Origin of the sequence: Roseovarius sp. B08, assembly GCF_051417955.1 — a bacterium.
GTDB lineage: Bacteria > Pseudomonadota > Alphaproteobacteria > Rhodobacterales > Rhodobacteraceae > Roseovarius.
In genome coordinates this window covers 1,745,124-1,854,508 of the sequence record NZ_JBPRLW010000001.1, presented here as the reverse complement: position 1 = coordinate 1,854,508, position 109,385 = coordinate 1,745,124, and the positions used below count along the sequence as shown (strand labels likewise).

Sequence of the window (109,385 nt, the reverse complement as noted above, 5' to 3'; positions counted from 1 at the left end):
TCCCGTCGCTGCAGGTGAACATGCGGGCCGGCAAGGTGCCGACGGACAAGGACGGGAACCCGGTGCTGAAGGTGCCTGTTAACGGGTTGTAAGTCACCGCGGATTTCAATCGCATTCGGAGGGGTCACATGAGCGACGACATCCTAAGCAAGATATCGGCGTCGAACGGCGCGGGAAGCCCCGAGGTGATCGGGTTTTATGACGAAGATACAGGCAGTTGCCAGTATATCTGCATCTGCCCCGAGACGCGGCACGCGGCGCTGATCGACGTGGTGCAGACACTGGACCCGAAGTCGTTTGCCACCGGGTTCGCCCCGGCGCAATGGGCGCTTGAGACCATCGCGGAGCGCGGGCTGGAACTGGAATGGATCCTCGACACCCATCCGCATGCCGATCACCTGATGGCGGGGGCGTGGCTGAAGGAGCAGACCGGCGCGCCCACGGGGATCGGTGAAAAGGTGCGCGATATCGCGGCGCTGTGGCGGGACTATTACAACGCGCCGCACGCCTTTCCGGTCGATCCGCATTTCGACCGGCTTTTTGCCGATGGCGACACGTTCAAGATCGGCAATTTGGACGTGAAGGTGATGTTGTCACCGGGCCATACGCTGGGGTCCGTGACCTATGTGGTGGGCGACGCGATCTTTGCCCATGACACGTTGATGATGCCGGATGCCGGCACCTCGCGCTGCGATTTTCCCGGCGGGACGGCGGCGGAGCTTTATGACAGCATCATGCGGATTTTGGACCATCCGGACGCGTTTCGCGTTTTCATCGGACACGATTACGGCACCGACAGTCGCGACGAGCCTGCCTGGGAAAGCACGGTGGGCCAGCAAAAGCGCGAAAACATCCATCTGAAGGACGGGGCGAGCAAGGCCGAGTACGTGGTGCGGCGCGAGGAGCGGGATGCAACGCTGGCGCTGCCCGACCGGATGCTGGCAGCGTTGCAGGTCAACCTGCGCGGCGGGCGGCTGCCCGAGCCGGAGGAAGACGGAAAGAGCTATCTCAAGATCCCGGTGAACAAGTTCTAGCGACCCGGGCGCGTGGGTTTTCACCCACCCTACGCGGCGCGGATGCCCGCGGCATACCGGTCGATTGCGGCTCGGATGTCCTGCGTCTCGGGCCATTGCGCGACGTCTTCGCCGTAGCGGTCGAGAAGCGCGGAATACTCCGATTGAAGCGTGGCGAGGCGGGATTTGTGGGTATCGAGATCGGGGGCCCTGCGCCAGCTTGTTTCGACGCGGCCACGCAGAAACCACAGGCGCGGCGTGCGGTAGATGTGGCGGTTGGTGTAGATGCCCGGCAGGTGCGCCTCCTCGCCGATCTCGGCGATGAGGGCCTCGGCGGTGGCCTCGGCTTCGGCGTCGCGGTTCAGCGCCCAGAGGGTTTCGGCAAGGCGGGCGCGGTTGAAGACCGTGTTGATCGCGTTGGCGATGCAGAGCTCAATGACGGGCAGCATGGCGGCGTGGTGCATCAGCCGGTTCACCTCGGCGTCGACCTGTCCCTTGACGAGGAAGGCGTCGAGCAGTGTGGCCAGCTGTTCGCGTACGGCAGCGTCGGGTTCGGCGGCGAAGTGGTCCTGCACGGCGGGCAGGATATCCTTGAAGAAATGCGCGGTCTTGCTGGTCGACAGAAGCGCGCCGTGCAGGGTGCTGATGACGTCGATACGGTCACGTATGTCCGGCGCATCGAGCCAGCCATCGGCGACGATCCGGCGCGCGACGGCAAGGTTGGTGGTGGAGCCGAAGTGATGATGCGCGGGACGGTAGTGCAGCGCAGGCATGAGGTCGCGCGGCAGGTCGGCGAGGTGTTGCAGGGCATCCTCGGTCAAGGCGTGGTGATCACGCGCGAGACAGAGCGTGAAATGGGCCAGCGTCCGGGCCGCATCGGTATGGCCGGCCTGCCAAAGTCGGGCGATCAGGGCGTGGAAACCCGCGCTGTGCGCCTTGATCAGTTGCGTATGGGCGTCGGTGCTGCGCGGAAGCATCGTGCCGAGCGGCGGATAGGGCAGAAAGGCCGCGGGGCGCCCAGTGGTGTGCGCCCAGAGATGACACCCCAGCGTGTACCACGCGGTCGCGGGCTGGCTGAGCGTGGAGCCGTCCGCGAGGTCGAGCGCGATCTGGCCGTGGGTGGTGAGCCGGGCCGTGAAATCCGGCACGTCCGGCGCCGGGGGCGTGTTTTCCTGCATGTGCAAGAGCGCCTTGCCGACCCGGCTGACAAGAGGCGGGTAATGCGCAAAGAGCGTGGCCATGGTGGTGAAGAGATCGCGCAGGATCTGCGTCAGGTCGGCGCGTCCGGTCGCGGGGCGTGCGGTGGCGAGCGTGCGGGTCATGTCCGCCGCGCCGTGAAAAGCGACGCGGTCGCCGTGATGCAGAAGGACACCGTCAGCACCGGTATCGTCGCGCAGGTGATATCGGTCGACATAGGCGAGGTCACTGGCAGGCGCGTCCAACAGCCGGGCGCCGACCCAGGCACGGGTGCCATCGGTCAGCATCGAAGCGCCGCAGACCCGGACCGCATCGGGGGACGCATCGGACAGGCGCAGGCCCCGGTACCAGACGCGCGACACATCGCGGAAATAGGGCGCGCGCCAGGGCAGCGTATCGTCATAGCCCAAGGGTGCCAGCGTGTCGAAATCCGCACCGTCGAGGCGGGCCCAGGCGTCAGGGCCGGTCGTCAGGGACATCCAGACCCCTGCCCCGTCGGTCAGTGCGACATGGGGCATGTTCACCTCGTTTTCGTCAAACCAGCGCAGGCGCAGGCCGGGCCCGCAGAGGTCAATGCCGTCGGGGGGCGGCACCTTGTGAGTGGTGAAATAAAGCTGCGTGCCGTCGGTGGCGTAGACATGGCCGAGCGGATGCAGGTCCGCAGGTCCCCTGCCCTTGGTCAGTCGCATGCGTTTGTCGCGGAAATAGCCGGTGGTGGCGTCCCGGCCATGAAGGGGGCCGAGGGCGGTGAAGCTGTCGGCATCAGCGGATTTGATCGGCTTCAGCTTGCGGGCCGTGACCAGGTAGATCGTGTCGGCGTCGCGCACGTAGGTTTGGGACAGGATATCAAGTTTCGTGGTGTCGAGTTCCATGCACTGACCGCAAGCGCGCCTCAAAACGGGTTGGCCCGCGTGGCGTCCGTTACAAGGCTGACGACCACGGGGGGATGTATGGACCGCATTGTTAACCGTATGGTCCTGCTGGCGACAGGGGGATCTTTGCCTGGACCTTGGCCGCGCCCGCGGTGACGCGGGGCAATTCGCGGTGCCGGGGGGATTATACCGGCCCGGGCCTCAGCATGTGGTGGCGACAGGGGCGCCCGGCGAGTGACCGGGGCGCGCGTGGGTTTTCACCCACCCTACGCGTGGGGACGCGAAACCGCGTTTGGTTCAGAGGCTGAGCTTGTCGCGCATGAAGGCGAGCGCGACCGACAGGCCATCGGGCGCAATACCGTGGGCGGTGCCTTTCATGACGTGGGCGTAGACCTCTTTCCAGCCGGCGGATTGCAGCGCTTCGGCGGCCTCGGGAAGGGATTGGGGCGGCACAACGTCGTCGGCGTCGCCATGGACCAGCAGCACGGGCGGGCGGCTCACCACCTCGTCGGCCAGAAGCTCGGGTTGCAGCAGGCGGCCGGAAAAGCCGACGATGCCAGCGATCTCGTCCTCGCGGCGGGGCGCGACGTGCAGGGCCATCATCGTGCCCTGGGAAAAGCCGAAGAGAACGACCTGTTCGGGCAGTACGTCCTCGTCCACCATGAGCGCGTCGAGAAAGGCGTCGAGGTCTTTCGCGGCGGCCTGCAGCCCGCGATGGGCCTCTTCCTCGCTAGAGCCGTCGATCCACGGTATCGGGAACCACTGGTGGCCCATGGGCATCATCGGGATCGTCTCGGGCGCGTCGGGAGCGACGAAAAGCGTGTCGGGCAGGTGTTCGGCCAGGGGATCGGCGAGACCCAGGAGGTCGGCCCCGTTGGCGCCGTACCCGTGCAGGAAGACGACGACGGAGCGGGTCGTGCCCGAAATGGGTTCCTTGCGGCCGGCCTGAAGTACGCGGGTCATCTGATGCCTTCCCTTTGTTTCGCCACACGGTAGTAGGCCCAGAGCTGGCGGGCTGCAACCGATCTCCATGGGCTCCAGGCGATGGCCATGTCGCGCAGGGCGCGGTCCCGGGGGCGTGCGGGCAGATCGTAGAGGAGGCGGGCGGCCTCTTGCAGGGCGAGGTCGCCGGGGGCGAAGACATCCGCCCGGCCCAGCGAGAACATGGCGTAGATCTCGGCCGTCCAGGTGCCGATGCCGGGAACTTGCGTGAGGGTGGCGATGACCTCGTCGGTGGGAGCATCGCGGAGCGCCCTGAAGTTTATACCTGCGTCCGAGAGCGCACGGGCATAGCGGATTTTCTGGCGGCTGAGGCCCGCGGCGCGCAGGTCGTCGTCGGAGGCCCACATGATCTTGCGCGGACCGGTGAGCTGGGCGGCCTTCAAGCGGGCCAATATGGCGGTGGCGGAAGCGGTGGAAACCTGCTGACTGACGATGGCCGAGAGAAGCTCGGCGAAGCCGTCGCGTCGGCGGCGCAGGGGCAGCGGGCCGGTCTGCTGATAGGCATGGGCCATGCGGGGGCAGAGCGCGGTGAGGTGCGCTACGCCCTCGGCGACGTCCGCATGGGTTTCGATGATCCGCTCGGTCACAGGGCGCGGACCCATGCAAGCGCCTCGTCCGCGGATTCGGCGCGGGGGGCGTCGGGCTGCGGGGGGCGGTTGACGAGGGCCACGCGGATGCCAAGACGGCGGGCGGCGTCAAGCTTGGTGCGGGGCGTGGCGCCGCCGGCGTTCTTGGCGATGAGCCAGTCGATGCCGAGCGATTTGAAAAGGTCGTATTCGTGCTGCTCCGAAAAGGGTGGGTCGCCGGGCAGGAAACGGCCGTTGGGGAAGGGAAAGGGCGTGTCGGGCACGTTGATCTGACGGCTGATGACGGTGCAGGCCGAGAGGTTGGCGAAGCGTTGGAGCGTCTGGCGGCCGGTGGCGAGAAAGACGGTGGATCCCGGGGCGATGTGGCTGGCCGCCTCTTCCTCGTGATCGATCAAGATCCAGTCGTCGCCCGGCCCCGGCGTCCAGGGTGGGCGCAGGACCTGGCAATAGGGTATGCCGAGGTCGGCACAGACCCGGGCGGTGCGTTGCGAGATGCGGGCGGCGAAGGGGTGCGTTGCGTCGAGCACGGCGGTGATGGCCTGATCGTTCAGATAGGTGCGAAACGCGGCCTCGCCCCCGAAGCCGCCGCTGCGCGTGGGGATGGCCAGTGGCGCGGGCGCGCGGGAGGCGCCGGCCAGCGAGGCCACCGCCACGATGCCGCTCGCATGCAATTGGGCGGCGATGGTCTTGGCCTCGCCCGTGCCGGCCAGCAGGAGGAGCGTCACGAAGGTGGCCTTTGCGGTGAGAAGAGCGGTCTTGCGGGCATGGTCGGGCGGACTATAGGCGGGCAAGCCTGCCGCGCCAATGGGCCAATTTCGCATTGCGCTGCGCGCAATACGACCGATGCGAGGGGCGCTGCCCCTCGCGCACCCCGGGATATTTTTGGCCAGAGGAAAAGCATGCCGCGGTGGCGATTTGGGGTCTTGTGGGCTTCCCGAGAGGGGTCTAGCAAGGCGGCATGAGTGAGACCGTCCTGCCCTATGACGACGACCGCCGCGCGAAGCGGAATGTGACCGTTCTGGTGCTGGCGCAAGCGGTGCTGGGCGCGCAGATGGCGATGATCTTCGTCGTGGGCGGGCTGGCCGGGCAGAGCCTTGCCAGCAACGTGTGTTTCGCCACGCTGCCGATTTCGCTGATCGTGCTGGGGTCGATGATTTCGGCCAATCCGCTGTCGATGGTGATGCAGCGGTTCGGGCGCAAGGCCGGGTTCCTGATCGGGGCCATGGGGGGTGCCGCGGGGGCGGCGGTTGCGGGCTATGGTCTCTATCTTGCGTCCTTTCCGGTGTACTTGGCGGGAAGTTTCCTGACCGGCATCTACATGTCGGCGCAGGGCTTCTATCGCTTCGCCGCCGCCGACACGGCGAGCGACGCGTTCCGGCCCAAGGCGATTTCCTACGTCCTGGCGGGCGGGCTGGCGAGCGCGATTATCGGCCCGCAACTGGTGAAGGTGACGAGCCAGGCGATGGTGGTCCCGTTCCTGGGCACGTACCTGGCGGTGATCGCGATCAACCTGTTGGGTGCGTTGCTGTTCTTTTTCCTGGATATCCCCAAGCCGCCGCCGCCGGCCCCCGACAGCCCCAGGGGACGCACGCGGTGGGAACTGCTGACCACGCCGCGGATTGCCGTGGCGGTGATCTGCGCGATGGTGTCCTACGCGCTGATGAACCTGGTGATGACCTCGACCCCGCTGGCGGTGGTGGGCTGCGGGTTCACCGAAGCCAGCGCCGCCGACATCGTCACCGGCCATGTGCTGGCGATGTTCGCGCCGTCCTTCTTCACCGGGCATCTGATTGCGCGGTTCGGGGTGGAGAGGATCGTTGGAGCGGGCCTGGTGATCCTGGCCGCGGCCGGCGTCGTGGCGCTGCAAGGCGTCGAGATCGAGAACTTCTTCATCGCGCTGATCCTGCTGGGGCTGGGATGGAATTTCGGCTTTATCGGGGCCACGACCATGCTGGCGGGCGCCCATGACGCACATGAGCGCGGCCGGATGCAGGGGATGAACGACCTTCTGGTGTTCGGTGGCGTGACACTGGCCTCGCTGGCCTCGGGCGGGTTGATGAACTGCTCGGGCAGCACGGCGCAGGCCGGGTGGACGGCGGTGAACCTGGCGATGGTGCCGCTGCTGACGCTGGCGGGCGGGGCGTTGATCTGGCTGGTGATGCGGCCGAAGGCGGCCTGACCTTTTTCTTGCCGAAAATACTCCGGGGAGTTTGAGGGGCAGGGCCCCTCATTCCACCGGATAGAGCGCGCCGCAGGCGCTCCCGTTTACCAGCGTCCGGTCAGGGCCCGGCGCATCAGCCCTAGGCGGGAGCGGAAGGGCGGCGGGGTCAGGCGGTTTTCCGAGACGGCGGCGGGGTCGCGGCGGGCTTTTTTCAGGACCGCATCGGTCTGCCAGAGGGCCAGCATGGCCGGACGAACTTCGGGCGCAAGGCGCGTGCGGCGGGCCTCGGCCAGGTCTGTCAGCGCATCGTCGGCCAGGGCGCGGATGGCGGTATGGGTGCCTTCGACCAGCGGGATGCGGCCCTGGCGTTCGAGTTCCGGCACGGCGCGCAACCAATTGGCGACGCCCTGGGCGTAGCCTGCCTTGAGGATCGGTGCTTCGGGCGCGTTGCCGAGGGCGCGTACGGCGGCCAGCAGCAGCAGGCCGGAGGTGTTGGTCAGGTGGGTGCGGAAGACGCTCATGTCCTCGAACGGGTCGCGGTAGATGTCCCAGCGGCGGGCCTCGACCAGCGTGTCGAGGCGCCCGGCCAGGTCGGACGTCAACACCGCGGCGAGCGGCGTGGCGACCTCGTGACGGCGCACCTCGGTGCCCGTGCGGATTTCCTCCAGCACGTCGCGCCACCATTGCAGACGCATCTCGGCGATCATGGATTCCTGCGTCACCCACGGGGCGCGAGAGACTTCGACATTGAACGCGTAAAGCGGAAAGAGCTTTTCGCGCGCGGGCACGGGGGCGGCCATGGTCGCGGCGAAACGTTCGGGGTCGCCACGCTGCACAAGGCCCGCGCAGGCCATGATGTCGGGGTCGAGTGCCATGGCGGTCAGGTAGCCCCGAAGCCGGGGCGCGCAAGGATGAGCGCGTAGGCGATATCACCGGGGGCCTGCCGCCAGAGGGTGATTTCCCGGGCGGCGGCGCCGAGCACGCCGGTCAACGCCGCGTCCGCGCCAGGGCGCAAGGTGGCGATGCGACCACCGAGTTCGGCGTAGTAATCCGCCCAGGCCATGCCGGTGATCAGGCGGTGGTTCAGCACGACGTAGCCGGCCGCCTCGACCCGCGCGGTAATGCCGTCGAGGTCGGAAATTGCCGGGTAATCGGCCCAGAAATCTTTCGCGGCCTGCGGGGCGTCGGGGGCGAGCACGGGTTCAGAGAAGGCAACCGCGCCATCGGTCGTGAGGGCGCGTCTCCAGAGTTTCAGCCCTTCGGTGACGCCCAGGAAGTAGAGCGCGCCGGCGCACCAGATGAGGTCGTAAAAGCCGCTGATCTGCGCCATGTCGCCGGTGGCGACGGTGACGTTGGTGAAGCGGGCGGTGGCCGTGCGGGCCTCTTCGACAAGGTGGGGCAGCTGGTCGATGCCTTCGATCCGGGCCCGGGGCAGACACTCGGCCAGGGTCACGAGATCCGCACCGGGGCCGCACGCGGCGTCGATCACATGGGGCGCGTCGGGCAGGTCAAGCTGGCTGAGGGCCCAGCGGACATCCTCGGACGTGCCGGGGCCTTGCCGGGTCATCTCGCGGTGGAGGGTGAGGAAGGCGTCGTCCACCGCTCAGGCCTCGCCGCCGTCGCGCAAAAGCTTCCAGTTTATGGCATCGAGCAGCGCCTCGAACGACGCGTCGATTATGTTGGGCGACACGCCCACGGTGGACCAGCGCCGCCCCTGCCCGTCCTCGCTATCGATGATGACGCGGGTGACGGCCTCGGTGCCGCCTTGGGTGATGCGCACCTTGAAGTCCACCAACCGCATGTCGGCGATGGCGTCCTGATAGCGACCGAGGTCCTTTGCCAGCGCCTGGGCCAGGGCGTTCACCGGGCCACGGTCGGTGCCGGTCTCGTCCATGGACTCGCTGACCGACAGTTTCTTGATCCCGTCGACCTTGACCACCACGACGGCCTCGGACAGGGACACCATCTTGTCGTACTTGTTCTTGCGCCGCTCGACCGTGACCTTGTAGCGCTTGACCTCGAAGAACTCGGGCAGAAGGCCCAGTTCGCGGCGGGCGACCAGCTCGAAGCTCGCCTGCGCCATGTCGTAGGTGTAGCCACGATTCTCGCGGGTCTTGACCTCTTCGAGGATGCGCGGGAGGGCCGGGTTGTCCTTTTCGATCTCCAGCCCGGCCTCGGCAAGGCGGTTGCGCAGGTTGGACTGGCCCGCCTGGTTGGACATCGGGATGATGCGGGCGTTGCCGACGGTGGCGGGGTCGATATGCTCGTAGGTCGTCGGGTCCTTGACGATGGCGCTGGCATGCAAGCCGGCCTTGTGGGCGAAGGCGGAGGCCCCAACGTAGGCGGATTGCTTCATCGGGACACGGTTGAGGATTTCGTCCAGTTGGCGCGAGGCCATGGTGATGCCTTCGAGCGCCTGCGCCGTGACGCCGGTGGCGTAGCGGCTGGCATAGGGTTCCTTGAGCAGGAGCGTGGGGATGAGCGCGGTGAGGTTGGCGTTGCCGCAGCGCTCGCCCAGGCCGTTGAGCGTGCCCTGGATCTGGCGCGCGCCGGCGTCGACCGCCGCCAGGCTGCCCGCGACGGCGTTCTCGGTGTCGTTATGGGTGTGGATGCCCAGCCGCTCGCCGGGGATGCCGGCGGCGATGACGTCCGAGACCACGTCGGCGATGCGGTGCGGGAGCGTGCCGCCATTGGTGTCGCACAGCACGATCCAGCGGGCGCCGGCCTGATGCGCCGCCTTGAGGCAATCGAGCGTATAGGCGGGGTCGCGGGCGTAGCCGTCAAAGAAATGCTCGGCGTCGAACAGCGCCTCGCGGCCCTGTTTGACGATATGGGCGATGGAGGCGGAAATGTTCTCGAGGTTTTCGTCGGGGGCGATGCCCAGCGCGGTTTCGACGTGGAAGATATCGGTCTTGCCGACGAGGCAGATCGAGGCGGTGCCGGCGTTCATGACCGCGGCCAGAACGTCGTCGTTTTCCGCGCTGCGCCCGGCGCGCTTGGTCATGCCGAAGGCGGTGAGGCGCGCGCGGGTCTCGGGTGCGGCGTCGAAGAAGGCGCTGTCGGTGGGGTTGGCGCCGGGCCAGCCGCCTTCGATATAGTCGACGCCGAGCTGGTCGAGCGTAGTGGCGATGGCCTGTTTCTCGGCGGTGGAGAATTGCACGCCTTGCGTTTGTTGTCCGTCGCGCAGGGTGGTGTCGTAGAGGCTGAGGCGGGTCTTGGTCATTGGTGGGGCCTGCTTTGGCGTCGTGCCTTTCGCGCGGAATCAAGGCGCCTGCAGGCGCCGCCGCGCAGCGCCCGACCGCCCCCTCGGGCGGGCGCTTTGGCGACGGTTGCGTATGGACAAACGGTCGGAGGCGTGAGGCTGGCATAAAGTGCCCCGCTCGGACCGCGCAGCGCCCCCCCGGCGGTCGAGCGCTGCGCGGGGTGGTTGGACGGGAGGATCATTTGAGGGCCTCCAGCTTGGCGGGGTCGAAGTCGACGGTTGGGACGAGTTCCACAGACGTCTTGCTCATGCGGACTTCCACACCCGCGTCGGCCAGATGCGTTTTCAGACGGTCAACTTCGGAGAAGTCTTTCGTCTGCATCGCCGCTTCACGCGCTGACATCAATTTTTCTTCGATGCCGGAGAGGTCCACCTGTGAGGACGAAACCCAATCCGGGACGGTGTCTTTCATCAAGCCCAGGAATTGAAGCGTGTACCGCAGATTTGCGATATCGTCGGCAAGCGACAACTGGTGGCACTCGGAGATTGCGCGTGCCGTATTCAAGTCGTCAGCAAGCGCGGTGACGACAGGTTTATATGGGTCTCCGGTTCCTATGCCTTGCGCTGCCTGTGCGTACCATTTGCGCAGGGTCTTTTCCGCCTCCCGCGCCTTCTCCGCCGTCCAGTCCATCGGCTTGCGGTAATGCGTGGAGAGGAACACGAAGCGGATCACCTCGCCGGGAATGCCCTGGTCGAGCAAATCCTTCACCGTAAAGAAATTCCCCAAGCTCTTGGACATCTTCTTGCCCTCGACCTGAAGCATCTCGTTGTGCAGCCAGAAGTTGGCGAATGTCCCCTCGGGGTGGGCGCAGCAGCTTTGGGCGATCTCGTTCTCGTGGTGGGGAAACATCAGGTCGTTGCCGCCGCCGTGGATGTCGAAGCTTTCACCCAGGAGTTCATAGGCCATGGCGGAGCATTCGATGTGCCAGCCGGGGCGTCCCCTGCCCCACGCGCTATCCCAGCCCGGTTGCGTCTCATCTGAAGGTTTCCAGAGGACGAAATCCATCGGGTCTTCCTTGTAGGGCGCGACCTCGACGCGGGCGCCCGCGACCATGTCGTCGACCGAGCGCCCCGAGAGCTTGCCGTAATCCTGATAGGAGCGGACGCGGAAAAGGACGTGGCCCTCTACGGCGTAGGCGTGGCCGTCGGCGATGAGCTTTTCGATCATCGCGACCATCTGCGGGATGTATTGCGTTGCCCGGGGCATCTGGTCGGGTTCCAGCGCGCCGAGGCTGCCCATGTCGTCGAGGAACCATTGGGTGGTTTCGGCGGTGATGTCCGAGATACCCCGCCCGGTCTCGGCGGCCCGCGCGTTGATCTTGTCGTCCACGTCGGTGAAGTTGCGCACGTAGGTGACGTGATCCGCGCCATAGACATCCCGCAAGAGCCGGTAGAGCACGTCGAACACCACCACGGGCCGCGCATTGCCCAGGTGGGCGCGGTCATAGACGGTGGGGCCGCAGACATACATGCGCACATCGTCCTTGTTCAGAGGCTCGAACACCTCTTTCTTCCGGGTGCGGGTGTTGTGCAGTTTTATAGTCGTCATGGCGTCCTCGCGCGCGTGGTCCCGCGGCGGGCTTAGCAACTTGGTTCGACTTATGGAATAGAAGACCGGCCCGCCTGACGATGTCAGCGGGAAATGCAGCAAATGGTGATGGGTGCAACGGTCATGGGGGCGACCATAGAAGGCCGCCCCCGCCCGGTCAAGCGCATCCCGCAGAGGGCGCCCGCCGGGAAACAACCGGCGCCGGGGAGAGCTGCGCGCGGATGGTCAGGGCAATGCCGATGGCGATCACCGCCGCCCCGGCCCAGGTCAGCGGGGCATAGACCTCGCCCAGCAAGACCGTGCCGGTGGCCAGCCCGACCGCGGCGGTGACATAGCCGATCTGGCTGAGCAGGACCGGGCCGCCCGCATGCTGCAGGGCGAAATATGCCGGGAAGGTCAGCCCCGCGACGATCATCTGGGGCAGGACGAGATGCGGCACGGCATGCAGACGCTCGAGCGACACGTCGCCGGTCAGGACGAGTTGCAGCAGGCCGAGCGCCAGGAGGGCGAAGACATGGCTCCAGGCCGCCAGGGCGGCGGGATGCGCCCCCTCGGGCCAGTCGAGCGTGCGGTAGAGGTTGCCGATGGCCAGGATCACCGGCAGGGCGAACCCAAGGAGCGGCCAGCCCACGCCCCCTGCCCCGTCGGCCCCGCCCCGCGTGACCGCGACCAGCGCCGCGCCCGCAAGACCGAGGCCGATGCCGACCACCCCCAGGCGCGGCGGCATGGCAAGGCCCGCCATGACCGTCACGGCGAGCGTCGCCACGGGGGCCAGCCCGAACATCAGCCCCGCATAGCCTGCCCCGACATGCGGGATCAGCAGGAAGAGCAGCGCGTTGATCGCGGCAAAACTGAGCACGCCGGAGATGGCGGAATAGCGCAGCATCCGGCCCCGGGGCAGCGCGAAGCGCCGTTGCAGCACCAGCACCGGGATCAGCACGCCGGCGGCCCCGGCGGAGATCACCATGGACCAGACGAGCGGCGGCACCCCGGCCGCGGCGGCCAGCTTGCCCAGCGGCAGGCCGGTGCCGAGAAGCGCGCCGGTATAGAGCAGGAGGCCGATGGCGCGCCGGTTGCGTCCGATGTCAGTCATAATGCACCACCTCGAACTCGATTCCGTCTGGACCGTCGAAATAGAACCGCTGTCCCGGTTCGTAGTCGGCGTGGTTGTGGGGCGTGTAGCCGGCGGACTTGACCCGCGCCTCGGTTCCCGCGAGGTCGTCGACGGTGACGCCCACGTGGTTCAGCCCGCCGATCCGGCCATAGGTCTCGCCCATCGCCTGAAGCGCCTTGTCGGGCGCGTAGAGGGCCAGGTAGCTGTCATCGTCGCCCACGTGGACGGTGAAGCCATTGTCCTTGGCCGCCCCCTGCCAGCGGACGTGCCATCCGAAGAGATCGCACAGGATCGCGGCGCTGGCCCTGGGATCGGGGACGGTAATGTTGACGTGTTCGAGTTTCATGGGGCGTTCCTTCGCAAGGTTGATTCCATTGTGAAATCAGCGTACTTCTTCAAGTAAGCTTGAAGCCAAGGGGGAAAATTCTCATGTCTGCCAGACCCTTGCCGGATCGCGGTTTGACGATCGGCTTTGTCTCCGAGCGCACGGGGCTCGCGTCGTCGGCCATACGGTACTACGAGGACGAGGGGCTGGTGCGCCCCGATCGCAACGCGGCGGGGCACCGGCGCTATGCGCGGTCGGACATCAGGCGGCTGAGCTTCGTGATGATCTCGCAGGGTCTGGGCTTCAGCCTGCCGGAAATCCGCGCGGCGCTGGCCGAGCTGCCCGAGCACCGCACACCGGGCAAGACGGACTGGGCGCGGATCTCGCGCCGGTTCGGGGCGGTGCTGGACGAACGGATCGCGCAGATGCAGGCGCTGAGGGCGCGGCTGGACGGGTGCATCGGCTGTGGTTGTCTGTCGCTGAAGACCTGCGCGCTTTACAATCCCAAGGACAAGGCGCGGGTCCGTGGGTCGGGACCGCGCTATGTGATGGGCGACCGGTCGGACGAGATCTGAAGTGGCTGGCCAGTTGCTTGACTTCGCAGAGGCCGCCGGGCCATGTGGCGCCGACGAACGAAGGAGGCTGGCATGGCATTGTCGAAGCGGATCACGGGGCTGACGGGCGGCGGGTCGGACGGCTGGGACGTCTATTACAAGGCCAAGGAAATGATGGACGCGGGCGAGGATGTCGCCATGCTGACGATCGGCGAGCATGACGTGGGCACCGATTCCAGCATCCTCGACGCGATGGATGCGGCCACGCGCGCGGGCCATGTGGGCTATTCCATGTTCAACGGCAACCTGAACCTGCGCGAGGCGGTGGCCGAGCGGGTGACGGCGCGGACGGGTGTGCCGACGACGCCGGACAACGTGCTGGTGGTGCCGGGCGGCCAGGCGGGGCTCTTCGCCGCCCACCACGCCGCGTGTGACGAGGGCGACCGGGCGCTTTATATCGACCCGTTCTATGCCACCTATCCCGGCACTATCCGGGCCGTGGGAGCGCAGGACGTGGCGGTGGCCGCGCGGCCCGAGCGGATGTTCCAGCCCGATCCCGCGGATATCGCCGCCGCGGCGAAGGGCGCGAAAAGCCTGCTTATCAACACGCCGAACAATCCCACCGGCGCGGTCTATGGCCGCGAGACGCTGGAAGGGATCGCAGAGGTGTGCCGCGAGCACGACATGTGGCTGATCTCGGACGAGGTTTACGACACGCAACTGTGGGTGGGCGATCATGTCAGCCCCCGGATGCTGGACGGGATGGCCGAGCGCACGCTGGTAATCGGCTCGCTGTCCAAAAGTCATGCCATGACCGGCAGCCGGATCGGCTGGGTCGTGGGGCCGGAGGAGGCGATTTCGCACATGGGCAACCTGTCGACCCACACGACCTATGGGGTGGCGGGGTTCGTGCAGGAGGCGGCGTTTTACGCGCTTGGGAAAGGCGCGGATTTCGAGGAAGAGGTCGCGGCCCCCTTCCGGCGGCGGCGCGACCTGGTGCTGGGGCTGCTGGAGGGGCAGGACGTGGTGCGCCCGATCCCGGCGCAGGGGGCGATGTTCGTGATGCTGGACGTGCGGGCGACGGGACTGTCGGGCGAGGTTTTCGCCGAGGCGCTGCTGGATCACCGCAAGGTGGCCGTGATGCCGGGCGAAAGTTTCGGGAAAGCCGCGGCGGGCCATGTGCGCGTGGCATTGACCGTGCCGGACGACCGGCTGAGCGAGGCGCTGGCGCGGCTGGTGGAGATGGCGGCGGAGCTGGCGGGCGTGGCGGCCTGACACGAGGGCGTGCGAGGACCCGGGACGGCGGCGTTTACGGGCCGGGGCGGTATGGCGGGTGTTTCGGTGGTGTCCCCCGTGCTGGCCTTTAGGTAGGATCGGGCTGCATGTGCCGCGTGAGTGAGCCGGCGCGAGGTCCCGGATCAAGTCCGGGACGGCGGTCGCTGCGGGTCCCGGTGGCTGAGTGGCGGGCCGCGTGGTCTGTGCTCCCGCCCCGATGACCTCTGCGTGAAACGGGCGCCGTTGGAGGCGGCCGGGCCGGGCTGAAGCGGCCGCATTGGCGCGCTCTTGCGGCCCGAGTCGCAAGGCGGGGAACCCCTGACCGGGGCGATCGGCAGGGGCCAATGCCCCGGCCATGCGCCGCAGCGCCCATTGCTGCCCTGCGGCGTAAGATTCTGTCGTTTTTGAACCAGAAGTCGTTTTTGGAACAGATCGGGCGCAGACGCGCGGCCTTAATCCCACCATTGGGCCCGGCGATGCGGTCGCGCATGTGCGGGCTTGCGATGGAGGGCCGCGCATGGCGCTGCACTGCAAGATAGTTCTCAAGATCCGCACCATCGGGGCGGAACGCGGACGAGCCGCGCGGGGGCGGCCGGCACGGGGCTGAGACACGGCTCCCCTACCCTTTCACAGCGATCCAAGGACCCCCGACATGAACAACCTGTCCCCCCGCCGCGCCGGAGGCCGCGCCGCGCGCCGTGCCAGCCGCGCGGCCCCGCTCGACACCACCATCCGCCCCGTCCGCGCCGGTATGGACGGCGGCACACTGAAGGTGCTGACCGACGCGCAGATCCTGCGCATCCACGAGGCCGCGCTCGATGCATTGGAACGTATCGGGCTGTCGGGCGCGCCGCCGAGCGGGATCGCCTACCTGACCGGCGCGGGTGCCGTGCAAGGCGACGACGGGCGCATCCGCTTTCCCCGGGCGCTGGTGGAGGACACCATCGCGCGGGCCAATCGCGAGATCACGCTTTACAGCCGCGACGGGGTGAACGACCTGCACCTGGGCGGGTCGCGTGTGCATTACGGCACCGCCGGCGCGGCGGTGAACATGGTGGATGTGGACGGGCGCAATTACCGCGAGAGCACGTTGCAGGATTTGCACGATGCGGCGCGGATCGTCGATGTGCTGGACAACGTGCATTTCTGTCAGCGGCCCATGGTGGCGCGGGATATTCCCGACAACATGGAGATGGAGCTGAACACCGTCTATGCCTGCTGCACGGGCACGACAAAGCATGTAGGCACGTCCTTTACCGAGCCGCATCACGTCGCCCCGGCGATGGAGATGCTCTACATGATCGCGGGCGGCGAGGATAAGTTTCGCGAACGGCCTTTCGTCAGCAATTCCAACTGTTTCGTGGTGCCGCCGATGCGGTTCGCGACCGAATCCTGCGAAGTGATGGAGCGGTGCATCGAGGGCGGAATGCCGGTCCTGCTGCTGTCGGCCGGGATGGCGGGGGCCACCGCGCCGTCGACCATCGCGGGGGCGATCATGCAGGCCACCGCGGAGTGCCTTGCCGGGCTGGTCTATGTCAACGCGGTGAAGCCGGGGCATCCGGCAATCTTCGGCACCTGGCCCTTCGGGCTGGATCTGCGCACCGGCGCGATGTCGATCGGGTCGGGCGAACAGGCGCTGTTGAGCGCGGGCTGTGCGCAGATGCACCAGTTCTACGGCGTGCCCGGCGGGGCGGCGGGCGGCGCGTCGGACAGCAAACTGCCCGACATGCAGGCCGGGTGGGAGCAGATGTGCTCGAACGTGATGGCGGGGCTTGCGGGCGTGAACATGGTTTACGAGGCGGCGGGGATGCACGCGTCCCTGTTGGGATTCTGTCACGAGAGCCTGATCCTAGGCGATGACCTGATCGGTCAGGCACTGCGCTGCGTGCGCGGGATCGAGGTGGATGACGAGACGCTGGCGCTGGACCAGATGGAGACGGTCTGCATCGGTGGGCCGGGGCATTACCTGGGCACCGAGGCGACGCTGGCGCGGATGCAGCGGGATCATTGTTACCCGACGCTGGGGGATCGGTCGTCGCCCAAGGAATGGGTGGAATTGGGCAAGCCGGATCTGGTGGAAAAGGCGGTTGCGCGGAAGGAAGAGATTTTGGCGCAGGCGTCGGCGGCGCGGCTGACCCCGGTGCTGGACGCCGAGATACGCAAGCGGTTCGCGATACATCTGAAGGCGTAGAGGTCCCGGGTCAGGCCCGGGACGGGTGGTCCGGGTGGCGAGGTCGCGCGACAGTCAGAGTCCGCGCGATTGCCAGACCGCGGGCTGGCGAGCCGAAGGGTGTTCAGGGCACTTTATAGCTGCTGTTTCCGCAAGGCCTGAAATTGGCGCGCCAACGGCAGCCGATCGCCAGCCCGGCGGGCGGTCTGGCGATCGCGCGGCGGCGCGCATAGCGCGCCTTGATTCCGCGCGGGGCGTTTTGAGCGAGCGTTGTCCATAAATCTTGACGTCAGGAGGTCCCGGGTCAGGCCCGGGACGGGGTGCACTGGTGGGCCGACCGTCTCTCCTACAGCCGCGACAGGATCGCGTCGGTGTCGACGGCGCCGATGGCGCCGGTGGTGCGGCCCCGCTCGCCCGCGAGCCGCGTGGCAACGTAGGCTTCGGCCACAGACGCAGGCGCCTGGCGGATGAGGACGGACGCGGTGAGCAGCGTGGCGAGGCTTTCGACATACCAGCGGGCCTGGCCCTCGTCCGGCAAGCGGGGGAAGCGGGTGATGTGGGCGTTGAGCGCGGCGTCGTAGCGCCAGTATTGACCGGCCACGGCGCCCAACTCGCGGCTGAGCACCTCACCCGCCAGCGGCACCTTGCGCAGGGTGCGCAGGATGTCGAGGCAGATCACGTTGCCCGAGCCCTCCCAGATCGAGTTGAGGGGCGCCTCGCGGTAGAGGAGCGGCAGCGGCGTGTCCTCGACATAGCCCATGCCTCCCATCGCCTCCATCGCCTCGTAGACCACGTTGGGGCACAGCTTGTTGCCCATGTACTTGGCCAGCGCGACGGCGACGCGGGAAAAGGCGCGGGCCTCGTCGGTGTCGCGGTCGAAATGGCCCGCCACGAACATGCCGAGGGCCAGCGTGCCTTCCCAGTCGAGTGCCAGGTCCGAGAGCACAGACCGCATCAGGGGCTGGTCGATCAGCGTTTTCTGGAACGTGGTGCGGTGGCGCGCCCAGTAGGCGGCGTGGCCCAGGGCCGCACGCATCAGGCCGGCGGGGGCCATGGCGGTGTCAAGGCGGGTGTGGTGCACCATCTCGACGATGGTCTTCACGCCCTCGCCCTCCGCGCCAAGCCTGTAGGCCACGGCATCGGCATATTCGATCTCGGCGGAGGCATTGGCGCGGTTGCCGAGCTTGTCCTTGAGCCGCTGGATGTGGATCGTGTTGCGCCGCCCCTCCAGCCAGCGCGGGACGAGGAAACACGTCAGCCCGCCCGGCGCCTGTGCCAGCGTCAGGAAGCCGTCGGACATGGGCGCGGAGCAGAACCACTTGTGTCCGCGCAGCACATAGGCGTCGCCATCGGGTGCGGCGCGGGTGGTGTTGGCGCGCACGTCCGAGCCGCCCTGTTTTTCCGTCATGGCCATGCCGAGCGTCGCGCCGGGTTTGCGCGCCAGCGGTTTCGGCGCGGGATCGTAGGCGCGGCTGAGCAGCTTGGGCGCCCATGTCTCGAAGAGCGCGTTGTCGGCCTGTAGCGCGGGCACGGCGGCGTAGGTCATGGTCATGGGGCAGCATACGCCCGGCTCGACCTGGGAAGTGAGGTAGACCATCGCGGCGTGGGTGGCATGGCCGCCCGCCGCGCCCTCCCACGCGATGGCGGCATAGCCCGCGCCGATGCCGGTACGCATGAGGTCGTGATAGGCGGGGTGAAAGCGCAGCTCGTCAAGCCTGCGGCCGCCGGCGTCGAAGAGCAGCAGTTCGGGCGGGTTGCGGTTGGCCGCGCGGCCCGCCTCAAACATGGCGGCAGTGCCGATGCTTGCGCCGTAAGCCGCAAGATGCGCGGTGTCGGCCCCCGTCGCGCCGGCATGGTCGGCCAGCGCGGGATCGGTGGCGTAAAGATCCACGTCGCCACGCGGCTCGGGCTGGTTGGTCACGTCATGAGTGAGCAGCGCGGCGTCGGGGGGCAATTGTGGCATGAAAGACTCTCCTTGAGGACGAGTAGTAGCCTTTAAGTGCTTTGATGTGAAAGGGGATTCACAAAGCGATTCGCCTGTGTCATTGTGCACGGGCACCGCACGCAAAGAGGCGGGCACCAGAGGCAGAAAGAGCAGTCATGAAATCGCGCAGGCGCCCCGCATTCGGTGTGTTGATCTATTTCGCCATAGCCTTCGGGCTGGGGGCGTATTTCACCTTTGCCGCGGTGCAGGGCGACTATGGCTTGTTCCGCCGCGCCGAGATCGAATCGGGCGAGGCCGAACTGCGCAAGCAACTGGCGGTGCTGGATGGACAGGTCGCGCGGATGGAGAACCTGACGCGGCGGCTGTCTGACACCTACCTGGACCTCGACCTGCTGGACCAGCAGGCGCGCGAGGTGCTAGGAATGCTGCGCGCCGACGAGATCGTCATTCGCTAAGCGCTCTCCCTGCCCCGCGCGAGAGCCGTTTCAGGCCAGCGGCAGGTCGTGGAGAATGGACTCGGGGTCGAGTTCATGCGTGACCGTTTCCGAACCCGTGATCCGCAAGGTTCCCTGCGGCAGCGCCGTCTCGGAGGCGGGGCGGCTGACGCGGGCCGTGTAGGTCGTCCCCTGATGGCTCAGCACAAGCGACGCCCAGTCAGTGCCATCTGTCCGCACCCAATCATGATCGCCCGTGACGGTCATGCCGTCGACGCTGAAAGCGATCCGTGGCGGCTGGCCGGGACTGCCGATGTGACAGCCGTAGAAAAGCCCGGGCTGAAGGCAGATGCAGACTTCCTCGCCCGTCGCGGCAAGGATCGCGCGAAACACCACGTGATCGCGGGGTCCGCAGGGGGAACACGGCGAGGCAGGGCTTGCAGGAGGCATTTGCATGATGGCATTCTGGCTTTGATGCGGGGCGCGGTCGCGAGAGAAGGCGGGCCGAGGCTGGACCTGCACCGAACCTAGGCTAGGTAAATGGGCTGGAGCAAGCGACCATGCTCGCGGGCCGCGCCCGTGACGTGCAACAGGCAAAGGAGAGGAGCAACACGATGACACCTCAAATAATCGCCGCGCTGATCGTTTCGCCCTTCGCGCTGGCCTTCGTCTATGCGGGCATTCACGAGTATACCCGCTACAAATCCGAAGGGCGCGCGACCTATGGCCTGGTCTTCGACGAGGAGACGGGAACGAGCCACGTGACCGCCATCGGCGAGGACGAGGATGCCTATGATCCCGAGGATTTCGATCCCGCCGCCTATAACGACCCCGAATCCGGCAGTGATGACGACCGCGCCTGAGGGCGCCGGTAACGCTGCGTCAAAATCCCCCTCGAAAAATCCGGGCGAGTCTTGTATAAGATAGTTTAAGGCTAAACTATCCCTTACAGCACAGGAGCCCGCCCGCATGGCTGCCAGGAAAACCTCAAAGAAACCAAACGTTTCCGCCGACGAGTTGAAGAAATATTATCGCGACATGCTGCTGGTCCGTCGATTCGAGGAGAAGGCTGGCCAACTGTACGGGATGGGCCTGATCGGAGGGTTCTGCCACCTTTATATAGGTCAGGAAGCGGTCGTCGTCGGGCTGGAAGCGACTGCCGAGGACGGCGACAAGCGGATCACGACCTATCGCGACCACGGCCACATGCTGGCCTGCGGGATGGACCCCGACGGCGTGATGGCCGAGTTGACGGGCCGCGAGGGCGGTTATTCCAAGGGCAAGGGCGGCTCGATGCACATGTTCAGCCGCGAGAAGGATTTCTATGGCGGGCACGGCATCGTGGGGGCCAACGTACCGTTGGGTGCGGGGCTGGCATTGGCCGATCAGTACAAGGGCAACGGGCGCGTGACCTTCACCTATTTCGGGGATGGCGCGGCGAACCAGGGCCAGGTCTACGAGACGTTCAACATGGCCGCGCTGTGGAAGCTGCCGGTGGTGTTCGTGATCGAGAACAACCAGTACGCCATGGGCACCTCGCAGAAACGCTCGACCTCGACCCCCGATATCTACACTCGCGGCGAGGCTTTTGGCATCCCCGGCGAGGCGGTGGACGGCATGGACGTTCTGGCCGTCAAGGAAGCCGGGGCGAAGGCCGTGGCGCACTGTCGCAAGGGTGACGGGCCGTACATTCTGGAAGTGAAGACCTATCGCTATCGCGGGCACTCGATGTCGGACCCGGCCAAGTACCGCACGCGCGAGGAAGTGCAGAAGATGCGCGACGAGAAGGACTGCATCGAGCATGTGCGCGAGCTGCTGCTGGAGGGCAAGCATGCCACCGAGGAGGACCTCAAGGCGATCGACAAGGAAATCAAGGACGTGGTGAACAAGTCCGCCGATTTCGCCAAGGAAAGCGCCGAGCCGGACGTGTCCGAGCTGTGGACCGACATCTACGTGGAAGCCTGAGCGACGGGTTGCGAGGAGACATAAAGACATGCCAACAGAAATTCTGATGCCCGCCCTGTCGCCGACGATGGAAGAAGGCACGCTGGCCAAGTGGCTGGTCAAGGAAGGTGACACGGTCAGTTCCGGCGACATCATGGCCGAGATCGAGACCGACAAGGCGACCATGGAGTTCGAGGCGGTCGACGAAGGCACGATCGGCAAGATCCTGATCGAGGAAGGCACCGAGGGCGTGAAGGTGAATACGCCCATCGCGGTGCTGCTGGAAGAGGGCGAGAGCGCCGACGATATCGGCGAGACCTCGTCGGGCGGTGGCGCGTCCTCCGCAAAAGAGGATGCCCGCGAGGACGGTGGCGAAGACGAGGACGATGGCGAAAGCCGCGCGGCGAGCGAGCCGGTCGCGGCCTCGCCCGCCGCCCCCGTGCCGCAGCCCGATGCCAGCCCGGACTGGCCGGAAGGCACCGAGATGACCAAGATGACGGTGCGGGAAGCGCTGAACGCGGCGATGGCCGAGGAGATGCGCAATGACGACACCGTCTTCATCATGGGCGAGGAGGTGGCCGAGTACCAGGGCGCCTACAAGATCACTCAGGGGCTTCTGGACGAGTTCGGCAACAAGCGCGTGATCGACACGCCCATCACCGAGCACGGGTTCGCCGGGATCGGCGTGGGCGCGGCCTGGGGCGGGCTGAAGCCGATCGTGGAATTCATGACGTGGAACTTCGCGATGCAGGCGATCGACCAGATCATCAACTCTGCCGCCAAGACGAATTACATGTCCGGCGGGCAGCTGGGCTGTTCCATCGTGTTCCGCGGCCCCAACGGGGCCGCGGCACGGGTGGCCGCGCAGCACAGCCAGGATTACGCGGCGTGGTATTCCCACGTGCCTGGGCTCAAGGTGGTGCAGCCCTACTCCGCCGCCGATGCCAAGGGTTTGCTGAAAAGCGCCATTCGCGACCCGAACCCGGTGATCTTCCTGGAAAACGAGATCCTTTACGGGCGCAGCTTCGAGGTGCCGGTGCTGGATGATTTCACCATCCCCTTCGGCAAGGCGCGCATCGCCCGTGCCGGGGACGACGTGACCATCGTCAGCTTCGGCATCGGCATGACCTATGCGCTGGAGGCCGCGGACAAGCTGGCCGAGGAAGGTGTGAATGCCGAGGTGATAGACCTGCGCACGCTGCGCCCGCTGGACTATGACACGGTGCTCGCGTCAGTGATGAAGACCAATCGCTGCGTAACGGTCGAGGAAGGCTTCCCGGTGGCCAGCATGGGCAACCATCTCAGTGCGGTGATCATGGAACGAGCGTTCGACTACCTGGATGCGCCGGTGATCAACTGCACGGGCAAGGACGTGCCCATGCCCTATGCCGCGAACCTTGAAAAGCTGGCGCTGACCTCGACCAAGGAAGTGATCGAGGCCGTCAACAAAGTGACCTACCGGTAAGGAGAGAGCGCGATGCCCACGGAAATACTCATGCCCGCCCTCTCGCCCACGATGGAAGAGGGCACGCTGGCGAAATGGCTGGTCAAGGAAGGCGACACGGTGAATTCCGGCGACCTTTTGGCCGAGATCGAGACCGACAAGGCGACGATGGAGTTCGAGGCGGTCGACGAAGGCACGATCGGGAAGATCCTGATCGAGGAAGGCACCGAAGGCGTGAAGGTGAACACCGCGATTGCCGTGCTGCTGGAGGAAGGCGAAAGCGCGGATGATATCGGCGACGTGAGCGCCCCGGCCTCCGGTGGTGGCGGCGACACGGCCGAGGCCAAGGACGAAGCGCCCAAGAAAGACGCCGGGAGCAAGCAAGGGAAACCCGAGAGCGGCGACGTGCCCCCTGCCCCGGCGGCGCCTGTGAAGGATGGAGAGCGCATCTTCGCCTCGCCGCTGGCGCGGCGGATCGCCAAGCAGAAGGGGATCGACCTGACAAGCCTCAAGGGGTCCGGCCCGCATGGGCGGATCGTGAAGGCGGACGTGGAAAGTGCCAAACCCGGAGCGGCCAAGCCTGCCGAGGAGAAGGCGGCGGGAGGTCCCGCAGCGGGTGCGGGACAGGCGGCCCCTGCCCCGGCTGGCCCCAGTTCGGACGCGGTCGTGGCGATGTACAAGAACCGCGAGTTCGAGGAGGTCAAGCTGGACGGGATGCGCAAGACCATCGCCGCCCGCCTGACCGAGGCCAAGCAGACGATCCCGCATTTCTACCTGCGGCGCGATATCCGGCTGGATGCGCTGCTGAAATTCCGCGGGCAGCTGAACAAGCAGTTGGAAGGCCGCGGCGTCAAGCTGTCGGTGAACGACTTCATCATCAAGGCCTGCGCGCTGGCGTTGCAGGCGGTGCCGGATTGCAATGCCGTGTGGGCCGGGGACCGGGTGCTGAAGCTGAAGCCGTCGGACGTGGCGGTGGCCGTGGCGATCGAAGGCGGGCTTTTCACGCCGGTGCTGAAAGATGCCGAGATGAAATCGCTGTCGGCCCTGTCGGCGGAGATGAAGGACCTTGCCGCCCGCGCGCGCGAACGCAAGCTGTCGCCCGAGGAGTATCAGGGCGGGACATTCGCGATTTCCAACCTCGGGATGTTCGGGATCGACAATTTCGACGCGGTGATCAACCCGCCGCATGGCGCGATCCTGGCCGTGGGCGCGGGTGTGAAAAAGCCTGTCGTGGGCGAGGATGGCGAGTTGACGGTGGCCACGGTGATGTCGGTGACGTTGAGCGTGGATCACCGGGTAATCGACGGGGCGCTTGGGGCGGAATTGCTGGCGCAAATCACCGAGAACCTGGAGAACCCGATGGTGATGCTGGCCTGAGGGTGTTGCGGTACGAAAGTTTAGGCCGGGGGATTCCCCGGCCTTTTTCGTTGGAAGGGGTGGGTGGGTTGGAAACCCACCCTACGCGGATTGGGGGATTGGCTCTAGAAGGCCGGCGTGCCGGTCTGCTTGGCCTTCTGCGCCTTTTTCCACGCGAAGACCTCGCTGCGTTCGGTCCAGTCGTAGCGGCCGTCCTCGCGCACGAGACTCCAGTAGAGATCGCCCGCGTCGCGCCAGGGGTCCAGAACGAGGCTGTCCTCCATCGTGTCGCCGCGGCGGCCCAGGATCGTCGTGCTGTGTTCCAGCCGGATGCTGTCGTAATTGGCGATGGCACGGTGGATTTCCAGCGTCTTGAAATTCTCGCGCTGCAGGCGGGCGTCCATGTCATGGGCCCAGTGCCAGCACAGGCCGCGCGGCTTGTTGCCGAAATTGACGGCGGTGTTGTGCGCCAGCGGGCCGCTGTCGATCTCGTACTCGACGACAAGCTGAGCGACGTAGGTATAGGCGACGTAGGCGGCGCGTCCGGCCTCCTCGGGGTCGACGCCGGGTCCGAGGTCGAGGAAGGCCTGCTTGAGCGCCGCGATATTGGCCGCCTCGCGTTGTGCCGCGGCCTGGTAGAACGCCTTGTCGAAGCGGTGGCCGTAGCGGGCCAGTTGCGCCGAACGCTGCCAGACGGCGTCGGGCATGGAGACCGCATCGGTCAGCGCGCCTGGCGGCAGGCTGCTGGGTGCAGGCGCGTTGCGCGACGAGGCGAAGGACTGCGAGTTGCCGTCATCGGGAACCTCCGTACAGCCTGCAAGGGCGGCCAGAGCCAGGCACGGAAGAAGTTTCAGCAGTTGTGATCGCATGGAGCGAGGACCCCCGGGAAGACAGTCACGAATTGGTACACTTGTCAGGCGTATCTAGACCTGCCCTTTCGGGTTGTCGACCTGAACAGGCTGGATAACGCGCGGCCATGGCCGCCGGTTGCAGCATTTTTGCATCAATCGGTTCAGCAAAATGCCCGGACCGACGCGCGGACCGGGCGACTCTGCGGCCAGACTGCCGAGGCGGGGACGTTCAGCGCACGCCCAGAAGCTGGTCCATCGCGACGGAGGGTTGGTCACAGCCCGCTTCGCCCACGATCTTGGCCGGCACGCCCGCGACGGTCTTGCAGGGGGGCACCTCTTGCAACACCACCGAACCTGCGGCGATGCGGCTGCAATGGCCAACCTTGATATTGCCCAGCACCTTGGCTCCGGCCCCGATCAGAACGCCGTCGCCGATCTTGGGATGGCGGTCTTCCTCTTCCTTGCCGGTGCCGCCCAGGGTCACGGAGTGCAGCATCGAGACGTTGTCGCCTACAACGGCCGTCTCGCCGATCACGATGGAGTGTGCGTGGTCGATCATGATCCCCTTGCCGATGCGGGCCGCGGGATGAATGTCGACGCCGAACACCTCGGAGCAGCGCATCTGGAAGAACCGCGCCATGTCGCGGCGGTCGGTGCGCCAAAGCCAGTTGGCCACGCGGTAAGCCTGGATGGCCTGGAAACCCTTGAAGAACAGCATCGGCAGGATGAAACGGTCGCAGGCCGGGTCGCGGTCGTAGACGGCGACGATATCGGCACGGGCGGCCTGGCCCAGCTCGGGGTCGTCGGCATAAGCCATGTCGCAGATCTCGCGCAGGAGCTGTTCGGGCATCTCGTCAGCGCCGAGCTTCATCGACGTGCGATAGGCCAGCGCGGCCTCGATAGTCTTGTGGTGCAGGATCGATGAATGGATCAGCCCGCCAAGGAGCGGCTCGTCCTTGATCGCGGTCGTCGCCTCGGTGTTGATCCGGGCCCAGACCGGGTCCAGCTCGGCAAGCTTTGCATGTGTTTCGGCCATGTGCATGCTCCTTGGTGCGGGTTACCCTTATACCAGATATGTTCGATCCGTAAAATGCAAAGGCGTCATGGGTGGGGTCACGAAAATGAATGAGGCAGAGCAGGACGATTTTCGCCGGTTCATCAAGGCGCGTCTGGCGGAGCTGGATGAGGAAGACGTGCGCGGCGCGGCGGGCAAGGCCACGGTGGAGCTGGACCAGCAATCGGTCGGGCGGCTGAGCCGGATGGACGCGTTGCAGAACCAGGCGATGGCCAAGGCCACCGATGCCCGCCGCGCAGGGGAGCGCGCGCGGTTGACCGCCGCCCTCGTCCGGATCGACGAGGGCGAGTACGGCTATTGCGAGGATTGCGGCGAGGAGATCGCCACGGGCCGGCTGAAACTGGACCCGGCCGCGACGCGCTGCGTGGACTGCGCGCGAGGCTGAGAGGGGACTGTCAGGCCGGCACGGTCAAGCGGGCGAAGCGGCCCGGACCGAAGCGCGAGGAAACCTGCGCGACCTGCATCTCGTAGAGGCCCGACAACGCGTCAGCGGCCTGATCCGCCGCACTGTAGGTCCAGACCGGCGCATCGGTACTGACCTGGCGGATCACCGCGTCTTGCTGAACAACGCGCACGAGATATTCCTCGCGGTCTTCGCCCAGCGGCACCTCGGCGGTATCCCAGCGGTCGCCGTCGATCCGCGTGCGCCTTATCCAGCTGAGCGACAGGTCGCCCCCCGTTCCGACCGCCAGCCGCAGGTGCACCGGCGAGAGAGGGCGCAGGCCCAGGCCGTCGAAGGCCAGCCGCACCGCGCTGAAACTGGGGTCGTCCACCGGGCGCCCGGCGGGACCGATCCGGTAATAGCGCGCCAGCCCGCGCTTGGCCTCGGCCAGGTCGATCTGCTTGGCGGTGCCGTCCAGGCGCACGAGGTAGCTGCCCTGCGGCCAGGGATCGGCGCGTTCGGTGCCGACCTGACCGCGCAGGCGGTGGCCGAGCAGGTAGGTGTCGGTATCGACGAGGTCGGCATCGCGGAACTGGATCAACTCCCACCCGTTGGGCGTGCCGTCGCCGATGGCGCACAGGTTGCCGCCGTTCAAAAGCGCCAGATCGCTGACGCTTTCCAGCGTGCCGCCCAACATCCGCACCTGAAGGGCGGCTCCGCGGTCAATGCGGCCCGCGCAGGCCGGAAAGAGTGGCGTTTCCAGCACTCCCACGGGGGTTCTGGCCGTCACAAGGCTGTTGAGGGCGTAGTTCGAATCCTCGTCCGAGGCATAGAGCGCCACCGATCCGGGCCACGGCCGCGCGGTGACGGCGAGATGCGGCGCGTGAGGCACCTCGTCGCCGGTCAGAAGCGGCAGGTCGAGGAAGAAGGGTGCCACCGGCGAAGGCGGCACGAAGGGGCGCAGGGTGACCGCCTCGTCCTCGAAATCCGCCGGGCGATAGCTTTCGGGTTCGATCCGCACCGCCTCGAGCTTTTGCGCGCCGGCCATCTGGTCGGCCCGGTCGATGCGGAAAAGACCCCGGCCCTGCCCTTCGGGAATGGCGATGACGTCGCCCGCGCCGGTCTCGAGTTGCGAGGGCGGCAGGGTCAGGCGCAGGGTGTCGGTGGCGATGCGCGCCTCGGACAGCCAGCGTTCGACGGTCTGGCGACCCTCGGCACGGGTCATGGCCAGCGGAAATTCCGAGGTCGAAACGGCGTGGGTGGCGTTGTCGGGCAGGATCGCCTCTTCGGCAATGACCTCGAAATCACCGTCAGCCTCGACAAAGCGCAGGCGGACGCGGCCCGCCAGTTCCACGGTGCTGCCGCGGGTTTCTTCGATAGCGCCGTCCATCTCGGGGTCACGCACCAGCGTGTCGAGGTCGATCACGCGATCGGTCCCCCCGTCACGCATGATGAAGCGCAGACGCCCGTCCCGTTCCACCGCGTCGAACCCATAGCGGAGCATCAGCGGTTGCAGGGTGCTGCGGGCTTCGGACACCTGATCGACCGTATAGCCCCGCACCAGGCCGTGGGCGCGGGACGTGTCGAAGGCGTCGAGGCCGGCTCGGAGACAGATTTCGTCGATCACCGAGGCCAGCGTGCGGGACGAGATGCGCCCGTTCAGCCAGTGACCGCGGGAGTAATTGGCGCCATCGCTCCACAGGTCGCGATTGTTTGGAAAATAGGGATAAGGCCGCATGTCCCAGGCCCAGGCATAGGCGTGATCCATATCCAGCATCGCACCGTCATAGACATCCGATTGCGGGTTGTTGGCGGGATCGTTCCAGTACCCCAGGAAAGCGCGCAGGTATTGCTGCTGGATCAGCTCGTCGCGACGCCCATCCGAGAAATGCGGCAGCGTGGATTCCGAGGATTTCGGATCGAGGAACTTGTTGGGCTGGTTGGTGCCCTTGTCCACGGCGGCACACCCGTACTCGGTGAACCGGATCGGCTTGCCGCGCGGCTCCCACGCGGTGGGGTCGGCCTGGCGCACGCCGCCGATACGCTCGAAATGCGGGTTCTTCCACCAGTTGCGGATATCCTTGTAACGCCAGATCCACGGCTCATTGTGGGCGTCGTCGGTGATCGGCGTGCGGACCTGCGCGTGGCGCGCGTTGGCGGAGCTGTAATACCAGTCATAGCCCTCGCCGCCTTCGATGTTGGCGCGCAGGTAGTCCAGATCGTAGATTGTCTCGTGCGCCTGTGCATCAAGGTGATCTGGGCCGTCTCGCCAGTCCGACAGGGGCATGTAATTGTCGATGCCAATGAAGTCGATATTCGGGCCCGCCCAAAGCGGATCGAGGTGGAAAAACCGGTCGCCCGATTCGTCCTGCGGTTGATAGCCGAAATATTCCGACCAGTCGGCGGCGTAGCTGATCTTGACGTCAGGCCCGAGCAGGAGGCGCACCTCGGCGGCCAGGTCGATGAGCGCCTCGACCGCGGGAAAGCTGTTGTCTTCACCGCGAATTTGCGTGAGGCCGCGCATTTCCGAGCCGATGCAGAAGCTTTCCACGCCCCCCGCAGCGGCGCAAAGCGCGGCCTGGTGCAGGATGAAGCGTCGATAGCCCCACTCCTCCGGGCCGGAATAGGTGATCGGGCTGACGATCCGCGTGCCGGCATACTCGACCAGTTCCCCGGGCGTTTCCACCAGCTGGGGCCCTTTCGGAATGGACCCTTCGCTGCCAGCGACCCAGCCGGTGAACTCGTTTTCCTCGGGTTCGGCATCGGGGATGAAATCCGCCGCCGTCGCGGTGCCGAAAAAGGCGGCGACCTCGGCCTCTGCCGCTGCCGTGCGGTCTGGGCTGCCTTCGCGGTTCGGTGCGACAGACGTGGTGATGCGCCCGCGCCAGGGCAGACCGGGCTGGTTCTCGGCCTCGGAATAGGGATCTGGCAGACTATTGCCGGGCATCTGGTCCATCAGGATGAAGGGGTAGTACATCACGTCTGTGCCAGCGTCGTTCAGCGCTTGAATCGCCTCGATCACCGCCTGGTCGGTGGGGGTGCCGCCATAAACCTGGCGACCTTCGTCGTCGGAAGGAACCAGTTGCGCGGTCTGGCGGGTGAGCGGGCCGACCTGCCACGGCATGTTGCCCGCATCGTACTGGGCCTGTTCGACCTTGGGGCGGATCGTGCATTGACCGCAGCGCAGGTCGTCGCCGAACCAGCTGACGATAAGCGAGGTGCTTTTCAGCCCCTTCAGTTCTCCCTCCATCTGGGCCAGCGAGGTCAGAAAATCGGTCTTGCCGGAGGGCGAATTGACGTTGGCTGGCTGTTGCGATCCCGGACCGAAAGAGATGTTGGCCGCCGTGGTGGCCAGGGCGTATTCACCGCTGCCGGGCAGCAGGGCCGTGCCTCGGATGGCGTAGGTGGGCGCGACTTCGGCGCCCGGCTGGTCGGCGGGCGCGGGGCGGCTGACCTCGAAGGTGAATTGCGGCACCCGGTTGCCGAACGGTGTGAGGTCCAGATCCTCGATCACGACATAAGCCGTGCCGCGATAGGCCGGGACCGTGCCCGCGCCCTCGACCGCCTCGATCTTGGGGTCGGGCAGCTGGTCGCGGCTACCGGTATAGACTCGCAACGTCAGGTCGTCCGGCGAAATCTCGATCCCGTCGGCCCAGATGCGGCCCACCGTTGAAATCTCGCCCTCGCAGAGCGCCACGGCGAGGCTGAGCGAATAGCTGTACTGCGTCACCTTCGGGCGGCTTGGCGCGCCCTTTCCGCCGCCGCCCGAGGTGCTGGAGGTCTCAAGGAACTCGGTGGCCCAGATGACCTGGCCCGCCACGCGCATCCGGCCATAAACCTGCGCGATGGCGTCGCCCTCGCCCGTGCCGGTCAGGCGCAGGCGGCTGACCCGGCCGGTTTCCACCGTGTCGGACCCCTGCCCCAACAGCCGCTGGTCGATGCTGCGCCCGATGACGGCGCCGGCAAAGCGGCCAACCGCCGCCATGGAAAGCCCGAGGATGGAGCCGCCGACGGAGCCGCCAAGCGCGGCGCCGGCCGCGGAAAGAATTACCGTTGCCATTGATTACGTCTCCTCAGGAAAGATGAACCGGGCCACGATGCGGCGCTGCCACGGTGTGCTGAGCGGGCTTTCGACCACCGCGTGACCGGAATAGGCGTGGATGAAGGTGGGACGCACGCCGAGCGACGCGGCGATGCCCAGATGCTTGGCGACTGAGCCGTTGCGCATCCGAAAGAGCAGTATATCGCCAGGGGCCGGCGCGGGCGGTGCCGGGGCCAGGTGGCGGCGCGCGGCGCGCCACAGAACCTCGTCGCGCGATGGCTCGGACCAATCCATGCTGTAGGGCGGCACGGTTTCCGGCTCGCGCCCGTATAGCGCCCGCCAGATCCCGCGCAGGAGGCCCAGGCAATCGGTGCCCGCGCCACGGCAACTGGCCTGGTGACGATAGGGCGTGCCGATCCAGGTCCGGGCCTCGGTCACGATGCGGTCCTGCTGCGGGGTCATCTGCGGCGGCTCCCGCCGTCGAGGCGCTGCTCCCGGGAAGGATCCGAGATCGACCAATCGTCGCCGGGGATATCAGGAAAGCCCTGGAAGTTCAGGTAATTGTCGAACTTGAAGCGGCAGGTCTTGGTGCGCTTGTCGCAGCCCGCGATGATCCGGACGGTATCGCCAGAGCTGATATCGGCCCTCAGCGGATGCCAAAGCTCGATCTGCCGCGCGTGCGCCAGCATGACGTCACGCTTGATCGTGCCCGACAGACCCGTCGCCGCACCGTCCTGCACCCTCAACACGCCGTGGCGGAACCACTCCGGCGCAAAACCATCCAGCACCGGAAGGCGAAAGATGCGACGGTCCTCGATTTCCGTGACCGCCACCTCGGCGGCATAGCCCGGCGCGGTCAGGTCGAAACCGCAGGCGGCGTCACCCAGCACCGCGCTGCACGGTTTTTGAAACACCCGGCCCAGCGGCACGTTCAGAAGGTCGGTCAACCCGCGCAGCTCTGCCTCGAACGCGCCGCCGGCGCGGCGGATCTCTCCGATGGTGCCGCGGAATTGCAGCTGGCGTTCCTCGGGGTTTGCCCAGTTGACCAACCACGCCATGACCTCGGCCGCGTCATAGCGTCCGGCCTCGATGTCATCCTCGGTGATCGCGGTATCGCTGAGCGCGCCGAGGGCCTCGGTATTGTCCACCGACAGGCCCGTGGTCTGTTGCAGCGCCTTGGCGCCAAGGCCCGTGTCGGCGCGAAAGACATGCCCGTCGAATTCCAGCGTGCAGTCATGGTCGGTAAAGCCCAGGCGCACGCCATCACTGCGGATCACGGCCCAGCAGCGGCATGTCGTGGTCAGCCCGCCCTGAAGATGGGTCTTCAGCCCGTCGTTGAAATCGCTCATACCCGCACCTCGACGATTGGCACGTTGGGCACGTCGCCCGCTTGGAAACTGGCGAGGCTGGTGTGGATGCGGTCGATATCGAAGCGCACCGGCACGTCGAACTCGAACCCCGCGGTGATACGCACGCCGGTGTCGATGGGGTGCGGAAAGATCACCATGCCGGTGGTGGTGTCGATCTCGAAGTTGACGCCTTCGCGCTGTTCTGCCTCGTCCAGTGCGACCTTGACGGTGCCCGCCACCGGCTTGGTGATGGGGCGCAGGTACGTGTTCTCGCCCGAGCGGTAGGTCTTGACCAGCGGGAAGCGGTCGGTCACGTCGTCGCCGAAGCCGATGATCTGGTCCTCGGGGGTCACATCAAGGCGGGCGGCGCCGGACTTGTAATCGGTCCAGTCCTTCCAGCGAAAGCCGTACATCTGGCCCTGGCGCGCCTCGAAAAAGGCGATCAGCGTCTCGATATCGTCAAGGCTGCGCATCGCCACGCCCGCGTCGTAGCGGCGGCGCGAATGCTTCCAGGGCGTGTTGCGCTCTTCGAACCCGTTGGCCAGCGTGACCACGTCGGTGTGCCGCTCTGGCCCGCCGATGGAGCCGAAGCTGAGGCTTGCCGGAAAGCGTATCTCGTGAAATCCCATGTTCCTGCTCCTTTAGCGGTTGCGGTTGCCACGGCCGATCGCACGGCCCAGCTGTGCGGCGATCTGGGCCTGGCTGCGGCGGAACCCTTCGGCGTCGGGCGTGTGGATGTTCATAACCACGTTGACAGACCCGCCCCCGCCACCGCGCACGCCGAGCTTGCCGTCCGGGCCGCGGGCCAGCGGCATGATCGCTTCGGGGCCCGCCTCGCCCATCAGGCCCATGCCGCCGCGCATGGGAAAGGCCGTGGGGCTGCTGACGATCCCTCCCGAGGCGAAAGGCTGCACGCGTCCCTGAGAAAAACTGCCGCCTTTCTCGAAGGGCAGGATCGAGGAAAAGATGCTGCCGATCCCCTGCGACAGAAGCCCGCCCATGTGATCGGTCACGGGGCGCACGGCAGAGTTGAAGGCCGAGCTGATCATCGAGTTGGCCAAGTTGCGCAGCGAATCCGACAGGCTGTCACCATTGACCACCGCGCCGCGAATGGCGCGGTTGAGGCCCCGGCTGATGCCGCGTTCCAGCGTCTTCACGTCCTGGCCGGTATGAGCGAAGGTCTCGCGCACCCGGGCCAGTTCGCCGTTGAAAGCTGCCGCCATCTGGGTTGCGCCACCCAAGTTCTCGTCAAGCGCGGCAACCTGCAGGTCAAGCTCGTCCAGTCCGTCCATGTCAGCCATCGTGGTCGTCTCCGTTCAGGTCGGGATAGGCGGACATCAGATCGTCCAGCCGTGTCCGTTTCAGGGGGCCACCCCGGAGGGTTTGCCCAGCATCAGTTCCAGTTCCGCCGGCGTCAGCGCCCAGAATTCCCAAGGGCGCAGGCCGAGGCCCCGGATGCCGGCCCGCATCAGCGCGGGCCAGTCGATGGGCGCGCCGCCACTCATCCCTCGTCTGGCGCCATAAAGGCGGCGGCCAGCAATTGCGCGGCGATGCGCGCGGCCTTCAGCGGTCCGCCCTCGATTTCGGCGGCCAGCAGGTCACGCGCGGTGCCCTTCCAGCCGCCCCCGCGCAGCCCCGCCACGATCAGCGACAGGACATCCCGGCTGGAGAAGGCACCGCTTTCGAACCGCTCCACGAGGTCGATCAGCGTGCCCGTGGCCAGCTCGGCCTCCAGCTCCGCCAGCGCGCCAAGCGTCAACTTCAGATCGTGACGCGCGCCGTCGAGGGTCAGCGCCACCTCTCCTGCCCAGGGGTTCGCCATCGGCTCAGTTCGCCGTGAAGACCAGTTGTCCGGCGGAGGCGAGCGACAGCTCGTAGGTCGCCTCGCCGTCATGGGTGCCGGCATATTCGATCGCGGTGACCTGAAAAGGGCCTTCCATGATGCCGAAATCGGGGATCACCACCTGGAAATCGGGCATCTCACCGTCAAAGAAGATCTGGCGCACACGTTCGTCGCTGCCTTCGTCGCGGAAGATACCCGAACCGCTGATCGCCGCGGTCTTGACCCCCGCGCCGGCCAGAAGCTCGCGCCAGCCACCAGCGGAATCGAGGCTGGTGACGTCCACGCTCTCGGCGTTGAAGCTGACGCGCGTGGCGCGCAGCCCCGCGACCGTCTGGAAGTTGCCGTCGCCGGTCAGGTCGATCTTGACCAGCAGGTCCTTGCCGTTTTGAACTGCCATGAGTCTCTCTCCGAATGATCAGGGTTGGGGGTGTCTTGGGTCCGGGCCCGAAAGGTCAGGTCGATCCGGCGCAGATCGCCCGTGCCTTCCCGTTTGGCCCGCGCCCTAAAGAAATGCAGGCCCGTCAGCGTGCCACGCGTCAGCGTCAGGTCGGTGTCCGCCAGCGCGTCGTTGACCGCCGCGGCCACTTGCTTGGCGGCGTGAAATCCGGCGCCGTCGGTCACGACCGAAACGGTGAAGCGGTGCCAGGCCCCGTCGCCGCTGCAATCGGTGGCGTCGCGCACCTCCTCGGGGCCCAGGGTCACGTAGAGCGACGGTAACGTGCCGGAGGGCAGCGCGTCATAGATCGCGCCCTCGACCAGCGCGTCCAGCGCCGGGTCGGACAGAAGGGCTTGGTAGACAGCCTCTTGCAGGGCCGCGGATGCGCCATAGCTCATGTCGCCACCTCCTCGGTGCAGTAACAGGTCAGGAACCGCGCGCCGGGGTCACGTTCGGCGACCGCCTCGATGGCGAAAACGCGCGCGCCGTCGCGGAACCGTTGCCCGGGCTTGGGGCGCGACGGGGCGCCGAAGGGGGCCGCCCGCACAGTGATGCGGAAACTGGTCTTCGACACGCTGGCCGCCTCTCCCGAAGCCTCCCGGCCCGAACCGGCGCGGATATTGGCCCACAGGTTGCCGAGCGTGACCCAGGCCTCTGAAAAGCCGCCCGCACCGTCCGGTGCACGCTCGGCCTCCTGCAACAGCAACTGACGGTTAAGGTCATTGGCATTCATCGCGCCGCCCCTCCGCCAAAGATGCGCACGGTGCGGTAGCGTTCGATCAGGCTGTGAACGCCGAAAGGCATTACTTGGTCGCGGGCGCCGGTCTCGTTGCGGTTCTCATAGTAATGCGCGGCCAGCAGGGTGACGGCATGGCCCAGGTCGGAGGGCAAGCCGGCCCAGTCCGGCGCATAGCCAGCGGCAAAGCCGATCTCGGCGACGCCGCCGTAAGGGATCGTCGGCAGGCGGCCTGCAATCGGGCGCAGGACGGGGCGTTGCGCATCGGCCTCCAGCCGGTAATGGGCGGGATCGATCAGTTCGGGCTCCTCGGCCCGGTCGCGCAGCCGCAGCGCTGTGATCGCGCTGATCGGAGCCACCGGCAGGACCTGGCCACAAGCATCGCGCCAGCGAGTCAGGCTCCATGAAAAATCACGTTCGATCAGTATCTTGCCGGTCCTGGCCTCGATCGCCGAAATCGCAGCCCGCAGGTAGCTTTCCAACACGACGTCTTGAACGTCGCCCTCCGAAAAGCCGGACCCGAGGCGCAAATGCGCTTTCAACTCATCCACCGGAAGCGCGGCCAGGGGCACTGCGGTCTCTTCGATCAACATCATCAAATCACTCCAGAAATCCTGGCCCCTCCGCAGGTCATGCGCGCGCCGCCTTGCCAACGGCCCGGAGGGGCGTGGCCGAATGGCGAATGAAGCGGCGCGCGCCGTGCGGGCAGAAGGTGGCCTTCCGCCCCTTCAGGTGTCAGGACAGGCCGAACTTCAGCAGCTTGATCGCGGCAAAGTCGCTGACGTCACCGCCCACGCGCTTGGTGGCGTAGAACAGGACATGCGGCTTGGCCGAGAACGGGTCGCGCAGCACGCGCAGGTCGGGACGCTCGGCCACGGTGTAGCCAGCCGAGAAGTCGCCGAAGGCGATCGCGGTGGAGTCCGAGGCGATGTCGGGCATGTCTTCGGCGATCATCACGCGGTAGCCCATCAGGCGCGCAGGTTCACCCGCCGCCAGGCCGTCGGACCACAGGAAGCGGCCATCGGCATCCTTCAGCTTGCGCACCGCGCCCGCGGTTTTCGAGTTCATCACGAAGGTGCCGTTGGCGCGGTATTGCGCGCCCAGGGCATAGACCAGGTCCACGATGGCATCGGCACCGTCGAAATCCCCGTCCGCGCCGGTGGCCACATAGCCCAGATCGCCCCAGGACCAGCTGTCATTGGCGACGATGTCATAGGTCAGAAATCCGGTGGGCTTGTCCACGCCGTCGCCGCTGACAAAGGCCGCGGCCTCGGCCCGGGCGAACTTGTCGGCGATGCGCGCCGCCAGCCACATCTCGATGTCGAAGGCGCTGTCGTCCAGCAGACGCTGCGAGGCCTTGGGCAGTGCGCTGAGTTCGTGCAGCGGGATGGTGATTCGGTCGATCGCCGGGGTCGAGGTCTCTGTCGTGTCGGCCGTCTCGGTGGCCCAGCCGTGGCCGATATCGGTGTGGTCGACCAGCACGTCGAAGGACGACGCCTCGACCTGCACCACGTTCGCGATGGCCCGGATCGACGCGGTCGAGCTGAGAACGCTCTTGATCGTGTCGGCGGTCTGTGGATCGACGAGGTAGCCGCCATCGGCCGCCACGGCCGAGTTCATCGCCTTGCCTTCCAGTGCCAGCCCGCGCAGCGTCGTCATCGTCGCCCGAGCGCAGGTAGGCGTCGAACGCCTTCTGGTGAGGGGCTTGAGGTTCACCGCCCTGCGACAGGACCGGGCGCTTCAGGCCCTGGGATTTGCGTTCGATCATGGTCATCTTTTCTTCCTGTTGTTGAAGTCTCGATTGAATATCGGCCCGGAAGCCGCTGAAATCTTTCATGAAGTCCGCCACGGCGGTTTTCACCTCGGTGACCGGAGACACATCTTCCCCGGCCCGAGAGTCGTTCTCGGAATTGGTCATCACTTGATCCTGTAGGTTGGTTCGCTGCGACGCGGCTACATGCGCGTCATCTCCCGGCGGGCGTCCTTGAAGGCCGCCGCCAATTCGCGCAGATCGTCCTGGGCCAGGGTCTCGCCCTTGGCCCCCACCCGCGCACTGGACAGCATCGGGAATGTCACCAGCGACACCTCCCACAGCTCCAGTTCCTTCAAGAGCCGCTGGCCCTTGTCATTCTTGACCGCCTTCAGGGTTCGATAACCGATGCTGAGCCCGTCGATGGCATTGGCCTCTAGCAGGGCTGCGGCCTCGCGGGCGCGTTCGACCGTGTCAAGCAGCCGACCTTTCACGTAAAGGCCCCTGGCATCCTCGCGCACCTCATCCCAGACCCCGATGGGCTGGGTAGGATCGTGCTGCCACAGCATCCTGACCTGCCTGCCCTCGGCCGACAGCCGCTTGAGCGACGCGGCATAGGCGCCCTTCTCGACGATATCGCCGCCACGATCCTCGTCGCCGAAGAAACTGGCATATCCCTCGATGACCGTTCCATCCTTGACCGTGATCCGGTCGTCGAACTGGCAGAACTTGTGATCCAGGCTGAAGTCTTGTTCCATTTCCTTACTCCTTCAGAACGCCACGGCGCTCAGTTGATCAAGGTCGTGCCTTGCATGACAAAGGACATGAGCCCGCCCAGGATGGCCGCGATGATCAGCCACACGAGGCGTGAGATATGCCCCTCGATCTTTTCCAGCCGCCGGTCGATCTGGTTGAAGCGCAGTTCCATGAACTTCTGCTTCTCCTCGCTCACCGCGTGCTCGGTCTCCATCGCCGCCATCGACAACTCCAGCGACGCAAGCCTCCGCTCTACATGCCGGAACATCGCCTGCGTTCCGTCGAACGAGGCGTAAAGCCCGTCCTGGTGGCACAGCTCGCCCACTTCACTCATGTCTCCTCCTCGAGCGCGGGAAGCCCCAGAAGCGCGCGTTTCTCCGCCTCGGTCAGGAAATCCGCGCCGGTGACCCGCGCCCATTGCGCGTCGCGTTCCGCCGACAGTGCCGGCACCTGGTCGAGGTCGGGCTTCAATTCCAGCGCCTCGCCGGTGAAACTCGCCAGCCAGTCGGCCACGCAGGCCGCCACCCGCGCCGCCAGAGGCAGCACCGTTTGACGATAGAAAGCGCGGTTTGCCTCCTGGTAGTTGGCGAAGGTCGCGTCGCCCGGGATACCCAGCAGCATCGGCGGCACCCCGAAGGCCAGCGCAATCTCGCGCGCCGCACTTTCCTTGGTCTTCTGGAATTCCATGTCCGAGGGGCTGAACCCCATCGGCTTCCAGTCCAGCCCACCTTCCAGCAGCATCGGCCGCCCGGCGTTGCGCGCGCCCTGATGGTGGCTTTCCATCTCGCTGACCAGCCGGTCGTATTGATCGTTCGAGAGGCTCCCCTGCCCGTCGGCGCTCTTGTAGACGATCGCGCCCGAAGGCCGCGCGGCGTTGTCCAGCAGCGCCTTTGACCAGCGCGACGCGGAGTTGTGCACGTCCACCGCCTGCGCTGCCGCCTGCATCGGCGAAAAGCCGTAATGGTCATCCTGCGGATGAAAGCTCTTGACGTGGCACACAGGCGACGGTCCCTCGCCCACGGCAAAGCGGTGCTTGCGCCCGCCGACGCTGTATTCATAGGCGATGGGCCAGCCGTCGTCGCCCGGCACCACACTCATCCGATCCGACCGAAGCACGTGCAGTTCCAGCGGGGCCTGGCTTTCCGCGCCGCCCACGGCCTCGACATAGGCGTTGCCGGTCAGCAGCAACTGGCCGTAAAGCGCCTCGAAGAGCTCGGCCCGGCCCTGCGCGGGATTGGGGCTGCGCACGAGGTCTAGAACCGGGTGCATGGCGTAGCGCTGCGCGTCGTCCTGCAGCACCAGTGGCAGCGATGCGGAAGCCTCGGCAATCATCTTGACGCAGCGAAAGCCCACCGGGTTGCCGGAAAAGCCGTTGCGCGTCAGCGTCACGGTGTCCCGCGGGCTCCAGGCCACACGGCCGGCGCTGTGCCACGCGGCGACCCGGCCTGTGGCGCTGGCCTTTTGCTCGGGCACCTTGGCCCCTGCCCCGTTCTGACGGAAGAAATCCAGGATCATCTGTTGCGGTCTCCTTGGTCTGCGGCCTGCCATGGGAAGCGTGTCATGTGTTCCGCGATTGAAAGGCATCAGACAGGCAAAGGTTTACGAAAGATTTATCAGACAGTACGCTTCGTCAGATCCGACCCAAACACTTGGTATTATTCAGAAAAGAGCCGTTCGAAGTGAACACCGCCCTTCATCAGGACATCGTCTGGTGCCTGCAAGCGCTGTCGCAGGACGCGGCGCAGCAGCGCCAACTTTACCCCGATTATGTCCATCTGGCCGACGAGCTTGTACTCGACTTCGACGAAGCGCTTTCCGTCGCGGGGCGCGACATCCTGGAAAGAAACCCCGATCTTGCGGCGCTGGACGACTTGATCGATTCCAAGAGCGGCCCATCCGAGAATTGGACCGACGAGGCACTGGAAGATTCCGCCTTTTGGCGAGAGATAAGAGCGCGGGCACGCAACGCGCTGGCAAACCGCGACTTGCCGGTGGCCATGCCGGGGACACCGCCATCGGGTATGCATTATGTCGAGGGAAATGTCGGGTGGCGTGACCGGCTTGTCGCCTGGTTAAGGCGCAAGACGTGACCCACTGACTGGCGCCATCACACCGGAAGAAAAAAGACCGGAGCAGATCGAATAAACCCGCTCCGGTCCCTTAAAGCCCCGCGCACCTGCGGGTTTCGCCACTTGGCGGCGGGCACGATCATCAGCTCGGTCAGCGCCCAGACCAGCGCGTCAACGCGGTCGGGGCTGCCCCGGCCCTCATAGCCCTGCGCGGTCATCTGGCACATCTGGTCCTCGAGCACGTCAAGGCCACGGACATGATGCACCCGGCCCTGTTCGTATAGCGCGGCGATGGGCTCGGCCCGGGCCACCTTGCCCTTGCTGGCATGGACCGACCGGATCGGGACCAGCGGATCCACCTGGCGGATCACCTGTTCCACCAAATCGCCGCCCTGGTTGACCTCGGCCACCAGCCTTTCCGCGCCGAACTGCTCCATCGCAAGGATCGCCGCGTTGGCCCAGGCCATGGGCGAGGCCACCGGGATGCTGGCATCGGCCAGAACAAAGGCCCGCCAGTCCTGCACCGCGCCTTGCGTCACGGCTCCCGCCACCACGATCCCGCATTCGTCCGAGCCGTCCTTGCCGGTCACCGGAGGGTCGATGGCGACCACGATCCGGTCCAGCTCAGGCGGGCTTTCGATGCGCAAGACCTCCAGCCGCGCCGGCGTCCAGAGGGCGCCGTCGGCCTCGTCAATCAGAATGCCGTCCAGCTCCTGCCACCCCAGCCGCGTGCCGGCATAGCGGGCGCGCACCTCGTCTAGGAACCCTTCGGCAAGGTTGGCACGGTTGGCTTCGGTCGGCGCACTGGTCGTCACGGTGCTGCTGCGGTCCAGAAGATCCTTCAACAGTCCCACGTTGCGCGGCGTGGTGGTCACGCAGACCTGCGGCGTCTCGCCCAGCCGCAAACCGAATTGCAGCATGTCCCACGTCTCCTGCGCCTTTTTCCATTTGGCGAGTTCATCCACCCAGGCTCCGTCGAACTGGGGTCCGCGCAGGCTTTCGGGGTCATGGGCAGAGAACACCTGTGCGGTCGCGCCATTTGGCCACATCAGGCGTTTGCGCGTGGCCTGCCAGACCGGGCGGCGGTCGGGCGGCGAACAGGCCAGGATCCCGCTTTCGCCAAAGATCATCACGTCGCGCACCTGATCGAAGGTCTCGCCCACCAGCGCCAGGCGCTTGCACCGTCCTTCGTCCAGTGGCCGCGCGCCTTCGACCTGGGCCCGTACCCATTCGGCCCCGGCCCGCGTCTTGCCCGCGCCGCGCCCGCCCAGGATCACCCAGGCGCGCCAGTCACCTTCGGGCGGGCGCTGGTGGTCCATGGCCCAGAACTCGAACAGGTAGGGCAGCGCCAGAACTTCGCCGTCACTCAGGCTGTCCAGAAACTCTTTCTGCGTCTCGGGCCCTTCGGAGACGAGCCAGTCGACATCCGATACTTTCCCGGGCTTCGTCGAGATCGACGGCGTATCCATCCGCGACGCCAAGCTCTTTTTCTCGTCGTTTTTCAAGTTGTGCCTCCGCTTCTATCGCGATCCTCAGCCATTGCCGGATGTCCGACGTGGCCCGTCTGGCGTCTTTCAGCTCACAGAATTGGCCCTGCCTGATCTGGACGTAGATCGCCTCCAGATCGGCACGCATCGCCGACAGCTGCTTCTCGAGCGCGTCTATCGACAGCGAGACCTGGGAAGGGGTCCGATCGTGCGTGATCAATGGCATGCGGGCCGGCACCTCGAAGTTTTTGCATCGCGGAAGTTTCATCTCAAAAGGCAAACAGGCGACCGATGGTCGTGCCACGGGTCGCCTGCAGTGTCAGAGATCTCGGTTAAGCATTCGTCGCGGCACCGCGCGGTGCCGCCGGGTCCGCCTTGTGTGGCTACTGGTTGGCGCGCTCGGCCTCCAGCGCGCGATACGCCGCGACGTTGCGGTTATGCTCTTCCAGCGTTTCCGCGAAGAGGTGACCGTCGCGCGGATCCAGCGTGCGGGCCACGAAGAACACATAGTCGGTGTTCTCGGGGTTTACCGCCGCCTCGATGCTGGCACGGCCCGGGTTGGCGATGGGCGTGGGCGGCAACCCGTCGATGACATAGGTGTTATAGGGCGTCTCGGCGCGCAGCTCGCTCTGGCGCAGGCCCCGGCCCAGCACGCCCTCGCCGTTCGTGATGCCATAGATCACCGTCGGGTCGGTCTGAAGACGCATCCCCTGCTGAAGACGGTTGGTAAAGACGCTGGCCACCTGCCCGCGCTCGGTGGGCACGCCGGTTTCCTTTTCGATGATCGAGGCGAGGATCAGTGCCTCTTCGGGCGTTTGCACGGCAATGTCCGACGCGCGGTTCTGCCAGGCTTCGGTCAGGATCAAGTCCTGCGCCTCGCGCATCCGGTCAAGGATGCTGAGACGCGTGTCGCCAACGCTGAATTCATAGCTGTTCGGCGCCAGGCTGCCCTCGGCCGGCACGGCCTCGACCTCACCTTCCAGCGCATCCACCGCGTTCAGCGCGTCGACCACCTGCCAACTTGTGACGCCTTCGGCCACGGCCACGCGGTAGCGCGTGTCGGCCTGCTGGCGCACCTCGGTGAACTCGGCCGGCGGCGTGACCTCCTCGGCTTGCGGATCGAAGGCCGCGACCTCGACAAAGCGGTTCGTCGCCGGGTCCAGCTCGCGCACTTCGACCTCGCTGGCGTTGACGCCGATCCGATACACAACCTCGGTGCCACAGGTGCTGGCACCGCCGCGGGTCACGATATCGGCGATCTCGCCCATGCTCGATCCTTCGGGAATCAGCCAACTGCCCGCTTTCAGAAGCTCGGTCTTGTCGGAGTAATCCGTACCGATGCGAAAGATCCGCTCGCTGGTGATCGCGCCCTGCTCGGCCAGGTCAGAGGAGATACCGCGCATGGAACTGCCGCGCGGCACCTGCAGGCAAATCGGATCTTCCAGCGGCCCGGTCGCCTGGTACTCGTTCTGGCCCCACAGGATCACTCCACCCAGCAGGAAGACCACCACCACCAGAAACGTCAGGAAATTCGAGGCAACGTGCCGCCACATCAGCGCACGGCTCCGATGCACAGACACGCATTGGTGCCGCCAAAGCCGAAACTGTTGGAAATCGCTATCTTGATCTCGCGCTCCTGCTTGGCGTTGGCAGCCAGATTCATCGGGGTTTCCACCGCCGGGTTGTCCAGATTGATCGTGGGCGGTGCGACCTGGTCGCGGATGGCCAGGATCGAGAAGATGCCCTCGATCGCACCTGCCGCGCCCAGAAGGTGCCCGGTCGAGGATTTCGTCGAACTCATCGTCGCCTTCGAAGCCGCGTCGCCAAGCAGTTTCTCAACCGCCTTCAGCTCGATCGTGTCAGCCATGGTGCTGGTGCCGTGGGCGTTGATGTAATCGACGTCAGCAGGCTCGATCCCGGCGTTGCGCAGTGCACCCTGCATGGCGCGAAAGCCGCCATCGCCATCCTCGGCGGGCGCGGTGATGTGATAGGCGTCGCCCGACAGGCCATAACCCAGCACCTCGGCATAGATCTTGGCGCCGCGCGCCTTGGCGTGCTCGTACTCCTCCAGCACGACCATGCCCGCCCCCTCGCCCATTACGAACCCGTCGCGATCCGCGTCATAGGGGCGGCTGGCAGCCTGCGGGTTGTCGGCGCGCTTGGTCGACAACGCCTTGCAAGCGTTAAACCCGGCGATGCCGATTTCGCAGATCGCCGCCTCGGCGCCGCCGGCAATCATCACGTCGGCGTCGCCATGCACGATCAGACGCGAGGCATCGCCGATGGCATGCGCCCCGGTCGAACAAGCGGTAACAACTGCATGGTTCGGCCCCTTGAAGCCGTAGCGGATGCTGACCTGCCCGCTAATGAGATTGATCAGCGCGCCCGGAATAAAGAACGGCGACACCCGCCGCACGCCACGGTCGCGAATGAGCAGCGTCGTTTCCTCGATCGAACGCAGCCCTCCGATGCCGGACCCGATCATCACGCCAGTGCGCAACCGGCTTTCCTCGTCCTCGGGAAGCCAGTCGGCATCGCGGACCGCCTGTTCCGCCGCCGCCACGCCGTAGAGGATGAAATCATCCACCTTCCGGCGTTCCTTGGGCTCCATGTAATCCTCGGAATTGAACGTGCCGTCGCTGCCATCGCCCAGCGGCACTTCGCAGGCGTATTTCGTTGCCACGTTCACCGGGTCGAACCGCGTGATGGTGCCCGCCCCGGACTTGCCCGCCAGGATGCGGCTCCAGCTTTCTTCCACGCCAGACGCAAGCGGGGTCACCAGACCCAGACCTGTCACGACCACTCGACGCATGATACCTGCCCTCTTCTCCTACCTTCGACGCTGCTCATACCGTGCCTTGCCTACCGGGGGCAAGGCTAACGGCAACGGGGCGCGGTGATCCGCGCCTCTTTTTCAGGCGTCATCCGGTGCTTATTGGAATGCCGCGATCGGCTCACGTTCGCCCTGCGCCACCTCCAACGCCGCTTCCAGCGACACATCGCGCGACAACAGGGCCCGCCCGATGATGGTGCCCGAGATGTTCGGCACGTATTTCAGGCGGGACACATCGTCGACGCTGCGCACGGTGCCGCGGGCGATGACGGAATGACGGGTGAGCCCGGCCAGCCCGCTGATGACGCCCAGCGTTCCGTCACTGTCCTCGATATCGGCGTCGATATCGGTCAGGATGATGCCCGCCAGCGGCGCGTCGTCGAAGGCGGCGATATAGCTTTCGGGCGTGAAGGCGCTTTTCGTGCGCCAGCCTTCGGTCATGACCGACCCCTGGAAGATATCGACAGCCAGCACGATCTGGTCGGGATAGAACTTCGCCAGTTCGCGCAGCGTGTCGGGGTCATAGGCAGCCATGGTGCCAACAACGATCCGGCCCGCGCCCTTGTCGATCCATTTCTCCACGCCGTCACGTGACCGGAAACCACCGCCAAGTTGCACGGGGATACCGACAGAGCGAATGATCTCCTCGATCAGGGCGCTGTTGTCGCCGTCTCCGGCCAGCGCGTCGATGTCGGTCAGGTGCATCCAGGAGGCCCCGGCAGCAGCGAAGGATTTCGCGGTCTCGACCGGATCGACATGCCAGATCACGGGTTCTTCGAGGCGCCCGCGCGTCAGCGACACGCATTTGCCTTTGTGCAGTTCGATGGTGGGGTAGATGATCATGCGACAGTCACCTTCTGATTCGGGCTGATCCCGCCTTGTTTTGCAGGGTCTGGCCTGTTTAGACCCGCGGCTGGGTCACGCTGGTCTCAAATCGGCATGATACAGTCTGTTCCCGAAGTTTTCGACAGTGCGAACGAAAAGACCCCGCCGATCCGGCAGGGCCTTTCCAGAATTCTTTCGCGCCTCGGGGGTTACGAGGCTTCCTTGATGAACTTCACAGCGTCGCCGAAGGTCTGGATGTTCTCGGCGGCGTCGTCGGGGATCTCGATGCCGAATTCCTCTTCGAACGCCATGACCAGTTCGACCGTGTCCAGGCTGTCGGCGCCCAGGTCGTCAATGAAAGAGGCGTTCTCGGTAACCTTGTCCTCTTCGACGCCCAGGTGTTCCACCACGATCTTCTTCACGCGGTCTGCGATATCGCTCATGTTTCGTTCCTCATCTTCAGCCGGGTCATTCGCCCGTTTTATGTGCCCTCGCCCTCGTGGACAAGCAGCTAAGTATGCCCCTTGACCGGGCGGCTTGCATGACCCGTATAACGGGTAATTTCGGAGTAATACAGTATCACCCTCGTTTAAACTGCGCCGCCTATAGCATATGGGACGCGATTGGCAAATGGATTCCCCTGCCCTTGTTTGCTTGCGACCCCGCAGGCGCTCAGAGCATCGCCATGCCGCCATTGACGTGCAGCGTGGCCCCTGTGACATAGCCCGCCTCGGGGCTCGCCAGATACAGCACGGCGGCGGCGATTTCCTCCGGCTTGCCCATGCGGGCGGCGGGGATCTGCGCGTTGATCTTGTCCTTCTGGTCGTCGGTCAGCTTGTCGGTCATCGCCGTGGCGATAAAGCCGGGCGCCACGGCGTTGGCGGTGATCCCGCGGCTCGCAACCTCATAGGCGATCGACTTCGTCATGCCCACCATTCCGGCCTTGGAGGCCGCATAGTTCACCTGCCCCGGATTGCCCGTGGCGCCGACGATCGAGCTGATGTTGATGATACGCCCCCAGCGCGCCTTCATCATCGGGCGCATCACGCCCCGGCAGAGGCGCATGGTGGCGGTCAGGTTCACGTCGATCACGTTCTGCCATTCCTCGTCGGACATGCGCATGAAGATCTGGTCGCGGGTGATCCCGGCGTTGTTCACAAGGATATCGACCCCGCCCATGGCCTCCATAGCCTGCTTGGGCAGCGCGTCCACGGCCTCGGGGTCGCTCAGATTGCAGGGCAGCACATGCGCCCGCTCGCCAAGTTCACCCGCCAGCGCTTCCAGCGGCTCGACCCGCGTGCCCGACAGGCCCACGGTCGCCCCCGCGCCATGCAGCGCCTTGGCGATCTCTCCGCCGATGCCTCCGGATGCGCCGGTCACCAGCGCTGTCTTTCCCGTCAGGTCGAACATGTGTCTTGATCCTTTTCGTCTGGCGCCAAATTTCTTTGCAAAGAAATTTGACAAGAAAATCCCATTTTCTTGGTCCCGGCTCAGCCGGCCATCGACTCGGCGGCCGCCTTTACGTCCTCCGGCGTGCCGACCGCGCGGGTGGCGATATCGCGATTGATCCGGCGGACCATCCCGATCAGCGCCTTGCCCGCGCCAATCTCCCACACGTCGTCCACGCCCTGCGTGCCCATGTATTCCACCGACTCGCGCCAGCGCACCGATCCGGTCACCTGCTTCACCAGCAGGTCGCGGATTTCCGCCGGGTCCTGCACCGCGCTGGCCAGAACGTTCGCCACCACCGGCACGCGCGGCGGAGCGATCTGAACCTCCGACAGCGCGGCGGCCATCTTATCGGCCGCAGGCGCCATCAGGGCGGAATGGAACGGCGCACTTACCGGCAGCAGCATGGCGCGCTTGGCGCCCTTCTCCTTGGCCAGTTCCACCGCCTTTTCCACCGCCGCGGCGTGGCCCGAGACCACCACCTGCGCCGGGTCGTTGTCATTGGCCGCCTGCACGACACCGCCATCCGCCGCGGCAGCCTCGGCCACTTGGGTCACGGTGGCGAAATCCAGCCCCAGGATCGCGGCCATCGCGCCCTCGCCCACCGGCACGGCCGCCTGCATCGCCTGCCCGCGCGTCCGCAGAAGGCGCGCGCAATCACTGACGCTCAGCGCTCCGGCGGCGGCCAGCGCCGAATATTCGCCCAGCGAGTGCCCGGCCACTAGCGACGCGGCCTCGATGCTCACGCCCTCGGCCTCGAGTGCCCGAACCGCGGCCAGCGACGTGGCCATCAGCGCCGGCTGCGCGTTCTGCGTCAGCGTCAACGTCTCCTGATCGCCCTCCCAGATCAGGGCGCTCAGCTTTTCGCCCAGTGCCTCGTCAACCTCGTCGAAGACCGCCCTGGCCGCCGAATAGGTATCGGCCAGCGCCTTGCCCATCCCGACCGTCTGGGCCCCCTGCCCGGGAAATACGAATGCCTTGCTCATGGTACGTGGACCCTCCCATTCATTGCCCTCGGATAGCGTGACGCGACGGTCGGTGCAATGTTGGGCGCCGAAAAACCGCCGCTGCCGCACGTACACTGTGCGCGAGCGGCCATTGCTCCTGCCCAGCGGTCGGCTAGATTGCAGCCGAACTTTCCACCACAGCAGAGCCTGCGCCATGCCCCTCACCAATTCGCCCGACCGCTACGGTGCCGTCACCAAGACCTTCCACTGGCTGACCGCGCTGCTGATTCTCTCGGCCATTCCGCTGGGTCTTATCGCCAACGACCTCGCGCACGCGGTTCGCAACCCCGACATCGCCACGACCGAAGCCGAAATCTCTCGCGCCGCGTTCCTGTTTTCGTTGCACAAGACCATCGGCGTGACAGTCTTCTTCGTGGCACTTCTGCGCATCCTCTGGACCATCGGTCAGACCAAACCCGGCCTGCTGAACGGCGACAAGCCGCTCGAGGCGCGGGCCGCCGAAACCGTGCACTGGCTGCTTTACGGCTCGCTTGTCGCGGTGCCGCTGACCGGCTGGATCCACCACGCCGCCACCACCGGCTTTGCGCCCATCTGGTGGCCCTTCGGCCAATCGCTGCCTCTCGTGCCCAAGGATGGCGGGCTGGCCCACACTTTCGCGTCGCTGCATCATATCCTGAACTGGGTGCTGTGGCTCAGCCTTGCCGCTCATGTCGCCGGGGCGCTCAAGCACCACGTGATCGACCGCGATGCAACCCTGCGCCGAATGCTGCCCGGTCGCACCACGGCAAAGCCAACCGCGCGTCAGCCCGGTCACGCCTTCGCCGCCCTCGCAGCCCTCCTGATCTGGGCCGCCGCACTCGGCACCGGCGGCGCCCTGGGGTATTTCTCTCACGACACCGAAACCGCGCAGACCGCCGAGGCCGAGACCGCAGAACCCATCACGGAAACCGCGAGCGCAAAGACCGATACCCCCGCCCCGACCGAGACCGCCGAGAACGCCTGGACCGTCACCGACGGCACGCTCGGCCTCACCGTGGTCCAGATGGGCTCCGAGGTCGAAGGCCAGTTCGAGGACTGGACGGCCAAGATCGTATATGACGAGGATGCCGGCGACGACGGCAAGCATGGTACCGTCGACGTGACCGTAACCATCGCCTCTCTCACGCTTGGGTCGGTCACCAGCGACGCCAAGGGCCCGGACTATCTCGCCGCCGAGACCCATCACACGGCCACCTTCTCCGCCGACCTCGTGTCGCGCGACGGCGGCCATGTCGCCACCGGCGCGCTGACGATCAAGGGCAATTCGGTCCCCGTAGAGATGCCTTTTGACCTGAACATCGACGGCAACACCGCCACCGCCTCGGGCGGGCTGACTGTGGACCGGCGCGATTTCGGCGTGGGCGGGCAAAGCGAAGGCAATGTCGGCGCTTCCGTCGAGATTCGGTTCGACCTGACGGCAGAGCGCTAAAGTCGGACTGCTCGGCTCACCCTTCCCGGGCTTGACCCGGGACCTCCAACCGCCAAGCACACCACGCACGAAAAAGGCCCGCATCTCTGGATACGAGCCTTTGAATTCAACGAAGGTCGCTCAGGCTTATTCCGCCTTTTCGGCCTCGATCGAGATCATCACCTGAACCTCGTCGCTGACCGCAGGCGCGGCATAGTCCAGCCCGTAATCCGACCGCATCAGCGTGGTCGTGGCATCGAAACCCGCCCATTGCTTTTCCTGCATCGGGTGCGCGTCGGCCTTGTTCAGTTCAGCATCCAGCACGACCGACTTGGTCACGCCGTTCATCGTCAGGTCGCCGGTGATCTCGGCGGTGGTGTCGCCCGTCACCTCGATGCCGGTCGAGGTGAAGGTGATCATGTCGTCCTCTTCCGCGCCGAAGAAGTCATCGCCCATGAAATGCTCGAACCGCTTTTCCCAGCCGGTGTACATCGACATGACCGGAATCGAGACCGACACGCTGGAATTCGCCGGGTCTTCCTGGTCGAACATGATCTCGCCCTCGAAGCCGGTGAAGACGTTGTAGGTCGTCGAAAAACCCAGGTGCTCGTAGGTGAACACCACCTGGCTGTGGCTGGGGTCGAGGTTGTATTGCTCCGGCGCGGCCAGGGCAGCGGTGGAGAGGCCGGCCAGGGCCATGGAGGTGGCGAACGCGATGGATTTCATGAATGTGCTCCTTTCGTGGTGCATTGATCGTTCCCGACCGAACATGATGCATTCCACGCAACGAGCAAGGTGCAAGAATTGAACACTTCGTGTGGAGCGATGAACAGCCCGCGGCGTGCGGGCCTGCCTTGGTTCAGCGGGTGCGGGGCATCACGCTGCGGATGGCGCCGGCCTCCTCGTCAGAGCCAAGCGGCATGTCCAGCACCAGCACGCCGGCCGCGTCCCTGGCCCTCAGGCTGCGTTTGTGCACCGACAGCTCCTGTAACGCGTCGATGTCGTGGCAGGCCTTCAGGGTCGATCGCCCCTTGGCGTCGTACTCATAAACCCGAAGCTGACGCTTGACCGGGTCGATCTGCACTTCGGGGGCTGCCTCGTCGCGGTTCAGGCCGTTGAACATGATCAGCCCTCCCAAGAGCAGCAGCACCGATGCCAGCAGCTTGATCAGCTGCATTGCCGCGTCCTCGGACGGTACCAGCCACAGTCCGCCGGCCGACATGCAGAGCGCCGCTCCGGCGCAGGCAATCAACGCCCGGCGCGGGCCGCTCGGTGCGAACTCGGCTTCGGAGTCCCCGTCGGTCAGCGCCGTGCCCTGGAAACGCGTGTCGTATGCATGTGCCATCGATCAGTCCTCGCCCATCTGGTCGTTGGTTCGAGACTGCGCAGCAATCGAGACCAAAATGCGGCAGGCCGCTGGCCGCATCAGGGCAGTGCGCGGGCAATTTCACGGCTCCCAACGCCCCTTGCCAAGATGCCGGATGCGTCGTATACGCCCACTTCCTTTCGCATGTATATCGAACCGCGCAGTCTCTCGTGGACGGGCCGCGAAAGGATCTCAGGCCCGCCTTTGAAATGCGCCCAGACAGAAGTGGAACCCACATGCCGCTCTACGAGCATGTTTTTATCTCGCGTCAGGACTTGTCCAATACGCAAGCCGAAGGCCTTGTCGAACATTTCAGCACCGTGGTCACGGATAACGGCGGCAAGATCGTCGAATCCGAGTACTGGGGCGTCAAGACGATGGCCTACAAGATCAACAAGAACCGCAAGGGTCACTATGCCTTCCTGCGCACCGACGCACCGTCGGAGGCCGTGCAGGAAATGGAACGCCTGATGCGCCTGCACGAGGACGTGATGCGCGTTCTGACCGTCCGGGTCGACGAGCACGAGGAAGGTCCCTCGGTCCAGATGCAGAAACGTGACGAGCGTGGCGACCGCCGCGAACGTCGCCCCTGATCGCTTGAAGAAAGGACACTAAACCATGGCTGCGAAACCGTTTTTCCGTCGTCGCAAGGTCTGCCCCTTCTCGGGCGACGATGCACCCAAGATCGACTACAAGGACACCAAACTCCTGCAACGCTACATTTCCGAGCGTGGCAAGATCGTGCCGTCCCGTATCACCGCCGTCTCGGCCAAGAAGCAGCGTGAACTGGCCCGCGCCATCAAGCGCGCCCGCTTCCTCGCCCTGCTGCCCTACGCCGTAAAATAAGGAGAAAGACCCATGCAAGTCATCCTTCTCGAACGCGTGGCCAAGCTGGGCCAGATGGGCGATGTGGTCGAGGTGAAGCCCGGCTTCGCCCGCAACTACCTGCTGCTGCAAGGCAAGGCGCTGACCGCCTCGAAAGAGAACATCGCCTCTTTCGAAGACCAGAAAGCCCAGCTCGAGGCGCGCAACCTCGAATCCAAGAAAGAGGCCGAGGCCCTGGCGGCCCGTCTCGACGGGCAGAAGTTCATCGTGATTCGCCAGGCCTCCGATGGCGGCAACCTCTACGGCTCGGTCTCGACCCGTGACGCCGCCGCCGTCGCCACCGAGGAAGGCTACTCGGTCGACCGCAAGCAGGTCCTGATCCGTCAGCCGATCAAGACCCTGGGCCTGCATGACGTCGAGGTGCACCTGCACCCCGAGGTCGAGGCGCATATCGTCCTCAACGTCGCCCGCTCGCCCGAAGAGGCCGAGCTTCAGGCGTCGGGCCGCACCATTCAGGACGTGGCCGCCGAGGAAGAAGAAGCCGCCGATTTCGAGATCGCGGAACTGTTCGAAGATATCGGTGCCGCCGCCTCCGAAGACGAGGACCTGGCCGAAGCCGTCGAGGAAGAGTCTGCTTCGGACGAGGCCGACTCGGACGACTAGAGCGAAGACAAGTAATCGCGGGCTTATCGCCGCGAACAAGGGCCGCCCACCGCGCGTGGGCGGCCTTTTTCGTTCGACACTCGGGCGTCGCGGCAGCGCCGACACTTTCTCGGACGTCATCCCGGACCCGATCCGGGATCTCCTGCCGCAAGAGGTTCCAGGTCAGGACCGGAACGGGTCGGGTGTGCGGGACAAACCTGCCGTTCACGACGGAGGCGATCGTCAGCCCCTGGGGTGGCGATCCGACGGCAATTCTGAAGCACTTTATGCCTTCCAAACACATCCTCGGAATGGTCGTTGCGCCCAGCCTCAGCCAAATCGCCAGCCCAAGGGAGGGGCTGACGATGGCCGGGCCGCTTCGCGGCTGTTAACCGGCTGGGTGCCCAACACTAATGACTCACAAGGGCTCAGGGCGAACATTCCGCTCCGACCCGTCGCTTGGCTCAACAAAAAAAGGGCCGCCCTCGACGGACGGCCCTTCCCTGATCCTGAAACCGGCAGACCTCAGTCTTCCAGCTTCTCGACCTCTTTCTCCAGCTCGTCCTTGGACACCTCTTTCTCGGTGATCTCGGCCTGATCGGCGATATGGTCGATGACCTTGTCCTCGAAGATCGGCGCGCGCAGCTGCTGGCGCATCTGCGGGTTCTTCTGCACGAACTCGAAGAACTCACGCTCCTGCCCCGGGTATTGCCGCGCCTGCTCCATGACGGCCTGCGTCATTTCCTGGTCGGTCACCTGCACCTCGGCCTTCTGGCCCAGGTCGGCCAGCAACAGGCCAAGACGCACGCGGCGCTCGGCCAGCGTCTTGTGCTCGTCCGTCGGCTCGATCTCGGGGTGGTCGTGGCCCTCGACGTCGGGGTTTTCCTCGTGCCACAGCTGATGGGCGATCTGGTTGGCCTCGGCCTCCACCATGCTCGGCGGCAACTCAAAGCTGACCAGCCCGTCCAGTTGGTCGAGGATGCCGCGCTTCATCACCGCGCGGGCGGCACCGGCATACTCGGCTTCCAGCCGCTCGGCAATCTGTTCCTTTAGCGCGTCGAGGCTCTCGGCCCCGAACTTCTCGGCCAGCGCGTCGTCGATCTCGGCCGCCACCGGCTCCTTCACCGCCTTCACGGTGCAGGTGAACTCGGCGTCCTTGCCGGCGAGATGCGGCGCCTGGTATTCCTCGGGGAAGCTGACCTTGACCACCTTCTCCTCGTCCACCTTCACGCCGATCAGCTGTTCCTCGAAGCCGGGAATGAAGCTGTTGGAGCCGAGCGTCAGCGGGTAATCCTCCGCGCTGCCGCCTTCGAAGGCCTCGCCGTCGACACGGCCCACGAAATCGATCGTGACCTGGTCACCATCCTTGGCCTTGGTGCCCTTCTTGCGGTCCTTGAAGTCCTGCGCGCTGGACGCCAGATTCTGCAGCGCCTCGTCGACTTCCGCATCACCGGCCTTCACCACGAGCTTCTCGGCCTTCACCTTGGACAGGTCCACCTCGGGGATGTCCGGCAGCGCCTCGTAGGTCATCTCGACCTCGACATCGTCGCCCGGTTTCCAGTCTTCGTTGACCATCTTGACGGCCGGCTCGGCGGCAGGGCGCTCGCCCTTGTCCTCGAAGTGCTGGCTCATGGCACCGTCGACGGCTTCCTGCATGGCCTCGCCCATGACACGCTCGCCGAACTGCTTTTTCAGCAGCGGCAGCGGCACCTTGCCCTTGCGGAACCCTTTCATCTCGACATCGGGTTGCGCTTCTTTCAGCTTGTCCATGACCTTGTCGTCCAGTTCCTTGGCCGACAGTGTCATCTTGTAGCCGCGTTTCAGCCCTTCATTGAGCGTCTCTGTGACCTGCATGTTCGTCCTTCCATTGCAAAAAGGCCGCGGAGGCGTCCGCGGCGGTCAAAATCACTCCGGCTATCTATTGATGGTGGCTGGGGCGTGCAAGCGGAGTCTTGGCGCATCCGCGCCAAGACTCCGTCCCGGGCTTGACCCGGGACCTCCCAGCCACCTCGCGCCACCCGTCCCGGACCTGATCCGGGACCTCCCCGCCACGTCGCACTCCCCGTCCCGGGCTTGACCCGGGACCTCTCACCCCTCCACGTATTTCCGCACGATCGCGCTCACCTGCTCCGGCGGCAGGACGGGCGGCACCTGCGTCAGCACTTCGCCCGCAGGGTTCAGCACGTAGATATAGCTCCCATGGCTATAGATCGGCCCGTGTTCCGGGTCGTCGAACAGGTGCTCGAACTCCACCCGGAACCCGTCATAGGCCATGTCGAGCGCCTCGGGCGTGCCGGTGAGCCCCAGCAGATCGTCCGACACCTCAGCGAGCGACGGCCCCATCGTCTCCACCGTGTCGAGCTTGGGGTCGATCGTCACCACCAGCGCCGACATCTGCACCCCGTCCGCCTCCAACTGCGCCACCGCATCGGCCATCAGCGGCAACGCCGCGCTGCAGATGCCGGGACAGTTGGCATAGCCGAAAAAGAGCAGCTGATGCCGACCCTCCGGATCGGCCTGCGTCCGCGTTCGGCCCAAGTGATCGGTCAATTCGAACGGCCCACCAACCTGCCACGGCAGAGCGGTCGGCGCATCCTTCAGCGCGGCCGCCAACCGCTCCTCGGGAACCGCCGGCGCGGCTTGTCCATGATCCTCGCCGTCATGAGCCAGCGCCGCCCCCGCCACCAGGCACGCCGAAACAGCAAGCGCTCTCCTCATCAGAACCACTCCTCGATAAAGGCCGCGTCCGCCTCCAGCCCGAGACCAAGATAGCCGCTTTTCCCGATCATGCCGTTCACGCGCGGATCGCGGCGGAACCACGGGCCTTCACCTTCGGCATTGGGATGCGCCTCGGCCCATTTTTTCGTCCAGCTATTGGCAGTCACCCATTCGCTCTCCCCGACCTCCCGGATTTTCTGCACGAGATAGATGTTCGTGGCGTCCAGTTCCGGGTCCTCGATCATCAGCCCGTCCACCTCGACCTCCGCACCGCAGTACGGCGCCAGTTCCAGCGCCGCGCCGGTAAAGGCGGGCTGGCTGTTCTTGTTGGGATAGACCAGCACGCCATCGGCCATGCGCACCAGCCCCAGTTGCCGCTTGCCACTGCCGCAATTCTCGGCGCAGTCGCCCGTCAGTTCGCAAAGGATATCCACCACTGTCGCCTCGAACCGTGCCGGTGTCTCGGCCGCAAGGTTCCAGGATTTCGCCTCGGAGCCCTCCGAGAAATCCTGCGCCGCCGCCGGCAGGCCAAGGCCAAGCACGGCCACAGCCATCGCAATCCGCCTCATGCTCTCGCTCCTCATTCTGTCGGTTCGGGGATGGCAAAAGGCGGCACGGGGCCGTAGATGTCGTGGCTCAGGTTAATGATCCCGTGGTCGGTCACCACCTCCTCGACCACGAGGTAATTCAACCCGTCCCGCCGATAGAGCATCCCGTCCGCCGTCACCTCGTGGCTCGCGAGCCGCAGCTGCGTATCGCCGCTGGCCGAGGCGTCGTCCCCCTCGATCTTCAGCACCATGTAGACCTCGCCATCGTCTCCCAGGAGGCCCACCGGTATGCCGCCCGCCGAGCACCACAGCGCGCAGGTGTGATGCGCCGTGCCCACCACGGCGTCCGGCCCGCCCATGACGCCGGAATAGTAACACCAGGTGTCGATGATTTCTCCCCTGACCTCGACCCGCTCGCCCTCGACCGCCAGCGCCGCCCCCGGCAGCAGGCAAGCCAGCGCCGCCAGCCCTGAAATCCGCCCCATCACGTGATCCTCCATGAAATGACTTGTGCATCAGATGCCGCGATTAAGCCCCGGCCTGCGATCACAGGTCCAATCACGTTTTTTTGGGGGGCAGAAGGCAGGGGATGCCGGGGACAACCCTGGCGCACGCGCGCTTCGTCAATCTGAGGGCGGAGAAGACAAGCGTCGCGTCAGACGGCCTCAAGCAGCCAAAGTCGGCAGGCCGGGCAGAAATGGTGCCCCCACACGGACTCGAACCGCGGACCTACTGATTACAAATCAGTTGCTCTACCAGCTGAGCTATAGGGGCACTGGCCGCCTGATTACGCATCCCGCGCACAATCCGCAAGATGAAATCTGAACGCGCGCCGCGACGCCCGAAAGCGGTTTAACTGCCTGCGAAAGCCTCTATATTGCGCCCGCAGACACGAGACGGGGAAAACGGAATGCAGGTGGTCATCCATGCCGGCGCGCATATGACGGACGAGGATCGTCTGATCAATACCTTGCTGGCAAACCGCGACCTGCTGGCCGAGATCGGCACCGACGTGCCCTTCCCTTCTTCCTATCGCAAGCTGCTGCGCGATATCCTGAACGCCGTGGCCGAAAACGGAATCACCGAGGAAACCCGCGCGAACGTGTTGTCCGCGATCGACCACGATGCGGGCAGCGACCGGCTCGTGCTGTCCAACCAGGCCTTTTTCGGCACGCCAAAGATGGCCGTTGGTCAGGGCATGTTCTATCCCGCCGCCGAGACGCGGATCGAGGCGTTCCGCCAGATCTTCGCCCATGATGAACTGGAGCTTTTCCTGGCCCTGCGCGACCCGGCCACCCTCCTGCCCGCGCTCTTTGCCAAGACGCCGCACGACACGATGGCGGACTTCCTGAACGGAGTCGACCCGGTCCAGTTCCGTTGGTCAGAAACCATCGCCCGCTTCCGCCACACCTTTCCCGACATGCCGATCACCATCTGGTGCAACGAGGACACCCCGTTGGTCTGGGCGCAGGTCCTGCGCGAGATGGCCGGGCTCGACCCGCATGCCGCGTTCGAGGGCGAATTCGCCCTGCTGCAGGAAATCATGACCTCCGCCGGCATGAAAAGGTTCGAGACCTACCTCGCCTCACATCCCGGCATGACGGAAACGCAGAAGCGCCGCGTGATCTCGGCCTTTCTCGACAAGTTCGTCAAGGACGAGGAAATCGAGGAGGAACTCGACCTGCCCGGCTGGACCGAGGACCTGGTCGAAAGCCTGTCCGAGGCCTATGACGAGGACGTCTATGAGATCGAGCGCATCCAAGGCGTGAATGTCATCGCGCCCTGACATCACCGTAGGATGGGTTGTAACCCGTCCGAGTCTTCCCACGCGCTGAGCGCTTGCCAAAAAAAGGCAGGCGCAGGGTCCTCCCGCGCCTGCCGTGTGGTTCCGCGCTGCGGGCCGGGAGGGCGGCCGCAACCAGCGCAAGTGGCTCAGTCGGCCGTGTCGGCCAACGGTCCGTCCTTGCGGCGGTCGCGGGCCAGTTTGTACTGCCCGTAAAAGCCGTACAGCAGCGATGCGAGGCTCAGCAGCAGCAGGGTGGCGGTGATCGGACGGGCGGCGAATTCCAGATAGCTGTGATCGGCGATCATCAGGCCCTGGCGCAGGCTCTTCTCGGCAATGGGACCAAGCACCAGGCCGATGATGAACGAAGCCACGGGGTATTTCATCACCCGTAGAAGCACGCCCACCACGCCGAATGCCAGCATCACGCCGATATCGACCATGTTGCCGTTGAGCCCGTAGACGCCGGTCATACACATGACGATGATGGCAGGGCCGACATAGGCATAGGGCACCGTCAGGATCAGCGCGAAATAGCGCGCGGCGCGGACACCGAAGGCAAGCATGAGAACGTTGGCGAGCATCATGGCAATGAAGACCGAATAGACCAGCCGCGTATTCTGTTCCATCAGCAGGGGACCGGGAATGATACCATGCACCGTCAGGCCACCCAGCATGACTGCGGTGGTGGCGCTGCCCGGGATGCCGAGCGCCAGAAGCGGAATCATCGAGCCGCCCACGGCCGAGTTGTTGGCCGACTCGGGCGCGGCGATGCCCTCGGGCACGCCGGTGCCGAATTTCTCGGGGTGGCGCGACCAGCGGACGGCTTCGGAATAGCTGATGAAGGAGGCCGTGGTGGCCCCGACGCCCGGCAGTGCGCCAATGATGGCGCCGATGACGGACGAGCGGGCCAGCGTGCCGGTGCTGTCCTTCATTTCCTTGCGCGACGGCAGCTTCGTCGAGACATCGGTGATCGCGGTCGAGGACTTGTTGCCTTCGCCCACGCGAGTCAGAACCTCTGCCAGGGCAAAGGTGCCGATGATGACGGGCACGAAGCTGATACCGGTCAGCAGCATGTTGTTGCCGAAGGTATAGCGGCCCATGCCGGTGATGGGGTCAAGGCCCACGGTGGCGATGCCGAGGCCGATGAGGCCGGCGGTGAGGCCCTTGAGAACCGACCCGCCGCCGATCGAGGCAATCGCCGAGATGCCCAGCACGGCGAGGGCGAAATATTCGGGCGGGCCGAATTCCAGCGCCAGTTGTGCCATCGGCGGGGCCAGAAGCATCAGCACCAGCGTGCCGAAAATGCCCCCGATCGCCGAGGAGGCGAGCGCGATGCCCAGGGCCTTGCCCGCCTCGCCGCGCTTGGCCATGGGATAACCGTCGAGCGCGGTGCAGGCGGCCTCAGGCGAGCCGGGCGTGTTGAAGAGGATGGCGGAGATCGACCCGCCGAACGTCGCCCCGACATAGACGCCGCCGAGCAGCAGAAGGCTTTGCTCGCTCTCGAAAGCGTAGGTGAAGGGAATCAGCAGTGCCACGCCGACGATGCCGGTCAGGCCCGGGACAGACCCGAAGGCGATGCCCCAGATCACGCTGAAGACGATGAAGAAAAGGTTGGTCGGGCTGCTCACGATATAGGTGAGCGCGTCGAGATATTCGGCCATTGGCGCAGGTTCCCGTGGATCAGTAGAGAAGCAGGCTGAAGTCGTAGAACGGGCCGACACCCCGCGGCAGCGGAAGCGACAGGCCGTAGGAGAACAGCAGCGTCAAAAGAATGGTGAAGACAGGTGCGAAGACGACCTTGATCCAGAACTTTCCACTCGGGATCATCGCCGAGGCGGCCCACAGGAATATCACCGTCGACAGCAGGAACCCCACCTTGCCGAATGCGATGAAATACACCAGCACGAGAAGACCCATTGCCACCATGCGTCCGATTGCGCCCCAATCCGCCGGGTTGACCGAGGTCGAAGCGGGCGCGCGGCGCGCCGCCAGCCAATCACGCAGGCTGCCAAGTGCGACAAGACCAGAGGTGACCGCCATCAGGCCGAAGGTTATCTTGGGCCAGAAATCGGTGTCGATGCCTTCGTAGCGCGGCGAGACGGGGAACCCGTCCGCTATCAGCCAGAACCAGACCGAAATCGCGCATAATCCGAAGGCGAACGAAAATTCTATGACGTTTTTGGACATGTCCGCTCCTGCCGAGACATTCATTGGTCGAGGGGCGCCAGGCGGCGCCCCCTTTTTCGGTGGGTAGAGCCGATACTACTCGATATAGCCGAGTTCGCGCAGTACGGTCGTATAGGTCTCGATCTCGCCTTCGATGAAGGTCTGGAATTCATCGGGGCCCAGCAGTTCGGAACGGTATTGAAGTGCGTTCTGCTCTTCGAACTTCTTGTAGCTTTCCGCCGCGACCGCTTCTTCGATATCGGCATAAAGCGCCTCGGCGTTCTCCTCGCTGTCTTCGGCCTGCATGGCAAAGGCACGCCAGCGGCCCAGCGTCACGTCCCAGCCTTTCTCGGTTGCGGTGGGCACATCCTCCAGCACCGGCAAGCGCTCTTCGGAGAACACGACCAGCGGGCGCATGTCTCCCGAGTCGTAGAGACCGCGTGCGGGGCCGTATTCCTCGAACATGGCATCAACCTGGCCCCCGAGGGTGTTGGAGACCATCTCGGACGACGAGAATGGCACGGTGACGAATTCAGCGTCGGCTTCCAGACCGAAAAGACCCACGGTGATCTCGTCAAAGCCGGCCGCGCCGGAAAGTGCAATCTTCAGGTCGCCGGGATTGTCCTTGGCATGCTGGACGAACTGGTCGATCGTCTCGAACTCGCTGTCCGCAGGCACCCAGATCAGGGCCTGGTCGTACTGGACGCGGGCCAGCGGTTTGAAATCCGCCATGTCGATACGGCCCTGGACGTGCGCGATGATCTGCGCCGGGCTGATCGCCATCAGCGAGTGACCGTCGGCGGGACGCTGGGTGAAGTTCACGACAGCGGGAATGCCGCCGCCACCCTGGACCGAGATCGACACCATGCTTTCGCCGGTGATCTCCTCGAACGGTTGCGCCACGGCACGCACGAAACGGTCGGTGCCGCCGCCGGGGCCGTACTGGTGCACGACCTCGACGCTGCGCGACGGGTAGTCGTCCTGCGCCAGGGCCGGGGCGGCCATCATGCTGGATCCGAGCAGGGCCACGATCGCAGTAGGTTTGATGATTGAATGGAACGTCATTTGGTTCTCCTCCCTTGGGTTCCTCGTTTCACTCCGGATGTCCGAAGCGGTTTGCGTCTTGGTGACTTGCCGGTGTTTCCTTTCAATTGGTCGACAAGTTAAGGCCCGGCGCATCGCAGCGTCGGGCCCTGAGTTCGTCATGCGGCGACCAGCGTGGCCACGTCCGTTTCGTCAAGCACCTGCATCGCGGCGTCAACGCCGCCTTTCTCATGCGGGATGCCCGCCTTTTTCAGGCCCATCTCGACGCCGGACAGGGTGCCCATAAGCATGGCATCGTTGAAATCGCCGAGGTGACCGATGCGGAACACGCGGTCAGCCACCTTCGACAGGCCGTTGCCCAGCGAGATGTCGAAATGCTCCAGCGTGGTGGCGCGGAAGGCGTCGGCACTGTGGCCGTCGGGCACGACCACGGCAGTCAGAACGCCGCTTTCCTGGCCCTGCTGGCGGCACAGCACCTCCAGCCCCCAGGCCCGGACCGCCGCGCGGGTGGCCTGACCGTGGCGCTGGTGCCGGGCGAAGACATTGGGCAACCCTTCCTCGTGCAGCATCGCGATGGCCTCGTTCAGACCGTAAAGCAGGTTGGTGCCCGGCGTGTAAGGGAAATAGCCGGTTTGGTTGGGGCCGCGCATATCCTGCCAGTCCCAGTACGAACGGCGCATCCCGCCGGATTCCGAGATCTTCATCGCCTTGGCGCTGACCGCGTTGAACGACAGGCCGGGCGGCAGCATCAGGCCTTTCTGCGAGCCTGAAACGGCGACGTCCACGCCCCACTCGTCAAAGCGGAAATCGACCGAGGCGAGGCCGGAAATCGTGTCGACCATCAACAGCGCGGGGTGGCCGGCCTCGTCGATGGCACGGCGTACCTCGGCGATGGGGGAGACCGAGCCGGTGGAGGTCTCGTTATGCACGACGCAGACCGCCTTGATCTCGTGGTTGGTGTCCTCGCGCAGGCGCTGGCCGATGGCCTCGGGGTCGGCGCCGCCGCGCCAGTCGCCCTCGATGAACTCGGCCTCGATGCCAAGGCGCTTGGCCATCTTGTTCCACAGCGTGGCGAAGTGGCCGGTCTCGTACATGACCACGCGGTCGCCTTCGGACAGGACGTTGACGAGCGCGGCTTCCCACGCGCCAGTGCCGGAGGACGGGAAGATGAACACGTCCTGCTCGGTCTTGAAGATCGTCTTCATGCCTTCGAGCGCCTGCAGGCCGACCGTGGCGAAATCCGGTCCGCGGTGGTCCATCACCTGGGCCGAAATGGCGCGCAGGACGCGGTCGGGCACCGCACTGGGCCCGGGAATCTGCAGAAAATGGCGGCCAGCTTTGTGCGTCATGGTGTCTTGTCCTCCTCCCGGATGCGGCCCTGTGTCACCGAACCCGATTGCATTTTTAATTTTGAATTATGTATCACGAAGCTGTATCACGATGTCAACACCGCAGCAGGGAGGAACGGGAAATGCTTGAAGAGGCGCTGAAAAAAGGCTTTCGCGGCGACATCATGTTCGACACCCCGTCACGCGGGCGCTATTCGACCGATGCGTCCTTCTACCAGATCACCCCTAAAGGGGTGGCGGCGCCGACGGGGCGCGAAGACGTGGAAATCGCGCTGGCGGCGGCCGCCGAATCGGGTGTGCCGCTGACGGGCCGGGGTGGCGGCACCTCGCAATGCGGGCAGACGGTCAACTCGGGCCTGATTCTGGACAACGCGCGGTATTTCAACGGTATCATCGAGCTGGACGTGGAGAATCGCCGCGTGGTGGTGGAGCCCGGCATCGTCCTTGACGAATTGAACCGCGCACTGAAGCCGCACGGGCTTTGGTACCCTGTGGATGTCTCGACCAGTTCGCGCGCGACCATCGGCGGGATGGCGGCGAACAATTCCTGCGGGGGGCGGTCGCTGCGGTACGGCACGATGCGCGACAATGTCCGGTCCATCGACGCCGTGCTGCATGACGGCAGTTTCGCGCATTTCGGCCCGGTCACCCGCGAGGGGCTGCGTGGCAACGGCACGTTCGACCGGATCGCGGCGGACATGCTGGATCTGGGCGCGGAGCACACGGCGCTGATCGACGCACGGTTTCCCAAGCTGACGCGGCGGGTCGGGGGCTATAACCTCGATTCGCTTGTGCCCAATGGCGAGGACGTGAACCTGGCGCATCTGCTGGTTGGCTCGGAAGGGACGCTGGCCTATTTCACCGCCATCGAGCTGGACCTGTGGCCGCTGGTGGGCGACAAGGTGCTGGGCATCTGCCACTTCCCCACCTTCTACGAGGCGATGGACGCCACGCAGCACCTGGTCAAGCTGGACCCGTTGTCGGTGGAGCTGGTCGATTCGACGATGATCGGGCTGTCGCGGCAGATCCCGATGTTCCGCCCGACGATCGAGCAGGCGGTGCGCGGGGAGCCTGCCGCGCTCTTGCTGGTGGAATTCGACGAGGGCAGCGCGGAGGGCAATGCCGCCAAGCTGAAGGCGCTGCACGAGACGATGGGCGACCTTGGATTCGACTGGTCGCATGACGGCAAGGGCTGGGGCGGCGTGACGGATGTGACCGACGCCCGCCTGCAGGCGCAGGTGACAGAGGTGCGCAAGTCGGGCCTCAATATCATGATGTCGATGAAGCAGGAGGGCAAACCCGTCTCTTTCGTCGAGGATTGCGCGGTCGAATTGAAGGACCTTGCGGACTACACCGCCGGCCTAACCGAGATTTTCGAGAAGAACGGCACGCAGGGCACCTGGTACGCCCACGCCTCCGTCGGATGTCTGCACGTGCGTCCGGTGCTGAACCTCAAGCTGGATGAGGATGTCAAGAAGATGCGCGCCATCGCCGAGGAGGCATTCGACCTGGTGGCGCATTACAAGGGATCGCATTCAGGTGAGCATGGCGACGGGATCGTGCGGTCGGAGTTTCACGAAAAGATGTTCGGGCCCGAGATCACCACACAATTCCTGCGGGTGAAGGATCAGTTCGACCCCGACCGGAGGTTCAACCCCAACAAGATCGTCGAAGCGCCGAAGATGGATGACCGGTCGCTGTTTCGCTACACGCCCGAATACGAGGTGAAGCCGCTGAAGACAGCGTTTGACTGGTCGGCCTATCCCGGCGCGGGCGGCGGTTTTCAGGGCGCGGTCGAGATGTGCAACAACAACGGGGCCTGCCGCAAGCTGGCGGGCGGGGCGATGTGCCCGTCCTACCGCGCGACCCGCAACGAGCGCGACGTGACGCGAGGCCGGGCCAACACGCTACGGCTGGCACTGTCGGGGCAGTTGGGGCCGGATGCGCTGACCTCGGAGGCGATGGCCGAGACCATGAAATTCTGCGTGTCGTGCAAGGCGTGCAAGCGCGAATGCCCCACGGGCGTCGACATGGCCAAGATGAAGGCCGAGGTGACGGCGGCCCGGGTCGAGAAACACGGGCTGGGCCTGCACGAGCGGCTGGTGGGCTACATGCCGGATTACGCGCCCTACGCCGCGAAGGTGCCGTGGCTGATCAACATGCGAAACAGCATCCCGCTGGTGGCCCGCCTGATGGAAAAGCCCACCGGCTTTGCCGCTTCGCGGAAGCTGCCGCACTGGTCGTCGAAACCCTTCCGCGACAGCGAGGCGCAGGACGAGAACCCCGATGTCATCCTCTTTGCCGACATCTTCAACCGGTATTTCGAGCCCGAGAACCTGCGCGCCGCCCTGCGGGTGTTGCGCGCCGGGGGCAAGCGCGTGGCGGTGGCGACCGATGGGGGGCGTAAGCCTCTGGACAGCGGCCGGACCTACCTGTCGACCGGCCTGATGGACAAGGCGCGCAAGACCGGCCAGCGCCTGCTGGATGCGCTGGCGCCGCACGCCGAGAAAGGCCTGCCCATCGTCGGGCTTGAGCCGTCCTGCCTGCTGACCCTGCGCGACGAGATTCCGGCGCTCCTGCCCGGTGCGCAGGCAGATACCGTCGCGGCCCGGGCCAGAATGCTGGAGGAATACATCGCCGAGGCCACCGAGGCCGGCACCCTGACCTTGCCGCTCAAATCGCTGGGCAAGCCGCTGAAGCTGCATGGCCACTGTCATCAAAAAGCCCACGATGTCATGCCTGCCGTCCAGAAAACGCTGGCGCTATTGCCTGAAACCGATGTCGACATTATAGAATCCAGCTGCTGCGGCATGGCCGGTTCCTTTGGCTATGGCGTGGAAACGGAAGAGGTGTCGCGCAAGATGGGAGAGATCAGTCTCTTCCCCGCGATACGCGAGGCGGGGGATGCGATCATTCTGGCCGACGGCACGTCCTGCCGTCACCAGATCTCCGACGGAACGCGGCGCGAGGCGCTGCACGTGGCGCGGGTACTGGACATGGCCCTGGAGGAGCGGCGAACATGAACGTGCAGAACAAGGGCGTTCAGACATTGCGGCGGACATCGCTGCACCAGGAACTGGCCGACGGCGTGCGCGAGTTGATCGTCAGCGGCCAGCTGGCGCCAGGCACGAAGGTCCCCGAGCGTGAACTCTGCGAGATGTTTGGCGTGTCGCGCACCCCTCTACGCGAGGCGCTCAAGGTGCTCGCCTTCGACCGGCTCGTCGTGCTGGAACCCAACCGCGGCGCCTGGGTCAGCCAGATCACCCTTGGCGATCTCGAGGAGGTTTTCCCGGTGATGGGCGCGCTCGAGGCGCTGTCCGGCGAACTGGCCTGCGAACGCATCACCGACGAGGAGCTCCGCGAGATCCGCAAGCTTCACGATCAGATGGTCGGCCATTTCGAGGCGCGGCGGCTGGCCGAGTATTTCGACCTCAACCAGCAGATCCACGAAGCCATCCTGGCCGCCGCCCGCAACGAGACGCTGACGGTGCAGTACCGCTCGCTGGCCACCCAGGTCCGGCGCGCGCGGTTCGTCGCCAACATGACCGAGGCGCGCTGGAAGAAAGCCACCGAAGAGCATGAGGTGATCATGGCCTGCCTCGAAGCCCGCGATGGCGACGGGCTGGCATCGATCCTGCGCAAACACCTTCAGAACAAGCTTGAAACCGTGCGGGACTGGCTGATCGCCAACGGCGCGACAAAATAGTTGTGCCAACCGCCGCCTGATCGCACCATCGCTTCCGGCGGCGCCTGCCGATATTTTACGCCATTCCAAGGGCTTCCTTGTACATTTCCAGAACCGCCTCTTCCTCGGCGATATCGTCCTTGTCGCGCTTGCGCAGCGCGATGACCTTGCGCATCACCTTGGTGTCATAGCCGCGCGCCTTGGCCTCGGCCATCACCTCTTTCTGCTGCTCGGCAATGTCCTTTTTTCCTGCTCCAGCCGCTCGAACCGTTCGATGAACTGGCGCAGCTCGTCGGCGGTCACGCGATAGCTGCTGTCGGGGCCGGGTTGCGGGGTCTGGTCATCCATGAAGGCTCTCCAAGGTCAGGGCTGGACCCCTTGACTACAAGCGCGCCAGTCCCCCCGCAAGCCCGTTTTCGCGCCCTGCCGCTTGCGATGCGCGGCGCGATGCGCTACCCGCAGCCGCACCGATAAAGGTCGATTGGAGGCGTCTGATGGAAATCCTGATCTGGCTCGGCGCGGCGGTCACGCTTGCCGGTCTCGCTCTGCTCGTCTGGTGCATCCTGCGCGTCATCCGCGCCCGGCGCGCCGGCCTTTCCGACGACGACCTGCGCGCCACGTTGCAAAGGATCCTGCCGGTCAATACCGGCGCACTCTTCCTGTCGGTGATCGGCCTGATGCTGGTGGTTCTGGGCATCGTGCTCAGCTGACAGCACCGCCAAAGAACCGCCGGCCGAACTTGACCATCTCTTCCAGCAACGCGGGCGGCGTCCACAGGTCCTGCCCCAACGGCGCCAGCACCTTCATCGCCCGCACCAGGCCCAGCAGACCACCCCTATCGGGCCCGGAATCGGCCCACAGCAGCGGCCCGCCGCGCGCAGGGTCAAAGCCGTAGCCCCGCACCATGCACAGGTCCATGTCCGAGGCCCGCGCCACTGTGCCCTCGCCAAGCATCCGTCCGGCCTCGGCCACCAGCGCCGCGTGCAGCGCCCGCTCCAACGTCACATCGGGCACCTCGGGCAGGTCGCGTTGACCCTCGCGCCATGCGTCCATCCAGCCCGCCAGTCCCGGATCGGGCGCCAGCGCCTGTCCATGCGACGCGTAAAATCCCTGTCCCGGCGTCTTGCCGGCGGCCACCGCATCGGCCCGCGCGTCCAGCAGTGCCAGTTCCGGCACGCTGCCGAAAACCCGCCGCAGACGCGCCACCGTCACGCCGATCCCGTCCGTCTCGATCAGTTCCAGCGGCCCGCGGGCAAAGCCCAGTCGCCGCGCCGCATCCTCGACCGCCTGCGCGCCGGCCCCGGCCCGCATCAGCGCCAGCGCGGCCCGCTGCACCGCCCCCATCAGGCGGTGCCCGATCATGCCGGGCCGGTCGGCACTGCGCAACACGACCCGCCCGGACCCCGCGAAATACCGCATCACGGTCATCACGGCATCGGGTGCCGCACCTTCGGGGACGGCCAACTCGACCAGCGACAACACATGCGCCGGGCGATAGGCCCGCAGCGCCAGAACCTCGACCGCCTCGCCCAGCTGCGCACGCCGCGCAGACGCGCCGTCGCGTCCCGATACCAGGCACCAGACCGTGCCTTTGCGCACCGCCGCCGCGCCGGGATCGCCGCCGCCACCGTCCAGCACGAGGTCGGCGGCCATCAGCACCACCGGATCGCTGCCATGGCTCAGCCGGGCCAGCCGCGAGTCGCGCTCGTTCGGCGTCATCCGCTTGCGCGCCACCGCCCCCTCGTAGACCGCGCGCGCCCGGGCCGCCAACGCGGCACCCGCGGGACCGGGTGACAGCACCGCCACCCGCTGACCGCGATCGAGGCAATAAACCGCCAGTTCCGCCAGCACCGGGTCCGAGCCTGTCAGCACCACGGTACCGATCTCGCGCGCCCTGCCCTCCTGCGCCTCGGGCCAGGCCAGTGCCCGGCGCTCTGCGGCGTAGAGATGTCGCGACGCGCGGGCCTCGGGCCGCCCCAGACAGGCCTCGAACGCCGCTTCCTCGAAGCGCAGCCCCTGTTCATAGGGCAAAAGCTGCGCCGCCTCGACGCAGCGCAGAATGTCGCCCTCGGCCGTGTCGGCGGAGCGCACCCGGGCGGCCACCTCCGCGACCGCGCCACGATACGCGGCCGGGTCGGAAAACCCGCGGTCGATCTGGCTGGCCCGTGGAAAATCCGGCGCCTGGGCAAACCTTCGGGCCGTGGCCAGCGCTGCGGCCAGCGGCGGTTCTTCTGTGACGGCGGCGAACAGCTTGGCAAGGCGCGGCTCGCTCGCATCGAGCGGCCGTCCCGACAAAAGGATCTCAAGGGCCGCCTGCGCCCCCAGAAGCCGCGGCAGGCGCTGCGTGCTGCCGCCGCTCGGCATCAGCCCCAGGCTGACCTCGGGCAGCGCCACGCGGCAGGTTTTGTGCGCCACCCGCGCATGTGCCGCCAGCGCCAACTCGAAGCCTGCGCCCAACGCCGCGCCTTCCAGCGCGGCCACCACAGGCTTGGGGTGGGTTTCGATGCTGCGGGTCAGTGCCCCGATCCACGGCTCGGCCAACTCTCCGTCGAATTCCGACAGGTCGACGCCGGAACAGAACGTGCCCCCCGCCCCGGTCAGCACCACGGCGCGTGCGGTATCATCTTCCGCGGCCCGCTCCAGCGCTGCGGCCAGGTCGCGCCGCATTCCGGGCGACAACGCGTTCGCCTCGCCCCGCGCGAGACGCAGGACGGCCACGCCGTCTGTCAGCTCGTAAATGACTTCGGACACTGCTCTTTTGCGCCCCGGCATACCTCAGATCACAGGCGGATTAGACCCTTACCCCGGGCCCATGCGCAAATGTTTTGAGCGGCCGCAGCAGCGATCAGACCGGCATATTCTCGAACTGTGCCTCGATCGCCTCATCCAGAAGCGTCTCGTTCAGGCGCTGCAGTTGCGACGGCACCGGCTCGCCGGCATGGCGCATCTGGCCCAAAAGCCCCGCCAGCCGCGGTTGAAGCCGATAGCGTTCGGCCTCTTCCAGGTCTAGGATTTGTCGGTGCAACTGTTTGATTTCCTGTGTCAAACTGGTCATGGCATCTCCTCCCAGGGGGCGACCTGCCGCGTCCGGTCGAAATGACCGCAGGGCCCGCGCCACAACCATAGCATGAGACAGCACAGAAACAGAAGCATTGCGCCCCGTAAAAGACGCTTTTCGCGGCTTTCCGCTCGAATTGCGCGGCTTTTGGGCAAACCCGCGCGAAACGGCGTCACCGGGCGTGTGCAAGACCGCCGTCGCGACATCCGGCACAATGGTCGAAACACCAATTCAAAGGCCGCACCGCACGCCGCTGCCTCCCCGGGTGCAAAACCCCTCGGGCGCCAGCTAGCCAAGGCTCGGGCCGCCGGGCATGGGCAACTCGTCATCCGCACCCTCGGCCTCGAACCGGGCGGCGGCACGCGCCAGTTCCTCTTCCACCAGCGTGTCCAGGCCCTCGTCCCCGTCACCGTCGCTTGACAGCAGATCCGGCAGGCCCGCGCCCGCCATGTCCAGATCCGGCAAGCCCGGCATCTCGCCCACCCCCTCGGGCGGCGACAAATCAGGAAGGTCGCCGACATCGTCGATCACGTCCAGCGCGGGCAAGTCCGGCGACGCCTGCGGAAGATCGGGCAGACCGTCACCGCCCCTGCCACCCGCGCCCGCCACCTCCGGCCCCGCGGCGCCCCGCGCCTCGGAGGCATGGCCCCGCGCCCCATCCGCCACCGCGTCTTCCGCTTCGCTTTTCAGAAACATGCGCACCGCGCGGAACCCGTTCAGCTGTCCCAGCCTGGCCGGGGCCACCTTGTGCCCCTTGGCACCGATAACCCGCGCCTCGGTCACCGTTTCGGGCGAGAGTTTCAGGACCGTGCCCGGCACCCAGCGGCAGATATCGCGAAGCGGCAGGCGGATGGGCGCCAGCACCGCGTCCAGCATCACCGGCGCGTTCATCGCGTTCTCTTCCAGCTTGCGGGCCAGCGTGTTGCCGTCCGACGCTTCGACCTCCGGCGCGGGCGGCGGCTCGGGCAGGATCAGCTCCATCATGCCGGTCTTGGCACCGGGACCGAAATCCACGCTCAGCCGGTAAAGGTCGTAGTCCGGCGCCCAAAGCGCCAGTGCCAGCGCCCGCCCATTCTCGACCCGGTCGCCGAACCGGAAGCGGGCCGCGTCCGGCATCCGGTCGCAAGCGTTAACCTGCTCGGCATAACTGTCCAACACCGCATCCATCAACGGCTGCACGATTGCTCCGTCGGTCGGCGTGAAGGGGCGCGGTTTCGCGTCGCCCTGCCGCACCTCGCCCATAAGCTGCACCTCGATCAGAGCCATCACGAACTGCAGGTCCAGCTTGATCGCGCCCGGCGGCCCGTCCAGCCCGTCCAGCAGGATCAGCAGGCCATCCTCGCCCGCCAGCGCCTCGATGCCGGTCAGGGTAACGCTTTCATGTTCGACCATGCGCACGACCAACGGCAATTCGAACTGCGCCGCCGCCGCCTTGGCCAGCGCCAGGCGCAGCGCCTTCGAGGGCGACATCTCACGCGCGTCGAACTCGTCGCGCGCCACCTTGGCCTTGCGATGGATGACAGATGCACTGCTGGCGGGCTCTGCGCTCATGACCTTTTCCTGCCCCTCCTGCTATGGCGGTCGCCGGGTTCGACGCGGCGCACCGGGACGCCCGCCCGCCGGGCCGATCCGGACCGGGCGATTTTGCGGCAGTTAACCGCAAGAAGGTTACGATAGGATTTATGCCCGCTCTACTGCGCCGCCTCGACAGCCGCGCCCTGCACCGCCGGCAGATAGACCCGGAACGCCCCGCCCGCCTGCCCCGGCAGATATTCGATCCCGCCGCCCAGCCGGGCCATGATCTCGCGGCAGATGGCCAACCCCAGCCCCGCGCCACCGGCCTTGTTTTCGCTCACCCGCGAGAATTTCTCGAACACCGTGCCCTGTTGGCCGGCCGGAATCCCGTTGCCGTTGTCGATGAAATCCACCTGAAGCATCCCGTCACGCTCGGCCACACGAATATCCAGACGCGGCTCGGCGGCATCGCAATACTTGCGCGCGTTCGACATCAGGTTGATGAACACCTGCGCCAGCCGGTCGGTGTCTGTATGCAGACGGATCTGGTCGGCGCGCGCGTCACGGCGGACCGCCATTTCCCCCTCCGACAGCCCTGCCGCCACCTCGGCCCGGTCCAGGAGCGGCCCCAGCGTTCCTTCCTGTAGGTTCAGCACGATCTGCGCGTTCTCCAGCACACTGAGATCCAGAAGATCGTCCAGAAGCCGGGTCAGGCGCACCGCCTCGTCATGGATGATCGACGCATAGCGGCTCTGCTCGTCGGGGCGGATCCCGGCACCGTCGCGCAGGATTTCCGAGAACGCCCGGATCGACGTCATCGGCGTGCGCAACTCGTGGCTGATCTGGCTCAGGAAGGCATCCTTCTGCACCGAGATCTGGGTCAGCTTTTCGTTCGCCTGCCGCAGTTGCCGTGCGGTCCGCGCCTGCTCCTCGGTCTTCATTTCCAGCTGGCTGGAATATTCCATGATCTGCGCGGTCTCGTCGGCCACCGCCATCAGGTCCTGCACCGACACGCTGGCGCCGCCCACGATCTGGCTGATCATCGCATGTGCCGTCGCCGCCCCGACCGAGCCCGCCAGCGACCGTTCCAGCCGGCCCAGGAAATCGGGCGTGGGTTCCGGCAGATAGCCGCTGACGCCCTGTTCGCGTGCCGCCTCGGCAAAAAGCGCCTGCGCCTCCTGCGCGCCCATGATCCGCTGTGCCATGATCATCAGGTCCTCGCTCTGCGCCAGCCCACCGGTCCAGCCGCCCGATGGCGTCGAATGGTCGAACACGTTGACGAACTGCGCGCCCTGCAAGCGCTCCACCGGCTGCGGGAAGCTGACCAGCGACACCGCCGCGAACACCACGATGTTGAGCGACAGGCTCCACATGAAGGCATGGATGACCGGGTCCATGCCCTGCGCCCCGAACAGCGCCTGGGGCCGCAACCAGGACAGGCCCATCAGGCCGTTCTCCAGCACCCCTTGCGGCATCACCGCCGAGGCGCCGAAGCTGGGCAGGAACAGGCTGTACATCCAGACGGCAAAGCCCACGGCAAGCCCTGCCAGCGCCCCGCGCCGGTTGGCCCCGCGCCAGAACAGCCCGCCCAGAAGCGCCGGCAGGAACTGCGCCACCCCGACAAAGGAAATCAGCCCGATCGCCGCCAGCGCCGCGCCACCGCCCGAGACGCGGAAATAAAGGTATCCCAGAAACAGGATCACCATGATCGACAATCGCCGCGCCCGGATCGCCACCGTCCGCACGTCGCCCGAAATGACGGCGCTGCCCCCGGTCATCCACAGCCACACGGGCATCACCACGTGGTTCGACACCATCGTCGACAGCGCGATGGCCGCCACGATCACCATCGAGGTGGCGCTGCTGAACCCACCCAGGAACGACAGGACCGCCAACCCCTCCTGCCCGTTCACCAGCGGCAGCGTCAGCACGAAGAGATCCGGGTTGGCGCCCGCGGGGCTGAGGTCGAGGCCCACCGCCGCGATCGGCACCACGAACAGGCTCATCAGCATCACATAGGTCGGAAACGCCCATGAGGCGGTGCGCAGATGCGCCTCGTCCTCGTTTTCCACCACCATCACCTGGAACATCCGCGGCAGGCACATGAAGGCCGCCGCCGACAACAGCGTCAGGCCCACCCAGCGGCTGCCCGGCACCTCCCACCGCGCGATGGCGCTTTCGTCGATCCGCGACAGGGTCTCCTCGACGCCGCCCGCCAGGCCCCAGACCACGAAGATTCCGACCGCCAACAAGGCGCAGAGCTTCACCACCGCCTCCAGCGCGATGGCCATCACCAGGCCATGATGCCGCTCGTTGGCGTCAAGGTTCCGGGTGCCGAACAGGATCGTGAACACCATCAGGCCGAAGGCCACCCACAGCGCCACGCCGGTCTCGCTGATCTCTCCGGTATGGGTGGGGTCGACGGCGGCGAAGGCGGCAAAGGAAATCGTCACCGACTGAAGTTGCAGCGCGATATAGGGCGTCGAGCCGATCACCGCCAGGATCGTGACGAAGACCGCCAGCGCGTTCGACTTGCCGAAGCGGCTGGAAATCAGGTCGGCGATCGAGGTGATGCGCTGGCTGCGCCCCACCCGCACCATCTTGCGCAGGGTCCACCACCAGCCGATCATCACCAATGTCGGGCCTAGGTAGATCGTCAGGTACTCAAGCCCCGACCGCGCCGCAAAGCCGACAGCGCCATAGAATGTCCAGGCCGTGCAGTAGATCGACAGCGACAGCGTGTAGACGATGGGCGAACGCAACCACGTGCCTCGTCCCCGCGCCGCCGCCCGGTCCGCCGCGAAGGCCACGCCGAACAGCAGCGCCACGTAAAGAAGACTGACAAGGACAATGGCGTTGAGCGCGCCCATTCATCCCTCCCGGGAGACACCCACCTGCTCGTCCGCATCGCCTTTCGCACCGGCCGGGTCAGCCGTCTCCGGCCCCGACAACCGCCGCGACACGATCCAGCCCAGCCCGATCAGCGCGCTCCAGCTGAGAAAGATGTAGAACATCACCACGACCGTGCGCGCGCCCTCGCCGGACTTCCACAGAAGCGGCAGCACGAACATTCCCGCGCCCAGCACCGGCAGCAGCCGCGCGGCATCCATCAACCGGCGCTGGAAATAGGCCCGCCGCGCCAGAAATACATGCCCCCGCTCGGGGCTCATGACGGCACCAGCGCCCGCACGGCGTCCAGCACCTCGGCATTGGAAAACGGCTTGGTCATGTAGCGATTGGCCCCGGCCCGCTCGGCCATCTCGAGGTCCTTGGCCTGGCCCCGCGCCGAGAGCATCAGCACGGGCAGGCTTGCAAACTGCGCCTCGGCCCGGATCTCGGACAGGATGTCGAACCCGCTCTTGCCCGGCAGCATCACGTCCAGGATCACCACGTCCGGTTCGCGCGCGCGAACCGCCTCCATCGCGTTCTGGCCGTTGGCGTGGGTCTTCACCTCCCATCCGTCACGGGACAGGATAAAGCTCACCGCCTCGATGATATTCTGTTCATCCTCGATCAGAAGTACGGTCTTCCCCATCTAACCGGCCTCCCCTCCGATCAAAGTCCTCTCCCGTCCGATGACTATTGCGAAACTCGTCGGCCCTGTCAAAAGAACATCGCTCATAACCGGTCCCGCAGGACCGATCCCTCGCGCCGCGCAAGGCAGCCCTCGATCGGACAGATCCGGCAGGTCACTCCCACGGGCCGGCCTTGCTCGCGCTCAGGCCCGCGCCGTTCGGGCAACAACAGCATGTAGGCCCGCGTCAGCGGCGGGTTGTCGAACCCCGCCGGCACCGTCTCCTCGGCAACCGCCAGCGCCCGCACCCGCAAATCGCCCTGAACCAAAACGGCCTGCACCGGGCGCGCCGGCTGGCCCAGTACCTCGTAAAGTGGCCACATGGCACAGCCCGCCCCGCTGCGCGGCGTGGCGAACCCCATGACCGTCTTGCGCAGGATCAGCGCCCCGGCACCGTCCACGACGATCAATCCAACCGGCCCCACCATCTCTTCGGGTAGCATCGCCAGGCGCCGGAACACCTGCGCCAGCGATCTGCCGGTGGCGCGCGCGATGGCGTCGGGCGCCGGGCCATGTGCTGCCAGCTGCGCCTCCATCTCGTCGCGCGGCAGCGCCCGCGCATCCTCAAGCACCTGTGTCAACGCCACCCGGGCCAACGCCCGCGCCGCCCGGTGCTCGATCTCCGCCACCAACGGCTCTACCCGCGCGACCGCACCCCAGCCTTCCAGCTGCGGAAAATGAAAACCGTGGCGCTCAAGGAACGCGTGCATCTCGTCCTGCGGCGAGGTCACCTCCGCGCCGGCCTCGGGCGCGGCTTCGAGGTAACGCATCAGCGCCTCGGCTCCTTCGGCCAGCCGGGCGCCATCCTCGTTGATGTTGCGGTGAAAGCGCATCTGCCATTCGGGCTCCAGCTCCCGCGTCTCGGCCAGTATCGACGCGGTCGAGCGGATCGACGTCACGGTCGAAATCACCTCGTGCAGCGTCGCCGACAGTTCCGGGTCGTGCGCCAGTCGCTCGCTCAATGCCTTCACCGTGCGTTCCAGCGCGTCGCGCTGCCGGCCCAGGTCGGCCAGCCGCCCGGCCCAACCGGGAAAGCGCCCCACGAACTCCTCGACCCGGTCGAGTTCGGGCGCGACTTCGGCATACGCCCCGCCGGTCTTGGTCTCGCCCGCCGCCTCCTGCAAGGCCGCCAGAAGCTGCGACTGCACGCCCTCGGTCAACGTCGCCGGCTCCACGCCCAGGGCCTCGGCGATCTGCAACAGGGTGCGCCCGCCGATTCGACGCCGGTTATGCTCGATCAGGTTGAGGTAGCTGGGCGATATGCCCGCCGCCGCCGCCAATTCGGCCTGCTTCAGGCCGGCCACCAGCCGCCGCTGGCGAATGCGCGTGCCTGCCATTCCGGTTTCGCTCATGCCGATAGTCCCTTTCCACTCAGGCCTTCGCCACCTTTAGAAAACAAATTTACAGATTTCTGCGCTGCATTGAAGATTTTATTTACAAAAAAGGCGTTTGCCACAAGGCGCTTGTTGAACGGTTTTCAGTGGCGCCCAATAATGCCGACAGCACATTTGTGCGTGCGGCCCGGCTTGAGGAGGCCCGGCCGCAGAAACACTCAAGGGAGGGATTCAATGTCCAAAACTGACCTCACGCGTCGTGGCCTTCTGAAGACCAGCGCCATCGCGGGCGCCGGCGTCGCACTGCCGACCATCTTCACGGCAAGCTCCGCCGCCGCGTTCACCAACGAACCCACCGGCGACACCGTCACGCTGGGCTTCAACGTGCCGCAGACCGGCCCCTACGCCGATGAGGGCGCGGACGAACTGCGCGCCTACGAACTGGCGGTCGAGCACCTGAACGGTGGCGGCGACGGCGGCATGATGAACACCTTCTCGTCCAACGCCCTGCAAGGCAACGGCATCATGGGCAAGAAAGTAGAATACGTCACCGGCGACACGCAAACCAAGGCCGACGCGGCCCGCGCCTCGGCCAAGTCGATGATCGAGAAAGACGGCGCGGTGATGATCACCGGCGGCTCGTCCTCGGGCGTGGCCGTGGCCGTGCAGGCGCTCTGCCAGGAGGCCGGCGTCATCTTCATGGCCGGTCTGACCCACTCCAACGACACCACCGGCAAGGACCGCAAGGCCAACGGCTTCCGCCACTTCTTCAACTCATACATGTCGGGCGCGGCGCTCGCGCCGGTGCTGGCCAATGCCTACGGCACCGACCGCAAGGCCTATCACCTGACCGCAGACTACAACTGGGGCTACACCACCGAGGAAGCCGTGCGCGCCTCGACCGAGGCCATGGGCTGGGAAACCGTCGCCGCCGTGAAAACGCCGCTGACGCAGACCGACTTCTCGTCCTACATCGCGCCCGTGCTGCAATCGGGTGCCGACACGCTGGTCCTCAACCACTACGGCGGCAACATGGTCAACTCGCTGACCAACGCCGTGCAGTTCGGCCTGCGCGACAAGCAGGTCAACGGCAAGGACTTCCAGATCGTGGTTCCGCTCTACAGCCGCCTGATGGCCAAAGGTGCCGGCGAGAACGTCAAGGGCATCTTCGGCTCCACCAACTGGCACTGGTCGCTGCAGGACGAAGGCTCCAAGGCATTCGTCAAGTCCTTCGGCACCAAGTACGGCTTCCCGCCGTCCCAGGCTGCACACACCTGCTACGTTCAGGCGATGCTCTACGCCGACGCCGTGGAACGCGCCGGGTCGTTCAACCCCTGCGCAGTGGTCGAAGCGCTCGAAGGCTTCGAGTTCGACGGCATGGGCAACGGTCCGACGCTCTACCGCGCCGAGGATCACCAGTGCTTCAAGGACGTGCTGGTCGTGAAAGGGAAAGAGAACCCCGAAAGCGAGTTCGACCTGCTCGAGATCGTCGAGGTGACCCCGGTCGACCAGGTGACCTACGCCCCCGATCACCCGCAGATGGGTGGTGCCGACGCGACCCTGGGCGAGTGCAACGACGGCGCCTGACCGTACGGGCCTGACCTGACAGACACCGACGCGGGCGCCCCGGCTGCGCCCGCGTCCACCACCAAGCCGGACCACGCGCCCCGCGCGCGTCCGTGATCATAACCGGTATATCTGCAAACCCGAGGGGCACTCCGATGGAAGCCATCATCCTGCAAGTTCTCAATGGGCTGGACAAGGGCTCGGCCTATGCGCTGATCGCGCTCGGCCTGACGCTGATCTTCGGCACTCTGGGCGTCGTGAACTTCGCGCATGGCGCGCTGTTCATGATCGGTGCGTTCTGCGCCGTCACGTTGAGCCGCATACTCACGCTCTCCCGCACCGTCGTCGACGAAACGCAAACCGACTTCCTCGGCAATCCGCTCCAGGTCCAGGTGCCTTACGTGCACGACTGGTTCGGACAGGCCACGGGGGACGCCATCATCGACTGGGCCGTGCCGCTGTCGATCCTCTTCGCCATCCCGGTGATGATGCTGATCGGCGTCGTCATGGAACGCGGGCTGATCAAGCATTTCTACAAGCGCCCCCATGCCGACCAGATCCTCGTGACTTTCGGTCTGGCGATCGTGCTGCAGGAAATCATCAAATATTACTACGGTGCCAACCCGATTCCGACCCCGGCCCCCGAGGCCTTTACCGGCTCGTTCGACTTCGGCGCCATGCTGGGGCTCGATCCCAACGTGGTGATCTACCCCTACTGGCGGATCATCTACTTCGCCTTCGCTGCGGTGATCATCGGCGCGGTCTTCGCCTTTTTGCAGTTCACCACCTTCGGCATGGTGGTGCGCGCCGGCATGGCCGACCGGGAAACCGTGCAGCTTCTGGGCATCAACATCGACCGCCGCTTCACCATCATGTTCGGGCTCGCCGCCGCGGTGGCGGGCCTGGCGGGCGTCATGTACACCCCGATCAACTCGCCGAACTACCACATGGGCATGGATTTCCTCGTGCTCAGCTTCGTGGTCGTCGTCGTCGGCGGCATGGGCTCGCTTCCGGGCGCCGTGCTGGCCGGGTTCCTTCTGGGCATCCTGGAAAGCTTCGCCTCCATGCGCGAAGTGCTCGAGGTCCTGCCCGGCATCAACCAGATCATCATCTACCTGGTTGCCATCATCATTCTGCTGACACGTCCGCGTGGCCTCATGGGCCGCAAGGGCGTCATGGAGGACTAAGCCATGCTCGGTCTGGACAAGAAAGACTTCCGCCTGCTGCTGATCGTCATCGCGATCACCCTGCTGGCGCCATTCATCCTCAACCCCTTCCCCGAAGGCTCGGGCATGGCGCAATTCAACGCGGGCTATCCCGACCTGATGCAGCGCTTCGTGATCTACGGGATCTTCGCCATCGGCTTCAACATCCTCTTCGGCCTGACGGGCTACCTCTCCTTCGGCCATGCCGCCTTTCTCGGGGTGGGCTCCTACGCCGCGATCTGGATGATGAAGCTGGTCACGCTCAACGTGATCCCGGCGATCATCCTCGGCGTGATCATTGCGGGCCTCTTCGCACTGGCGGTGGGATACATCTCGCTGCGGCGCTCGGGGATCTACTTCTCGATCCTGACGCTCGCCTTCGCGCAGATGTCCTACGCCCTGGCCTATTCGGTCCTGACGCCGATCACCGGCGGCGAGACCGGGTTGCAGATCAAGGCCACCGACAGCCCGCTCCTGTCGAACCTTGAGCCGGGCCAGATCGGCCGCGCCAACCTCTTCGGAATGGACATGCGCGCGGGCTTCGATCTGTCGTTCGGCGACTGGCTCTTCACCATCAACGCGGGCTACTACATCGCAGCCGTGTTCATGATCCTCGCCTTCTACCTGTCGATCCGCATCTTCCGCTCGCCCTTCGGCACCATGCTGCGGGCGGTCAAATCAAACCAGACGCGGATGTACTACACCGGCCTCAACGCGCGGCCCTACACGCTGGCGGCCTTCGTGATCTCGGGCATGTATGCCGGTCTCGCCGGTGGCCTTCTGGTGGCGATGGACACCCAGGCCGGTCCCGAACGTATGTTCTGGACCGCCAGCGGAGAGGTCGTCCTGATGACCATCCTCGGCGGCGCGGGCACGCTCATCGGCCCCGTCCTCGGCTCCGGCGCGATCAAGTACATGGAAAACATCCTGTCGAAGATCAACAAGGACATCCTGCACGAATGGTTCGCCTTCATGCCCGACGGGCTAGAGGATTTCGTCATCACCATCGTCTACCCCTTCATCGGCAAGGGCTGGCACCTGACGCTGGGCCTGATCTTCATGGCCGTCGTCATCTTCCTGCCCGGCGGCCTGGTCGAGGGCGGACAGCGCATCGGCCGTCTGCTCCGGGGCAAGAAGGCTAACCCGAACGACGACAAAGCCACCCAATCCACCCCGGCCGAATAAGGAGCGACGACAATGGGAATTCTTGAAGTCAAGAACGTCAACAAGCGCTTCGGCGGCCTTCAGGCCCTGGGGGACGTGAACCTCAGCGTGGCGGAAAACAGCTGCCACGCCATCATCGGCCCAAACGGCGCGGGCAAGTCCACGCTCCTGAACTGCCTGATCGGCAAACTGATCCCCGACACCGGTTCCGTCATGTTCGACGGCCAGTCGGTGCTGGGCCGCAAGCCCTATCAGATCAACCAGATGGGCATTTCCCGCGTGTTCCAGACGCCCGAGATCTTCGGCGACCTTACGGTTTTGGAAAACATGATGATCCCGATCTTCGCGCGACGCGACGGCGCATTCCGGATGCACGCGCTGGAGAACACGATGGACGAAAAACACATCGTCGAGCAGGCCGAGGACATGCTCGAAAGCCTCAACCTCGCCGATTCCCGCCACGACCATGCCGCGGCCATGTCTCGCGGCAACAAGCGGCGGCTGGAAATCGGCATGTGCCTCGCGCAGGAACCGCGCCTCCTGCTCCTGGACGAACCCACCGCAGGCATGGCCCGCGCCGACACCAACAACACCATCGACCTCTTGAAACAGATCAAGGACGAGCGCGACATTACGATCTGCATCATCGAACACGACATGCACGTGGTCTTCTCCCTGGCCGAGCGCATCACCGTCCTGGCCCAGGGCACCCCCTGGTCGAGGACACGCCGGACAAGATCAAGGGCCACCCCAAGGTCCGCGAAGCCTACCTGGGCGAAAGCGCCTGACCGCCATGCCATCGACGCCCCGGACGTGATCCGGGAGCCTGCCCCGGACCTGATCCGGGGCCTCGCCCCCACAGCAAGAGGTCCCGGATCAGGTCCGGGACGGGAGGACACGAAAAATGAACGTCAAACCCGACTTTTCCAAGCACCGCAACCACGCCGAAACCGCCCCCGCCTTCCTGTCGGTCTGGGGGATGCAGGCCTATTACGGCGAAAGCTATATCGTGCAGGACATCTCCTTCAACGTCCACGAGGGCGAGATCCTGGCGCTTCTGGGCCGCAACGGCGCGGGCAAGACCACCACGCTGCGTGCCATCGCCCGGATGGACAACCCACAGCTCGCGCATGGTGAGATCTGGCTCGACCACCAGCCTCTGCACAACATGAAAAGCGCACAGGCCGCCACCTGCGGCATCGGTCTCGTCCCCGAGGACCGCTGCGTCATCCCCGGCCTCACCGTGGAAGAGAACCTGCAACTGGCCCAGATCACTCCGCCCGTCGGCTGGTCCCTCGATCGCCTCTACGAGCTTTTCCCGCGCCTCAAGGAACGCCGCCGCCAGGAAGGCGTGACCCTCTCGGGCGGAGAACAGCAGATGCTCGCCGTTGCCCGCGCGCTGGCGCGCGACATCAAGGTCCTGCTGCTCGACGAACCTTACGAGGGCCTCGCCCCGGTGATCGTCGACGAGATCGAAAAGACCCTGCGCATCATCAAGGAACAGGGCATCACCACCATCCTCGTCGAACAGAATGCCGTGCGCGCCCTCGAACTCGCCGATCGCTGCATCATCCTGGATACCGGCAGCATCGCCTTCGACGGCACCGCGTCCGAGGTGCTGGAAAACGAAAGCCTGCGGGCCGAATATCTGGCCATCTGACGCGGACATCCGCCACGGCACGTCGATGACACTCCGACAAGCCGGCCCGGGAAATCTTTGATTCAGGTTTTCGGCGAAACGCTCTAGGTTGCCATCCGGAGAAGGCCCGTCCCGCAGGGGCTGGGCGGGCCGGAAAGACACGCAAGACCAAGTAAGGGAGGAACCATGTCCGACAAAACCTATCCGCCCAGTGCCGATTTCGCGGCGCACGCGCATGTCGACGCGGCGAAGTATGACGAGATGTACGCCGCCTCGATCGAGGACCCCGAGGCGTTCTGGGGCGCGCAAGGCAAGCGCATCGACTGGATCAGGCCCTACTCCCGCGTGAAGGATGTCGATTACACCTACGGCAACGTTTCCATCAAGTGGTTCGAGGACGGCACGCTCAACGTCGCCGCCAACTGCATCGACCGCCACCTTGCGGACCGCGCCGACCAGACCGCCATCATCTGGGAACCCGACGACCCCTCCGAGGACGCCCAGCACATCACCTACCGCCAGCTGCATGCCGAGACCTGCCGCATGGCCAACGTGCTCAAGAACCTCGGCGTCGGCAAGGGCGACCGCGTCGTGCTCTACCTGCCGATGATCCCCGAGGCGGCCTATGCCATGCTCGCCTGCGCCCGCATCGGCGCCATCCATTCCATCGTCTTCGCCGGCTTTTCCCCCGACGCGCTCGGCGCCCGGGTCGACGGCTGCGATGCCAAGCTCGTCATCACCGCCGACACCGCCCCCCGCGGCGGCCGCGTGACCAAGCTCAAGGACAACGTCAACCAGGCGCTGCGCCGCGACTTCGACGAGGTCAAGTGCCTCGTCGTCAAGCGCACCGGCGACCAGATCGCCTGGCGCGACGGGCTCGATTTCTGGCTGCACGAAGAGGCCGAACGCGTCGAGGACACCTGCGAGCCGGCCGAGATGAACGCCGAGGACCCGCTCTTCATCCTCTACACCTCGGGCTCCACCGGCCAGCCCAAGGGCGTCGTGCACACCACCGGCGGCTATCTGGTTTACGCCGCCATGACGCACGAGATCACCTTCGACTACCACGAGGGCGACGTCTACTGGTGCACCGCCGATGTGGGCTGGGTCACCGGCCACAGCTACATCGTCTACGGCCCGCTCGCCAACGGCGCCACCACGCTGATGTTCGAGGGCGTGCCGACCTACCCGGATGCCTCCCGCTTCTGGCAGGTCTGCGAAAAGCACAAGGTCAACCAGTTCTACACCGCCCCCACCGCCATCCGCGCCCTCATGGGCCAGGGCGACGAATATGTTACCAAGTGCGATCTGAGCGATCTCAAGCTGCTGGGCACCGTGGGCGAGCCGATTAACCCCGAGGCCTGGAACTGGTACCACAACGTGGTCGGCGGCGGGCGCTGCCCCATCGTCGACACCTGGTGGCAGACCGAGACCGGCGGTCACCTGATGACCCCCCTGCCCGGCGCCCACGCCACCAAGCCGGGGGCTGCGATGAAGCCCTTCTTCGGCCTGAAGTTCGAGGTGCTGGACCCTGAATCCGGCAAAACGGTCCAGGGCAACCCCGCCGAGGGTGTCCTGTGCATCGCCGACAGCTGGCCCGGGCAGATGCGCACCGTCTGGGGCGATCACGAGCGCTTCATGAACACCTATTTCCAGCAATACAAGGGCTACTACTTCACCGGCGACGGCTGCCGCCGGGACGCGGACGGCGACTACTGGATCACCGGCCGCGTCGACGACGTGATCAACGTCTCCGGCCACCGCATGGGCACGGCCGAAGTGGAGAGCGCCCTCGTCGCCCACTCCAAGGTCTCCGAGGCCGCCGTGGTGGGCTACCCGCACGACATCAAGGGCCAGGGCATCTACTGCTACGTCACGCTGATGTCGGGCGAGGAACCCACCGAGGAGCTGCGCAAGGAGTTGCAGGACTGGGTCCGCCAGGAGATCGGCCCCATCGCCAAGCCGGACCTGATCCAATGGGCCCCCGGCCTGCCCAAGACCCGCTCCGGCAAGATCATGCGCCGCATCCTGCGCAAGATCGCCGAGGACGATTACGGCGCATTGGGCGACACCTCCACCCTCGCCGACCCCTCCGTCGTCGACGACCTCATCGACAACAGGATGAACAAAAGCTGAGCTCGTAGGGTGGGCATTCTGCCCACCTCCTCGAAGGGCCGGTGCCACGGGCATCGGCCCTTTCACGTGGCTCGTCACCGTCGCGTCGGTCAAAGCCGGCAGTGTGAACGCACAGCGCACAACTGGAAAAGCGGCAGGAACGGGACTATCCTTTGCTCCCAGAAAACCCGTCGGAGGATCCCCCATCGCCCAGCCCATCCGCGCCCTGATCTCTGCCGCCCTCCTTTCCGCGACGCCCGCGCTGGCCGAACAGCCGGTCTCGGGTCAGCTGGGCGAAGGCAAGCCCAACGACATCCGTCTCGAGATGTCGCGCAATGACGACGGAACCATCGCGCTCTCGCAGACCGAGTTCCGCCTGGCCCATGGCGGATATTACCGCCTCAACGTGATCTGCCCGCAGGCGGTCACGCCCGAGACCGGCTTGCACTTCGAGTCCCCCCAACTGATGGAGAACGCGCATATCAGGGTCCTGTCGGTCCTCGAAAGCGAAATGGAATTCTACGCCCAGGGCCTCAGCTTTCGCGCCATCCAGTGCGACGGCAAGGGCGGCGCGAGGTTCAGCTTTCATCCCATGCGCAAGGGCGAATATCCGTTCTTGGTCAAGGACCATTCCGACCCGCCGCAAGAGGCACGCGGGCGGTTCATAGTCGACTGACTCAGCCACAGGCCCGCGGGACCGCCGCGGCCCGACCCGGCTTTGTGCCGCCGCCTGATGGCTAGCCGGCCTTGCGCGTCGCCAGCACCACGCCGAGCCCCGCCACCACCATTCCGCTCCAGGCCACGGGCGGCATCACCTCGCCCACCATGGCCCACGCGATCACCGCCGCCAGTGGCGGCACCAGGAAAAAGAGCGCCGACACCCTGGCCACGTCGCCCACCCGGATCATCGCCAAGAGCAGCCCCACCGCGACCAGCGAGTTGCCCACCACCAGGTAGAAGAGCACGCCCACAAAGGGCCAGCTCCATGTGACCGACAGGTCGTCCTGCATCGCCAGCAGCGGCAGTACGCCCAAAAACCCTGCGGCATATCCGACCAGGTTCGAGGTCACCGGATGATGCCGCAGCCCGAACCGCTTTTCCCAAAGCGACGCCGCGACGATCCCCGCAAGGCCGATCATCGCAAAGACAAAGCCCATGAAGCTCGGCGGCTCCACCGCCGAGCGTGCGCCGATCACCACCGCGGCTCCGATCAGCCCCAGGATCAGCCCGCCCCACTGCCTCCAGCCCACGCGCTCGCCCGTCCAGCGCGGCGCGATCAGCGCCACCAAGACCGGTTGCAGCGTCATCAAGAGCGCCAACGTCCCCACTGCCACACCCGCGTCCAGCGCGCAGTACGACATGCCGAAATAGACCGACTGGATCAGAAGGCCGACGATGGCCAGATGCCCCCATTCCGCCCGGCTTTGCGGCAAGGGCGGGCGCAGCGCCGCCCACAGCACCGCCATGGCCACCACCACCAGCGCGAACCGCAGTGCCAGGATCGTCATCGGCGCGGCATAGTCCAGCCCGACCTTCGCCACGCCATAGCCTCCCGACCACAGCAAAAGAAAGATGACCGGCGCGAGCCGCAGCCAGACGGGGCGGTCTGATGACATGAACGGGGCGAGGTCCTTAGGGTTGATCCGCAAATCGTTATGGGCCGACAGCGCCCCGAGGGACAGCGCTTTCTGCCTGCCGGCCACGAACGGGGGCGGTCGCTGCATGGCTGTCCCGTTCACGACACCGGGTCGCGAACAGGCAAGACAGAACACACCCTTCGCCACAAGCTTTCCCTCGGCCAGCCCTGGGCCGCCGGAAAGAGGGACAATCCGATGCCGACAGACATGCCCTCTGCGTCGCGGCGCGCGCCTCTGCCGTTGGCGCCGGGTACGGTGCAGGGCATCCTCTGCGTTGAGATCGGCATGCTGTTCTTCGTCGGACAGGACGCGCTGATGAAAGTGCTTCTGTCCAGTTATCCGATATGGATGCTGCTCTTTGCCCGCTCGCTCATCTCCGTCGCCGTGCTCGTGCCGCTCATTCTGTGGCTGGGCGGTCCGCACCGCCTGCTGACGCCGCTCTGGCCGGTCCACATGCTGCGCGGCGGGCTCTTCGCCGCGGGTTTCGCGCTGTTTTACGCGGCCTTTCCATTCATGGGCCTGGCCGAGGTCTCGACCATCTTCTTTTCCGCGCCGCTGATCGTCGCCGTTCTGGCCGCCCTGTGGCTGCGCGAGCAGATCGGACGACACCGTATCGCGGCCCTGGGCGCTGGCTTCGCCGGTGTCGTTATCGCGATCAATCCCACCACCCAGGGCCTCTCCTGGGTCTCGGTCCTGCCGCTGGGCTGCGCCATGTTCTATGCCGTGGGTCAGGTCCTGGCCCGAAAGATCGGCGATCGCGAAACCTCGCTGACGCTGGGTCTGCACACGCTGCTCTTCGCCGGCATCTTCATCCTGCCGTTGGGTGGGCTGGTCAACCTCCTGCTGCCCGAGGTCGCCACGCATCCGCATCTCGCGATGCGTCTGCCCGCCACAATTTCGGTGGACTGGCCGATGATCGCCCTCCTGGGCTTGGCCGGCATGCTGGGCTATATCTTTCTATCCCGCGCCTATCAGGTGGCCTCCGCCAGCCTCGTGGCGCCCTTCGACTACAGCTACCTGCCGATCGCCACCTTGTTGGGCTACCTCGTCTGGAACGAGGTTCCTCCCGTGGCCACCTTGTGGGGCATGGGCCTGGTCGTCGGCTCCGGTCTCTATCTCGGCTACCGCGAGTTGCGCGCCACCCGGCACAGCGCGGACCCGGCCCTTGTCGGCGAAAGCGTTTTTCCGCCGACAGCCGTGCCCCTTACGCAGATTCACGCGGATGAAAATGATGTGACCTGAAATGGAACCCTTGGGCTCTAAAATCGTTATGGGTACAGCAAAAGGAAGAGGACCCACATGAAAACCAAGATTACCGCTTTTGTCACCGCAGCCGCTCTGACCGTGACCGCCTGCGACACGATGACCGAAGAAGAACAAGGCGCCCTGATCGGTGCCGGTGCCGGCGCTGTCGCGGCACAGGCGTTTGACGCCAACCTCGGCTGGACCGTGGTGACCGCCGCAGCTGGCGCAGCTGCCGGTGCCCTGATTGCCCGCAACCAGCGCACCAATCAGTGTGCCTATGCGGACGGCCGTGGCGGCTACGTGACGCGCCCCTGCTAACCACCAGAAAATTCTAAGAAACGAATTTTCCGGCCCCACATTCTTCGCACGAAGAATGTGGGGTTTTCCGTTTCAGCCCCGCCCACGATAGGGCGGCACTCCCTGGTCGGGCACCCAGACGCCTGCGGGCATCTCGCCCGTCTGCCAGAACACGTCGATGGGGATGCCCCCGCGGGGATACCAGTACCCCCCGATCCGCAGCCACTGCGGCGCGAGAAAGTCCACCAGCCGCCGCGCGATCGAGATCGTGCAATCCTCGTGAAACGCCCCGTGGTTGCGGAAGCTTGTGAGAAAAAGCTTCAGCGACTTGCTTTCCACCAGCCACTTGCCCGGAACATAGTCGATGACCAGATGGGCGAAATCCGGCTGTCCGGTCATCGGGCACAATGACGTGAATTCCGGCACCGTGAACCGCACGTTGTAGGCCACGTCCGCCTGCGGGTTCTCGACCCGCTCCAACTCGGCCTCTTCCGGACTTTGCGGCACTTTCGTTTCACCGCCCAGCTGCTTGAGATCCTTGTAAATATCCTCGGCCATTTCGTCCTCTTTCAGACCCCGCGCATGTTGCCCCACAGGGTCACATGCAATTGCGGCAACACCCGCGCGTCATACCATTTCTCTTCGGTCACACGGGCAACCAGCCAGCGCATCCGCGCCTCCAGCCCTTCACGATCGACCGTCGCCGTGTCGTCATCAGGTGGCGGCGGCGTATGGTTGCCCGGCTGCAGGTAGACGGGCAGCTGCGGAAACATCGCCGCGGCCTCGCGGGCATAGGCAAAATCCGCCTCGTCGAACACCACCAGCTTCAGGATCGTCTGCGTGCCCTGTCCCGCCTCGACGCATTCGGCCACCAGCCCCCAGTCGGTCAGCATCCCGCTCGACGGCGGCTTGGGCGACAGCACCAGCATGTCCAGTGCCTCGAACCAGCCGCGCACGACCGAGCCTTGGGTTTCCATGGCAAAATAACAGCCCTGTTGCTGCCCCAGCCGGATCAGCTCGGCCATCGGCTGGATCGCCGGATTGCCGCCCGACAGCGTCACCAGGATCGGCTTGCCCCCCGACAGGCGCGCCACCTCCTCCATGATCGCCTCGGGCGTCATTGCCTTCCACGTGTCGCGATAGTCGTTGTCCACCGCGTGCATGCTGTCGCACCACGAGCACCGGAAATCACAGCCCCCCGTGCGCACGAACACCGTCGGCTGCCCGATCAGCGCGCCCTCGCCCTGGATCGTCGGCCCGAAAATCTCGGACACGCGAATGAGGCGCTTGTCGCTCACGGCCGATACTCCGCCCATGTCTTCGGCGTCTCGCTCACCTTCACCGCACTCACCTCGGGCCAGCGCGCATGGCACCAGTCGTGAAAATGTTTCGCCAGCCGCTCGGCGGTCACGCAATCGTCTCCCAGAACATCATTCAGGTGCCGGTGATCCAGCGCCTCGTCGACATACCGCTTGAACGCGCCCAGATCGTGGTAATCCCGCACGAACCCGTGCGCGTTCAACGCTTCAGCCCGCAATTCGATCACGACCACATAGTTATGCCCATGCAGCCGCGCGCATTGGTGATCCTCGGGCAACCCATGCAACTGGTGCGACGCGGAAAAGTGAAACTCCTTGGTGATCGTGTACATCACGCCACCCCTGTCGCCGCTTTCCAGAACGCCTCATCCGCATAGGCGGTCGGGTCCGGGACACCCGCCAAATGAAACGCCTCGCGCCGCTCCACGCAGGTGCCGCAGCGCCCGCAATGCACATCCCCGCCCTTGTAACACGACCATGTCTCGGCAAAGGGCGTTCCCCACTTCGCGCCTTCGGTGACGATATCCGCCTTCGACCCCGTCAGGAACGGCGTGTAAAGCTGCAATTCGGCCACGCCCTCCAGTGCCTTGTCCTGCATCGCCTGAAACGCCTCGACAAAACCGGGCCGGCAGTCGGGGTAAATGAAATGATCCCCGCCATGCACGGCGGCCGCCACCGCCTCGGCCTTCTCGGCGGCGGCCATGCCGAACGCGATGGCCAGCATGATCGCGTTGCGGTTCGGCACGATGGTGATCTTCATCGTCTCTTCCGCGTAATGCCCGTCCGGCACGTCCACATCGTCGGTCAGAGCCGAGCCCGACAGAGCCGCGCCCACGCCCGAGATGTCCACAACCCTGTGCGGCACGCCCAGACGGCGCGCACAGGCCGCGGCGAATTCAACTTCCTTCACGTGCCGCTGGCCATAGTCGAAAGACAACAGCCCCCGCAGCGTGCCCTCGCCCGCCACCTTGTGGGCCAGCGACACGGAATCAAGCCCGCCAGAGCAGATCACGATCGTATCCATAGATTTGGTCCTTGTTTTTTAACGCGGGTAGGCTGCGACCGCAGGGTGCTCACCTAGCGGGTTCGGCATCTTCTTGCAAGACCCGCGCCGCCACGTTGCGCGCCGACCACCACCAGAACCGCCACATCAGGAACACGCCCGCGAGAGCCAGCCCCACCGCCAGCCCCAGCCAGATGCCCACGCCGCCCCAGCCCAGCCGGAACCCCATGGCGTAACTGACCGGCACGCCGACGACCCAATAGCTGACGGCGGCGATCCACATCGGCACGCGCGTGTCCTGCACGCCCCGCAACAACCCCAGCGCCATCACCTGCGCGGCGTCCACCAGCTGAAACAGCGCCGCCGCCGCCAACAGTCCGACCCCCACGGCGATCACCGCCGCCCGATCGGGCTCATCGGGGTTCAGGAACGCCGCGATCATCGGCTCCGGCAGCGCCAGGAACAGCACAACCGTCACCGCCGCAAAGGCGCCCGACAGCGCCAGCACCACCTTCGCGCCGTCGCGCAATCCCGGCCCGTCCCCGCGCCCGAACGCGTTGCCCGCCCGGATCGTGGCGGCGTTGCTCAGCCCCACATGCACCATGAAGGTCAGCGAACTCACCTGCAGCGCGATCCCGTGCGCGGCCAGCGCGATCGTGCCCAGCCAGCCCATCATCACCGTCGAGGCCGCGAACAGACCCACCTCGGCCAGGCTGGTGATCCCGATCGGCCATCCCAGGCGAAACACCTGCCCGAACGCTTCCCAATCCGGCCGCCACACCCGGGAAAACAACGCGTGCTCGGGCGTCACCTTCGCGGCATAGACCGCCAGCGCCACGAAGCTCGCGCTCGTCACCACCAGCGACGCCACGGCGGCCCCGCGCACCCCCATCTCCGGCGCGCCCCAGTTGCCGAAGATCAGCGCGTAATTCACCACCACGTTCAGCCCCACGGCCGCTACGGTGACCCACAGCACCACCTGCGTCCGTTCCAGCGCCGCCAGGTGCGATTTCAGCACCATCACCAACAGGGCCGGGAACAACGCGAACCCAACGATCTCGGCATAATCCCCCGCCAGTGCCGCGGTCCCCGCCTCCTGCCCCGTGGCCAGGAACAGCGGCCCCGACCAGATCATCACCGGCAGCGCGCAGGCAGCGAACAGCACGGAGGCCCAGCCTCCCATCCGCGTCACCCGCCGCACCTGCGTCTCGTCTCCGGCGCCTTGCGCCGCCGCGACCAGCGGCATCACCGCCCAGGCAAAGCCCGACCCGAAAATGAACAGCACGAAAAAGAGCGTGCCCCCCAGTACCTCGGCCGCCAGCGCCTCGACCGAGTACCAGCCCAGCATCAGCGCATCCGTGAGCGTGATCGCCATCTGCGCCAGGTGGCTGCCCACCAGCGGAAGCCCCAGCTTCAGCGCGGCGCGCCCGTGCTCGCGATATGTCATCTCCCCGCTCATGGCAAAGCCATTAGAGGGTTTCCCGCGCCGGCAAAACCCCTTTCACCCGGCCCGCACAACGCCGCGCGGCGTCCTACTTTTTCTTGCCCGAAATACTCATGGCGCAGTGGCGCCCTACAGCACCGCCGCTACCAGTTGCAGCGACACCACCGCGATCAGCGCACCGGCGGCAATCTCGATCACCGGCAGGGCCTTGGCCCCCGCCCCGCCCGTGGCCAACCGCGCCAGCACGCCTTGCCGCAGGCTGACAGCCGCCAGGGCCACCACCATGGTGACGCTCGCCGTACCCAGCCCCATGATGAACGCGCCCGCTATGCCCGCCAGGTCGATCCCGAAGCGCCATGTCAGGATCAGCAGGAACAGCGCCCCGGTGCAGGGCCGGATCGCCACCGCACCGACCAGCGCCACCGCCTCGCGCCAGCCATGCACGTTGGCCGCTTCCTCCACGCTCGGCCCGTGCCGGTGCCCGCATGAGGAACACACCCCGTCGTCGTGATCATGTGCATGGTGATGATGTTCGTGCTCGTGGCTTCGCGCCCTGGTCCGCCACAGCTTCATCGCGCCGCGCAGCACCAGCCACAGACCCACCAGCGCGATCGCGCCGTAGCTCGCCGCCGTCAGCGTCCGGTCCGCCAGACCCGTCACCGCCTCGCGCCCCAGCCCCAGCGCGTAAACCCCCGCATAAACCAGAAAAACCGCCGCCGCCGCCTGCACCAGGCTCGACGCCAGCGCAAGGCTTACCAACCGTTTGACCGGCACCGCCCGGCCCACGCCGTACCCGCCGATCAGCAGCTTGCCGTGCCCCGGCCCCGCCGCGTGAAAGAAACCATAGGCAAAACAGATCCCCCACAGACCCAGCAATGCCCCGGCCTCCCCGGCCCGCAACTTCTGCAGATAGCCCGCCATCGACTGCTGCACCTCGCGCTGGCCCTCCAGCGCCCAGGCCTGCAGGTCAGCGGCCCCGCCAAAACCCCACAGCCAGACCGCCAGCGCCGCCACGCCCAGCCCGAGTGCCGTCACGACCCCGCGCACGTCACCTCGGCGGTAAAGGCAAAGTGGACACCCACCTTCGCCTCTTCAAAGAACATCTCGTCATCGCTGTTGCCCATCTCGGCCACCCGCGCATCGGCCGCCTCCTTGTCCGGCGGCATGATCTGCGCCGCGCAGCCGTCGGGCAGGCCGTCCATCCCCACAAGGCTCAGCGCCGCGTAATAATAGGGGTCGTACGGCTGCAGCCGCAGCGTGTCACCCGCGCCAATCTCTACCGCCTCGACCGGCCGACGATGCCGCGTGACCAGCGCCCCGTCCTGCATCCCCACCGACAGCGCCTTTGCCGGACCAAGCTCTACCGCCCGGCCCTCGTGAGTGGCAAAAAGCGCGCCGTCAAATCCCTCGGGCCAGTCCTGAAGGTCGAATCCCAGCAGCACCGTTTTCTCCTCGTCCGTCAGGCTCAGATCGGCGTCGGTATCGAGCCCCCGGTCACTCAGTACCAACATGGTGAACAGCGGGTCGTAAAGCCACGTCACCTCGATTGCATCGACACGCCCTTCCGCATCGGTCTCCAGGGTCAGCGTCACATCGACGAAGACATGCGGATGCGCCCGCGCCATCGGCGCGGCGATCAGGCAGAGAAGAAAGGTCGAGACGCGCCACATGCTCACAAGCTCTAGGCCGAAGCGACCGTCACCGCAAGCACCGCTCGCCCGGCCAGCCGTCAGGTAGCGGCAGGCCGCCAGCCCCCGCCCCCGCAAGACATTCAGGAGTTCAGGCACGTCCGGCATCGCCTTGCGCATCAGCCGCGCCTCGTGCCGCTTCAGCACCGGCCGCGCCGTCTGGCCATAGCTCGTCGGCAGGCTCCGCAGCTCGGGGAACAGCGCCAGCACCTCCTGCCGCGTCTCGTCCCCGAACCCGTTCAGCCCCAACTCGCCGGGAAAGAAGCTTTCGCTGGCGCAACCACTCGATTGAACCACCTGATGGTGGTCGAACAGCAGGTGATGATAGGACACGCGCGGCACCGTCTCCGTGCGCACCCCCTGCCCGTTCTCCAGCAGGCGCACCGGGCACAGCGCCTCCTCCGCGCCGGTCAGCAGCGCCACCGACGGATCGCGGATCAGCAGCCGGTGCTGCGGCGATACCAGGATATCGCGCTCCGGCACCCCCGGCGCCAGCGCATCCTTGCAGATCCGCACCGGCCGGAACGCGGCCATTTCCGGTCCGGCGTAAAGGTCGATTTCCCGGTGCCCCGTCCAGGTCAGCGCCTGCGGCCCGTGATCGCGGGTCAGCACCATGTCGCCCGCCCTCAGGTCCTCCACCGGGCGCGGCCCCAGCGGCGTGTCGATCAGCGTCCCTTTCACGAAACAGGGCGGCTCGTCGGCGCCGTTGATGGTGATTGTTATGGTCGAGCTGCCTCGAGTGGAGTTGACCGTGAACACCTCAGTCAGGGTCTCGCCGCTGTCCAGGGCCTGGATCGCCGCGTTTGAATTGTCGGCGCGGTAGGTCCAGTTGCCGTTTCTGTCGATGACCAGCCGGCTGCCATAGGCGCCGTTGATCGTCGCCGGTGTCCACTGCCCCGCATCTCCCAGCAGCCCGCTGAAATCGATATCGCCGCTCGCGGTCAGGAACCCGCCGACAACGCCCTCGTCCTCGGTCACCTCGCCCGTATCCGGCACCGGAAATCCCATCAGGCCACCGATTTTCCGTCGGCGGCTATGCCGAAGGCGCGCACGCGGTCCCGTGCCCCTGCCCGCAAATCGCCGCGCACCACCTTCCGCGCCGCGCCCGCCTTGCCCAGACGGGCATAATAGAAAGGCTCCTGTGGCGGATCGCGGGCGATATGGCGCGCCACGATCCGTCCGTGATCGAACGGCGCCAGAATATCCAGGAACCACAGGTTTCGCCCGGCGGTCCACTCGGCGGCCTCCGGCGGCGTCCGGTCGAACAGCATCCGCTCGCTGACCTCGTCGCTCAGCCGCGCCCAGATCACCGCGGCACAGACCTGCCCCGCGTCATTGTCGAAAAACCGCACGCAATCCGCGTTCACCGCCGGCACGAAGATCCGCGCCAGCCCCGCACCGGGAAACCGACGGTGGAGCGGGCAGAAGCCCGCAAGGAAATGCAACTTGCCCAGCGCCAGCAACTGCCGGTCGAATTCAGTCGATTCGCCTGAGAGACCGCCCATGCGCGGCCTTGCCTGTTCGTTCCTGCCCATTCCGCCGTTTTTCTGTTTATGTCCGGAATGACAAAACCCTAGGCCAAGGCCGCGAATCGCACAACTACAGATTTATTTTGGACACCCCTGCTCGGCGAATGCGTGCTCAGTGCGTCCACGCCCCGCGCCGGTTGGTCGCAAAGTTCTCGCCATATCCGCCCTTGCGGATGTTGGGCTTGCGCTTGTGCGGCTCGGCCACGACCACGTCGATCCCGTGCTCCTTGGCATAGTCCAGCGCGGCCTCCTTGCTGGCGAACCGCAGCTTGACCTGCGCCTGGGTGTCCGATGAACTGGTCCAGCCCATCAGCGGGTCCACGTCGCGCCCGGTCTCGTTGACATGCTCCAGCACCCAGGTGTTGGTCTTGGCCTGCCCCGACTGTGTGGCGGTGCGCGCTGGCTGGTAGATACGTGCTGGCATGGCGTCTCTCCTGAAATGCGCGCCCGTTATCCCAAAATCAACGTCGCGCGGCAAGGCCACAAATTGGCCCGGCCGCGCGATGGAACCACGCACCGCCGCCACTCGTTTGCAACCCATGTGAACCTAGGAGGACACAATGCGATTTCACCCCATAGCGCACACCACTTTCTTCATGGCGGCAACTGCGCTCGCCACCGCTCCGGCCCTCGCCGACACAGATCAGGGCAATGGCTTCACGGCCCAGGTCGAAGGACCGGATGATGCGATCACCGGCACCGTGCGGATCACCCCTACCGCCTCGGGCGTGATGCTCGTCAGCGTCGACCTCGAAGGCGTCCCGGCCGGAACCCACGGCATCCATATCCACGAGACCGGCGATTGTTCGGCGTCCGATTTCAAATCCGCCGGCGGGCATCTTGCCGGCGATGCCAAGCACGGCGTCCTTGTCGAAGGCGGCCCGCACCCGGGCGATCTGCCCAATGCCGAAGTGGGCGATGACGGCAGGCTCGTGGTCAACCACTTCAATGAACGCCTGACGGCAGAGCAACTCACCGACGACGACGGGGCCGCGTTCATCGTGCATTCGGGCGCCGATGATTACGAGTCGCAGCCCTCGGGAGATGCCGGCTCGCGGATCGCCTGTGGCGTCTTCGAACCCGCCAGCTGAGGCACCGTTCCAGGTGGGGTTGAACTGCCCTGCCGACACATCAAGTATGGGGCGTTAACGAAAGGACCTTCGTTCATGCCCTATGCCCACTCCGACAAGACCACGCCGATGCTGCACGCCCCCGCGCCGGACGTTAAGTCCCGCGAGAAACTGGAGGGTGGCAAGCGCTTCGAAATGGTGACGGAGTTCCTGCCCGCAGGCGACCAGCCCACCGCCATCGCCGAGCTGTCGATGGGTGTCAAAGACGGCGAGCGGGATCAGGTTCTGCTGGGCGCCACGGGCACCGGCAAGACCTACACCATGGCATCGGTGATCGAGGAAACCCAGCGTCCCGCCATCATCCTCGCGCCCAACAAGACCCTCGCCGCCCAGCTCTACGGTGAGTTCAAGAACTTCTTTCCCAACAACGCGGTCGAGTATTTCGTCAGCTATTACGACTACTACCAGCCCGAGGCCTACGTGCCGCGCTCGGACACCTATATCGAGAAGGAATCCCAGATCAACGAACAGATCGACCGGATGCGCCACTCCGCCACCCGGGCGCTGCTGGAGCGCGACGACGTGATCATCGTGGCCTCGGTCTCCTGCATCTACGGCATCGGGTCGGTCGAGACCTACGGCGCCATGACGCAGGACCTCAAGGTGGGCTCCGACTACGACCAGCGCGCCGTCATGGCCGATCTCGTGGCCCAGCAATACCGCCGCAACGACCAGGCCTTCCAGCGCGGCTCCTTCCGGGTGCGCGGCGACAGCCTCGAGATTTTCCCCGCCCACCTGGAAGACCGCGCCTGGAGGCTGAGCTTCTTCGGAGAAGAACTTGAATCCATTACGGAGTTCGATCCCCTGACGGGCGAGAAGACCGATTCTTTCGACCAGATCCGCGTCTACGCCAATTCGCACTACGTGACGCCCAAACCGACGATGCAGCAGGCGATCATCGGCATCAAGAAAGAGCTGCGCACCCGCCTCGACCAACTCGTCGGCGAAGGCAAACTGCTCGAGGCCCAACGCCTCGAGCAACGCACCAATTTCGACATCGAAATGCTCGAGGCGACGGGCGTCTGCAACGGCATCGAGAACTATTCACGCTACCTCACGGGCCGCGCCCCGGGCGAGCCGCCCCCACGCTGTTCGAGTTCATCCCCGACAATGCCATTGTTTTCGCCGACGAATCCCACGTCTCCGTCCCGCAGATCGGCGGCATGTACAAGGGCGACTACCGGCGCAAGTTCACCCTGGCCGAGCACGGCTTCCGCCTGCCCAGTTGCATGGACAACCGCCCGCTGAAGTTCGAGGAATGGGACGCCATGCGCCCGCAATCGGTCTTCGTCTCCGCCACGCCCGCCAAGTGGGAGATCGAGCAGACCGGGGGCGTTTTCACCGAACAGGTGATCCGCCCCACCGGCCTGCTGGACCCGCAGGTCGAAATCCGCCCGGTCGAGATGCAGGTGGATGATTTGCTCGACGAGGTGCGCAAGGTCTCTCAGGCCGGCTACCGCACCCTTGTGACCACGCTGACCAAGCGCATGGCCGAGGACCTGACAGAGTACCTGCACGAACAGGGCATCCGCGTGCGCTACATGCACTCCGACATCGATACCATTGAAAGAATTGAGATTCTTCGCGACCTGCGCCTTGGCGCCTTCGACGTTCTGATCGGCATCAACCTGCTGCGCGAGGGGCTTGATATCCCCGAATGCGGCCTCGTCGCCATTCTGGACGCGGACAAGGAAGGCTTCCTGCGCTCCGAGACCTCGCTGATCCAGACCATCGGCCGCGCCGCGCGCAACGCCGAGGGCCGCGTCATCATGTACGCCGACCGCATGACCGGCAGCATGGAACGCGCCATCGGCGAGACAAACCGCCGCCGCGAAAAGCAGATCGCCTACAATGAAGAACACGGCATAACCCCCGAAACTATCAGGAAAAATGTCGAGGACATCCTGCAAGGTCTCTACAAGGGCGACGTCGATATGAACCGCGTGACGGCCAAGGTCGACAAGCCCCTCGTCGGCGCCAATTTGCAGGCTCATCTGGACGGGCTGCGCACCGAAATGCGCAAGGCGGCCGAGAACCTCGAATTCGAAGAAGCCGCCCGCCTGCGCGACGAGGTCAAACGCCTCGAAGCCGTCGACCTCGCCGTCCACGACGACCCCTGGCCCGTCAGTCCGCGGTCGAGGCCGCGTCGGACGCCGCCACGAAGTCACAGGGGCGCTCGACGGCCGGCAGGCCGGGGCAACGGGGTGGGAATGTGAAGCGGAAGAAGCGAAGTTAACTTTGTGATAATCTTGCCTATGGCATTGTGCGTTTCATGCACAATCGAAACTCGCCTTTATCGCCGGAAATATGGCTGAACGACCTGTTTGCGTCCAAAGCCGTACAGCAAGGCGGTGTGATAAGAAAGGCGCGCGACATTGAGCGTTTCGCAGGAATGGACAGATTTCTGAGCGAGGTTGACAGGCGCGGCTTTCAGGTCGCGGAAAATGCAGGGCAGATCGTCATTTTCTGCAACCGCGCTCCTGTCCGGTGGATTGCGCGCGACGGCCCGCTTTCTTGAAAAGAAAGCGGATCGAAATCTTTTCAAGATTTCGTCCACCGTCACCCTCAAAACACCCCCGCCACCTCGTACATCACCGGCTCGAACCGCGAGCACATGGCCGCAAATTCCCGGTTCCGCCGCCGCATTTCCTCAGACCGCAGCATCGCCTGAAAATCCTCCCTTCGCTCCCACTGCGAGTAATTGGCGATCCGCGTCTGCGCGTCGTTCACATGCAGCGCGGCGGCGATGAAGCCCGTCTGCTTCGAGATGAACTCCGCATAGGCCGCCTCCAGCGCCTCCAGCAAATCCGCGCAGGTTCCGGGCGAGCATTCGAACGTGGTCAAAACGGTCTGGCACGTGGCCCCGGCTTCGATCTTCAACATGGCACATCCTCCTCGACCCAAGCCTAGCACAAAGCGTCTTCAAAACGAGATCGTATCCACCAACCGCACCCGCACGCCCTCGATCACCTGCTCCTGCCCCGGCACGCGGGCCGTCCTCAGCGTCTTTTGCTGCTGCAGGATCCGGTCCACCACCGCCTGATCCCGCGCCGACAGCCGGTTCTCGTGGCAGGCATCCGTCCGCGCCCACAGGTTGCGCGAGATCGGCCCCGCGATCGCGCTGGCCACCGTCTCCTGGCTGAAATCGCGGGCCACGATCCGCCGGTCGCGCTCCAGCGTCTTCAGCGTCTCGACGAAAATGTCCACTGTCTCCTGAAAGCTCATATCGCGGGTCTTGAGCTGTTCCGGCGTCGCCCCTGGGTCCTCGACACACCGCCGCGCCGCGAACAACCAGTCATGCACGATATAGACCGGGCCATAGCTCCACGGGGAAAACCCCCGGAACGCCTGCGCCACACGCGGGATCGACCCACCATCGGTATACATCACGCCCGGCGCGATCACCGCGGGCTCCTCGCCCTCGGGTCGGGTGAAGCGCAGCTCGAACCCTGGCACCGGCACATAGACGAACCGCCCGCCGCTGCCCGAAGCGGAAGTGCTCTGCTCCAGCCAATAGACCGACACCGCGCCGTCGAACCGCCCCGCGCGGGCGCCTTCGAAATCCACCTCGGCACAGCCCGCAAGCGCTGCCAACGCGAACAATATCGCTCCCATCCGCCGCATCCAGACCCCTCCATTTCAACCGTCGCGCCACGTCAGCATGGCACGTTTCCGCCGATTGCCCAAACGCATCGGAACCTTTCCGACCCGGACGCGGTTCATTCGCCGACCGCCACGGGGGGTGCGCCATGGGGCCACCCGGCGTTCGCCAAGAAAAGGAGTATAATGATGAAATCGTTTCTCAGAACCACCGCGCTGGCAGCGGTGCTTTCCCTGCCGCTCGCCGCGACCGCCGACGAAACCACCGTCTCCGACATTTCCGTCGAGGCAGACCTGAGTTCCATCCAGAACGCCACCGCCGCCGGTGTCTGGGCCAACCTGCCCGCCGATCTCGAAAGCACCCTGGCCGTGCAACTGGCCGACCAGATCGCTGCCGATGGCGAGGACGGGGCCCAGATCATGATCGACATCACCTCGGTCGAACTTGCCTCCTCGTTCGAGAGTGTCGCCGATCTGGCCGATTCGAGGATCTCCGGCGACGTCGTCATCGAACGGCCCGGCGACGAGTACGACCAGGCCTACAGCCTGACCGTCAGCGCCGAACAGGCCGCCGTGTTGCTTCCGGCCGGCGCGGACATCATGCTGCTCGCCCCCGGCAGCATGGAATTCTACAACGCGATGGTCGGCGCATTCGCCAACAACATCGTCGAGAAGATGCAGTAAAAACCGCCCCGCGTGATGCATCGCCCGCGCTGGTTCCGACCGGGGCGGGCTTTTTCGTGTCAGACCCGCAGCGCGCGCTCCGACAGCTTGCGGAAATAGGGGGCGTGATGGTGCAGGTAGTCCTGCAGATGCGGCACCCGTTCGACCAGCGCCTCGAATTCCATCTCCTTGCGCAACATCTCCTCGGGGTCGGCCGTGCGAATGCCCGATGACGTGCTGGCCTCCTCGTGCCACGCGCTGACATGCTCCCAGTCCTCGGGCGGGGCCTGCCAGTCGAATGCCGTATCGGTATAGTCCAGCCCGATCCGCGCCCAGAGCGCGCGCATGATCCCCTTGGGATCGGCCCGCACCGCCTCGGCCTCGATCACCACGGGCGACAACCCTTCGGCCTCCGCCGCCTGGTATAGCTGCCATTGCGCCTCTATGCCGACTTCCTCTCGCGTGAAATCCGGGTCCAGCTTGTGATAGCTCAAGAGCGACGCCACCGGCGGTCGCACCAGGAACACATGCGTGATCCGGCGCAGCATTTCGCGGTCCCCGAGCATCCGTGGCACCACGTAGAACGCCATGTCCTTGAAAAAGACCGGGCCAGCCTCGGCCCGCTCCTGCAGCATGTCGCAGATGCCTTCATAGGTGGTGGGATGCCCCGGCACCGGCTCGAAGCCGGGAAAATCACGGCCCTGGCCCACGTAATAGTCATACATGAACGGCTCGTGCAGCACGTCCAGATCGCCGCGCTCGCGCATGATCCGCTCCGTCGCCGTGGACATCGACCGGGGATGCGCCCAAAGCGCGATGATCTTGTGCATGCGGCAGCCCTCCTGCCCCGAGCCTACGTCGCGCGCGGCAGAGTTGCTAGGTCTTTGTCACATCAGGATTTCCCGCGACAGCGCCCCCTCGTCGGTCAGCGACATGGGCCGCGTGGTGGACCCGTCCCTGTAGGCGATGCATTGCCAGGGGCGCCTGCCCCGACCCCACGCCCACGATCACCTCTGTGCCAGCCTCGGAAGAGCTCGAACTCAGCACGACGACCTCCGCGTTGCCCGTCTCTTCGGTCACCGCCCGCAGGCAGGCCTGCCCGGCGGCATCCGGCGTGTCTGCCGATGTTGCGGTGGTCCCGGCCGCAGGATCATTGCCGCCTTCCACCAGGTAGTCGCCGGCGGCCCAGCCCTCGACCCCCGGGTCGGCCAATGTCGCCACCCTGCACCAGCGCCGCGCCTCCTCCATCCGGCAGCCCAGGTTGCGAACGTTCTGTCCGTTGGTCAGCGTCGTCACCACAGCCGCGTCGCCCGACGGGGCCGCGCGCAGGTTCAGCACGCCGCCACCCGAGGTCGCCACGCGCAAGAAATCCGGCCCGCCCTGCAGCCCGTCGGCATAATCGTTCTGGACCGTGTCACCGGTCGCACCGTCGATGCTGATGGAAAGCTCGTAATCCGAGACCTCCTCGCGCCGCGCCGCGCTGCGCATCATGTAGACCGAGATCGTGTATTCTCCCGACCCCGGCAGCACTCCGTCAAACCGGTTCAGGTCGGGCACCATCTCACCCATCATTCCGGCATTGGCCAACGCTTCGTCACCCGGTCCCTTGCCGGGCGCATAAACGTTGAAATACGTGGCCAGGTTGGACGGCTCCAGCCTCACCTGCATCCGCTGCCCGGCCTCTGCGCCCAGGGTGTAAAGCACGCTTTCATATCCGGTGATCCTGTCGGAGATCGTCGTGCCGTTGGTGCCAGCGGCAAAGCGGACTTTTTCCGTCCGCATTTCATCCTGCGCCCAAAGGACCGCTGATGCGCCGAAGGTCATCGCGATCGCAACGCCTAGAACCCGTCCGTTCATCCGGGGTCTCCCTCATCCCATAACTGTGCAGTCAAAGGCCCTGAAAACCGGAAAAAACACCTTCTGGAAACCAAGGAGCCCGCACGCCGGACGGCCTGCAGGCCCACTACAGCGCATCTCATGCACCAGCGGCCAGAATCCGGGTCGCTGGTCGTTGCTGATCCTCTTCCGCCCGAAGGCGGCGCCCCGAAGCTTCAGAAATCGAACAGATCTTCCAAAAAGCCGCCACGCTTCTTGCGCTTCTGCGGGCGGCCATCGGCCTGCCAGACGCGGGCGTCGGGCGCCTCGGGGGTGGTCCGCTCGATGATCTTGTCCAGCTCGCCGCGATCCAGCCACACCCCGCGGCATTGCGGGCAATAGTCGATCTCGACACCGGCGCGGTCGGTGATCACCAGCGTTTCTCCGTCAACCGGACATTTCATCGGGCAGTCCTCCTGTAATCCTACTCATGGCGTTTCAGATGGGCATCACCCGCCGGTTTCTCAAGCCTCGGCACTATGCATCGCCCGCACCGGCGGTCCGCTGCACACCCGGATCACCCTCGCCGCAGCACACGTCCGTCCGTCACCAACAGCCCCAGCGCAATCAGGCCGAAGCCGCCCCAGGCCGCCGCTCCCAGCCGCTCGTCCAGAAAAGCCGCGCCAAGCCCGGCGGCAAAGGGCGGGATCATCAGCGTCACCAGCATCAGGTTCGCCGCCCCCGCGCGCCGCAGGATGGCGAAGTACAACAGGTAGGCCAGCGCCGTCGACAGCGCCGCAAGCGACAACAGCGCCGCCCAGACATGCACCGGCAAGTCGAACCGTGGCACCCCGTCCACCCACAGGGCCACCGGCAGCATCAGCAGGCTCGACCCCGCCAGCATTCCCAGCGCGTTCATCTGCGGCGGCTGCCCCGCCAGCGCCCGCTTGGCCCAGACGCTGGCCAGCGCATAGCTCAGCGCCGCGCCCAACACCGCAAGCTGCGCCAGGTTGCGCAGGTCCACGCCGCGCAACAGGTCCGGCCCCATGATCGCCGCCACCCCCGCCAGCCCCAGCAAGGCGCCCACGATCTTGCGCGGCAAAAACGGCTCGTCACGCAACAAGAGCCCCGCCACCACCGCGCCGAACACCGCGGTCGTGCCGTTGAGGATCGAAGCCAGGCCGCTCTGAAGCTCCACTTGCGCCCAGAAGATCATCGAGAACGGAATCGCGTTGTTCAGCGCCCCCATCACCAGATACGCGCCCCAGACCCGCGGCTCACGCGGCAGGCGCAGTCCCAGCGTCCGCACCACCACCCACAGGATCGGGACGGCCCAAACCACCCGGTGCAGGGTGATGGTCAGCGGCGGCACTTCGGCCAGCGCAATTTCCGCAAAGAAAAAGGACCCGCCCCAGACAGCGGCAAGTGCCAGCAGCATGAACGCGGAGACGGACGATATCGACGGGCTGACCTGCATGCCCCTTGCTGACATGAAGGCTGTTCCTGCACGACCCGTTTCTTGCGGCAAACGCCACGCGGTCGGCTCAGACCACGCCGTCGCCGGTGCGCTTCAGCTGCACACCGTTGATCTTCCAGCCGCCGGGCCCTTGGATCATCTCGTATTCCAGCTCGTAATAGACCCCGTCCGCGCCCCGGATCAGCACGTCCTGGACCAGGGCATCGCCCTTGTCCCGCCCGCCCAGGAACTCCACCTCCGCCGGGCGCCAGACCATCGGATAGCCGTTGCGCACCATCTGTCCAAACCGCTCTGACGAGCCGAAGATGCCTTGAATCATCGGGCTGGCATAGGTGAAGGCGGTTTCGAAATCATCCTGTTGAAACGCCTCCATCTGGTCCGAGATCACCTGCCGCGCCGCATCGTCCGCGCGCGCCGGCAGGGCCAAAAGGAAAATCAGTACGAGAAAAGACAGAAAGCGGGTCATGAGAAAACTCCTTTCGCCACCAGATAGCCCGCCCCGCCCGCGCATCAAATACCGCCGCGTCTACTCCGCCTGGATCGACTGCAGGAACATCACGAGGTCCGCCACCGGCTGCGACATCATCACCGGCTGACCTGCCTCGGTGCGCACCGCCACCTGCCCGGTCGTGTCGAAGAATTCGCCGTAGACCGGCATGCTCGACCCGTGCGACACCAGCGGGTCGCGCCCGTCAATCCGCCGTGCCACGCGCGCCACCGGAAAGGTGCCGCCATGGCGGGCGGTCAGCGACGTCAGGTCCGACGGCTGCACCAGCAGCACCTCGCGCATCGGACCGTGGCCATCCGCCTCGACCCCGTGGCAACTGACACAGTGCCGCGCGTACAGCGCGGCGCCGGCTCCGGCATCCCCTTCTGCCAGAACCGGCCCCGCGCCAAGGACCAGACTTGCAACCACCCTCGCCAGTCGCGGGCGTCCGGCCCCTCTCCCTTGCGAACTGACTGCGCTCATGTGCTCCTCCGGGCGTGCAACGATACCGCGTTCCGCACTCCGGCATCTGTTCCGGTTGGGCTCAAGCGGCATCGCGGGACCAATCTGCACCGCCCCGGCCAGCCGCGCCTTGATCTGGATCATGTCGGCGCAGACGATATCCGCGCCGGGATCGTGCTGTCGGTGTCATCATTGTCGCCCGACACTCTCGCTTCGGGCATGATTGAACGCCTCCGCCTGACGCGACGACGTATCTGCATCCCACACGAGATCAAAGGATGCTGACCCATGCCGCCGCTTCTAGCCGTTTCCTGGAAACCCGCCCTGCGCCTCGGAGCCGGCCTGCTGGTCATGGCGCTCACCACCCCACAGGCCGGCGGCGCCGCCATGTCCTGCGATCCGCGATTCGACCGGCTGCCGCCCCCGGCCCACGCGTTGCCGCCAACCATCGCAGCGTGCGCTCAAGCGCGCTGACATCACTCTTCAGTTTCCGCCCGAACGTCCTATATCTTTTCTGTCAGACAACAGGAGGTTCCGATGTACCGAGCTTTAACCGTGACAGCCCTCTGCGCCGCGCTGGCCACCCCGGCCCTTGCCCTCGACTTCGAGGAGCCCGATCCGGCCGATCTGGTGCCGGCCCACTTCAGCGCCGCCGATTTCGCGCGGCTCGACCAATACGACCTCTACGACGTGACGCTGGCGCTCAAGCGGGGCCGCAACATCCGGCTGGCCGACTGCACCCCGTCGCAAAGCCGCGCCATCTTCGAGGCGTCCTACGACCAGCGCGCCCCGGCCTTGGACATGTTGCGCACGACCTGTGCGGGTTAACCCGCCCCCGCCAGTCGCCGCGCCAGATCCCAGGCCTCGGGGTCGACCGTCACCGGGTCGCTGACCGCCCGCGCCTGTCCCGGCATCCGTGCGCCTTCGTCCCGCTGCACGGCCTCCGAGACTTGGGCGAGCCTGTCAAAGAACGCCCCACCGGATACGTCAGGGTCCATGATCAGGTAGAAATCGCCGATGTCGTGCGGCGCCCCCTCGGGCGCCTTCAGCGGCCCAAGGTCCACACCCGCCCGGCTACCCGTCATCCCAGCCGCCAACAATTCCGCCATCAAGCCGAATCCCCAGCCCTTGTAGCCCCCCATGCTGACAAGCGAGCCCTTGAGGGCCGCCTCGGGGTCGGTCGTCGGCCTGCCATCCGCATCGACGGCCCAGCCTTCTGGGATGGCCTCTCCGGCGGCCCTGGCCATGGTGATCTTCCCCAGCGCCACGGTGGTGGTGGACTGGTCGAACAGCATCGCCACGCCGCCCTCGCCATCCGGCACGGCAAAGGAGATCGGGTTGGTCCCGATCACGCGGGATTTTCCTCCCGGCGGCGCCACCACCGGCGTGGCGTTGGTCATGCCCAGCACGATAAACCCTTCCCGCGCGATTTGCGCCGTGAAGTACCCCAAACTGGTGCAGGTATGCGCATGACAGACCGCCAGGCTGATCGTGCCCATGTCGCGCGCCGCGCGCACAGCCTCCGGCAGCGCCCTGGAGAACGCCGCCTGCGCGAAACCGAACTTCGCGTCGACCTCCACCACACCGGGCCGCGGCTTACTGACCTCCGGCACCGCGTCGCCCTTCACCCGGCCGGTCTGCAATTGCTGACAATAGCTTTCAAGGTAATACAGCCCGCAGATCCGGTTCCCCAGGCCTTCCGCCTCGCGTACCGCCGCCGCAACCTCAGCCGCGATCCAGTCCTCGGCACCATGCATTACCAGCGCCGCCTTCGCCGTCGCCTCAATCTCGTCCAACGTCACCTGCATGGCATTCCCCGTTTTCGCTCGCGTAGGGTGGGGTTTCACCCCACCACGATCCGCCCGGCTTCCAACTTCACCACCCGGTCCATCCGCGCCGCCAGCTCCATGTTATGCGTCGCGATCAGCGCCGCCAGCCCGGTGCCCCGCACCAGTTCCATCAGAGCCGCGAACACCTGGTCCGACGTGCCGGGGTCCAGGTTCCCCGTCGGCTCGTCCGCCAGCAGCAAGCGCGGCGAATTGGCCAGCGCCCGGCAGAACGCCACCCGCTGCTGCTCGCCGCCCGACATCGCGCTCGGTCGATGCCCCGCCCGGTCGGCAATACCGACCTGCGTCAGCAACTCGGTCGCCCGCGCCTCGGCCACCTTGCGGCTGATACCGTCCGCCAGCTGCGGCAACACGATGTTCTCCTTCGCCGTGAACTCCGGCAACAGGTGATGAAACTGGTAGATGAACCCCACTTCCTGGCGCCGCGTGATCGTGCGCCGCCGGTCCGAGCGGCCCACCATGTCCTCGCCGCCGATCTCGACCGTACCGGCATCGGCCGTGTCCAGCAGCCCCGCGATATGCAACAGCGTGGACTTGCCCGCCCCCGAGGGCGCCACCAGCGCCACCATCTCGCCCGCGCCGATCGTCAGGTCGATGCCCGACAGCACCGTCACCGCGTTGGCTTTGCCCTTGTTGTAGGTCTTTTCGACCCCTGCCAGCCTCAGCATCGCCTCACTCATAGCGCAGCGCCTCCACCGGGTTCATCCGCGCCGCCCGCCGGGCGGGGAAAATCGTCACCACGAAGCTCAGGAAGAGCGACAGGCCCACCGCGCTCATCACGTCCCAGAACTCCAGCTTGGCGGGCAGGAAATAGATCCCCCGCGTGTCGGGCGTCCAGATCGGCTGATCGCTGAAACTGTCCAGAATGGCAAAGATCTGGTCGATATAAATGGCAAAGAGACACCCCAGAACCGTGCCCATCACCGTGCCGATGATCCCGATAAAGGCACCGCACATGAAGAACACGCGCAAGACCGACCCTTCGGTCAGACCCATGGTGCGCAGGATACCGATATCGCGCCCCTTGTTCTTGACCAGCATGATCAGGCCACTGGTAATGTTCATCGCCGCGATCAGCACTAGGATCGACAGGATGATGAACATCACGTTGTCCTCCACCTCCAGCGCCCGCAGAAACCCGCTGCTGGAATCCCGCCAGGTCCAGATCTGCGTATTCTCCCCGGCGGCGTTGAGCAGCTCCAGCGCCATGTCGTTCACCCGCTCCGGCTCCTCGATCATCACCTCGATCTCGTCCGCCTTGCCCTCGCTGTTGAAGAAGCTCTGCGCCTCTTCGAACGGCAGGTACACGCGCACCCGATCGATATCGTACCGACCCGCGCTGAAGACATAGACCACGTCATAAGCGTTCACCCGCGGACTGATGCCCAAGGCGGTGCGATTGCCGGTGGGGTTGATCACCCTGATCTTGTCGCCCACGCCGATGCCCAGAGTGCTGGCCACACCAGACCCGATAGCGATGGGAAAGACCCCTGTCTCGGCTGCGTCCTGCGCGAAATCCTCGATGCTCCCCTGCGCCGTTTCCGGGTCCGCGATCCGCGGCAGGCCCTTGAGGTCCTCCAGCGTGATCCCCCGCACCTCGACGCCCGCGTTGCGGTCGCCCACGGTGGCCAGAACCTGGTTCTTGATCAGGGGTGCTGCCCGCGTCACCCCCTCGACCTCGCGCAACCGCTCGGCCATCGCCTCGTAATCCGTGATCTGCCGGTCGATGCGGCCCGTCTGCTGATCGACCGTGCCGGCGTTGTAGACCGTCACATGCGCGTTCGACCCCAGGATCGTGTCCACGAACTCCGCCCGAAAGCCCGCCCGCACAGCCAGCGTGGCAATCAGCGCGAACACTGCCAGCGTGATGCCGATCAGGCTGATCCACGTCATCACGCTGACCCCGCCCTCGGCCCGCTTGGCCCGCAGGTAGCGCCACGCGATCATCGTCTCGAAGGCGGAAAACGGCTTGGGCTGAACTGCCACGATGGACCTCTGGATAGGTTATGCGTCTCTGCGGTGTATCCGGTGCCGGGATAAGGTCAACCCCGGTTTCGCAAACGAACCCAACGGAGGAACCAAGCCCCGCGCGGAATCAAGGCCGAAGGCCGCCGCGCGATCGCCAGACCGCCCCCCGGGCTGGCGATTGGGTGACGTTAGTGCTTCGATCCGAGGTTTTCTGGATGTGCAACAATAAAGTGCATTGAGCACCACTCGGGTCGCCAGCCCGCGGTCTGGCAATCGCGCGGCTCGTGTTCGTCTTGGCCGCACCGTTCCCGGACTAATCCGTCAGAGTTTTCGCCCAACCTACTCCGCCGGTGTCGCCACCGGCCTGCGCCGCACGATCCGGCCCAGGCCGCTCAGCAGCATCCCGATCAGCGTATACCCCGCCAGGAACCCGCCCAGGCCAAAGCCCGCTCCCGCCACCGTCGCCGGCACCGCAGGCTCGAAATCGCCCCAGGTCTTCTGCGCCAGTTCCGGGTCCAGGTACTGCCACCCGATCAGCGCCGCGCTGACCGAATTGGTCGTGCGCAGGTGCTCCAGATGCGCAGACAACCGCTCATGCCGGATCAGGACCTGCCCCATGCTCTCGCTGCGCGCCCGCGCCATGGCGGTTCCGCGCGCCAGATCGCTCAGCGCCGCGTCGCGGCTCAGGCCAAGCGCCGCGGCATCCGCATCGAACCGCTCCACCACCCACGCCAATTCATCCACAGCGCCCGACAGGCGTTGCTTGTACTGCTGGGAAAATTCGGGAAATTGCGACGCGGCCAGTGCACAGCACAGCCCGCCCGCCAGGGCCAGTCCCTTGATGATCATCGCTCTGCCTCGTTTTGTCGTCTTTTGATTTGAGGCAAGTATAGCGCGTTTCGCGCAAATCCAGAAACAAGATTATCGTGACCGGGCGCGGCACCGGCTCAGGCCCCGCGCCGCAGGTCCCTTACATCCAGGTATGGAACGCCCGATCCCCCATCGGCTCGACCGTGCCGGCCTGACCGTGGTGCGGCGCATAGATCTCCGCGATCTTCTCGACCGCCGCCTCCGGCGCCATCTCCTCGCTCTCGCCGGTGCGGCGGCTGGTCAGTTCCACTACCCCGTTCTTCAGCCCGCGCGGCCCCACGGTGATCCGCCAAGGCAGGCCAATGAGGTCCATCGTGGCGAACTTGCCCCCCGCCCGCTCGTCGCGGTCATCGTAAAGCGGGTCCAGCCCCTTGCCCTTCAGCGCCGCATAAAGCTTCTCGCACGCCGCATCCGCCTCGCCGTCGCCCTGCTTCAGGTTCACGATCCCGGCATGGAAAGGCGTCACGCCCTCGGGCCAGATGATGCCCTTGTCGTCGTGGCTGGCCTCGATGATGGCCCCCACAAGGCGGCTCACGCCGATCCCGTGGCTGCCCATATGCACCGGCACCGGCTTGCCGTCCGGCCCCTGCACCGTGGCGCCCATCGGCTCGGAATACTTGGTCCCGAAATAGAAGATCTGCCCCACCTCGATCCCCCGCGCCACGCGGCGGCGGTCCTCGGGGATCTGATTGAAGATCTCTTCATCGTGCGTCTCATCCGTCCGCGCATAGCGCGACGTAAACTCTTCCAGCACCGCCTGGCATTGCGCCTTGTCGCTGTAATCGATCTCGCGCTCGCCGAATTTCAGGTCGGTGATCTCGCTGTCATAGAACACCTCCGACTCGCCCGTTTCGGCCAGCACCAGGAATTCATGCGTGTCGTCGCCCCCGATCGGGCCGGAATCCGCCCGCATCGGAATCGCCTGCAGCCCCATCCGCTCGTAGGTCCGCAGATAGCTGACCAGGTGGCGGTTATAGGCGTGCAGCGCGTCTTCCTTCGTCAGGTCGAAATTGTAGCCGTCCTTCATGAAGAACTCGCGCCCCCGCATCACGCCAAAGCGTGGCCGGATCTCGTCGCGGAACTTCCACTGGATGTGATAAAGCGTCAGCGGCAAATCCCGGTAGCTGCCCACATGGGCGCGGAAGATATCCGTGATCAGTTCCTCGTTCGTCGGACCATAGAGCATATCGCGGTCCTGCCGGTCGCGGATGCGCAGCATCTCGGGGCCATAGGCGTCGTACCGCCCGCTTTCGCGCCACAGGTCAGCCGATTGCAGCGTCGGCATCAGCATCGGGATATGCCCCGCCCGCACCTGCTCCTCGTGGACTATATTCTCCAGCTTTCGCAACACCTTGAAGCCCAAGGGCAGCCACGAATAGATCCCCGCGCTGGCCTGCTTGATCATCCCCGCCCGCAGCATCAGACGGTGGCTGGCGATCTGCGCCTCCGAGGGCGTCTCCTTCAGGACCGGCAGGAAATACTTGGACAGGCGCATGGGGAACCTCTGGTCATTGCGTGCTCCCGCCCCGTTTATGTCCTCAACGCCCGCCAGACAAGCCGGAAGGCGCTTGCAACACTGCCCCCCTTGCGCGAAAAGCAGGTGACGCATTTCGTTCTCCCGAGGTGGCATGGCCCTTCCCGTCCGGACACAAATTCAATTCTGGGGCGTCGCCATCGCGATGTTCCTCGTTGTCATGTGGTTCCTGGGCGACGTGATCCTGCCCTTCGTGCTGGGGGGCGCGGTGGCCTATTTCCTCGACCCCGTGGCCGACCGTATAGAAAGCATGGGCGCCTCGCGGGCGGTGGCGGTCGCGCTCATCACGCTGGTGGCGATCTGCATCTTCGTCATCATGGCGCTCTTGGTCATTCCCACCCTCGTGAACCAGACCGCCAACCTGATCGACATCGCGCCACAGCTCTTCAACGATCTGCAGAACTTCCTCACCGCCCGCTTTCCGGATCTCGTCGACCAGGATTCCACCCTGCGCCAGTCGCTGGCCACCATCGGCACCACCATCCAGGAACGCGGCGGACAGGTGGTCGAAACCGTGCTCGCCTCCCTTGGCTCGCTCGTCAACGTGGCCGTCCTGCTGGTCATCGTGCCGGTCGTGGCCTTCTACCTGCTGTACGACTGGGACCGCATGATCGCCGAGATCGATCGTCTGCTTCCGCGCGAGCACGCGCCGATCATTCGCCACCTGGCCCGCGACATCGACGCCACGCTTGCCAGTTTCATCCGCGGCATGGGCACCGTCTGCCTGATCCTCGGCACCTACTATGCCGTCGCTCTCATGCTGGTGGGTCTGCAATTCGGCCTCGTCGTGGGGGCCATCGCCGGCCTCATCACCTTCATTCCCTATGTCGGCGCCCTGATCGGCGGAGTGCTGGCCATCGGCCTCGCGCTCTTCCAGTTCTGGGGAGACTGGCTGTCCATCGGACTCGTCGCCGGCATCTTCGTGCTGGGCCAGGTGGTCGAGGGCAACATTCTCACGCCCAAGCTGGTGGGCGACTCCGTGGGCCTGCACCCGGTCTGGCTGCTCTTCGCGCTGTCGGTCTTCGGCGCGCTCTTCGGCTTCGTGGGCATGCTCGTGGCCGTGCCCGTGGCGGCGGCCATCGGCGTGCTGATGCGCTTTGCCGTGCGGCAATATCTCGACAGTGCCCTATATCAAGGGCAGGAGTCACGGGACACTGAATAAATGGCACAGCAGCTCAGCTTCGACCTGCCCGCCAAACCTGCACACGGGCGGGAGGACTTCTTCGTTTCCGCCGCCAACGCCCAGGCCGTGGCCCTGATCGACACGTGGCAGGCATGGCCCGCCCGCAAGCTGGTCCTGCACGGCCCGCCAGGCGCGGGCAAGACCCATCTCGCCCATGTCTGGTCGGCGCAAAGCGGCGCCACCATCGTGCCCGCGGGCGACCTCGCGCAGGCCGACATTCCCGCCCTCGCCCGCACCCATGTCGCGGTCGAGGATTGCGAGACCATCGCCGGCGATGACACCGCCGAAACCGCGCTCTTTCACCTGCACAACCTGACGCTGGCCGAGGGGCATTTCCTGCTGCTGACGGCCCATGCCGCGCCCAAGTACTGGAACCTCGCGCTGCC

110 protein-coding genes, 1 tRNA gene and 5 pseudogenes (2 of these 116 cut by a window edge) are annotated in these 109,385 nt (G+C 65.7%); 37 read left to right on the top strand and 79 right to left on the bottom strand.

Annotation, left to right across the window (positions count from 1 at the left end; all coding sequences use genetic code 11):
• On the top strand, positions 1 to 92 hold the end of the coding sequence (locus ACSQ76_RS09440; RefSeq protein WP_437156378.1) for an MBL fold metallo-hydrolase. The gene continues 793 nt to the left of window position 1, outside the view; only the last 92 of its 885 coding nucleotides appear in the window; its start codon lies off the left edge, out of view; the stop codon is at positions 90 to 92.
• A 36-nt stretch (positions 93 to 128) separates the two neighbouring features.
• Complete coding sequence (locus tag ACSQ76_RS09435; protein WP_437156377.1) at positions 129 to 1,034, top strand: MBL fold metallo-hydrolase; 906 nt, start codon at positions 129 to 131, stop codon at positions 1,032 to 1,034.
• 29 nt (positions 1,035 to 1,063) lie between these two features.
• Here ACSQ76_RS09435 and ACSQ76_RS09430 read toward each other — a convergent pair whose 3' ends face one another.
• From ACSQ76_RS09430 to ACSQ76_RS09415, 4 genes are all read right to left on the bottom strand, one after another.
• On the bottom strand, positions 1,064 to 3,082 hold the full coding sequence (locus tag ACSQ76_RS09430; protein ID WP_437156376.1) for a hypothetical protein: 2,019 nt from the start codon (positions 3,080 to 3,082) through the stop codon (positions 1,064 to 1,066).
• Between the two features lie 297 nt (positions 3,083 to 3,379).
• A complete protein-coding gene (locus tag ACSQ76_RS09425) occupies positions 3,380 to 4,045 on the bottom strand; it encodes an alpha/beta hydrolase (protein WP_437156375.1) in 666 nt (221 codons plus the stop codon).
• A complete protein-coding gene (locus tag ACSQ76_RS09420) occupies positions 4,042 to 4,686 on the bottom strand; it encodes a DNA-3-methyladenine glycosylase family protein (protein ID WP_437156374.1) in 645 nt (214 codons plus the stop codon). The genes ACSQ76_RS09425 and ACSQ76_RS09420 overlap by 4 nt, the downstream gene beginning before the upstream one ends.
• The gene (locus ACSQ76_RS09415) at positions 4,668 to 5,492 is read right to left on the bottom strand and encodes a cobalt-precorrin-6A reductase (RefSeq protein ID WP_437156373.1); all 825 of its coding nucleotides are present in this window, start codon (positions 5,490 to 5,492) and stop codon (positions 4,668 to 4,670) included. The genes ACSQ76_RS09420 and ACSQ76_RS09415 overlap by 19 nt, the downstream gene beginning before the upstream one ends.
• Positions 5,493 to 5,629: 137 nt before the next feature.
• On the opposite strand from ACSQ76_RS09415, the gene ACSQ76_RS09410 reads away from it, so the two are divergent.
• Complete coding sequence (locus ACSQ76_RS09410; protein WP_437156372.1) at positions 5,630 to 6,850, top strand: MFS transporter; 1,221 nt, start codon at positions 5,630 to 5,632, stop codon at positions 6,848 to 6,850.
• An 86-nt stretch (positions 6,851 to 6,936) separates the two neighbouring features.
• On the opposite strand, the gene ACSQ76_RS09405 is transcribed toward ACSQ76_RS09410, so the two are convergent.
• The 6 genes from ACSQ76_RS09405 to ACSQ76_RS09380 form a co-directional block, all read right to left on the bottom strand.
• Complete coding sequence (locus ACSQ76_RS09405; RefSeq protein ID WP_437156371.1) at positions 6,937 to 7,707, bottom strand: squalene/phytoene synthase family protein; 771 nt, start codon at positions 7,705 to 7,707, stop codon at positions 6,937 to 6,939.
• Positions 7,708 to 7,712: 5 nt separating this feature from the next.
• Positions 7,713 to 8,432 (bottom strand): class I SAM-dependent methyltransferase, encoded by a 720-nt coding sequence (locus ACSQ76_RS09400; protein ID WP_437156370.1) that lies wholly within the window; start codon positions 8,430 to 8,432, stop codon positions 7,713 to 7,715.
• Positions 8,433 to 8,435: 3 nt separating this feature from the next.
• Positions 8,436 to 10,055 carry a citramalate synthase gene (cimA, locus tag ACSQ76_RS09395; RefSeq protein WP_437156369.1) on the bottom strand — a complete coding sequence of 540 codons (1,620 nt, stop codon included), beginning with the start codon at positions 10,053 to 10,055 and terminating at the stop codon, positions 8,436 to 8,438.
• A 217-nt stretch (positions 10,056 to 10,272) separates the two neighbouring features.
• Positions 10,273 to 11,643, bottom strand: coding sequence for a cysteine--tRNA ligase (cysS, locus tag ACSQ76_RS09390; protein ID WP_437156368.1), 1,371 nt, complete (start codon positions 11,641 to 11,643; stop codon positions 10,273 to 10,275).
• Between the two features lie 157 nt (positions 11,644 to 11,800).
• Positions 11,801 to 12,736 carry a DMT family transporter gene (locus ACSQ76_RS09385; RefSeq protein WP_437156367.1) on the bottom strand — a complete coding sequence of 312 codons (936 nt, stop codon included), beginning with the start codon at positions 12,734 to 12,736 and terminating at the stop codon, positions 11,801 to 11,803.
• A complete protein-coding gene (locus tag ACSQ76_RS09380) occupies positions 12,729 to 13,103 on the bottom strand; it encodes a VOC family protein (protein ID WP_306130603.1) in 375 nt (124 codons plus the stop codon). Before ACSQ76_RS09380 ends, ACSQ76_RS09385 begins: the two co-directional genes overlap by 8 nt.
• Positions 13,104 to 13,186: 83 nt before the next feature.
• Between ACSQ76_RS09380 and soxR the strand changes: the two genes are divergently transcribed.
• The 3 genes from soxR (at position 13,187) to ACSQ76_RS09365 (ending at position 17,102) form a co-directional block, all read left to right on the top strand.
• The gene (gene soxR / locus ACSQ76_RS09375) at positions 13,187 to 13,657 is read left to right on the top strand and encodes a redox-sensitive transcriptional activator SoxR (protein ID WP_437156366.1); all 471 of its coding nucleotides are present in this window, start codon (positions 13,187 to 13,189) and stop codon (positions 13,655 to 13,657) included.
• A gap of 72 nt (positions 13,658 to 13,729) precedes the next feature.
• Complete coding sequence (locus ACSQ76_RS09370; protein ID WP_437156365.1) at positions 13,730 to 14,911, top strand: pyridoxal phosphate-dependent aminotransferase; 1,182 nt, start codon at positions 13,730 to 13,732, stop codon at positions 14,909 to 14,911.
• 652 nt (positions 14,912 to 15,563) lie between these two features.
• Positions 15,564 to 17,102, top strand: a complete 1,539-nt coding sequence (locus ACSQ76_RS09365; protein ID WP_437156364.1) for a trimethylamine methyltransferase family protein — start codon at positions 15,564 to 15,566, stop codon at positions 17,100 to 17,102.
• A gap of 325 nt (positions 17,103 to 17,427) precedes the next feature.
• Here ACSQ76_RS09365 and ACSQ76_RS09360 read toward each other — a convergent pair whose 3' ends face one another.
• Positions 17,428 to 19,044, bottom strand: a complete 1,617-nt coding sequence (locus ACSQ76_RS09360) for an acyl-CoA dehydrogenase family protein (RefSeq protein WP_437156363.1) — start codon at positions 19,042 to 19,044, stop codon at positions 17,428 to 17,430.
• 137 nt (positions 19,045 to 19,181) lie between these two features.
• Between ACSQ76_RS09360 and ACSQ76_RS09355 the strand changes: the two genes are divergently transcribed.
• Entirely contained in the window at positions 19,182 to 19,481 is a 300-nt protein-coding gene (locus tag ACSQ76_RS09355) for an FtsB family cell division protein (RefSeq protein WP_306130596.1), read from the top strand.
• Positions 19,482 to 19,511: 30 nt separating this feature from the next.
• Here ACSQ76_RS09355 and ACSQ76_RS09350 read toward each other — a convergent pair whose 3' ends face one another.
• Positions 19,512 to 19,853, bottom strand: a complete 342-nt coding sequence (locus tag ACSQ76_RS09350; RefSeq protein ID WP_437156362.1) for a hypothetical protein — start codon at positions 19,851 to 19,853, stop codon at positions 19,512 to 19,514.
• Positions 19,854 to 20,074: 221 nt separating this feature from the next.
• On the opposite strand from ACSQ76_RS09350, the gene ACSQ76_RS09345 reads away from it, so the two are divergent.
• From ACSQ76_RS09345 to ACSQ76_RS09330, 4 genes are all read left to right on the top strand, one after another.
• Positions 20,075 to 20,323 carry a hypothetical protein gene (locus ACSQ76_RS09345; RefSeq protein ID WP_306130594.1) on the top strand — a complete coding sequence of 83 codons (249 nt, stop codon included), beginning with the start codon at positions 20,075 to 20,077 and terminating at the stop codon, positions 20,321 to 20,323.
• 106 nt (positions 20,324 to 20,429) lie between these two features.
• Entirely contained in the window at positions 20,430 to 21,425 is a 996-nt protein-coding gene (gene pdhA, locus ACSQ76_RS09340) for a pyruvate dehydrogenase (acetyl-transferring) E1 component subunit alpha (protein WP_437156361.1), read from the top strand.
• 28 nt (positions 21,426 to 21,453) lie between these two features.
• A complete protein-coding gene (locus ACSQ76_RS09335; protein ID WP_437156360.1) occupies positions 21,454 to 22,869 on the top strand; it encodes a pyruvate dehydrogenase complex E1 component subunit beta in 1,416 nt (471 codons plus the stop codon).
• A gap of 12 nt (positions 22,870 to 22,881) precedes the next feature.
• Complete coding sequence (locus tag ACSQ76_RS09330; protein WP_437156359.1) at positions 22,882 to 24,225, top strand: pyruvate dehydrogenase complex dihydrolipoamide acetyltransferase; 1,344 nt, start codon at positions 22,882 to 22,884, stop codon at positions 24,223 to 24,225.
• Between the two features lie 104 nt (positions 24,226 to 24,329).
• Here ACSQ76_RS09330 and ACSQ76_RS09325 read toward each other — a convergent pair whose 3' ends face one another.
• Both ACSQ76_RS09325 and cysE read right to left on the bottom strand, forming a co-directional pair.
• Complete coding sequence (locus ACSQ76_RS09325; protein WP_437156358.1) at positions 24,330 to 25,073, bottom strand: hypothetical protein; 744 nt, start codon at positions 25,071 to 25,073, stop codon at positions 24,330 to 24,332.
• A gap of 211 nt (positions 25,074 to 25,284) precedes the next feature.
• The gene (cysE, locus tag ACSQ76_RS09320) at positions 25,285 to 26,091 is read right to left on the bottom strand and encodes a serine O-acetyltransferase (protein WP_306130589.1); all 807 of its coding nucleotides are present in this window, start codon (positions 26,089 to 26,091) and stop codon (positions 25,285 to 25,287) included.
• A gap of 85 nt (positions 26,092 to 26,176) precedes the next feature.
• Between cysE and ACSQ76_RS09315 the strand changes: the two genes are divergently transcribed.
• On the top strand, positions 26,177 to 26,515 hold the full coding sequence (locus ACSQ76_RS09315) for a TraR/DksA family transcriptional regulator (RefSeq protein ID WP_437156357.1): 339 nt from the start codon (positions 26,177 to 26,179) through the stop codon (positions 26,513 to 26,515).
• A gap of 10 nt (positions 26,516 to 26,525) precedes the next feature.
• On the opposite strand, the gene ACSQ76_RS09310 is transcribed toward ACSQ76_RS09315, so the two are convergent.
• From ACSQ76_RS09310 to ACSQ76_RS09240, 15 genes and pseudogenes are all read right to left on the bottom strand, one after another.
• Complete coding sequence (locus ACSQ76_RS09310) at positions 26,526 to 30,572, bottom strand: baseplate multidomain protein megatron (protein ID WP_437156356.1); 4,047 nt, start codon at positions 30,570 to 30,572, stop codon at positions 26,526 to 26,528.
• Between the two features lie 3 nt (positions 30,573 to 30,575).
• A complete protein-coding gene (locus tag ACSQ76_RS09305) occupies positions 30,576 to 31,016 on the bottom strand; it encodes a peptidase (RefSeq protein WP_437156355.1) in 441 nt (146 codons plus the stop codon).
• On the bottom strand, positions 31,013 to 31,903 hold the full coding sequence (locus ACSQ76_RS09300) for a DUF2163 domain-containing protein (protein ID WP_437156354.1): 891 nt from the start codon (positions 31,901 to 31,903) through the stop codon (positions 31,013 to 31,015). Before ACSQ76_RS09300 ends, ACSQ76_RS09305 begins: the two co-directional genes overlap by 4 nt.
• Positions 31,900 to 32,532: a phage distal tail protein, Rcc01695 family gene (locus ACSQ76_RS09295; protein WP_437156353.1), complete on the bottom strand. Its 633-nt coding sequence runs from the start codon at positions 32,530 to 32,532 to the stop codon at positions 31,900 to 31,902. Before ACSQ76_RS09295 ends, ACSQ76_RS09300 begins: the two co-directional genes overlap by 4 nt.
• A gap of 12 nt (positions 32,533 to 32,544) precedes the next feature.
• A complete protein-coding gene (locus ACSQ76_RS09290; protein WP_437156352.1) occupies positions 32,545 to 33,204 on the bottom strand; it encodes a phage tail tape measure protein in 660 nt (219 codons plus the stop codon).
• Positions 33,205 to 33,264: 60 nt separating this feature from the next.
• A complete protein-coding gene (locus tag ACSQ76_RS09285; RefSeq protein WP_437156351.1) occupies positions 33,265 to 33,408 on the bottom strand; it encodes a phage tail assembly chaperone in 144 nt (47 codons plus the stop codon).
• Positions 33,405 to 33,725 carry a gene transfer agent family protein gene (locus ACSQ76_RS09280; RefSeq protein WP_437156350.1) on the bottom strand — a complete coding sequence of 107 codons (321 nt, stop codon included), beginning with the start codon at positions 33,723 to 33,725 and terminating at the stop codon, positions 33,405 to 33,407. The genes ACSQ76_RS09285 and ACSQ76_RS09280 overlap by 4 nt, the downstream gene beginning before the upstream one ends.
• A gap of 4 nt (positions 33,726 to 33,729) precedes the next feature.
• Positions 33,730 to 34,143: a phage major tail protein, TP901-1 family gene (locus ACSQ76_RS09275; protein ID WP_437156349.1), complete on the bottom strand. Its 414-nt coding sequence runs from the start codon at positions 34,141 to 34,143 to the stop codon at positions 33,730 to 33,732.
• A 32-nt stretch (positions 34,144 to 34,175) separates the two neighbouring features.
• Positions 34,176 to 34,580 (bottom strand): annotated as a pseudogene (locus ACSQ76_RS09270) (DUF3168 domain-containing protein); the annotation flags it as partial.
• On the bottom strand, positions 34,577 to 34,915 hold the full coding sequence (locus tag ACSQ76_RS09265) for a head-tail adaptor protein (RefSeq protein WP_437156348.1): 339 nt from the start codon (positions 34,913 to 34,915) through the stop codon (positions 34,577 to 34,579). The gene ACSQ76_RS09265 and the pseudogene ACSQ76_RS09270, both read right to left, overlap by 4 nt.
• A complete protein-coding gene (locus tag ACSQ76_RS09260) occupies positions 34,912 to 35,514 on the bottom strand; it encodes a head-tail connector protein (RefSeq protein WP_437156347.1) in 603 nt (200 codons plus the stop codon). The genes ACSQ76_RS09265 and ACSQ76_RS09260 overlap by 4 nt, the downstream gene beginning before the upstream one ends.
• 139 nt (positions 35,515 to 35,653) lie before the next feature.
• A pseudogene (locus ACSQ76_RS09255) lies at positions 35,654 to 36,836 on the bottom strand (phage major capsid protein).
• A gap of 35 nt (positions 36,837 to 36,871) precedes the next feature.
• A complete protein-coding gene (locus ACSQ76_RS09250; protein ID WP_437156346.1) occupies positions 36,872 to 37,426 on the bottom strand; it encodes an HK97 family phage prohead protease in 555 nt (184 codons plus the stop codon).
• A 29-nt stretch (positions 37,427 to 37,455) separates the two neighbouring features.
• On the bottom strand, positions 37,456 to 37,758 hold the full coding sequence (locus tag ACSQ76_RS09245; RefSeq protein WP_437156345.1) for a hypothetical protein: 303 nt from the start codon (positions 37,756 to 37,758) through the stop codon (positions 37,456 to 37,458).
• Positions 37,755 to 38,939 (bottom strand): phage portal protein, encoded by a 1,185-nt coding sequence (locus ACSQ76_RS09240; protein ID WP_437156344.1) that lies wholly within the window; start codon positions 38,937 to 38,939, stop codon positions 37,755 to 37,757. The genes ACSQ76_RS09245 and ACSQ76_RS09240 overlap by 4 nt, the downstream gene beginning before the upstream one ends.
• Positions 38,940 to 39,103: 164 nt before the next feature.
• Between ACSQ76_RS09240 and ACSQ76_RS09235 the strand changes: the two genes are divergently transcribed.
• Positions 39,104 to 39,514 (top strand): hypothetical protein, encoded by a 411-nt coding sequence (locus ACSQ76_RS09235; RefSeq protein WP_437156343.1) that lies wholly within the window; start codon positions 39,104 to 39,106, stop codon positions 39,512 to 39,514.
• 17 nt (positions 39,515 to 39,531) lie between these two features.
• Here the strand turns inward: ACSQ76_RS09235 and ACSQ76_RS09230 are convergent, their stop codons facing one another.
• From ACSQ76_RS09230 to fabD, 7 genes are all read right to left on the bottom strand, one after another.
• A complete protein-coding gene (locus ACSQ76_RS09230; RefSeq protein WP_437158180.1) occupies positions 39,532 to 40,845 on the bottom strand; it encodes a DNA-packaging protein in 1,314 nt (437 codons plus the stop codon).
• 518 nt (positions 40,846 to 41,363) lie between these two features.
• On the bottom strand, positions 41,364 to 42,533 hold the full coding sequence (mltG, locus tag ACSQ76_RS09225; RefSeq protein WP_437156342.1) for an endolytic transglycosylase MltG: 1,170 nt from the start codon (positions 42,531 to 42,533) through the stop codon (positions 41,364 to 41,366).
• A complete protein-coding gene (fabF, locus tag ACSQ76_RS09220) occupies positions 42,533 to 43,792 on the bottom strand; it encodes a beta-ketoacyl-ACP synthase II (protein ID WP_437156341.1) in 1,260 nt (419 codons plus the stop codon). Before fabF ends, mltG begins: the two co-directional genes overlap by 1 nt.
• A gap of 120 nt (positions 43,793 to 43,912) precedes the next feature.
• Positions 43,913 to 44,656 (bottom strand): 1-(5-phosphoribosyl)-5-[(5-phosphoribosylamino)methylideneamino] imidazole-4-carboxamide isomerase, encoded by a 744-nt coding sequence (locus ACSQ76_RS09215; RefSeq protein ID WP_306130584.1) that lies wholly within the window; start codon positions 44,654 to 44,656, stop codon positions 43,913 to 43,915.
• A 191-nt stretch (positions 44,657 to 44,847) separates the two neighbouring features.
• Positions 44,848 to 45,081 carry an acyl carrier protein gene (locus ACSQ76_RS09210; RefSeq protein WP_057794165.1) on the bottom strand — a complete coding sequence of 78 codons (234 nt, stop codon included), beginning with the start codon at positions 45,079 to 45,081 and terminating at the stop codon, positions 44,848 to 44,850.
• Between the two features lie 229 nt (positions 45,082 to 45,310).
• Entirely contained in the window at positions 45,311 to 46,048 is a 738-nt protein-coding gene (gene fabG, locus ACSQ76_RS09205) for a 3-oxoacyl-[acyl-carrier-protein] reductase (RefSeq protein WP_306130583.1), read from the bottom strand.
• Positions 46,049 to 46,128: 80 nt separating this feature from the next.
• Complete coding sequence (gene fabD / locus ACSQ76_RS09200; protein ID WP_437156340.1) at positions 46,129 to 47,073, bottom strand: ACP S-malonyltransferase; 945 nt, start codon at positions 47,071 to 47,073, stop codon at positions 46,129 to 46,131.
• A gap of 175 nt (positions 47,074 to 47,248) precedes the next feature.
• Here fabD and ACSQ76_RS09195 point away from each other — a divergent pair, with 175 nt between their 5' ends.
• Positions 47,249 to 48,523 (top strand): cytochrome b/b6 domain-containing protein, encoded by a 1,275-nt coding sequence (locus tag ACSQ76_RS09195; protein WP_437156339.1) that lies wholly within the window; start codon positions 47,249 to 47,251, stop codon positions 48,521 to 48,523.
• Positions 48,524 to 48,649: 126 nt separating this feature from the next.
• Here ACSQ76_RS09195 and ACSQ76_RS09190 read toward each other — a convergent pair whose 3' ends face one another.
• Positions 48,650 to 49,228 carry a YceI family protein gene (locus ACSQ76_RS09190; protein WP_437156338.1) on the bottom strand — a complete coding sequence of 193 codons (579 nt, stop codon included), beginning with the start codon at positions 49,226 to 49,228 and terminating at the stop codon, positions 48,650 to 48,652.
• A gap of 133 nt (positions 49,229 to 49,361) precedes the next feature.
• Positions 49,362 to 49,847 carry a hypothetical protein gene (locus tag ACSQ76_RS09185; protein ID WP_437156337.1) on the bottom strand — a complete coding sequence of 162 codons (486 nt, stop codon included), beginning with the start codon at positions 49,845 to 49,847 and terminating at the stop codon, positions 49,362 to 49,364.
• A 257-nt stretch (positions 49,848 to 50,104) separates the two neighbouring features.
• Here ACSQ76_RS09185 and rpsF point away from each other — a divergent pair, with 257 nt between their 5' ends.
• From rpsF to rplI, 3 genes are read left to right on the top strand one after another with little or no spacing between them, the layout of a single operon-like run.
• Positions 50,105 to 50,461, top strand: a complete 357-nt coding sequence (gene rpsF, locus ACSQ76_RS09180; protein ID WP_306130578.1) for a 30S ribosomal protein S6 — start codon at positions 50,105 to 50,107, stop codon at positions 50,459 to 50,461.
• A gap of 25 nt (positions 50,462 to 50,486) precedes the next feature.
• Positions 50,487 to 50,714 (top strand): 30S ribosomal protein S18, encoded by a 228-nt coding sequence (gene rpsR, locus ACSQ76_RS09175; RefSeq protein WP_093029287.1) that lies wholly within the window; start codon positions 50,487 to 50,489, stop codon positions 50,712 to 50,714.
• Between the two features lie 12 nt (positions 50,715 to 50,726).
• Positions 50,727 to 51,356 carry a 50S ribosomal protein L9 gene (gene rplI, locus ACSQ76_RS09170; protein ID WP_437156336.1) on the top strand — a complete coding sequence of 210 codons (630 nt, stop codon included), beginning with the start codon at positions 50,727 to 50,729 and terminating at the stop codon, positions 51,354 to 51,356.
• 504 nt (positions 51,357 to 51,860) lie between these two features.
• On the opposite strand, the gene tig is transcribed toward rplI, so the two are convergent.
• The 5 genes from tig to ACSQ76_RS09145 form a co-directional block, all read right to left on the bottom strand.
• The gene (gene tig / locus ACSQ76_RS09165; protein ID WP_437156335.1) at positions 51,861 to 53,189 is read right to left on the bottom strand and encodes a trigger factor; all 1,329 of its coding nucleotides are present in this window, start codon (positions 53,187 to 53,189) and stop codon (positions 51,861 to 51,863) included.
• A gap of 234 nt (positions 53,190 to 53,423) precedes the next feature.
• Positions 53,424 to 54,053, bottom strand: coding sequence for an SCO family protein (locus tag ACSQ76_RS09160; protein WP_437156334.1), 630 nt, complete (start codon positions 54,051 to 54,053; stop codon positions 53,424 to 53,426).
• Complete coding sequence (locus ACSQ76_RS09155) at positions 54,053 to 54,622, bottom strand: hypothetical protein (protein ID WP_437156333.1); 570 nt, start codon at positions 54,620 to 54,622, stop codon at positions 54,053 to 54,055. Before ACSQ76_RS09155 ends, ACSQ76_RS09160 begins: the two co-directional genes overlap by 1 nt.
• An 11-nt stretch (positions 54,623 to 54,633) precedes the next feature.
• Positions 54,634 to 55,086, bottom strand: a complete 453-nt coding sequence (locus ACSQ76_RS09150; protein WP_437156332.1) for a hypothetical protein — start codon at positions 55,084 to 55,086, stop codon at positions 54,634 to 54,636.
• Positions 55,087 to 55,299: 213 nt separating this feature from the next.
• Positions 55,300 to 55,375: transfer RNA gene (locus ACSQ76_RS09145), tRNA-Thr, on the bottom strand.
• A 136-nt stretch (positions 55,376 to 55,511) separates the two neighbouring features.
• On the opposite strand from ACSQ76_RS09145, the gene ACSQ76_RS09140 reads away from it, so the two are divergent.
• The gene (locus tag ACSQ76_RS09140; protein WP_437156331.1) at positions 55,512 to 56,387 is read left to right on the top strand and encodes a hypothetical protein; all 876 of its coding nucleotides are present in this window, start codon (positions 55,512 to 55,514) and stop codon (positions 56,385 to 56,387) included.
• Between the two features lie 146 nt (positions 56,388 to 56,533).
• Here the strand turns inward: ACSQ76_RS09140 and ACSQ76_RS09135 are convergent, their stop codons facing one another.
• The 4 genes from ACSQ76_RS09135 to ACSQ76_RS09120 form a co-directional block, all read right to left on the bottom strand.
• Positions 56,534 to 58,048, bottom strand: a complete 1,515-nt coding sequence (locus tag ACSQ76_RS09135; RefSeq protein WP_306130563.1) for a tripartite tricarboxylate transporter permease — start codon at positions 58,046 to 58,048, stop codon at positions 56,534 to 56,536.
• Between the two features lie 19 nt (positions 58,049 to 58,067).
• Positions 58,068 to 58,574 (bottom strand): tripartite tricarboxylate transporter TctB family protein, encoded by a 507-nt coding sequence (locus tag ACSQ76_RS09130; RefSeq protein WP_437156330.1) that lies wholly within the window; start codon positions 58,572 to 58,574, stop codon positions 58,068 to 58,070.
• A 75-nt stretch (positions 58,575 to 58,649) separates the two neighbouring features.
• A complete protein-coding gene (locus tag ACSQ76_RS09125) occupies positions 58,650 to 59,618 on the bottom strand; it encodes a Bug family tripartite tricarboxylate transporter substrate binding protein (protein ID WP_437156329.1) in 969 nt (322 codons plus the stop codon).
• Between the two features lie 137 nt (positions 59,619 to 59,755).
• Entirely contained in the window at positions 59,756 to 60,946 is a 1,191-nt protein-coding gene (locus ACSQ76_RS09120) for a pyridoxal-phosphate-dependent aminotransferase family protein (RefSeq protein WP_437156328.1), read from the bottom strand.
• A gap of 122 nt (positions 60,947 to 61,068) precedes the next feature.
• On the opposite strand from ACSQ76_RS09120, the gene ACSQ76_RS09115 reads away from it, so the two are divergent.
• Together ACSQ76_RS09115 and ACSQ76_RS09110 are read left to right on the top strand one after the other, a co-directional pair.
• On the top strand, positions 61,069 to 63,969 hold the full coding sequence (locus tag ACSQ76_RS09115; RefSeq protein ID WP_437156327.1) for an FAD-binding and (Fe-S)-binding domain-containing protein: 2,901 nt from the start codon (positions 61,069 to 61,071) through the stop codon (positions 63,967 to 63,969).
• Positions 63,966 to 64,652, top strand: coding sequence for a GntR family transcriptional regulator (locus ACSQ76_RS09110; RefSeq protein ID WP_306130558.1), 687 nt, complete (start codon positions 63,966 to 63,968; stop codon positions 64,650 to 64,652). The genes ACSQ76_RS09115 and ACSQ76_RS09110 overlap by 4 nt, the downstream gene beginning before the upstream one ends.
• A gap of 55 nt (positions 64,653 to 64,707) precedes the next feature.
• Here the strand turns inward: ACSQ76_RS09110 and ACSQ76_RS09105 are convergent.
• Positions 64,708 to 64,979 (bottom strand): annotated as a pseudogene (locus ACSQ76_RS09105) (DUF2312 domain-containing protein).
• A gap of 146 nt (positions 64,980 to 65,125) precedes the next feature.
• On the opposite strand from ACSQ76_RS09105, the gene ACSQ76_RS09100 reads away from it, so the two are divergent.
• Positions 65,126 to 65,341, top strand: coding sequence for a hypothetical protein (locus tag ACSQ76_RS09100; RefSeq protein WP_306130556.1), 216 nt, complete (start codon positions 65,126 to 65,128; stop codon positions 65,339 to 65,341).
• Here the strand turns inward: ACSQ76_RS09100 and ACSQ76_RS09095 are convergent.
• The 7 genes from ACSQ76_RS09095 to ACSQ76_RS09065 form a co-directional block, all read right to left on the bottom strand.
• On the bottom strand, positions 65,334 to 67,382 hold the full coding sequence (locus ACSQ76_RS09095; protein WP_437156326.1) for an enoyl-CoA hydratase-related protein: 2,049 nt from the start codon (positions 67,380 to 67,382) through the stop codon (positions 65,334 to 65,336). The genes ACSQ76_RS09100 and ACSQ76_RS09095 overlap by 8 nt on opposite strands.
• Positions 67,383 to 67,476: 94 nt before the next feature.
• Positions 67,477 to 67,686 (bottom strand): hypothetical protein, encoded by a 210-nt coding sequence (locus ACSQ76_RS09090; protein ID WP_306130554.1) that lies wholly within the window; start codon positions 67,684 to 67,686, stop codon positions 67,477 to 67,479.
• A gap of 291 nt (positions 67,687 to 67,977) precedes the next feature.
• Positions 67,978 to 69,240, bottom strand: a complete 1,263-nt coding sequence (locus ACSQ76_RS09085; RefSeq protein ID WP_437156325.1) for a FliM/FliN family flagellar motor switch protein — start codon at positions 69,238 to 69,240, stop codon at positions 67,978 to 67,980.
• A 140-nt stretch (positions 69,241 to 69,380) separates the two neighbouring features.
• Positions 69,381 to 72,074: an ATP-binding protein gene (locus tag ACSQ76_RS09080; RefSeq protein ID WP_437156324.1), complete on the bottom strand. Its 2,694-nt coding sequence runs from the start codon at positions 72,072 to 72,074 to the stop codon at positions 69,381 to 69,383.
• Positions 72,075 to 72,374, bottom strand: a complete 300-nt coding sequence (locus ACSQ76_RS09075; RefSeq protein ID WP_437156323.1) for a hypothetical protein — start codon at positions 72,372 to 72,374, stop codon at positions 72,075 to 72,077.
• Positions 72,371 to 72,739, bottom strand: a complete 369-nt coding sequence (locus tag ACSQ76_RS09070) for a response regulator transcription factor (protein WP_057794204.1) — start codon at positions 72,737 to 72,739, stop codon at positions 72,371 to 72,373. The genes ACSQ76_RS09075 and ACSQ76_RS09070 overlap by 4 nt, the downstream gene beginning before the upstream one ends.
• A gap of 83 nt (positions 72,740 to 72,822) precedes the next feature.
• Complete coding sequence (locus ACSQ76_RS09065; RefSeq protein ID WP_437156322.1) at positions 72,823 to 74,130, bottom strand: helix-turn-helix domain-containing protein; 1,308 nt, start codon at positions 74,128 to 74,130, stop codon at positions 72,823 to 72,825.
• A gap of 216 nt (positions 74,131 to 74,346) precedes the next feature.
• Between ACSQ76_RS09065 and ACSQ76_RS09060 the strand changes: the two genes are divergently transcribed.
• From ACSQ76_RS09060 to ACSQ76_RS09030, 7 genes and pseudogenes are all read left to right on the top strand, one after another.
• Positions 74,347 to 75,699, top strand: a complete 1,353-nt coding sequence (locus tag ACSQ76_RS09060; protein WP_306130549.1) for a substrate-binding protein — start codon at positions 74,347 to 74,349, stop codon at positions 75,697 to 75,699.
• A gap of 134 nt (positions 75,700 to 75,833) precedes the next feature.
• Positions 75,834 to 76,865, top strand: a complete 1,032-nt coding sequence (locus tag ACSQ76_RS09055; protein WP_306130548.1) for a branched-chain amino acid ABC transporter permease — start codon at positions 75,834 to 75,836, stop codon at positions 76,863 to 76,865.
• A gap of 3 nt (positions 76,866 to 76,868) precedes the next feature.
• Positions 76,869 to 78,068, top strand: a complete 1,200-nt coding sequence (locus ACSQ76_RS09050) for a branched-chain amino acid ABC transporter permease (protein ID WP_437156321.1) — start codon at positions 76,869 to 76,871, stop codon at positions 78,066 to 78,068.
• A gap of 12 nt (positions 78,069 to 78,080) precedes the next feature.
• Positions 78,081 to 78,835 (top strand): annotated as a pseudogene (locus ACSQ76_RS09045) (ABC transporter ATP-binding protein).
• 116 nt (positions 78,836 to 78,951) lie between these two features.
• Positions 78,952 to 79,707 carry an ABC transporter ATP-binding protein gene (locus ACSQ76_RS09040; protein WP_437156320.1) on the top strand — a complete coding sequence of 252 codons (756 nt, stop codon included), beginning with the start codon at positions 78,952 to 78,954 and terminating at the stop codon, positions 79,705 to 79,707.
• A gap of 165 nt (positions 79,708 to 79,872) precedes the next feature.
• Entirely contained in the window at positions 79,873 to 81,822 is a 1,950-nt protein-coding gene (acs, locus tag ACSQ76_RS09035; RefSeq protein ID WP_437156319.1) for an acetate--CoA ligase, read from the top strand.
• Positions 81,823 to 81,925: 103 nt separating this feature from the next.
• Positions 81,926 to 82,477, top strand: coding sequence for a hypothetical protein (locus ACSQ76_RS09030; protein ID WP_437156318.1), 552 nt, complete (start codon positions 81,926 to 81,928; stop codon positions 82,475 to 82,477).
• A gap of 61 nt (positions 82,478 to 82,538) precedes the next feature.
• Here ACSQ76_RS09030 and ACSQ76_RS09025 read toward each other — a convergent pair whose 3' ends face one another.
• Positions 82,539 to 83,525 (bottom strand): DMT family transporter, encoded by a 987-nt coding sequence (locus tag ACSQ76_RS09025; RefSeq protein ID WP_437156317.1) that lies wholly within the window; start codon positions 83,523 to 83,525, stop codon positions 82,539 to 82,541.
• A 108-nt stretch (positions 83,526 to 83,633) separates the two neighbouring features.
• Here ACSQ76_RS09025 and ACSQ76_RS09020 point away from each other — a divergent pair, with 108 nt between their 5' ends.
• Both ACSQ76_RS09020 and ACSQ76_RS09015 read left to right on the top strand, forming a co-directional pair.
• A complete protein-coding gene (locus ACSQ76_RS09020) occupies positions 83,634 to 84,680 on the top strand; it encodes a DMT family transporter (RefSeq protein ID WP_437156316.1) in 1,047 nt (348 codons plus the stop codon).
• A 57-nt stretch (positions 84,681 to 84,737) separates the two neighbouring features.
• Positions 84,738 to 85,001 carry a glycine zipper 2TM domain-containing protein gene (locus tag ACSQ76_RS09015; protein WP_306130540.1) on the top strand — a complete coding sequence of 88 codons (264 nt, stop codon included), beginning with the start codon at positions 84,738 to 84,740 and terminating at the stop codon, positions 84,999 to 85,001.
• Positions 85,002 to 85,073: 72 nt separating this feature from the next.
• Here the strand turns inward: ACSQ76_RS09015 and queF are convergent, their stop codons facing one another.
• The 9 genes from queF to ACSQ76_RS08970 form a co-directional block, all read right to left on the bottom strand.
• Complete coding sequence (queF, locus tag ACSQ76_RS09010) at positions 85,074 to 85,538, bottom strand: preQ(1) synthase (RefSeq protein WP_437156315.1); 465 nt, start codon at positions 85,536 to 85,538, stop codon at positions 85,074 to 85,076.
• A gap of 11 nt (positions 85,539 to 85,549) precedes the next feature.
• A complete protein-coding gene (gene queE, locus ACSQ76_RS09005; protein ID WP_437156314.1) occupies positions 85,550 to 86,296 on the bottom strand; it encodes a 7-carboxy-7-deazaguanine synthase QueE in 747 nt (248 codons plus the stop codon).
• Positions 86,275 to 86,631: a 6-pyruvoyl trahydropterin synthase family protein gene (locus ACSQ76_RS09000; protein ID WP_437156313.1), complete on the bottom strand. Its 357-nt coding sequence runs from the start codon at positions 86,629 to 86,631 to the stop codon at positions 86,275 to 86,277. Before ACSQ76_RS09000 ends, queE begins: the two co-directional genes overlap by 22 nt.
• Positions 86,631 to 87,323 carry a 7-cyano-7-deazaguanine synthase QueC gene (queC, locus tag ACSQ76_RS08995; protein ID WP_437156312.1) on the bottom strand — a complete coding sequence of 231 codons (693 nt, stop codon included), beginning with the start codon at positions 87,321 to 87,323 and terminating at the stop codon, positions 86,631 to 86,633. Before queC ends, ACSQ76_RS09000 begins: the two co-directional genes overlap by 1 nt.
• 49 nt (positions 87,324 to 87,372) lie before the next feature.
• Positions 87,373 to 88,761 (bottom strand): MATE family efflux transporter, encoded by a 1,389-nt coding sequence (locus ACSQ76_RS08990; RefSeq protein WP_437156311.1) that lies wholly within the window; start codon positions 88,759 to 88,761, stop codon positions 87,373 to 87,375.
• 114 nt (positions 88,762 to 88,875) lie between these two features.
• Positions 88,876 to 89,793: a nickel/cobalt transporter gene (locus tag ACSQ76_RS08985; protein WP_437156310.1), complete on the bottom strand. Its 918-nt coding sequence runs from the start codon at positions 89,791 to 89,793 to the stop codon at positions 88,876 to 88,878.
• Positions 89,778 to 91,442 carry a DUF1007 family protein gene (locus ACSQ76_RS08980; protein ID WP_437156309.1) on the bottom strand — a complete coding sequence of 555 codons (1,665 nt, stop codon included), beginning with the start codon at positions 91,440 to 91,442 and terminating at the stop codon, positions 89,778 to 89,780. Before ACSQ76_RS08980 ends, ACSQ76_RS08985 begins: the two co-directional genes overlap by 16 nt.
• A complete protein-coding gene (locus ACSQ76_RS08975) occupies positions 91,442 to 91,939 on the bottom strand; it encodes a toxin-activating lysine-acyltransferase (RefSeq protein ID WP_437156308.1) in 498 nt (165 codons plus the stop codon). The genes ACSQ76_RS08980 and ACSQ76_RS08975 overlap by 1 nt, the downstream gene beginning before the upstream one ends.
• Positions 91,940 to 92,075: 136 nt before the next feature.
• Positions 92,076 to 92,387: an ETC complex I subunit gene (locus tag ACSQ76_RS08970; protein ID WP_306129599.1), complete on the bottom strand. Its 312-nt coding sequence runs from the start codon at positions 92,385 to 92,387 to the stop codon at positions 92,076 to 92,078.
• A gap of 136 nt (positions 92,388 to 92,523) precedes the next feature.
• On the opposite strand from ACSQ76_RS08970, the gene ACSQ76_RS08965 reads away from it, so the two are divergent.
• Both ACSQ76_RS08965 and uvrB read left to right on the top strand, forming a co-directional pair.
• The gene (locus ACSQ76_RS08965; protein WP_437156307.1) at positions 92,524 to 93,054 is read left to right on the top strand and encodes a superoxide dismutase family protein; all 531 of its coding nucleotides are present in this window, start codon (positions 92,524 to 92,526) and stop codon (positions 93,052 to 93,054) included.
• Positions 93,055 to 93,129: 75 nt separating this feature from the next.
• Positions 93,130 to 95,329, top strand: a pseudogene (gene uvrB, locus ACSQ76_RS08960) (excinuclease ABC subunit UvrB).
• 57 nt (positions 95,330 to 95,386) lie between these two features.
• Here the strand turns inward: uvrB and ACSQ76_RS08955 are convergent.
• From ACSQ76_RS08955 to ACSQ76_RS08945, 3 genes are read right to left on the bottom strand one after another with little or no spacing between them, the layout of a single operon-like run.
• Positions 95,387 to 95,656, bottom strand: a complete 270-nt coding sequence (locus ACSQ76_RS08955; protein ID WP_437156306.1) for a hypothetical protein — start codon at positions 95,654 to 95,656, stop codon at positions 95,387 to 95,389.
• A 2-nt stretch (positions 95,657 to 95,658) separates the two neighbouring features.
• Positions 95,659 to 95,976, bottom strand: a complete 318-nt coding sequence (locus ACSQ76_RS08950) for an antibiotic biosynthesis monooxygenase family protein (RefSeq protein ID WP_437156305.1) — start codon at positions 95,974 to 95,976, stop codon at positions 95,659 to 95,661.
• Positions 95,977 to 96,015: 39 nt separating this feature from the next.
• Positions 96,016 to 96,717, bottom strand: a complete 702-nt coding sequence (locus ACSQ76_RS08945; RefSeq protein ID WP_437156304.1) for a hypothetical protein — start codon at positions 96,715 to 96,717, stop codon at positions 96,016 to 96,018.
• A gap of 162 nt (positions 96,718 to 96,879) precedes the next feature.
• Here ACSQ76_RS08945 and ACSQ76_RS08940 point away from each other — a divergent pair, with 162 nt between their 5' ends.
• The gene (locus ACSQ76_RS08940; RefSeq protein ID WP_437156303.1) at positions 96,880 to 97,377 is read left to right on the top strand and encodes a hypothetical protein; all 498 of its coding nucleotides are present in this window, start codon (positions 96,880 to 96,882) and stop codon (positions 97,375 to 97,377) included.
• A 59-nt stretch (positions 97,378 to 97,436) separates the two neighbouring features.
• On the opposite strand, the gene ACSQ76_RS08935 is transcribed toward ACSQ76_RS08940, so the two are convergent.
• The 6 genes from ACSQ76_RS08935 to ACSQ76_RS08910 form a co-directional block, all read right to left on the bottom strand.
• Positions 97,437 to 98,186 (bottom strand): hypothetical protein, encoded by a 750-nt coding sequence (locus tag ACSQ76_RS08935; protein ID WP_437156302.1) that lies wholly within the window; start codon positions 98,184 to 98,186, stop codon positions 97,437 to 97,439.
• Positions 98,187 to 98,232: 46 nt separating this feature from the next.
• The gene (locus ACSQ76_RS08930) at positions 98,233 to 99,213 is read right to left on the bottom strand and encodes an SH3 domain-containing protein (protein WP_437156301.1); all 981 of its coding nucleotides are present in this window, start codon (positions 99,211 to 99,213) and stop codon (positions 98,233 to 98,235) included.
• A gap of 194 nt (positions 99,214 to 99,407) precedes the next feature.
• Positions 99,408 to 99,635 (bottom strand): zf-TFIIB domain-containing protein, encoded by a 228-nt coding sequence (locus tag ACSQ76_RS08925; RefSeq protein ID WP_306129608.1) that lies wholly within the window; start codon positions 99,633 to 99,635, stop codon positions 99,408 to 99,410.
• Positions 99,636 to 99,748: 113 nt separating this feature from the next.
• Positions 99,749 to 100,663, bottom strand: coding sequence for a DMT family transporter (locus ACSQ76_RS08920; RefSeq protein WP_437156300.1), 915 nt, complete (start codon positions 100,661 to 100,663; stop codon positions 99,749 to 99,751).
• Positions 100,664 to 100,715: 52 nt separating this feature from the next.
• The gene (locus tag ACSQ76_RS08915; RefSeq protein WP_437156299.1) at positions 100,716 to 101,114 is read right to left on the bottom strand and encodes a DUF4864 domain-containing protein; all 399 of its coding nucleotides are present in this window, start codon (positions 101,112 to 101,114) and stop codon (positions 100,716 to 100,718) included.
• A gap of 60 nt (positions 101,115 to 101,174) precedes the next feature.
• Positions 101,175 to 101,618, bottom strand: a complete 444-nt coding sequence (locus ACSQ76_RS08910) for a c-type cytochrome (protein WP_437156298.1) — start codon at positions 101,616 to 101,618, stop codon at positions 101,175 to 101,177.
• A 267-nt stretch (positions 101,619 to 101,885) separates the two neighbouring features.
• On the opposite strand from ACSQ76_RS08910, the gene ACSQ76_RS08905 reads away from it, so the two are divergent.
• The gene (locus ACSQ76_RS08905) at positions 101,886 to 102,071 is read left to right on the top strand and encodes a hypothetical protein (protein ID WP_437156297.1); all 186 of its coding nucleotides are present in this window, start codon (positions 101,886 to 101,888) and stop codon (positions 102,069 to 102,071) included.
• A 63-nt stretch (positions 102,072 to 102,134) separates the two neighbouring features.
• Positions 102,135 to 102,425, top strand: coding sequence for a hypothetical protein (locus ACSQ76_RS08900; protein WP_306129613.1), 291 nt, complete (start codon positions 102,135 to 102,137; stop codon positions 102,423 to 102,425).
• Here the strand turns inward: ACSQ76_RS08900 and ACSQ76_RS08895 are convergent.
• From ACSQ76_RS08895 to proS, 5 genes are all read right to left on the bottom strand, one after another.
• Positions 102,422 to 103,405: an Ldh family oxidoreductase gene (locus ACSQ76_RS08895; protein ID WP_437156296.1), complete on the bottom strand. Its 984-nt coding sequence runs from the start codon at positions 103,403 to 103,405 to the stop codon at positions 102,422 to 102,424. The two genes, ACSQ76_RS08900 and ACSQ76_RS08895, sit on opposite strands and share 4 nt — an antisense overlap.
• A 35-nt stretch (positions 103,406 to 103,440) precedes the next feature.
• Positions 103,441 to 104,124: an ABC transporter ATP-binding protein gene (locus ACSQ76_RS08890; protein ID WP_437156295.1), complete on the bottom strand. Its 684-nt coding sequence runs from the start codon at positions 104,122 to 104,124 to the stop codon at positions 103,441 to 103,443.
• Positions 104,117 to 105,430 (bottom strand): lipoprotein-releasing ABC transporter permease subunit, encoded by a 1,314-nt coding sequence (locus ACSQ76_RS08885; protein WP_437156294.1) that lies wholly within the window; start codon positions 105,428 to 105,430, stop codon positions 104,117 to 104,119. The genes ACSQ76_RS08890 and ACSQ76_RS08885 overlap by 8 nt, the downstream gene beginning before the upstream one ends.
• 321 nt (positions 105,431 to 105,751) lie before the next feature.
• A complete protein-coding gene (locus tag ACSQ76_RS08880; RefSeq protein WP_437156293.1) occupies positions 105,752 to 106,261 on the bottom strand; it encodes a DUF2937 family protein in 510 nt (169 codons plus the stop codon).
• Between the two features lie 121 nt (positions 106,262 to 106,382).
• Positions 106,383 to 107,777 carry a proline--tRNA ligase gene (gene proS, locus ACSQ76_RS08875; RefSeq protein WP_437156292.1) on the bottom strand — a complete coding sequence of 465 codons (1,395 nt, stop codon included), beginning with the start codon at positions 107,775 to 107,777 and terminating at the stop codon, positions 106,383 to 106,385.
• A gap of 133 nt (positions 107,778 to 107,910) precedes the next feature.
• Here proS and ACSQ76_RS08870 point away from each other — a divergent pair, with 133 nt between their 5' ends.
• Entirely contained in the window at positions 107,911 to 108,978 is a 1,068-nt protein-coding gene (locus ACSQ76_RS08870; RefSeq protein ID WP_437156291.1) for an AI-2E family transporter, read from the top strand.
• On the top strand, positions 108,979 to 109,385 hold the 5' portion of the coding sequence (locus ACSQ76_RS08865; RefSeq protein ID WP_437156290.1) for an HdaA/DnaA family protein. 268 nt of this gene lie beyond the right edge of the window; 407 of the gene's 675 nt are visible here — the first part of the coding sequence; its start codon is at positions 108,979 to 108,981; its stop codon lies off the right edge, out of view.

What these genes read in the sequence shown, in the direction of transcription:
- ACSQ76_RS09435 (WP_437156377.1), top strand. Translation starts at nt 129, where the DNA reads ATGAGCGACGACATCCTAAGCAAGATATCGGCGTCGAACGGCGCGGGA.
- ACSQ76_RS09430 (WP_437156376.1), bottom strand. Translation starts at nt 3,082, where the DNA reads ATGGAACTCGACACCACGAAACTTGATATCCTGTCCCAAACCTACGTG.
- ACSQ76_RS09425 (WP_437156375.1), bottom strand. Translation starts at nt 4,045, where the DNA reads ATGACCCGCGTACTTCAGGCCGGCCGCAAGGAACCCATTTCGGGCACG.
- ACSQ76_RS09420 (WP_437156374.1), bottom strand. Translation starts at nt 4,686, where the DNA reads ATGGGTCCGCGCCCTGTGACCGAGCGGATCATCGAAACCCATGCGGAC.
- ACSQ76_RS09415 (WP_437156373.1), bottom strand. Translation starts at nt 5,492, where the DNA reads ATGCGAAATTGGCCCATTGGCGCGGCAGGCTTGCCCGCCTATAGTCCG.
- ACSQ76_RS09410 (WP_437156372.1), top strand. Translation starts at nt 5,630, where the DNA reads ATGAGTGAGACCGTCCTGCCCTATGACGACGACCGCCGCGCGAAGCGG.
- ACSQ76_RS09405 (WP_437156371.1), bottom strand. Translation starts at nt 7,707, where the DNA reads ATGGCACTCGACCCCGACATCATGGCCTGCGCGGGCCTTGTGCAGCGT.
- cimA (WP_437156369.1), bottom strand. Translation starts at nt 10,055, where the DNA reads ATGACCAAGACCCGCCTCAGCCTCTACGACACCACCCTGCGCGACGGA.
- cysS (WP_437156368.1), bottom strand. Translation starts at nt 11,643, where the DNA reads ATGACGACTATAAAACTGCACAACACCCGCACCCGGAAGAAAGAGGTG.
- ACSQ76_RS09385 (WP_437156367.1), bottom strand. Translation starts at nt 12,736, where the DNA reads ATGACTGACATCGGACGCAACCGGCGCGCCATCGGCCTCCTGCTCTAT.
- ACSQ76_RS09380 (WP_306130603.1), bottom strand. Translation starts at nt 13,103, where the DNA reads ATGAAACTCGAACACGTCAACATTACCGTCCCCGATCCCAGGGCCAGC.
- soxR (WP_437156366.1), top strand. Translation starts at nt 13,187, where the DNA reads ATGTCTGCCAGACCCTTGCCGGATCGCGGTTTGACGATCGGCTTTGTC.
- ACSQ76_RS09370 (WP_437156365.1), top strand. Translation starts at nt 13,730, where the DNA reads ATGGCATTGTCGAAGCGGATCACGGGGCTGACGGGCGGCGGGTCGGAC.
- ACSQ76_RS09365 (WP_437156364.1), top strand. Translation starts at nt 15,564, where the DNA reads ATGAACAACCTGTCCCCCCGCCGCGCCGGAGGCCGCGCCGCGCGCCGT.
- ACSQ76_RS09360 (WP_437156363.1), bottom strand. Translation starts at nt 19,044, where the DNA reads ATGCCACAATTGCCCCCCGACGCCGCGCTGCTCACTCATGACGTGACC.
- ACSQ76_RS09355 (WP_306130596.1), top strand. Translation starts at nt 19,182, where the DNA reads ATGAAATCGCGCAGGCGCCCCGCATTCGGTGTGTTGATCTATTTCGCC.
- ACSQ76_RS09345 (WP_306130594.1), top strand. Translation starts at nt 20,075, where the DNA reads ATGACACCTCAAATAATCGCCGCGCTGATCGTTTCGCCCTTCGCGCTG.
- pdhA (WP_437156361.1), top strand. Translation starts at nt 20,430, where the DNA reads ATGGCTGCCAGGAAAACCTCAAAGAAACCAAACGTTTCCGCCGACGAG.
- ACSQ76_RS09335 (WP_437156360.1), top strand. Translation starts at nt 21,454, where the DNA reads ATGCCAACAGAAATTCTGATGCCCGCCCTGTCGCCGACGATGGAAGAA.
- ACSQ76_RS09330 (WP_437156359.1), top strand. Translation starts at nt 22,882, where the DNA reads ATGCCCACGGAAATACTCATGCCCGCCCTCTCGCCCACGATGGAAGAG.
- ACSQ76_RS09325 (WP_437156358.1), bottom strand. Translation starts at nt 25,073, where the DNA reads ATGCGATCACAACTGCTGAAACTTCTTCCGTGCCTGGCTCTGGCCGCC.
- cysE (WP_306130589.1), bottom strand. Translation starts at nt 26,091, where the DNA reads ATGGCCGAAACACATGCAAAGCTTGCCGAGCTGGACCCGGTCTGGGCC.
- ACSQ76_RS09315 (WP_437156357.1), top strand. Translation starts at nt 26,177, where the DNA reads ATGAATGAGGCAGAGCAGGACGATTTTCGCCGGTTCATCAAGGCGCGT.
- ACSQ76_RS09310 (WP_437156356.1), bottom strand. Translation starts at nt 30,572, where the DNA reads ATGGCAACGGTAATTCTTTCCGCGGCCGGCGCCGCGCTTGGCGGCTCC.
- ACSQ76_RS09305 (WP_437156355.1), bottom strand. Translation starts at nt 31,016, where the DNA reads ATGACCCCGCAGCAGGACCGCATCGTGACCGAGGCCCGGACCTGGATC.
- ACSQ76_RS09300 (WP_437156354.1), bottom strand. Translation starts at nt 31,903, where the DNA reads ATGAGCGATTTCAACGACGGGCTGAAGACCCATCTTCAGGGCGGGCTG.
- ACSQ76_RS09295 (WP_437156353.1), bottom strand. Translation starts at nt 32,532, where the DNA reads ATGGGATTTCACGAGATACGCTTTCCGGCAAGCCTCAGCTTCGGCTCC.
- ACSQ76_RS09290 (WP_437156352.1), bottom strand. Translation starts at nt 33,204, where the DNA reads ATGGCTGACATGGACGGACTGGACGAGCTTGACCTGCAGGTTGCCGCG.
- ACSQ76_RS09285 (WP_437156351.1), bottom strand. Translation starts at nt 33,408, where the DNA reads ATGAGTGGCGGCGCGCCCATCGACTGGCCCGCGCTGATGCGGGCCGGC.
- ACSQ76_RS09280 (WP_437156350.1), bottom strand. Translation starts at nt 33,725, where the DNA reads ATGGCGAACCCCTGGGCAGGAGAGGTGGCGCTGACCCTCGACGGCGCG.
- ACSQ76_RS09275 (WP_437156349.1), bottom strand. Translation starts at nt 34,143, where the DNA reads ATGGCAGTTCAAAACGGCAAGGACCTGCTGGTCAAGATCGACCTGACC.
- ACSQ76_RS09265 (WP_437156348.1), bottom strand. Translation starts at nt 34,915, where the DNA reads ATGAATGCCAATGACCTTAACCGTCAGTTGCTGTTGCAGGAGGCCGAG.
- ACSQ76_RS09260 (WP_437156347.1), bottom strand. Translation starts at nt 35,514, where the DNA reads ATGATGTTGATCGAAGAGACCGCAGTGCCCCTGGCCGCGCTTCCGGTG.
- ACSQ76_RS09250 (WP_437156346.1), bottom strand. Translation starts at nt 37,426, where the DNA reads ATGGAACAAGACTTCAGCCTGGATCACAAGTTCTGCCAGTTCGACGAC.
- ACSQ76_RS09245 (WP_437156345.1), bottom strand. Translation starts at nt 37,758, where the DNA reads ATGAGTGAAGTGGGCGAGCTGTGCCACCAGGACGGGCTTTACGCCTCG.
- ACSQ76_RS09240 (WP_437156344.1), bottom strand. Translation starts at nt 38,939, where the DNA reads ATGATCCTGGATTTCTTCCGTCAGAACGGGGCAGGGGCCAAGGTGCCC.
- mltG (WP_437156342.1), bottom strand. Translation starts at nt 42,533, where the DNA reads ATGTGGCGGCACGTTGCCTCGAATTTCCTGACGTTTCTGGTGGTGGTG.
- fabF (WP_437156341.1), bottom strand. Translation starts at nt 43,792, where the DNA reads ATGCGTCGAGTGGTCGTGACAGGTCTGGGTCTGGTGACCCCGCTTGCG.
- ACSQ76_RS09215 (WP_306130584.1), bottom strand. Translation starts at nt 44,656, where the DNA reads ATGATCATCTACCCCACCATCGAACTGCACAAAGGCAAATGCGTGTCG.
- ACSQ76_RS09210 (WP_057794165.1), bottom strand. Translation starts at nt 45,081, where the DNA reads ATGAGCGATATCGCAGACCGCGTGAAGAAGATCGTGGTGGAACACCTG.
- fabG (WP_306130583.1), bottom strand. Translation starts at nt 46,048, where the DNA reads ATGTTCGACCTGACGGGAAAGACAGCGCTGGTGACCGGCGCATCCGGA.
- fabD (WP_437156340.1), bottom strand. Translation starts at nt 47,073, where the DNA reads ATGAGCAAGGCATTCGTATTTCCCGGGCAGGGGGCCCAGACGGTCGGG.
- ACSQ76_RS09195 (WP_437156339.1), top strand. Translation starts at nt 47,249, where the DNA reads ATGCCCCTCACCAATTCGCCCGACCGCTACGGTGCCGTCACCAAGACC.
- ACSQ76_RS09190 (WP_437156338.1), bottom strand. Translation starts at nt 49,228, where the DNA reads ATGAAATCCATCGCGTTCGCCACCTCCATGGCCCTGGCCGGCCTCTCC.
- ACSQ76_RS09185 (WP_437156337.1), bottom strand. Translation starts at nt 49,847, where the DNA reads ATGGCACATGCATACGACACGCGTTTCCAGGGCACGGCGCTGACCGAC.
- rpsF (WP_306130578.1), top strand. Translation starts at nt 50,105, where the DNA reads ATGCCGCTCTACGAGCATGTTTTTATCTCGCGTCAGGACTTGTCCAAT.
- rpsR (WP_093029287.1), top strand. Translation starts at nt 50,487, where the DNA reads ATGGCTGCGAAACCGTTTTTCCGTCGTCGCAAGGTCTGCCCCTTCTCG.
- rplI (WP_437156336.1), top strand. Translation starts at nt 50,727, where the DNA reads ATGCAAGTCATCCTTCTCGAACGCGTGGCCAAGCTGGGCCAGATGGGC.
- tig (WP_437156335.1), bottom strand. Translation starts at nt 53,189, where the DNA reads ATGCAGGTCACAGAGACGCTCAATGAAGGGCTGAAACGCGGCTACAAG.
- ACSQ76_RS09160 (WP_437156334.1), bottom strand. Translation starts at nt 54,053, where the DNA reads ATGAGGAGAGCGCTTGCTGTTTCGGCGTGCCTGGTGGCGGGGGCGGCG.
- ACSQ76_RS09155 (WP_437156333.1), bottom strand. Translation starts at nt 54,622, where the DNA reads ATGAGGCGGATTGCGATGGCTGTGGCCGTGCTTGGCCTTGGCCTGCCG.
- ACSQ76_RS09150 (WP_437156332.1), bottom strand. Translation starts at nt 55,086, where the DNA reads ATGGGGCGGATTTCAGGGCTGGCGGCGCTGGCTTGCCTGCTGCCGGGG.
- ACSQ76_RS09140 (WP_437156331.1), top strand. Translation starts at nt 55,512, where the DNA reads ATGCAGGTGGTCATCCATGCCGGCGCGCATATGACGGACGAGGATCGT.
- ACSQ76_RS09135 (WP_306130563.1), bottom strand. Translation starts at nt 58,048, where the DNA reads ATGGCCGAATATCTCGACGCGCTCACCTATATCGTGAGCAGCCCGACC.
- ACSQ76_RS09130 (WP_437156330.1), bottom strand. Translation starts at nt 58,574, where the DNA reads ATGTCCAAAAACGTCATAGAATTTTCGTTCGCCTTCGGATTATGCGCG.
- ACSQ76_RS09125 (WP_437156329.1), bottom strand. Translation starts at nt 59,618, where the DNA reads ATGACGTTCCATTCAATCATCAAACCTACTGCGATCGTGGCCCTGCTC.
- ACSQ76_RS09120 (WP_437156328.1), bottom strand. Translation starts at nt 60,946, where the DNA reads ATGACGCACAAAGCTGGCCGCCATTTTCTGCAGATTCCCGGGCCCAGT.
- ACSQ76_RS09115 (WP_437156327.1), top strand. Translation starts at nt 61,069, where the DNA reads ATGCTTGAAGAGGCGCTGAAAAAAGGCTTTCGCGGCGACATCATGTTC.
- ACSQ76_RS09110 (WP_306130558.1), top strand. Translation starts at nt 63,966, where the DNA reads ATGAACGTGCAGAACAAGGGCGTTCAGACATTGCGGCGGACATCGCTG.
- ACSQ76_RS09100 (WP_306130556.1), top strand. Translation starts at nt 65,126, where the DNA reads ATGGAAATCCTGATCTGGCTCGGCGCGGCGGTCACGCTTGCCGGTCTC.
- ACSQ76_RS09090 (WP_306130554.1), bottom strand. Translation starts at nt 67,686, where the DNA reads ATGACCAGTTTGACACAGGAAATCAAACAGTTGCACCGACAAATCCTA.
- ACSQ76_RS09085 (WP_437156325.1), bottom strand. Translation starts at nt 69,240, where the DNA reads ATGAGCGCAGAGCCCGCCAGCAGTGCATCTGTCATCCATCGCAAGGCC.
- ACSQ76_RS09080 (WP_437156324.1), bottom strand. Translation starts at nt 72,074, where the DNA reads ATGGGCGCGCTCAACGCCATTGTCCTTGTCAGTCTTCTTTACGTGGCG.
- ACSQ76_RS09075 (WP_437156323.1), bottom strand. Translation starts at nt 72,374, where the DNA reads ATGAGCCCCGAGCGGGGGCATGTATTTCTGGCGCGGCGGGCCTATTTC.
- ACSQ76_RS09070 (WP_057794204.1), bottom strand. Translation starts at nt 72,739, where the DNA reads ATGGGGAAGACCGTACTTCTGATCGAGGATGAACAGAATATCATCGAG.
- ACSQ76_RS09065 (WP_437156322.1), bottom strand. Translation starts at nt 74,130, where the DNA reads ATGAGCGAAACCGGAATGGCAGGCACGCGCATTCGCCAGCGGCGGCTG.
- ACSQ76_RS09060 (WP_306130549.1), top strand. Translation starts at nt 74,347, where the DNA reads ATGTCCAAAACTGACCTCACGCGTCGTGGCCTTCTGAAGACCAGCGCC.
- ACSQ76_RS09055 (WP_306130548.1), top strand. Translation starts at nt 75,834, where the DNA reads ATGGAAGCCATCATCCTGCAAGTTCTCAATGGGCTGGACAAGGGCTCG.
- ACSQ76_RS09050 (WP_437156321.1), top strand. Translation starts at nt 76,869, where the DNA reads ATGCTCGGTCTGGACAAGAAAGACTTCCGCCTGCTGCTGATCGTCATC.
- ACSQ76_RS09040 (WP_437156320.1), top strand. Translation starts at nt 78,952, where the DNA reads ATGAACGTCAAACCCGACTTTTCCAAGCACCGCAACCACGCCGAAACC.
- acs (WP_437156319.1), top strand. Translation starts at nt 79,873, where the DNA reads ATGTCCGACAAAACCTATCCGCCCAGTGCCGATTTCGCGGCGCACGCG.
- ACSQ76_RS09025 (WP_437156317.1), bottom strand. Translation starts at nt 83,525, where the DNA reads ATGCAGCGACCGCCCCCGTTCGTGGCCGGCAGGCAGAAAGCGCTGTCC.
- ACSQ76_RS09020 (WP_437156316.1), top strand. Translation starts at nt 83,634, where the DNA reads ATGCCGACAGACATGCCCTCTGCGTCGCGGCGCGCGCCTCTGCCGTTG.
- ACSQ76_RS09015 (WP_306130540.1), top strand. Translation starts at nt 84,738, where the DNA reads ATGAAAACCAAGATTACCGCTTTTGTCACCGCAGCCGCTCTGACCGTG.
- queF (WP_437156315.1), bottom strand. Translation starts at nt 85,538, where the DNA reads ATGGCCGAGGATATTTACAAGGATCTCAAGCAGCTGGGCGGTGAAACG.
- queE (WP_437156314.1), bottom strand. Translation starts at nt 86,296, where the DNA reads ATGGGCGGAGTATCGGCCGTGAGCGACAAGCGCCTCATTCGCGTGTCC.
- ACSQ76_RS09000 (WP_437156313.1), bottom strand. Translation starts at nt 86,631, where the DNA reads ATGTACACGATCACCAAGGAGTTTCACTTTTCCGCGTCGCACCAGTTG.
- queC (WP_437156312.1), bottom strand. Translation starts at nt 87,323, where the DNA reads ATGGATACGATCGTGATCTGCTCTGGCGGGCTTGATTCCGTGTCGCTG.
- ACSQ76_RS08990 (WP_437156311.1), bottom strand. Translation starts at nt 88,761, where the DNA reads ATGAGCGGGGAGATGACATATCGCGAGCACGGGCGCGCCGCGCTGAAG.
- ACSQ76_RS08980 (WP_437156309.1), bottom strand. Translation starts at nt 91,442, where the DNA reads ATGGGATTTCCGGTGCCGGATACGGGCGAGGTGACCGAGGACGAGGGC.
- ACSQ76_RS08975 (WP_437156308.1), bottom strand. Translation starts at nt 91,939, where the DNA reads ATGGGCGGTCTCTCAGGCGAATCGACTGAATTCGACCGGCAGTTGCTG.
- ACSQ76_RS08970 (WP_306129599.1), bottom strand. Translation starts at nt 92,387, where the DNA reads ATGCCAGCACGTATCTACCAGCCAGCGCGCACCGCCACACAGTCGGGG.
- ACSQ76_RS08965 (WP_437156307.1), top strand. Translation starts at nt 92,524, where the DNA reads ATGCGATTTCACCCCATAGCGCACACCACTTTCTTCATGGCGGCAACT.
- ACSQ76_RS08950 (WP_437156305.1), bottom strand. Translation starts at nt 95,976, where the DNA reads ATGTTGAAGATCGAAGCCGGGGCCACGTGCCAGACCGTTTTGACCACG.
- ACSQ76_RS08945 (WP_437156304.1), bottom strand. Translation starts at nt 96,717, where the DNA reads ATGCGGCGGATGGGAGCGATATTGTTCGCGTTGGCAGCGCTTGCGGGC.
- ACSQ76_RS08940 (WP_437156303.1), top strand. Translation starts at nt 96,880, where the DNA reads ATGATGAAATCGTTTCTCAGAACCACCGCGCTGGCAGCGGTGCTTTCC.
- ACSQ76_RS08935 (WP_437156302.1), bottom strand. Translation starts at nt 98,186, where the DNA reads ATGCACAAGATCATCGCGCTTTGGGCGCATCCCCGGTCGATGTCCACG.
- ACSQ76_RS08930 (WP_437156301.1), bottom strand. Translation starts at nt 99,213, where the DNA reads ATGAACGGACGGGTTCTAGGCGTTGCGATCGCGATGACCTTCGGCGCA.
- ACSQ76_RS08925 (WP_306129608.1), bottom strand. Translation starts at nt 99,635, where the DNA reads ATGAAATGTCCGGTTGACGGAGAAACGCTGGTGATCACCGACCGCGCC.
- ACSQ76_RS08920 (WP_437156300.1), bottom strand. Translation starts at nt 100,663, where the DNA reads ATGTCAGCAAGGGGCATGCAGGTCAGCCCGTCGATATCGTCCGTCTCC.
- ACSQ76_RS08915 (WP_437156299.1), bottom strand. Translation starts at nt 101,114, where the DNA reads ATGACCCGCTTTCTGTCTTTTCTCGTACTGATTTTCCTTTTGGCCCTG.
- ACSQ76_RS08910 (WP_437156298.1), bottom strand. Translation starts at nt 101,618, where the DNA reads ATGAGCGCAGTCAGTTCGCAAGGGAGAGGGGCCGGACGCCCGCGACTG.
- ACSQ76_RS08905 (WP_437156297.1), top strand. Translation starts at nt 101,886, where the DNA reads ATGCCGCCGCTTCTAGCCGTTTCCTGGAAACCCGCCCTGCGCCTCGGA.
- ACSQ76_RS08900 (WP_306129613.1), top strand. Translation starts at nt 102,135, where the DNA reads ATGTACCGAGCTTTAACCGTGACAGCCCTCTGCGCCGCGCTGGCCACC.
- ACSQ76_RS08895 (WP_437156296.1), bottom strand. Translation starts at nt 103,405, where the DNA reads ATGCAGGTGACGTTGGACGAGATTGAGGCGACGGCGAAGGCGGCGCTG.
- ACSQ76_RS08890 (WP_437156295.1), bottom strand. Translation starts at nt 104,124, where the DNA reads ATGAGTGAGGCGATGCTGAGGCTGGCAGGGGTCGAAAAGACCTACAAC.
- ACSQ76_RS08880 (WP_437156293.1), bottom strand. Translation starts at nt 106,261, where the DNA reads ATGATCATCAAGGGACTGGCCCTGGCGGGCGGGCTGTGCTGTGCACTG.
- proS (WP_437156292.1), bottom strand. Translation starts at nt 107,777, where the DNA reads ATGCGCCTGTCCAAGTATTTCCTGCCGGTCCTGAAGGAGACGCCCTCG.
- ACSQ76_RS08870 (WP_437156291.1), top strand. Translation starts at nt 107,911, where the DNA reads ATGGCCCTTCCCGTCCGGACACAAATTCAATTCTGGGGCGTCGCCATC.